This window comes from Flavobacterium sp. LK-23 (assembly GCF_058135255.1).
On the sequence record NZ_JBYUVT010000006.1, the window covers coordinates 1 to 115343 of the forward strand.

The window sequence follows — 115343 nt, forward strand, 5'->3', positions numbered from 1 at the left end:
ATTAATCCATTTAATCATTTTAATCTGTGGCAAAAAAACACACATTTAATTTTTTATACCCCATTTTATTGTAGAGATGCACCGCAGTGCGTCTAACACAAAATTGGATGCAAAAAAATAATGCCACAGATTAGAGGATTCAAAAAGATTAATCTATTTAATCATTTTAATCTGTGGCAAAAAAATATTCGCATTTCACAAAAAAATATTCTACACTAAATCCCTTTAAAATCAAGGTTTCTCATTTTATTTTTACGTAAGAAAAGGATTTTTAAATTTTTTGGCACGATTTTGCTTACTCGAAAAAATGCAAATAATCGCCTCTAGTACATCCGGAATGCTAGTCCTTATTTGAAGCCTATAACCTTTTATTAATTTTTAAAAATTTACTTTATGAGAAATCTTAATTTCTTTATGATGGCATTCCTCGTACTTACTATTTTCAGCTGTAAGAAAGCGTATGCACCAGAAGAAGCTGCGGATTCAGCCGAAATCGCAGTAGCAACAACTGATTCAGTTTCAGATGAAGAATATATTCCCGAACCAAACACAGAAAGCTATGCAGGATTAGAAGAAAATCCGTTTGAATCTCCGCTTAAAGCGCCTCTTTCTACTTTTTCTATAGATGTTGATAATGCATCGTATACCAATATTCGCCGATTTATAAACGAAGGACAGAAAGTTCCCAAAGATGCCGTTCGTGTTGAAGAAATGATCAATTTCTTTAAATACAAATATCCACAGCCAGACGGACAGCATCCTTTTGCAATTCATACAGAATACAGCGATTGCCCGTGGAATAAAAACAGCCGATTGCTAAAAATAGGTTTGCAGGGAAAAGATGTTCCAATGGCAAATTTGCCGGCTACTAATCTTGTATTTCTGGTTGATGTTTCTGGTTCGATGGATGAACCAAATAAATTGCCATTGCTAAAAGAATCTATGAAAATTTTGGTGAAAGAACTTCGCAGTACCGATAGAGTTTCGATTGTAGTTTATGCAGGATCTGCTGGAGTAGTTTTAGAACCTACTTCTGGTGACAATAAAGACGAAATTATGGATGCTTTTGATGATTTACATGCAGATGGGAGCACGGCAGGAGGAGAAGGAATCGAATTAGCGTACAAATTGGCACAGCAGAATTTTATTAAAGAGGGCAATAATAGAGTGGTGATAGCTACTGACGGTGATTTTAATGTTGGCGCTTCTTCAGATGATGATATGCTGAAATTAATCGAACAAAAAAGAGAATCTGGAGTTTTCTTAACCGTTCTTGGATTTGGAATGGGAAATTACAAAGACAGTAAAATGGAAATTCTTGCCGATAAAGGAAACGGAAATTATGCTTATATTGATAACATTCAAGAGGCAAATCGTTTTCTTGGAAAAGAATTTAAAGGTTCTATGTTTGCTATCGCGAAAGATGTAAAAATCCAAATCGAGTTTAATCCGAATCACGTTCAGGCGTACCGATTGATTGGTTATGAAAACCGAAAATTAAATGCTGAAGATTTTAAAAATGATAAAATTGATGCAGGCGAATTAGGCAGCGGACACTCGGTTACGGCTTTGTATGAGATTGTTCCGATTGGTGTAGAAAGTGATTATGTTCCTTCAGATTTAAAATATACTAAAACGCAGAAAGTGGCTGGAAATCATAGTGATGAATTAGCTACAGTAAAATTTAGATATAAAAAACCTGATGGCAACAAAAGTATTGAAATCGTAAATGTAATTGCAGACCAAAAAACGGACTTAGAAAACAGTTCTCAAGATTTCAAATTCACAACTGCTGTTTCTTGGTTTGGACTAAAATTGCGCGATTCAAAATATATAGCAAACAGTTCAAGTTCTGATATTAAAAGATTGGCAAAATCTGGTTTGTCAAACGACGAAGAAGGATACAGATCTGAGTTTATACGATTGGTTGATGCGGTAAATTAATTTAAAATTTCAAATAATGTAAAAATCCCAAATTCCAAAGCAGTTATTGGAATTTGGGATTTCTATATTTAAATATTTTAAAACTTTATTTTACCTCTTTGATAGTTGAAGAATCTATCCAACCTTGTGTTCCGTCTGTCAATTCGATTTTTTTCCAGCCAGCAACACTTTCCAAAACATACACTTTTGCTCCTTCATGCAATAAAATAATTCCAGTCGAAGATTTTTTAGGCTCATGCCTAACTTGGCTTAATTCAGAAAAAACAATGGCTACACGATCGTTTTCAAAATGATTTTTTTCAGACATTCCCGCTGAAATGCTTAAAGCAAAAGCCACCAAAACGATAAACATTCCGACAAAATAAATTCTTTTTGCAAGTGTAGCGTTCGAAAAATAATATCCAATAAAACTCAACAAAAACACAAAACCGAGCGCAACAGAAATTTTAGCCCAAGTATTGTAATCAAAAATAGAAGTAAAGTTCTGAATCAGTTTGGCAAAACCTACTTTTGGAACTTCTTTGATTTCATCAATCGTTAGTTTTTTGGCAAATTTTAAGTTGTTTAAAGTCTCAGGATCGTTTGGTTTAAGAACCAAAGCCTTTTCATAATTATAAATCGAAGGTGCAACCTGATTTAGTTTGTAATAACAGTTTCCAAGATTAAAATACACTTCAGCAGAATGTAATTTGTCTTCTTTTATAATGTTTTCATAAACCTGCGCCGCTTCTTTATATTGTCCTTTTTGGTACAATGCATTGGCCGATGCAAAGCGACCTTGCGCAAAGAAAACCTGCGAGATGAATAAAAAGAGATATAGTATGTTTTTCATTTTCTATTATAATAAAGATTATCAACTTTGCGAACTTAAATTCGACTCAATCTAAATCAATTTTCTTAGCGAACTTTGCGGTAAAAAAATTAAACAATCTGTTTTTCTAATTCAGAAATAATCAATACGGCCTTATCATAATCCTGTTGAATTGAAGCGCTCGATGCTGGTGCATAACGTGCAAATTCGCAGTTTTCAGTCAAAGCAATAAAATTCTGAACCGTTTCTGGATTTGCATTTCTAGATAACAGCAATTCTCTAATATTATCTTTACTCATTTCTGAAGTTTCGATATGTAGTTTTGCTTTCAAGAAATTATGCATTGCTTTTTCAAGTGCAATATAGAAAGGCTCCTTGTTGTTAAGATGTTTCTTTGCTTGCGATAAATATTTCTTAGCCAGCTTATTGTTCATTCTAATTCTATTTCCAGTAACATCACTATCCATAGCTTCTTTTTTCTTTCTAGCTAAAATGATTATCGGGATAATGATAAATGGAGCAAACAATAATCCTAAATACAGATTCGAATCATAAAAATCTTTTTTCTCAATAGGAATTAATGCTGTTCTAGATTTAATGTTTTTGAATTGATCTGCTTTCGTCACCGCATTTTTAGAAGCCGATGCTCCTGGATTTGCTTCAGCAGGCGTTGGACCATCCAAAACATCAATCATAATTTCTTTTGAAGTAATGGTTTTATAAGTACCAGAACTCAAATCGAAATAGGAGAACTGCATTGGTTTTATCGCATATTTTCCTCGGTATTGCGGTACAATAGTGTATTTGTCTGTAATTCTTCCAGACATGCCGCTTAGTGAAGTCGTTACTTGCTCGTCATGAACAGGATCATACATTTCTAATGCATTTGGAACAACTGGTTTTGGAAGCGTAAACAACTTCATATTTCCAGTTCCTTGCGCACTTACGATTAAGTCCAGACCTTCGCCATTTTTAAGCGTTGTTTTTGATGGAGTAACGGTAAAATTCAGTCTTCCGACAGCTCCAGTAAATCCTTCTGGTTTTGTGCTTTCTGGAAGTGGCCTTACATTGATTGTTTTTGCTCCAGCAGAAACTACTTTATTGTCTTCTGTAATAATCATTTGACCAAACATATCACGGCGATTTGTTGGCAATTGCACACCAATATCTAATGAAAGAGGTTCAATAGTAAGTTTTCCTGATTTCTGAGGATATAAAATGGTCTTTTTCAGGATAACATAATAACATTTTTGGCCTTGGAAATTTCCTTCTTCAATTGCCAATTGTTTGATATCGATGTTCTGATTCCAGAAATCATTGTATTTAGGTTTGGCCAATTCTTTAAATCCTGTAACTCCAATATTATTGAAATACAATTTGTAAACCGCTGTTATTGGTTCGTTTAGATACGGATTTGTTTTTGAAATTTCGGCAACAAGAGTCAATAATTCATTTCCAGATCCTGGAGGTCTATCGTTTGGATCTCTTTCTTGAGCCACGGCATTGGTCACAGTAACCTTAATCGGATTTGTTTTGTAAACCTGACCGTTGAATTCTATCGCGGCCTGCTTAATGGTGACAACTCCTTTTCTCTCAGGCTGCAAGATATAAGAATATATTTTCTGAAAAGAGCTTCGCCCATTTATCCAAGACTGACTAATCTGTTGGCTTGGTCCTGCGACCATTTTAAACCCCTCAAAAGAAGGTTGCTCGAAATTATCTCCGTCAACATTCATGATGAAGTCGATGCGAAGTCTTTCATTTATTCCAAGCGAGTTTTTGCTGACTCTGGCTTCAAATTGTACTTGAGCCATAAGTCCTTGAAAAGTGAGTAGAAATAGAATTAAATATCTTTTCATTACTTGTTTAATCGTTGTTTTTAATGCTTAATCGTTTAAACGTTATTTTGTTTAATCGTATTGTTTGGATCAAATAAACAAATTAACGGTTAAACGATTAACCAAATTTTACCAGTCTTTTTCTGTTTTCTTAGGATTAGTTTTTACTTTTTGAGCATTTACTTTGTCCTGAATTTTCTTTTCCTCATTATTTACAGCGTCAAGCAAATTCTGAACACGTTCTTTTGATATTCCTCCAGGCTGTGGTTTTGGCTCTCCTTGATTATCAGATTTGTCATCTTTCTTAGGATCGTTTTTACCGTCTTTTTTGTCTTTATCCTGGTCGCCTTTATCGTCTTTTTTATCCTTGTCTTTATCTTTATTTTTGTCCTTGTCCTTGTCTTTATCTTTGTTTTTATCCTTATCCTTGTCTTTGTCCTTATTTTTATCTTTCTGATCGTTTTTAGGAGGATTCTCTTTTAATTTTTGTTTTGCGTAAGCATAATTGTAACGTGTTTCATCATCAGTCGGATCGTTACGAAGTGCTTGTTTGTAAGCTTCAACGGCTTGAGAATAATCTTTCTCTTTCATAAAAGTATTTCCAAGATTATGATAAGCCTTGTGTTTTTCAGGTCTCGTTTTGGCATTTTTTATCGCTTTCGCGTAAGCAAATTTAGCTTCCGAAATCTGATTTTGTCTATAAATGGTATTTCCTAAATTATATGGAGCTGCTGATTTTTTAGGAAATTTTGATTCCGAAATTCTATAGTTTGCCTCAGCATCAGTAAATTTATTCTGTTTATATTCTTCATTACCAGCAGGCAATGATTTGTCCTTTTCTTGTGCAGCAGCTGCAAAAGAAACCGTTAGTAAAATATAAAGGAGTAAATTTTTCATTCTAATTTTGTTTTCTGTTCTGAATTTCACTCTGAACATTTATTTCTTTTCATTAAATAAATCCAACTCTTTGATCCAGCTTGTTTTTCTTTCTAACAAGAAAATGTCTAGGAAAAGCAGTAAAAATGCAAATCCGATAAACCATTGGAACTGCGATTGAAATTCTGCCATTTGTGTAGCTTCAAATTCTGTTTTCTGAATATTGTTCAAAGCATTTTTTACATATTCTAAAACTTCTTTTGTACTTCCGCCGTAAACATAACCACCTTTTGTTGCTTTTGCAATTGTTTTTAAACCTTCTTGGTTTAATTTGGTAATAACTGTTTCTCCATTTTGGTCTTTTTGATAGCCTCTTACAACGCCATTTTCTTTTAACGGAATTGTTCCTCCTCTTTCTGTTCCAACGCCAATTGTGATGATTTTCATTCCTAATTTATTGGCTTCTTCTGCCGCGGCAGTTGCACCTTCAGAATGATCTTCACCGTCAGAAATCAGAATTAATAATTTACTGGTCTTACTCTTTTCATCAAAATAAGTAGAGGATAATTTAATCGCTTCATCCAAAGAGGTTCCTTGAGAGGAAACCATTCCCGGATTCATACTTTGCAAGAACATTTTTGCAACGCTGTAATCTGATGTAATGGGTAAAACTGGGAAAGCACTTCCCGCATACGCCACGATTCCGATTCTATCGCTTCCTAAATTGTTAATGATTTGAGAAACCAACTGCTTACTTTTATCCAAACGGCTAGGAACAACATCTTCAGCAAGCATACTTTTAGAAACGTCGACAGCAAAAACAATATCAATACCTTCTCGTTTTACGGTTTCCATTTTGGTTCCGATTTTCGGATTTACCAAACCAATAATTAAACAAGTAAGTGCCAAAAGAATTACAACAATTTTTAAAACAGGTTTAAAAACCGATTTCTCAGGGCTCAATCTTTTTACCATTTCCAAATCACCAAATTCACGTTGTGTTCTTCTTTTCCAATACATATTGAAAAGAAAAATACATACCACAATTGGGATAAGTAATAAGAGATATAAATATTTTTTTTCGTCTAATTCCATAAATGTTTTTAAATTCCAATATTGAAATTCCAAATTCCAAATCCTCTTTCTAATTTTTAATCTTCAAATTCCAAATTCCAATTTGTTGTTTGGAATTTTTAGAATTGGAATTTTTTAATTTTTTCAAAATTAAATGAAGCTTCTGTAAACCGTATTTCTTAATCCAACTTCAAGCAATAACATTAAACCTGCAAATAAGACAAAAAACCTATATTTTTCGTCGTAATCGTAGAATTTCAGTTCCTGAATTTCTGTAGTTTCCAGTTTATTGATCGATTTGTATATTTCTGCTAATTTATCATTGCTTGTTGCTCTAAAGTATGTTCCATCTGTTTTTCTAGCAATGTTTCTCATTAGCTTTTCATCGATTTCAACTTTCTGCATTTTAAATAAGAAACCGCCATTTGGAGCATATGCGTATGGAGATTCTGCCATTCCGTTTGTTCCAAGACCAATTGTATAAACTTTTATTCCGTATTGTTTTGCAATATCAGAGGCAGTTTCTGGTTCGATAAAACCAGCATTGTTAACACCGTCAGTAAGTAAAATAATTACACGGCTTTTTGCTTTGCTATCTTTCAAACGATTTACAGCAGTTGCCAATCCCATTCCAATTCCAGTTCCGTCTTGTAAAACCGTATCGTATTTAATTCCTTTTATAGCTTCAAGAATAATAGCTTTATCGCTTGTAACAGGCGTTTTGGTGTATGCTTCAGAAGCGTACAAAACCAATCCGATTCTGTCATTTGGTCTTTCTTCAACGAAATCGGCTGCAACTCTTTTTAAAGCTTCCATACGATTTGGCTTTAAATCTTTTGCCAGCATAGATCCAGAAACGTCAATTGCCATTACAATATCAATTCCTTTTGTTGTTTTAGTCTGGTTGCTAATATCTACAGTTCTTGGGCGTGCCAATGCTATAATTAACGAGCTTAAAGCGAGAATTCTGAAAACGTATAAAGCAGGTTTGAACTTGATCCAAAACGATTGATTATTTTGGAATCCTGCTGTCGAACTCATTTTTAAGGTAGCCGACTGCTGGTTGCGTTTCCAGAAAAACCAGATTACTGCAATCGGAATTAATAGAAACAACCAAAGGAACTCTGGATTTAAAAAAGTGATCTTGCTCATTAGTTGTTTGCTCTTTGAAGTTCAACAGAATTTAATATTCGGGTCGTGATTTCATTTGCATAAGTATCGCCTTCTTCGTGCAAAATCAGGATTTGCTGTAAACCTTGATCTTGTTTGAAAAGTAACAATTCATAATATGCTTTTGTACTCGTTTTAGTTGCTGGATTCAAAACAGTCATTGTTCCGTAACCTTTTACTCCCTGAATACCTTCATTAGTTTGAAAATCTTCTTGTTTTACTATAATATTTTGTCCGCCTTGAGCCTCAATAATTTTTAAAGTGCCTTCGAGAGTTTTACTTAAATCAATATCTGTTGGCTGTTTGAATTTAGATGTTGAAACCGTTACGTAAAAATTATCAATCATACTTCCGTAGGCAAAAAGTTGCATTTCTTTGATAAGTGCCATTGCTTCTTTTGGAAGTGCTTTTTGCGCATCCATTCTTTTTAAAACCTTTGGCGTTTCAATAACAACAGCTGGACTTCCGTAAGCACTTTTTACCCATTCGCCTTCTAATAATTCTTTAGAAGGGTGACCAATTACATTGTCTTTTACATAATTGAACCCTTTGGTAACAACAAAGAAAGTTGTGGTAGCAAACAATAAAAGTATGATAGCGGCAACGGAATAACCAATTCTAGCATTGCGCTGTTTTTTAAGCTGTGCCTGAATTTGTTTTTGTCTTTGCGCTTCGTTTAATAACTGATCTTCAATTTCTTCTGGAACTTCAGTTGGAATTGCATTATCAAGGGTTAAAATTACTTTCTGTATTTTATTTCTATCATCGGTAATTTCAAAATCAAGCGGTTTAGATTTTGCAAATTTTACCAAATCGGCCTGACGTAAAACGCGTTCTAAATTTTCAACCGTTTCAGGTGTAAGGGTCATTTTCTTTTTGGTCGAAGCTTCTCTAATTGCAGCAATTAACTCAGAAGTTGTGCTTTCCATTGCTGGGATATGAATGGCTTCTTCGATATAATTTCTAGCAATATCGGTCAGTTCGCTATAGTATTCTTTGATTTCTCCTTTTTGAACCAGTTCTTTTTGTTCTAGATTATTTAATAAACTAGTCGCTTTTTCGATAGGAGTTTTATAAACTTCCTCTTCGATTTTTTTCAACTGACGTTTTTTGACATACCAGTAAACAAAAGCACCAATTCCTAAAATGGCTAGAACTATTAAAGTGTAAATCCACCAATTTCCCATTCCTTCATCAACAGAAGAAATATCTTTAATGTCGTACATTTTCTGCTGTAAAGTATCAACTTTTACAGCGGCTACTTCAACTTTAATAGAATCAGAGTAAAAAGGTTTTTTATCAATTAAAATTTTGATGCTCGGAATCGTATAACGGCCAGAATCAAACTGTGTTAAACCATATTTTTTTATAAGTTCGTAATTAGTGGCATCTTTCTTAACCGTATCAATTGGATAAGACTGGATAACTTCTAACGGACCAATATTTTTAAGTTTAGGAAATTCAACTTTTGATGTTGAAGTTACAACTGTTTTCAGGGTCAGTTTGAACTCAGCACCAATTTTATTTTTGGTGGTATCAATACTCGTTTCTACTTGTTTTTGCTGAGCAAAAATCATGGTAGAAAAAAGCAATAAAAATATATAAAGTTTAAATTTCATTTGATTAACGATTGAAGATTAACGATTTTTGATTTTTGATTTTTCCAAGGATTGTCAATAGTTTTCTAAAATAGTAATCTTTAATTTTTATGAATTATTTTTTGATGTTTTAATGCTGGACACAAAAATGGAAATTAATTGATTTGCTTCTATTTTTACTTGCATTAAACTTTCTTTGTCTGTTGATAAATTTGCTTTTTCTATTATTTTCAAACAAACAAATGTTTCTCTTAATTCTTTCAGACAAATTCCCATTTTATGAATAAAATCTTTTTTACTCTCTGCACTTTGCGCTTCACCGTAATTTAACGCTGGCGATGTTCCCGATCGGATTATTTGCCCTGACAGATGATTTCCTGCATAATTTTTCTCAAACTTACTTGCTATAATTATAATTGTTGCTGCAAAATCAATCAATCTATTTTCTAATTCTTGTTTGGTCATTTCTTAAATACTTCCTTTAATCTCAAATCATACACATCATAAATCAAAAATCGTTAATCAAAAATCAAAAATCTTTACCTCGATTTGAAATAGCCTAATAGTTTAGTAACGTAATTTTCGTCTACTCTGGTATTTACAATTCCTGCTCCAGATTTACGGAAAGTATCTTTAAAGTAATTCAGCTTTTCTTGATAATGTTTTTCATAATTCATTCGAACAGCTTTAGAACTTGTATCAACCAATTGTATTTTTCCGGTTTCGGAATCCAGCATGTTTACCATTCCTAAATTTGGAATTCTTTCTTCGCGAATATCATACACACGAACACCTGTAATGTCATGTTTTTTAGAAGCAATCTTTAATGTATGCTCATAAGAATCAGACATAAAATCGGAAATCATAAAAATGATGGCTTTCTTTTTCTGGGTTCCAGATAAGAATTTCAAGGCTTGAGCAATGTCTGTTTTATGACTTTTTGGTTCAAATTCGATCAATTCACGAATGATGCGTAGTACGTGTGAACGTCCTTTTTTAGGCGGAATATATAATTCTACAGTATCAGAAAATAAGATTAAACCAATTTTGTCATTATTCTGTGTAGCCGAAAAAGCCATCGTTGCCGCAATTTCGGTTACGATGTCTTTCTTGAATTGATTTTTAGAACCAAAAGATTCCGAACCCGAAATATCGACCATTAAAACCATGGTTAATTCGCGTTCTTCTTCAAATACTTTAACGTGAGCTTCATTGTAGCGTGCGGTTACATTCCAATCGATGTTACGAATATCATCTCCGTATTGGTATTGACGCACCTCGCTAAACGTCATTCCTCGTCCTTTAAATGAAGAGTGGTATTCTCCCGAAAAGATATGATTACTCAGTCTTTTCGTTTTGATTTCTATTTTCCGTACTTTTTTTAAAAGCTCTTTTGTATCCATTCTATTTGTTTAAAGTTTAAAGTTTAAAAGTTTCAAGTTTGTCTTGCAACAACCTGAAACCTGAAACCTGAAACAAATTTTTAAGGTACCTCAATCTCGTTAACGATTTTGTTGATAATGTCTACAGAAGTGATGTTTTCTGCTTCTGCTTCGTAAGTGATTCCAACTCTGTGACGTAATACATCGTGAACAACTGCACGAACGTCTTCTGGAATTACATAACCACGACGTTTGATGAAAGCATAACATTTAGCAGCATTAGCCAAGTTGATACTTCCACGAGGAGAAGCTCCAAAACTGATAAGCGGTTTTAAATCGGCTAATTTGTATTTTTCTGGGTAACGTGTAGCGAAAATAATATCAAGAATATATTTCTCGATTTTTTCATCCATATAAACTTCACGAACAGCTTCCTGAGCACGTAGAATTTGATCTACAGAAACTACCGGATTTACTTTTTCGTAAGTTCCTTTTAAGTTTTGACGAATTACAAAACGTTCTTCATCAATTTTTGGATAATCAATAACAGTTTTCAACATAAAACGGTCAACTTGTGCTTCAGGAAGTGCATACGTTCCTTCTTGCTCAACTGGGTTTTGTGTTGCTAATACTAAAAACGGACGGTCTAATTTAAATGTAGTGTCACCAATAGTAACTTGTTTCTCCTGCATCGCCTCTAATAAAGCAGATTGAACCTTTGCTGGAGCACGGTTAATCTCATCGGCAAGTACGAAATTGGCAAAAATTGGTCCTTTTTTAATTGAGAACTCATTTGCTTTAATATTGTAAATCATGGTTCCGATAACATCGGCAGGTAATAAATCTGGCGTAAACTGGATACGGCTGAAAGATCCTTGAACTGCTTGAGAAAGCGTGTTGATGGCTAAAGTTTTTGCCAGACCAGGAACTCCTTCCAATAAAATATGCCCTTGTCCAAGTAATCCGATCAATAGACGCTCGACCATATGTTTCTGACCCACAATAACTTTGTTCATTTCCATTGTAAGAAGGTCTATAAAAGCACTTTCTCTCTCAATTTTTTCATTTATCGCTCTAATGTCTAAAGTCGTTGTATTTTCTTCCATATAAATATTTTTAAAACCTTGATTTTAACGCCTAATTTTTGAGAGTGCAAATTGAATATTTTTTAAGAAGTAAGATGTTAAAGAATGGTTAAAACTTCGACCAAAGACCTAATTTTAAGGACTAATTGTGAATCTATTTTTATATTTTTAAGAACTTTGATGATTATGTTTTAGTAAAGCATAATTATTACCAAAAATAACGCATAATTATTATGAGCAAAACAGTCTTATCGCCTATAATTTCGGGCACTATGAATTGGGGAGTTTGGGATAAAAACCTTACAACTAAAGAAATGGAAAACATGATACAGGTGAGTATCGAAAACAAAATTACGACTTTTGATCACGCGGATATTTACGGTTCGTATACGACCGAAGCCGATTTTGGAAAAGCCTTTCACGCAAGTAAGATTGCCCGTGAAAAATTACAATTAATTACCAAGTGCGGAATTCAGATGATTGCTGAAAAACGCCCCGAAAACAAAATCAAACATTACGATTATTCCAAAGACTATATTATTAAGTCTGTAGAAACATCTTTGAAGAATTTAAAAACAGATTATGTAGATGTTTTTTTACTTCACAGACCAAGTCCGTTAATGCAGGCTGAGGAAATTGCAGAAGCGGTTGAGAAATTAAAAGGAGAAGGAAAAATTATTGATTTTGGACTTTCAAACTTTACAAGCTCACAAACTGAATTGATTCGTCAGAAAACAGAAGTAAGCTATAATCAAGTTCAGTTTTCTGCTACGCATTATGAAGCAATGACTGACGGAAGTTTAGATTATATGCAGACTAACGGAATTCGACCTTTATCATGGAATCCGCTAGGAACGGTTTTTAGAGAAGATACAAAACAAACTCGCCGTTTGAAAAAACTGTTTTCTACTTTATTAGAGAAATATCATTTAGGTGCAGATACACTTTTATTGGCATGGATTTTAAAACATCCAGCAAGAGTTATTCCTATTGCAGGAACTGTTAACGTTGCCAGAATTCAATCTCTGTCAAAAGCAGTTGAATTAGAAATGGATAAAGAAGATTGGTTTGCGATCTGGACTGAAAGTATGGGCGATGATGTGCCTTAATTTTTAAGTATTCAGTCGCAGTGACAGTATTCAGTTAAACGCGTAAAAAAATAGTAGCCACAGATTAAAAGAATTTTCACAGATTGAAAAATCATTTAAATCCTTTTAATCTGTGGCAAAATGAAATCAACAAAATGAAAAAAACAGTTTTAATTACTGGTGCTACAAGCGGAATTGGAAAAGCAACCGCTCAGATTTTAGCAAAAAACAATTATAAAGTTGTTCTTTGCGGAAGACGTCAAGACCGTTTAGAAGAACTTCAAAATGAACTTTCTGTTTTTACAGAAGTACATACTTTAGCATTTGATGTTCGTGATAAAGAAGATGTTCTGCAAAAAATAGGCTCTTTACCAAACGATTTTGCAACAATTGACGTTTTAATTAATAACGCTGGAAATGCCCACGGTTTAGATCCGATTCAGAACGGAAATTTAGACGATTGGGATGCCATGATTGATATTAATGTGAAAGGACTTTTATATGTGTCAAAAGCAATAATTCCGCAAATGGTCGAAAGACAATCGGGGCATATTATTAATATAGGTTCAACAGCGGCAAAAGAAGTTTACCCAAATGGGAATGTATACTGTGGTTCTAAACATGCGGTTGATGCTATTACTGCAGGAATGCGAATCGATTTAAATCCGTTTGGAATTAGAGTTGGAGGAATTCATCCAGGAATGGTAGCAACTGAATTTAGCGAAGTTCGCTTTAAAGGAGATGTGGAAAGAGCGGCAAATGTTTATAAAGGATTTGATCCGTTACAGGCAGAAGATATTGCCGATATTATTCACTTTGTAGTTTCACGACCTTATCATGTAAATATTGCCGATTTGGTTGTTATGAGTACAGCACAGGCCTCTTCGACGATTGTTAAAAAGAATATTTAAAACTAGATTATTAGACTTCTTAGAAAGTCGGATCTTTAGTTTAACTTAGGAAACTGAAAATCAATCTGAGAAGTCTAAAAATCTAAGTCAGTCTAATAATCTAAAAAGAATGATTAATAAGCGCCTTTTAATTAAAAATCTCCTCGCTCATAATGACGAAAGCAGTTTTTATGATAAGAAAAGGCAGTTGAATCTTCATTCGCGCGAAGGGAAGGGCAAGTTTCTAAAGCACATTTGCGCGTTATCCAATTCCAACCCAAACAATAATTCTTATATCGTTGTTGGAGTAGAAGATCAAGATAATGAGATTGTAGGCGATGATTTTTTCGATGATAGCCGAATTCAGAATCTGGTCAATGCATTTTTAGAAAATCCTCCAAAAATTCAATACGAAAACGTCCCTTTTCCTAATCTTCCAAAAGACAAAGTAATCGGTCTGGTTACCATAAAGCCTAAAAGTAAAATCTCGTACTTCAAAAAAGGAATTCATACTATTTTTGCAAACAGTGTTTTTGTGAGACGTGGCAGTAATTCAATTCCACTAGAAGAACATGAGATAATCGAAAAGAGCAATCAAAATACAGAAACGGTAATTGGAATAGAAAATAGCTCTCGAAACAGTATTCAATATACTTTAGACGGCGTTATCGATTTTATGAATTTCAGACATAAAGATATGTCGCCAAAATACCGTGTTTTTAAAGAATTATTCGTGATTTGTTGGGCTGGAGTTCCGAAAAAATTACGCGATAAAACGTATTTGTCTCGTGTAGATATCGAATTAATAAACGAACAAATTAAACTTTTTTATTCGGCACAAGATGTTGTTACAATACAATATAACGACGATACTTTTACCATTACAGAATATGTTCCGCTGGGATTAAATGACAAAACGAGTTATTATCCGTTAGAAGAACAAACGATTCATTTCTTTGATAATGGTTATTATAAAATAGATCGCCAAATGCTTTTTCAGCCGCCAGAGTTCAACCGGAAAATGTTGTATCATATTTATAATTCAAATATGGCTTTGCTCGGAAAACTTCAAAAAGAAATTGCATTATCTGATCGTGAAATGAAAGATCTGGAAAATCTGCCGTCAACTTTTATGATTTGCCATTTGAATGGTTTTGAAGATGCTCGACAAAAATTAATAGATGCAAAATTGCTTTTAAAACCGTATAAGAATGTATACTCCTCTTTTAAAGAAGCTCTGAGGGTTTTACGTAAGATGAAATATGATGTTCAATAAAAAGGTGCAGAGGTTCAGAGAAACAAAGTGACAAAGGTTTTCCTGTAGAGACGCACTGCAGTGCGTCTACATCAAGCATATCTGTAAAGATTGTGTTAGATGCTGAATTTATTTAATCTAAAATGTTTATTGAAAATTCAAATATTTCTTTATTTCTTCATACGGAAATATAAGTTCTTTTGGACCATCTGCGTAGGATGCCGCTTCGTATGAGTTGTAATATAAAAGCAAACCTTCAGAGGTGTAAAAAATGTTTTGGGGCAATTGAAATTTATCGTTTTCAAACATTAAACCTGTAGCGTTGATATTGGCTTTTTCTGGGATTTTATATTTTGATCTAAATGTTTTTTCTGCGAAAGTTTTAAACTCATTTTCGTTTTTAAACAACTGATTATTGAAAATGGTTTTTCCTGTTTTTTTATCGAATAATAAAGAGCGATAACCTTGATAACCGTGAGCGCCGCCAGTAAAAGTATAATGGTCAATTTTAAGGTTTAAAATCTGGTCCGATTCAAATTCGACATTTCCAATGATTTTTGCTTCCCAGCCAAAGGTATCGTTTGGAAATTTTTGATGCATTTCTTGATAGGAGGCAATAAAAGATTTTGCCAATGCTTTGTAGCCATCAACTTTTACCGAATCGTCTTCAAAAAACACAATCTCTTTAATGACGGCAAATACTTTCTTATTAATGCTGTCTGAGGTTACTTTAACATTTTTAGCAATTGGAACTTCTATGGTGATTTTTGGGCAATCATTTTTGCATGGGACAGTAGATTTCTCTTCAAATGTTTCATTCTCAAATGAAAGCTCTTTTTTGCAACTTGTAAAAATCAAACACAAAAAGAGTATAAATAATGAATTTTTCATATCAAAAAGTGTTAATTATCTACAAAGGTAAGAAGTTGTGTCGCGATAAAATAAATTAAGCGGTAAATTTGTAAAAGAATTAAGGATTTAAAATTTATAACTATATGAAATTCAATACAAAAGTTATTCACGGAGGACAGCATCATGATCCAAGTACAGGCGCTGTTATGCCGCCAGTGTATCAAACTTCAACATTTGTACAAACAAGTCCAGGGAAACCTTTGGCAGATTACGAATATAGTAGAGCTTCAAACCCGACACGTACGGCTTTAGAGGAGGCGCTGGCTAGTATTGAAAACGGAACTCGCGGATTAGCATTTTCGTCTGGTCTTGCAGCTACAGATTGCGTTTTAAGATCTTTTAAAGCTGGAGACGAAATCATTGCGATGGATGATTTGTATGGCGGAACTTACAGAATGTTCTCTCGCGTTTATAAAGATTCGGGTATTAAATTTCATTTTGTTGATATGACGAATATCGAAAAACTGAAAAGTTTAATTAACGAAAACACGAAGTTAATTTGGGTAGAAACACCAACAAATCCGTTGATGAAATTGGCAGACATTCAAGAAATTGCAAAAATTACTAAAGAGAAAAATATTCTTCTTGCGGTTGATAATACTTTTGCAACGCCTTATCTACAAAAGCCTTTAGATTTAGGAGCAGACATTGTAATGCACTCTGCTACGAAATATTTAGGAGGTCATTCTGATGTTATTGCTGGAGCATTAATTGTAAAAGACGCAGGCCTTGGAGAACAATTGCATTTTCAGCAATTTGCAACAGGAGCGACTCTTGGGCCAATGGATAGCTTTTTGGTTTTAAGAGGAATCAAAACGTTAGCTTTAAGAGTTCAGAGACATTGTGAAAATGGAGAAAAAGTAGTTGAATATTTGAACAACCATCCTAAAATTAAAACGGTTTATTATCCAGGTTTAAAAAATCATCCGTTTCACGAAATTGCTAAGAAGCAAATGAAAGCTTTTGGAGGAATGGTTTCTTTTGATTTTAAATCAGGAAAGAAAGAAGATTCTATCGCATTTTTAGAAAAATTGAAAGTGTTTACTTTGGCAGAATCTCTTGGTGGAGTTGAATCATTGGCTAACCACCCAGCTTTAATGACGCACGCTTCTATTCCTGCAGATAAAAGAGCAGAAGTAGGCATTACTGATGATCTTGTTAGATTGAGTGTTGGTATCGAAGATGCAGAAGATTTAATTGCCGATTTAGAGCAAGCTTTAGCTTAATATAAATTCCAATATGAAAATCCCAAATTCCAATTTTTCTTTCGGAGTTTGGGATTTCTTATTTTAAAATTTCTTAGAATAGAAGATACTAAAGTGTCTAATGAAAAATCCCAAATTCACAATCTTAAAATTGGAATTTGGGATTTTTTATATTTTGAGATTTAATTTTTTTTAGAATTCTAAATAGTAGATGTATCCAAAGTTAAACCAAACCTGCCAATCGTTAGATTTGTTTTCTTTGTAAATATCTTTGTTTGGGTTTAATCCGTCAATCCAGTCTGAGCTGTACATATGAAAACGAGTTTCAAACATTAAATCACTCATTTCAGTTAGTTTATAATGTACACCTACTGCTGCTGTTGCCGCTAAAGCTACACCAGTTTCTGTAGAAAAACCATGTGCACGTCCGTCAGATGGAGTTAAGTATTTTCCTGGGGTATTAGCAGGAAGTGTAATGTCTCCTAAATGTGACCCAACTTTTGCTGAATAGTAGCTCACTTGAAACCCTACAGCTCCATACGGACTGAAGCTACCAACTGTGTTTTCGAAATCGTGGATTTTCATAAAAGGAGAAAATTCCATCTGTGCTCCCAAGCTTACTATACTAGAACTTGCATGCATGTTTCTTAATTGTGTTGCAAATACTCCGTTAGGTTTGTATTCAACCCATTGGCCGTGGTGTTTTAAAGTGGTTCTGCTATAAGACAGATCAGATCTTACTTTAAAATGTTCTGTGAAAAAATTTTCTCTATTGTTATTGGCAGAAAAGTTTATAAAGTGCATGATTCCAATGCCAAAACCTGTGTTTCCGACATTATTATCAAAGTTGTTTCTTTCTCCAAAATCGGACTGTAAAGTTACTGGTCCTGCGTAGATTCCGATCTCTTGGGCTAATCCTTGTGCTGATACAGCAGTTGAGATGCCCAATAAGGCAAATAATGTGATAAATAGGTGCTTAGGCATTTTTTAGGGGCTTACAAATCTCGGCAAATATATAAAAAACATAATCGATTCAAAATATTAAATTGACGTATTGAAAAATAACTAGCAAAATACTTAATTTACTAACTTTTAAAAGGTGTTTTGCGTGTAAACACCTACAGGTAAAATGCGTTTTTTTCTATCGTTTGAAAAAAACACAAATCGCTTCAAAAAAGTGAAAAATGTAACATCGAATCATTATTTGATATATCTTTGTCCGTTAAAACGAAAACGTTTTCTTAAACGTAGTTTCTTATTTTTTATAAGAGTAAAAATTAAATCTAAATTATCTGAAAATTTATTTTAAAGATGGAACAAAAAATAAATGAATTTATGGCTCTTGTTGAGTCAAAAAATCCAAACGAGCCAGAATTTCTTCAAGCAGTTAGAGAATTCGCAGAAACTGTAATTCCGTTTATATCAGAACGTAAAAAATATGATGGAAAGAATATTCTTTTAAGAATCGCTGAACCGGAAAGATCAATAATATTCAGAGTTCCGTGGGTAGACGATAAAGGAGAAATTATTGTGAATAGAGGTTTCAGAATTCAAATGAACTCTGCAATTGGACCTTACAAAGGAGGAATTAGATTTCATCACTCGGTAAACTTATCAGTTTTAAAGTTCTTGGCATTTGAACAAGTATTTAAAAACAGTTTGACAACACTTCCGATGGGAGGTGGAAAAGGAGGTTCTGATTTTGACCCAGAAGGAAAATCTGATGCTGAAATTATGCGTTTCTGCCAGTCCTTCATGACAGAATTATGCCGTCATATTGGTCCAGATCTTGACGTTCCAGCTGGAGATATTGGTGTTGGTGCACGTGAAATCGGTTACTTATTTGGTCAATACAAAAGAATTAGAAATGAATTTACAGGAGTTTTAACTGGAAAAGGTTTAGCTTACGGAGGTTCATTAATTAGACCAGAAGCTACAGGATATGGAGTAGTTTACTTTACAGATCAAATGCTTCGTACAATTGGTCATGAAATTAAAGGAAAAAGAGTTGCTATTTCTGGATTCGGAAATGTGGCTTGGGGTGTTGCTTTAAAAGTAAATGAACTAGGAGGAAAAGTAGTTACTATTTCTGGACCTGATGGTTATATTTATGATGAAGAAGGTGTCTCTGGAGAAAAAATCGAACATATGGTTGAAATGAGAGCTACTGGAGATAATAGAGCTGAAAGATATTTAGAGAAATATCCAAATGCTATTTTCCACAAAGGAAAAAGCCCTTGGGAAGTAAAAGTAGATATCGCTATTCCATGTGCTACTCAAAATGAATTGAATGGTGATGATGCTAAGAAATTAATAGATAATGGCGTTTTATGTGTTACGGAAGCAGCAAATATGCCTTCTACTTTAGATGCTATTAAACTTTTCTTAGATAGTAAAGTGTTATTCGCGCCAGGAAAAGCTGCAAATGCTGGTGGAGTTGCTGCTTCAGGATTAGAAATGACTCAGAACTCAATTCGTTTAAACTGGACTAGTGAAGAAGTAGACTTGAGATTGAAAGAAATCATGATCGGAATTCATAACCAATGTAAAAAATACGGTGCAGAAGAAGACGGATATGTTAACTACGTAAAAGGAGCTAATATTGCCGGATTTGTAAAAGTTGCCGATGCTATGCTTGCGCAAGGTGTAGTTTAAGATTTAATTGCAATAATTAGAATTACCCTCGTTATCTTAATAAGATATCGGGGGTATTTTATTTGTACTAAAAATTAAATAAAATCCCGTTTGTATTATATTTGTCTATTCGAATACATTATATGATGAAAAAAGTATTTTTCTGCGGTTTGTTTTTACTTCTAATTCAGTTTTGCGGAGCGCAGAGCAAATTGTCTTGGCAGGGATATTTTTCATTTAATGAAATAAAAGACATTTCAGAATCTGCAACAACTGTTTTTGCGGGTTCCGAGAACGCATTGTTTTCAAAAAATACAGCAACAAATGTCCTTAAAACGACTACTACCGTTGACGGACTTTCGGGTCAGACGATTTCGGCAGTTTATTACAGCGAAGCATCAAAAAAAACAATTATTGGTTATGAAAATGGTTTGATGATCTTGATTAATGAAGCCGATGGGAGTATTCTAAAAGTTGTAGATATAATTAATAAGCAATTGCCAGCAAATACTAAAAAAATCAATCATTTTATGGAAAATAATGGATTGATATATGTTTCTTGCGATTTTGGAATTGTTCAATTTAATCTTAAAACATCTCAATTTGGCGACACTTATTTTATTGGAGATAATGGAGCAGAAATAAGCGTAAAGCAAACCACAATGTTTAACGGATTTATTTTTGCAGCAACTTCAAGCGGCATTAGAAAAGCGAACATTACAAATGCTAATCTTGTAGATTATAGCCAATGGTCAATAGTAAATGGTGGAGATTGGTCGAGTGTTGAGGCTTTAGACTCAGAACTTATTGCAATAAATGGTACGGGGTATATTCATAGATTTAATTCCAATACATTTGTAGGCTTTTTGCAGCTGCCTCAAGCGTCTGTTGATACACGGGCGAAAAACCATAATTTATTTGTCACAACTGCCAACACAGTATATGTTTATAATAATCAAATGACGTTGAGTCGACAAATTACAAATTCTCAAGTTTTAGATAATACCTTGAATTTTAGTTGTGCAACTGCAGTTGGAAATCAGATTTTTATTGGAACAAAAGAAAAAGGATTGTTTGCTTCTGCTTTAAATAATGCAACAGCTTTTGAAAACAGTACGCCTAGCGGTCCCGTGCGTAATGATATTTTTTCTATAGATGCCGGTTCAAATGTTTTGTGGGCGGTTTATGGAGATTATGATGCGGTGTATAATCCATACCCTTTGGATAGCTACGGTATTAGTCGATTTAATGCTTCGGGATGGTTAAACATTCCATATTCTGATGTTTATGATGCCAAATCAATAACGAGAATTTATATAAATCCTAATAATGAAAAACAGGTTTATGCTGGTTCTTTTTTCTCGGGATTATTAAAAATTGAAAGCGATATTCCAACTCATTTATATAATGAAAAAAATAGTGGTTTAGAGTCACTTAAAACAGCATCGCCAGATTATGTAGATGTCCGAATCAATGCAACGGCTTTTGATAAATCTGGAAATCTTTGGGTGACCAATAGCAGAATCAATAATGGATTGAAAGTTTTAAAAACAAATGGGCAATGGGGTAGTTATTCGATGACTTCTATATCAGATGATGTGGGAGAAGATAACTATTCAAGTATAGTGGTAGATCGTAACAATGTAAAATGGATTGGAACTTATAAAAATGGAGTTGTAGGATTTAATGAAGCTACAAATACGTTCAAAAAAATGACTTTTGGAACCGATGCTGGAAATCTGCCAATTGCCGATGTTAGAGCAATAGCTTTAGATACAAAAAATCAGCTTTGGATAGGGACAACAAAGGGTTTGAGAGTTCTTTCTAATGTTTCTAGTTTTCAAACAGATAGTCAGTTAAAAGCAAATTCGATTATTATAACCGAAGACGATTTGGCTCAAGAGTTGTTATATGAACAGTTTGTAACTTCGATAGCAGTCGATGGTGCAAATAATAAATGGATTGGAACGGCAGATTCTGGAATATTTATGGTTTCGCCCAATGGTCAGGAAACAAAATACCATTTTACAATAAACAATTCGCCTTTGCCAAGTAATTATATAAATGATGTTAAGATAAATGCTAAAACGGGAGAAGTTTTTATTGCAACCGACAAAGGATTGGTTTCGTTTGGCGGAATTGCAACTGGAGCAAATGACGATTTAAGCAATGTATATGTTTATCCAAATCCTGTACGTCCGACTTATTCGGGAACCGTTAAAGTGGCCGGATTAATTGATAAGGCTAATGTGAAAATCACAGATATAGAAGGAAATTTAGTTTATGAAGTGACTTCTTCTGGCGGAACAATCGAATGGGACACAACTGCTTTTGGGAAGTATAAAGTAGCATCTGGTGTTTACATGGTTTTTATCTCGGCAGAAGATGGAGGAGAAACTAAAGTTAAGAAAGTGATGATTATACGTTAAAGTAATAAGTATCGGTCTCAGTTTTCAGTCTCAAACTTGAAACTTTAAACTTGAAACAAAAAAAAAACAAAAATTTGTGCTAGTCAAAACAAAAGCCATAGTAATTTCGTCTTTAAAATTCCAAGAGAAAAGCTTGATTGTAAAATGCTTTACACTTTCTAGCGGACTAAAATCTTATTTTGTGCGTGACGCTTTTTCGAGCAGAAAGGCAAGTCAGAAAATTGCTTATTTTCAGCCTTTTTCGATTTTAGAAATTGAAGCTGTTCATAAGAATAAAGGAACTTTAGAGAATTTTAAAGAAATAAAAAGCGCTGTTCCGTTTCAGACTATTCATACTGATATTGTGAAAAGTACAATGGTGATGTTTTTGTCCGAAATGCTTCATTATTCTATTCAAGAAGAAGAGAAAAACGAACAGCTTTTCCTTTTTTTAGAAGCTGCACTGACGTGGCTGGATCATCATGATGAAATTTCTAATTTTCATTTAATTCTGCTTTTAGAAATCACAAAATATCTCGGTTTTTATCCTGATATTTCTGAAATTGATTTGCCTTTTTTTGAAATGAATGAAGGTGTCTTTACGCTTTTTCAAAAAGGAAATGTGCTTTCGGAACACGAGACCAACTTGTTTAAAAAGTTATTGGAACTAAAATTCGATAACGATCGAAAAGTCTTTCATGTTTTAGAAAGGCAGATTCTCCTGAAAATTCTAATTGATTATTACAGTCTGCATTTGGAAGGGTTTAAAAGACCGAAATCTTTGGATATTTTAAAAGAGGTTTTTTCTTAAGAGTATGTTTTCTTTTAATTGTATAAAAACAAAAAAAGGATCGAGTTTAACTCGATCCTTTTTTTGTTTGAGGTTGCTTAACCTTATTATTTGATGAATTTAACTGAAGTGCCTAAGTCGTTTAATTTTAATAAATAAACTCCGTTTGGTAATCCAGAAATTGCAATAGTTTCAGATGAGTTATTGTTGACTCTTTTTACTGCTTTACCATCGATAGAGTAAATTACATAAGAAGAATTTTTAAAATCACTGCTTAATTTTATTTCATCTTTAGACATAGATGCTATCGGGTTGGTTTTTTTATCGAAATCAACAGTTCCTAAAGTGCCTTTTTTTGCTACTATCACATTGTCAAAATAAATTGGAGTGCCATCAAACATAGATCCAGCTGTAAAATATGTAGCTAAAGTTGTTGATGTTCCACCTGGAAAGAATAGTACTTTAAAATCATATGTGATTGTCTTCCAAACTCCAAACTCCTTTGTTACTAATGGAGGCATTTGAGCCGAAAGAAAAGCATTGTCACTTGTAGAAACCTTTGTGATTTCATATGTCAGATTTCCTATATTAAAAGGACTGTCTGGGCCTGGAATATAATAGTCAAACTGTAAAGTGTAATCAGTAGCCTCAGATACGGTAAATTCTTGTTTTAATTGTATTGCTGGTGACATACCAGATGCTGATACTGTTGTTCCTTTTAAACTTGAAGTTCCAACATTTTTAATTGTCTCTTCTTTTGATGTAGCGCCGTAAATTACGGTCCATGAATTAGGAGTGTCAGCTGTAAATTGCTCAAAACTACCGTTTTGTAGAAGATTCTGGCTTTTTGCAAAACTTACTGTAAGTAAGCATAAGATAAGTAATTTTGTTCTCATACACATTTTTTAAAGTTGGGTATAAAACTACAATTATTAATCTTACAATTCCTAATAATAGATTTCATTATGTTAAAATTTAACAAAAATTCATGACAGTACATTGCAATGCTGTTAATCTTTTAGAAAAGTGTATTTGAATTAAGAATTTTTGAAAAAAAGCGACCTTAATTTCTTATTTTGATAATGATTTCTTTTCTACTCTTAAAAATTGTCTTAAAAGTGCCAACTTTTGGCTTTAGATATTCTACTTCTGACTTAAATTTACTACTTTCGCACCTCGTTTAAGAAAAGGATAAAATGAGTACAAAATTTACTGAATACAAAGGACTTGACTTGCCAACTGTAGCGTCTGAAGTTCTTGATTTTTGGAAGAAAGAAAATATATTTGAAAAGAGTGTAACAACTCGCGAAGGTGCTGAGCCTTTCGTATTTTTTGAAGGTCCGCCTTCAGCAAACGGATTACCTGGTATTCACCACGTAATGGCACGTGCGATTAAAGATATTTTTTGCAGATATAAAACTCAAAAAGGTTTTCAAGTAAAAAGAAAAGCTGGATGGGATACTCACGGTTTGCCTGTTGAATTGGGTACCGAAAAAGAATTAGGAATTACAAAAGAAGATATTGGTAAAACCATTTCGATCGAAGAATATAACGAAGCGTGTAAAAAAACCGTTATGCGTTATACAGACGTATGGAATGATTTGACCGAAAAAATGGGGTATTGGGTTGATATGGAAGATCCGTATGTGACTTATAAACCAAAATATATGGAGTCGGTTTGGTGGCTTTTGAAACAAATCTACGATAAAGGTTTGTTGTACAAAGGCTACACAATTCAGCCGTATTCTCCAAAAGCAGGAACAGGATTGTCTTCTCACGAGGTAAACCAGCCAGGAGCTTACCGTGATGTTACTGATACTACAATTGTAGCGCAGTTTAAAACATTGCCAGAAACATTACCTTCATTCTTGCAAGGTTTTGGAGATATCCACATTTTAGCTTGGACGACTACTCCTTGGACGCTTCCATCAAATACAGCTTTGACAGTTGGGCCAAAAATCGATTATGTTTTATTGAATGGTGTTACTAATCAATATACTGAACTAGAATCAAATTTAATATTAGCTTTAGATCTTGTATTAAAAAATCTTACACATCAGCAATTTGAGAAATGGGTTGTGAAAGAGGTTTTAAATGGAAACCATACTGGTAATGATCAAGGGCATGTGTTTGATGGATTTGTAGAAACAGATGGTGGAATAATTCCTGTTGAGGTTAAAAAGATTAATGCGGATTCTAAAACTTTAACAAAGTTTGTAAATACTTGTAAGGATCAAGGTTTTTCTTCAGGGATTTTTGTTTGTGGTGCTAAATCAGATAAGCCAGAAGATTTTTTAGATTTTAATCTTAAAGTGATTGAATTTAGAGATTTTAAAGAGCTTTTAGTTGAAAAAGAACTTTTGTTTAAAGGAGCAGATTTAGTTGGAATTCGTTATGAACAGTTACTTTCTTATGCGTCACCGTATCAGGGTGCTGAAAATGCATTTAGAGTAATCGCCGGAGATTTCGTTACGACTGAAGATGGAACAGGAATTGTGCATACAGCACCTACTTTTGGTGCGGATGATGCTAAGGTAGCAAAAGAAGCGAATCCTGAAGTTCCTCCGATGTTAGTTTTAGATGAAAATGGAACTCCTGTGCCACTTGTAGATTTAAGAGGCAGATTTTTACCACAAGTAAAAGATGAGATTTATGGTTTTGCTAATGAATATGTAAAATCCGAATACCTTGATGAGGGAGAAAAAGAAAAAGATTTTACAACTCAAAAGGAAAAATTAAAAGATATTATATCAGATTTAAAGGGGTATTTGTCAGTTGATGAAAGAATTGCTTTAAAATTAAGAAAAGAAAATAAAGCTTTTAAAGTTGAAAAATACGTGCACAGTTATCCACATAGCTGGAGAACAGACGAGCCGTTATTATACTATCCTCTAGATTCATGGTTTATCAAAGTAACCGATGTGAAAGATAGAATGTTCGACCTGAACGAAACTATCAATTGGAAACCTAAATCTACTGGTGAAGGACGTTTTGGAAATTGGCTTAAAAATGCCAACGATTGGAACTTATCTCGTTCTAGATATTGGGGAATTCCGTTGCCAATTTGGAGAACAGAAGATAAAACAGAAGAAGTTATTATCGGTTCTGTTGAAGAATTGTACAATGCAATCGAAAAATCGATCGAAGCAGGTTTTCAAAAAGAAAATCCGTTTAAAGGATTTGAAATCGGAAACATGTCTGAGTCAAATTATGATTTAATCGATTTACACAAAAATGTTGTTGATGGACTTACTTTAGTTTCAGCTTCTGGAAAACCAATGAAGCGCGAAAGTGATCTAATCGACGTTTGGTTCGATTCTGGAGCAATGCCGTATGCGCAATGGCATTACCCTTTTGAAAACAAAGAAAAAATTGATGGCAACAAAGATTTTCCAGCAAATTTCATTGCAGAAGGAGTAGATCAGACTCGCGGATGGTTTTATACTTTGCATGCAATCGGAACTTTGGTTTTTGATAAAATAGCCTACAAAAATGTAGTTTCAAACGGTTTGGTTTTGGATAAGAATGGAATTAAAATGTCTAAGAGTAAAGGAAATACTATAGACCCATTTAAAACCATTGCAGAAAACGGTCCTGATGCTACACGCTGGTATATGATTATGAATGCAAATCCGTGGGATAACTTGAAGTTTGACCTTGAAGGAATTGCTGAGGTTAAACGTAAATTCTTCGGAACGCTTTACAATACCTATTCATTCTTCTCGTTATATGCAAACATCGACGGATTTAAATATGAAGAAGCCGAAATTCCGTTAAATGAAAGACCAGAAATCGATCAATGGATTATTTCTGAATTACATTCGTTAATCAAATTTGTAGACGAATGCTACGAAGATTACGAGCCAACAAAAGCGACAAGAGCCATTTCTGACTTCGTTCAGGAAAACTTAAGTAACTGGTACGTTCGTTTGTGCCGTCGTCGTTTCTGGAAAGGAGAATATGCTAAAGATAAAATTGCAGCCTACCAAACACTTTATACTTGTTTGCTTACAATCAGTAAACTAAGCGCTCCAGTAGCTCCATTTTTTATGGATAAATTATACCGTGATTTAACAACTTCGACGGGAAGCGAGGATTTTGCTAGTGTTCACTTGGCTGAATTCCCAAAATTTGTCGAAAACTTTGTTAATAAAACGTTGGAAAGCAAAATGCAGAAGGCGCAAACGATCTCTTCTTTGGTTTTATCACTACGTAAAAAAGAGATGATTAAAGTTCGTCAACCTCTGCAAAAGGTAATGATTCCAGTACTTGACGAGAATCAGCGTGCTGAAATTGAAGCAATTTCTGACCTTGTAAAAGCCGAAGTAAATGTTAAAGAAATCGAACTTTTAGACGATGCTTCAGGTGTTTTGGTTAAGCAGATTAAGCCTAATTTTAAAGCTCTTGGGCCACGTTTTGGTAAAGACATGGGCTTGATTTCTAAGGAGATACAAGGTTTTTCTGCAGATCAGATCAATCAGCTGGACAAGCAAGGAACGCTAGATATTGTTATTGCAGGAAATAGTGTAACTTTATCATTAGAAGATGTGGAAATTACATCACAAGATATCGAAGGATGGTTAGTTGCTAATTCAAACGGAATAACAGTTGCGCTTGATATTACTCTTACCGAAGAATTAAAAAATGAAGGTATCGCTAGAGAGTTAGTAAATAGAATACAAAACATTCGTAAAGATTCAGGATTTGAAGTTACGGATAAGATTAAAGTACAAATAAAAAGAAACGGTATTTTAGAAGATGCTGTTTCAAAAAACGAAGACTATATTAAGTCTGAAACATTAACAGACGAACTGGTTTTTGTGGACGCTTTAGAAAACGGCACAGAAATTGAGTTTGATGATATTAGAACCATTATATTAATTTCAAAATAGTTAGAAAATGATAGATGAAATTACAAGATACTCTGATGCAGATTTAGCAGAGTTCAAAGAAATAATCCAAGCAAAAATTAAAAAAGCACAAGAAGATCTTGATTTGATCAAAAGTGCCTATATGAACGATTTGAATAACGGTACTGACGATACTTCTCCAACTTTTAAAGCTTTTGAAGAAGGAAGTGAGACCATGTCTAAAGAAGCAAACTCTCAGTTGGCTATCAGGCAAGAGAAATTCATTCGTGATTTAAAAAATGCTTTATTCCGTGTAGAAAACAAAACTTACGGTATCTGCAAAGTAACAGGTAAATTAATTAGCAAAGAAAGGCTTAAAATCGTTCCTCATGCAACAATGAGTATCGAAGCTAAAAACTTGCAAAGATAAGATTGCGTAGAACTACGTAAGAGAAAAAGCGCTCCTTTAAAGGGCGCTTTTTTTTGTTTAACATTTAGCTATGAGTGTGTTTGTTGCTTAGTTTGTTCTTTGAAAGAAATTATTTATAATTATTCAAAATAATTTCAAAGAGAAGGTGTTCGTTTTTGTAAGAACTATTTTGTTTGGATTCTTTTTGGTTTTTCGTCTGCTTTTTAAATAAAAAAAACCGCCTTTAAGGACGGTTTTTTTCATTGTATATGTTTAAGAAAGTTATGCTAGATTTTTTTCAACATCAGCTTTATGTTTTCTTAAAATAGCTCTTGTCATACCTAAATTCGCTTTTGAAGCATCAGCAGCAAGATAGATCATGAATTTTTTGTTTGGAGAAATATCGATAATGTGAATTTGATTAGAAAGAGTAATCAAAATATCTTCGATGTCCTGGTTTAGGTTTAGTGCTTTTACAGCGCTCAATTTAGCTTTTACAACTTCTAAGTTATAGGCTGCTGCAAGTTCAGGATCAAAACTTGGATCGACAGTTAAATTTCCAAAGCTTAATCCAGATTCAATTTCTGTTACTGCTACAGCGATAAAGCCGTTTACGTTGCTTTTCATTTCGTTCAAAAACACGTTTAAAAAATCATTGCTCATAGTTCATTTGGGTTATTTGTTAATAGAATTTTATGTTATTTCAATAGTGAATTTTTGCTTAATTCTGCAGAAACTTCTTCAGTAGAGCGCATTAATAATGCTAAGTTGCTTCCTTCTTTAGAAAAAGCAACGATAAAATTAGAGCCGCTTATTTTGTTTCCAACAATAACGCCTTCGGCACTTTTTAGGTATAGTTGTTTTAAGGAGCCTTTTTCCAAATCGATTAAGAATTTTTCGCTCATAGATAAAATAGCTGCACTCATTGCGGCAATACTGTCGCCGTAATCAAGATTTAAGGAAGTGATAAGTTTTCCTTTTCCATTTAAAATTAATGCAGCAGTAGATTTTGTGCTAACAAGAAAGTCGTTTAGTGTAGTTGTGATTTCATTCATGATTTTGTAGGATTTTGGGAGGAATGTTAAATTTAGTTTGTGTTGGTATTCGTTTTCAAAAATTAACTCAAGTTATGCTAAACAAGTGTTAATTTTTGTTAACAAATATAAATTAAATTATGTATCATTGTAGTACCAAATCAGTAATAATTTAAATTATTTACTACAAAAAACTTACATTATGACTAAAGTATTGAAATTCAGGGAAGTAAACTCTGATGTAGAGCGCAGAATGAAGGAATTTGAAAAACTGCGCGTTAAGTTTAAAGCTGATGTAAAAAAGGGAGAAGCTAAGAAATTGGCGGCCGGAAAAGAAAGCAAGGGAATATTCAAGTCTATTTCAGAATTTTTCTCCGACAGCCCAAAAACGCCAGCAAAAGCTGCTGTAAAGAAGTAAACTTTACTAGGTTTAGATTAGCAGATAAACTTGTTTAGTTTGTTAGAAAAGAATTAACGCTCCTTTAGGAGCGTTTTTTTTGATTAAATTGCTATTTTTGCCCATCAAAAAATAATAAAATGTCATTACGAAAAGCGTATTTCCTTATATTCTTAGTTTTAATTGTTGATCAGCTTTCTAAAATTTATGTCAAAACAAATTTCGTTTTAGGCGAAGAATTTGTAATTGCTGATTGGTTTAGAATTCATTTCATAGAAAATGAAGGAATGGCTTGGGGAACAAAAATTCCTGGAGAGTATGGAAAATTGATTTTGACCGTATTCAGAATCTTTGCAGTAGTTGGAATTGGATGGTGGCTTTCTGATTCAGTAAAAAAGCGTCATTCAAATTATCTAATAGCAGCTATTGCATTAATCTTTGCTGGAGCAGCAGGAAATATTATTGATTCTGTTTTCTACGGAGTTATTTTTGATGATAGTACACATAACTTAGCGACTATTTTTTCTCCAGTTCCATACGGAACATGGTTTCATGGTTTGGTTGTCGATATGTTTTATTTTCCTATTTGGGAAGGAGAACTTCCGAGTTGGCTTCCAATATTTGGCGGAAAACATTTTGCTTTCTTTAATGCGATTTTTAATGTAGCCGATGTGGCAATTTCTACAGGTGTAGGTATACTTTTGGTTTTCAATAAAAGAGTGTTTCCAAAACACTAATTATTTTTAAAAATACAATATAAAAAATTCCAAATTCCAATTTTTGTTCGCAATTAGTGCTTCAAAAATTGGAATTTGGAATTTTTCATTATTGGGATTTAATATTTAATTGTGCTATTTTTACAATACTAAAACTAAACTTATGCAAAGTCCGTCTTTTTCCATTTATGATGCTTCTGCGGGATCAGGAAAGACGTATACTTTGGTAAAAGAATATTTAAAGATTATTCTTTCTTCTCCAAAAAACGATGCGTACCGAAATATTTTAGCTATTACTTTTACCAACAAAGCGGTTCATGAAATGAAAAGCCGTATTGTTGGAAATCTCTCTGAATTTGCAAAAGACGACCCGTCTCCCAAAGCTGCCGATTTGATGGAAGACTTATCGCGCGATACTGGACTTTCGATTATTAAAATTAAAACCAAATCGCAGCAAATCATTAAGCACTTAATTCATAATTATGCCGCTTTTGATATTTCTACCATTGATAAATTTACCCATAAAGTTATTCGTGCTTTTGCTCATGATTTGAATCTTCCGATGACTTTTGAAGTTACTTTGGATACCGAAAATTTATTGGTTGAAGCTGTTGATGCTATTATCGCCCAAGCTGGAGAAGACGAAACATTGACCAAACTGCTCATCGATTTTACAATGGAAAAAACTGATGATGACAAAAGTTGGGATGTTTCTCGTGAAATTCTGGAAACCGGAAGGTTGGTTTTAAATGAAAACAATCGAAATGAGATTCTTCATTTTCAAGATAAAACAATTGAAGAGTTTGTTGAGATTAAAAAGAAGATGCAAGGGCTCTGCAAAGATCTGGAAGATGTAAATGAAGGTCTTGCAACGAAAGCAATTGAATTGATTGATAAAAACGGAATTGATCCAAAATCATTTTCAAGAGGAACTTTTCCAAATCATTTGCAAAGTATTCGAGATGGAAAATTCAATCCAAAAAATAAGACCTTTCATGAGTTTGATGATATTGCGATTAACAAAACGGCAAAAGACCGAGCGTTAATTGAAAATATTATTCCAGAATTGCTTCAAATATTAAAAGAGGTTTATCAAAACTTTGAAAAGAGAGATTTCTATAAAGCTTTTTTAAAAAATATAACACCGCTTTCTTTGCTGAATACTGTGAGTAACGAGCTTGCAAAAATTCAGTCAGAACAAAATATCTTATCGATTTCAGAATTCAATGCAATCATTCATCGTGAAATTCAGAATCAGCCAGCGCCTTTTATCTATGAACGTTTGGGTGAGCGCTATCGCAATTTCTTTATCGATGAATTTCAGGATACTTCAGAAATGCAATGGCAGAACTTGATTCCGCTTATTGATAATTCGCTTTCTGGTCTAGATGATTACGGAAATAAAGGAACTTTGATGATTGTTGGAGATCCAAAACAATCTATTTATCGCTGGCGCGGAGGAAAAGCGGAACAATTTATCGAATTAAGTAAAGAAGAGGTCGCTTTTTTTCATCATGAAAAAATAGTAAAGCATTTAGATACCAACTATAGAAGCTATAGTGAAGTTATTGAATTCAATAATGCTTTTTTTAAATTGATTTCGGCTGAATTTACAAATGAAGATTATAAGGATTTATATGAAAATCACAGTTTTCAAAATACGAATTCAAAAAAAGGCGGTTATGTAAATATTTCTTTTCTTCCGATTGCTGAGAAAAATGAATCTATAGATGAGGAAGAGGTTTTGGAGAAATCTGATTTGTATGTTTTAGCGACTTTAAATACAATTCGAGAAGTAGTTAAACAAGGTTTTGAATATAAAGATATTGTAATCCTGACCAGAAAAAGAGATCAAGGAATTGCGGTCGCAAATTATTTGACAGAACAAGGTGTTCCGCTTCTTTCTTCAGAGACATTAATGATTCAAAATGCATCAGAAGTTCGTTTGATAATTCATCTTTTGAGATATTTAAACAATAGTGCTGATTTAGAGTCGAAAGCCAACTTTTTGCATTTTCTTTCTTCAACAAAAGATTTGTCAATGCCCGTGCATGATTTCATCGCATTGGGAATGAGTCAAAGATTTGAAAAAGAATTTGAAGAATGGCTTATGACTTTTGATGTTTCTTTTTCATTTGAAGATGTGCGAAAGAAATCTTTGTATGAAGCGGTAGAAATCATCATTTCTAAATTTATTCTTCCATCGGAAGGAAATGCTTATGTACAGTTTTTTCTAGATATTGTTTTAGAAAGAGACATTCGAAATCAATCTGGAGTTGCAGACTTTTTGATTTTCTGGGATAAAAATTCCGAGAAATTTAGTATCCCGTCTCCAGAAGGAAATAATGCAGTTCGTATTATGACCATTCATAAATCTAAAGGATTAGAGTTTCCGGTTGTAATTATGCCTTTTGCAGATGAAGATTATAATAGAAAACCAAAAGATAAGTTATGGCTAGATACGGAAGAAATCGATTTGGGAGTTCCAAAAGCGTTGGTCGATAATAGCAGTGCTGTTGAGGGTTTTGGCGAAAGCGCTTCGGCAGTTTTCAATTTGAAAAAACAAGAAGAGCTTTTAGATAATATAAATGTACTATATGTTGCGTTAACTCGTGCTGAAGAACAGTTATATGTGATTTCTCAATCGTTAAAAGCTAAAAGCGATGGCGAATATCCGAATAATATGGCTTCTTTTTTTATTAAATTCTTGATCAATGAAGGGGTTTATGACGAAGAAAAATTGAATTACGAGTTTGGAAATAAAACCAGGTTGTCAAAAAATACAAGAACGGTAAATACAGTCAAGTCAATTCCTATTGTGAGAGAGGTTTTAAATCCGAAAAATATTAAAATCGCGCAACGCGAAGCTTTAATGTGGGGAACGCATCAGCAGGAAGCTATTTCATATGGAAATATTGTTCATGAGATTCTGGCTTATGTGAAAGATAAATCAGATGTTGATTTGGCTGTAACAAAATCTATCGAGAATGGTTTAATAACGTACGACCAAGTAGATCAGGTTTCGAAAACTCTAAAAGAAATTGTCAATCACCCCGAATTGAATATTTGTTTTGATGGAAAAGATAGGGTTCTGAATGAACAGACCATTGTGCAGAAAGAAGGAAGGATTTTAAAGCCAGATAGAGTTGTGTTTTTAGAAAATAAACAAGCCTATTTATTGGATTATAAAACTGGAGCTGTTAATGCAAAATATCAGCAGCAAATTCAGGAGTATCAAGATGCAATTGAAGATTTAGGATACACGGTTCTAAAAAAGGCATTAGTGTATATAGGAACCGAAATTGAAGTGGTAAATTTGTGAAAAAATTAATCAGATGTTAAAGAAAAACGAAGCTTTATTTTTGTTAAGCTGTTAATTTTTAACGTTTTAAATAAATATAAAATGTACGGTAAAATAAAAGAACATCTGCAAAAGGAATTGCAGACCATTGAGGAAAATGGAATTTTTAAAAAGGAACGTATTATAACGTCTCCTCAAGGTGCAGAAATTACAATTTCGACAGGTGAAACAGTGTTGAACTTTTGTGCTAATAATTATTTAGGGCTTTCTTCTCATCCAGAAGTTGTACAGGCTGCTAAAGATGCAATGGATACACATGGTTTCGGAATGTCTTCTGTTCGTTTCATTTGTGGAACACAAGATATTCATAAAACATTAGAGAAAAAAATTGCTGATTTTTATGGTACAGAAGATACTATTTTGTATGCAGCTGCTTTTGATGCAAATGGAGGGGTGTTCGAACCTTTATTAGGAGAAAATGACGCAATTATTTCAGACAGCTTAAATCACGCTTCTATTATAGATGGTGTTCGTTTGTGTAAAGCAGCTCGCTATCGTTATGAAAATAATAACATGGAAGATTTGGAGCAGCAATTAATAAAAGCAAATGAAGCGGGAGCTCGTTTTAAATTAATTGTTACTGATGGAGTTTTTTCTATGGATGGTCTTGTAGCGCCACTTGATAAAATCTGTGACCTTGCTGATAAATATGATGCAATGGTTATGGTAGATGAATGTCACGCGGCTGGTTTTATTGGAGCAACAGGAAAAGGAACTCTTGAAGCAAAAGGGGTAATGGGAAGAGTAGATATTATTACAGGAACTCTTGGTAAAGCCTTAGGAGGAGCAATGGGAGGATACACTACTGCGAAGAAAGAAATAATCGAATTATTGCGTCAGAGATCTAGACCTTATTTGTTTTCAAATTCATTGGCACCTGCAATTGTTGGGGCTTCAATAAAGGTATTTGAGTTGTTAGAAAAAGACACTACACTTCGTGATAAGCTAGAATGGAATACTAACTATTTTAAAGAAAGTATGAAAAAAGCAGGATTTGATATTATTGATGGAGATTCTGCAATTGTTCCTGTTATGTTGTATGATGCAAAATTATCTCAAACAATGGCAAACGAACTTTTGAAACAAGGAATTTATGTTATTGGGTTTTTCTTTCCAGTAGTTCCAAAAGATAAGGCTAGAATACGAGTACAACTATCTGCAGCGCACGAAAAAGAACACTTGGATAAAGCCATAAATGCCTTCACAGTTGTCGGTAAAATGTTAAAAGTTATATAATTACCACATACGTTAAATTTTTGTAGGTTTTTTTTAACATTTCATTTTGTATTTAAAAAATTTGGTGTTACTTTTGCTTGTAATTAACTAAATTGTAATTAAAAAAATTAAGTATGAAACATCTTAACAAACTTTTAGTTGCTGTATTGATGGCGATGGGTTTAAGTTCTCACGCGCAAGACAGTAACAATCCATGGGCGATCTCTTTCGGGGTTAATGCTGTGGATACTAGAACAAGTTCAGGAGCTGGTCATGGGTTTTTTGATCAACACTTCTCTCAGCCATTCGCTGTAAAAGACAACTGGAATATTCTTCCTTCTCTATCTTACATTGGAGTAAATAGATACATTGGACATGGTTTGTCAGTTGGTTTACAAGGATCTGTAAACAAAATTGATAAAGCTGTTTATTTTGATTGGAATCACCCGGGTGTAGATGGTAGAGGAAATTATGTGTCTAATCCTGGTGATTTAATGTACTATGGAATTGATGCTACTATCAAATACAGTTTCCAAGAATTAATCAAATCTAAAGTAGTTGATCCTTCGATATCTGTTGGTGGAGGTTACACTTTCTTAGGAGACGACAGTTTTGGAACTGTTAATCCAGGAGCTGGAATTACTTTCTGGTTTACAGATGCAATTGGTCTTGAGCTTGCTACAAGATATAAATGGGCTGTTTCTGCAGGTTCAGGAGATAATCCAGGAAGAAATGATCGTAATGGAGTTATTGATACTCCATCTCACTTCCAACACACTGCAGGTTTAATTTTCAAATTCGGAGGTAAAGATACTGACGGAGACGGAATCTATGACAAAGACGATGCTTGTCCAGATGTTGCTGGTTTAAAACAATTCAACGGATGTCCTGATACTGACGGTGACGGAATCGTTGATGCTTCTGATGCTTGTCCAGATGTATTTGGTTTAGCTGCATTAAACGGATGTCCTGATACTGACGGAGACGGAATTGCTGATAAAGATGACGCTTGTCCAGATGTTGCTGGTTTAGCTGCTTTAAAAGGTTGTCCTGATACTGACGGAGACGGAATCGCTGATAAAGATGACAAATGTCCTACAGTTGCTGGTCCTAAAGAAAACGGTGGTTGCCCATTCTTAGATGCTGATAAAGACGGTGTAGCTGATAAAGATGACGATTGTCCTACAGTTGCTGGTCCAGCTAGTAACAGAGGATGTCCAGAAGTAACTTCTGAGGCATTAGAAGATCTTAAAGTTCAAGCTAGAGCGGTATACTTCAACTCAGGAAAAGCTACTTTCAAAACTGGAGACAAAGAAACTCAAGCTAGATTAGATGCTATTAAAGAAATCCTTAAAAACTATCCAAACGCGAAATTCTCTATCGAAGGACACACAGATAGTACAGGTTCTGCTAAAATCAACCAAAAACTTTCTGAAGACAGAGCTAAAGCTGTGTTAGATGCATTAGTTCAAAGAGGTGTTAACCCAGAGAACTTAGAGTCTAAAGGATTTGGATCTAGCCAACCAGTTGCAAGTAACAAAACTGCTGCAGGTAAAGCACAAAACAGAAGAACTGAAATTAGACACATTGGTTCTAAATACCAAGGTAAACTATAATTAGTTTTCTAAATAAACAGGAAAAGCCATTCTTAATTGAATGGCTTTTTTTATTTTTATCCTATGGTAAATACTTCTTTTCTTCAAAAAATTGCCTCTGTTGTAATTGAGGACTTTGCAGACAAACTTTCTGAAATAACAATAATACTTCCTAATAAAAGGGCAAAAGTTTTTTTGATCGAAGCTCTTAAAAAAGAGACTTCAAAAACTATTATTGCTCCAGAGATTACAAGTATAGAAGATTTTGTTCAAGATGTAGCTTCAATTCGTTCTGTTGATTCGATAGAGCTTTTGTTTGAATTTTATGAAGTTTATTTATCTATTACAGAACAAAAACAACAACAATCTTTTGAGCTGTTTGCAAATTGGGCAAAAACACTTTTACAAGACTTTAATGAAATTGACAGATACCTTCTGGATCCTTCGCATGTTCTGTCTTATCTGAAAGATATTGAAGATATAAAAAGATGGGGGCTGGAAGTAGATCAAAAAACAAAGCTTCTTGAAAACTACATAGATTTCTGGAAGTTGCTCCCATTGTACTACGAGTCGTTGTACAATCATTTGCTTTTTAAGTCAATTGGATATCAAGGTTTGATTTACAGAGAAGCAGTAAATAATCTTAATCATTTTTCGAATACTATTGGAAATCGCACATTTATTTTTGCTGGTTTCAATGCGCTGAATGCTGCCGAAGAAAAAATAGTACAGCATTTACTAGCTTTAGATCAAGCTAGAATTTATTGGGATGCTGATCAGGCTTTTCTAAATGATCCATATCATGATGCGGGACTTTTTTTAAGACGATTTAAAGAAAGTTGGAAACATTATAAGTCCAATATTTTTGAATGGATTGTTGATGATTTTTCGCAGTCAAAAAACATTCAAATTATAGGAACTCCAAAAACAATTGGGCAGGCTAAACTAGCAGGAAGTATTATTGAAAATTTAATAGATCAAAATCCTGATGCTTCGTTGGATAAAGTTGCAGTTGTGCTAGGTGAGGAAAACTTATTGGTTCCCGTTTTATACTCACTTCCTTCATCTGTTGGAGCATTAAATATTACGATGGGATATTCTGGAAAAAATAACCCGTCGCAGATATTTGTTGCCAAATTATTTAAAATGCACACCAATGCGCTTTCTCGTAAGGGGAGCAGTTATGTGTTTTATTATAAAGATGTGCTTGATGTTTTAACGCATCCATTAGTTGAGCCTTATGCGAACGCACATAGATTAGTAAGAATAATAAAAGAGAATAATTATACTTTTATTACGCATCAGAAAATTTTAGAACTTCATCCTGAGTCTTTAAGTTTTTTTAATTTGTTGTTTGAAAAATGGGAAAATGGTTCTATTACAGTTTTAAAGAATATTTCGGCTTTGTTGATCGCAATTAAAGATCACTTTAGCAATGATAATGAAGAGGAAAAAATTGCAAAGGCTTTTGTTTATGGTGTTTTTAAGGTAATTAATAAGCTTATAAATTATTATTCTAAACATCCTCATATCGATAATATAGATACACTGCATTCGATTTACAAACAGATTATAGATTTAGCGGAAGTATCTTTTGAGGGTGAGCCATTACGAGGTTTGCAGATCATGGGGGTTTTGGAAAGTCGTGTTTTGGACTTCGATACTGTTATTATAACTTCTATGAATGAAGGTAAATTTCCAGCTGGAAAATCGCAGAATTCATTTATTCCTTATGATGTAAAAAGAGAACTTGGACTTCCAACTTTCAAGGAAAAGGATGCTATTTATACTTATCATTTTTATCACTTATTACAGAGGGCTAAAAATATTTATTTGATTTATAATACTGAAAATGACGGATTGGATGCTGGAGAACGAAGCCGTTTTATTACGCAACTAGAAGTCGAAAAGAAACCGCAGCATAATATTACTTTTGATATTTATAATCCTGATCTTCCCAATACAGCTTACGAGCCTATTTCTGTTCCTAAGTCTGAGTTGGTAATGGAGCGATTGAAGGAGATTGCTGTAAATGGTTTTTCGCCTTCAGCATTGACGAGCTATATTCGAAATCCGATTGAGTTTTATTTTCAGAAGATATTGAGAATTCGGGAAGTGGAAGAAGTGGAAGAAAATATTGCTTTGAATACTTTAGGAACAATTATTCACGAAACATTAAAAACGCTTTATGAACCTTTTATCGGAAAATTTATTTCTGAGAACGATCTTTTAAATTGTTTTAAATTGCTGGATGATGAAGTTCTCAAGCAGTTTAAGTTGGTTTATAAAGAAGGTGAAATCAAGAAAGGGAGAAATCTTTTGGCTTTTGAAGTCGCAAAACGAAATGTGGCTAATTTCTTGAGAATGGAATTGGAATCAGTAAAAAAAGATGAAGCGATTCAGATAATTGCTTTAGAGCAGACTTTTGAACGCGAGTTTGTTCATCCAAAATTGCCATTTCCTGTTTTGATTAAAGGAAATGTCGATCGAATTGAACGTCGAGATGGGAAAATCCGAATTATCGATTATAAGACGGGAAAAGTAGAAAAGTCTAATGTTATATTGAAATCCTGGAATGGATTGACACAAGAGCTTAAAAATGATAAAATCATTCAGGTTTTGGCTTATGCATTCATGTTCGAAAAGCATGCAGGCGGACTTCCGATAGAAGTTGGAATTATATCCTTTAAAAATTTAAAATCGGGTTTTTTGCCTTTTGGCTTTAAAGAAGAAAAGGATTTAGATGTTATAGTGTCACCTCAAATCTTGAATTCTTATTTGGAAGAAATTGCTAATTTGCTAGCGGAGATTTTAGATATTAATATTCCTTTTGAGGAAAAAATCTAGAACATCTTATCAGGAAATTTAGAAACATATTCGAATTTTATAAGACGACTTTGATCGTGAATTTAGCCGTTTCTGCCATTGCATTTCTTTTTGGCGGATTTAATCATTTTTTATTGATGATAGCTACACTAGGTTTTGTTTCAAGTATTGGATTTAAAGAAATATATCGCCAAAACGAATATTTGTTTTATAGGAACAATGGTCTTTCAAAAAGTAGGCTTTTGTTTTATACTTTTCTGCTAAATTTTGGTTTTGTATTTCTGTCTGCAACCATTTGGGTTTTAATTCACAAAATAGCTTGAAAAAACATATCCTCGAAGTAAGCGGAATTCAAAAAAGCTTTGATAATAAATTATTGCTTTCGGATATTTATTTGAAATTGGAAACAGGTCAAATAATGGGCTTGTTTGGCAGAAATGGCTCTGGAAAATCTACCTTGTTAAAAATTATATTTGGAATAGTGCCCGCTTTGAATAAAAGTATTTTTGTTAACGGAATTTCAAAAAATAACGCCTTTACTTTGTTAAATGAAATTGGTTATCTACATCAAAACCAATTTATTCCAAATCATTTTTCGGTTTTGCAAACCATTTTGTTATCTGTCGATAAACAAAAAGCACGTTTCGTTTGTGAAGATGATTTTTTAAAATCTCTTTTAAATCAAAAAATTAAGGATTTGTCTTTTGGAGAATTGCGATATCTTCAGGTTAAATTGATACTTTCTAATCAATCAAAATTTACATTATTAGATGAGCCATTTAGTGGTTTATCTCCTAAAATGGCAGATATTGTAGCTTTATTAATTAAAGAAAATTCTCAAGAAAAAGGAATAATTGTTACAGATCACAATTATAGAAATGTTGTACAAATTGCAACAGATTTAAGAATATTAAGTGATGGTAAGTTGCATATAATCAATGAAAAAGCCGAACTTATGCAGAAAGGTTATCTGATAAATTCGGCAATTTTTTAGATGCTTTTAGCTGAATATTTTTTTGAAAAAACCTTTTTTAGATTTTTCTCCAGAAGTAGAGTTGTTAATGTGTCCGTTTTCAATACGAAATCTTCTAAACTTCTCCAATTTTACATTTAAGTCAAAACGTAATTCGTCAACAGTTTTCATTTTGTTAAATTTTTTTGCAAATCTATAGAAAAACTTTTGTCAAATGCAATAATCTGCAAATGTTAATTTTAGAAATGAGTTTTGTTAAGCGAATTGTTATGTTTTTAGTATTATTTGCTTTTTATGTTAATTTTTTTTGCAGATTTTTTGCAAAAAAATAGGATTAATTAAGTGATAAATAAAAGTGCGTCAGTACGTTATACTACATCTTTTTTTAACAAGTGTTTATCGCGCAATTGCCAATATTAAAATATCTTTGGCGCTTCCAAAAACATGACAAATAAGAAAATGATTGATTTACAAACACTAGTAGAAGAGACTGGCGCAGAGTCTGGACTAAGTTTTAATATTGATGGAATCTTGAATGAGTCTGTTAATTTAGAATACGACGGGAATGTTGCAGCAATGATCGGAATGATTTTAAAGATGTGCCTAGAAATGTCTGAAGACGTTAATAATGGAGATCTTAAACAAGTTATGATAAAAAATAACGATGGAATTGTTGTAGCAAGCAAAAATCAAGATGATAATTGCATCGCGTTGCTTTCTAAAGATTTAAGTAAAATGGGTCTATTGCTGAGAAGAATGGATTCTATTTTTAACAACTAATTTAAAACCAAAAATTTAATACACATGTCAGATTTTTTGCAAAATTTTCAAAACGATTTAAAAGAGAATGTTAACGGATTTATCGCTGTTTCGGTTACAGAAGTTGAAACAGGAATGTCTTACTGCTCTCTCACAGTAAAATCTGATTTTGATCCAGAATTGGCTTCGGCTTATAATTTAGAAGTTGTAAAAGCTAAATTAAATGCACTTAGAGCTTTAGGATTAAATCAAAAAATTAATGATATTTTAATTACCCTTACAGATCAGATTCATATTATTGATGTTTCTGAAGATGGAAGATATTTTATCTACTTGGCGGTAGATTCTACTAAAGCAAATCTTGGATTAACAAGAGCGACTTTATCTAAATACAAGAAAGACATTACTTCAAAGTTATAACGATATTTGCCCCCAAGAATGAGAAAAAGGCTATTTCAACCCTAGGTTAGAAATGGCCTTTTTTGATTTTGATAGTTTCTTTTTTATTCGAAGAAATCTAGTAAAATAGTTTTCAGAGCTTCTTTGTTTTCAATTTGGCTCATATGCCCGTCTTCAAAAGAAACCAATTCTGCTGTCGTATCTTCGATTTGTGAAAGACTTTCTTCGTAATTTAAAACAGGATCTTTTTTTCCTAATATCAATAAAATCGGAAATAAATTTTTGCGAACCAGTTCTTCTCTGTCTTTTCTAATTTTCATTCCTTCCTGAGAAGCGATAATTCCCTGCAAAGGCGTTTTTAAAGCTTCCGTTTTTACTTTTTCGATTTCTTCTGCTAATCGAATTCTGTTGTTTTCACTGAATAAATTTGCAATCGCTAAACTTACAAAATTGACATAATTTTGTTTTACAGCTTTAATGGCTCGGGCTCTGTTTAATTTTTTCTCCGCGCTGTCTTCTTTTGAAGTGGAGTTTAGTAAAACTAATTTCTGAATTTTTTCTGGATATAATTCGGCGAAAGCCAAACCAACATAACCTCCCATTGAATGCCCGACAATTGTAGCTTTTTCAATATTCAAATGCTCTAAAACTTCATTTACAGCACCTGCATTGTCTTCCATTTTATGGACATATCCTAAGCAATCAGATTCACCATGACCTAATAAGTCGATTGCTACAACGCGATATTTTTCTGAAAACAGATTATTATATTCTAACCACATTTTTTTGTTTTCAAGAAAGCCGTGAAGTAAAACTATTGTGTTTCCAATTCCAGAATCTGAGTATGATATTTTAGTATTTTTATATAAAATCGTTTTCAAAATGAACATTTTTTTTGTGAAAGCACAAAGTTAAGAAAGCTGAAGTAAAATATCATAATGTCTTGATTTAATTGGGAAATCTTTAAAAGAGTTATAAAATTATTTATAACATTGTTTAGTTTGTGAAATAATAAAAAATGGCTTTCAGAAATGGAAGCCATTTCTATAAATTAAAATCGGTTATCACCATCCAAAAGATTTCCTAGTCCGCCAAGTAGGCTTCCTTCATCACGACTGTTTCCTCCAGATCGTGGTGCCGATGCAATAATGCGATCTGCTAATCTAGAGAAAGGTAAAGATTGTATAAAGACTGTTCCTGAACCTTTTAAAGTGGCATAAAATAAACCTTCGCCACCAAAAATAGAATTCTTAATGCCACCAATAAATTCAATATCATAATCTACATCTTTGGTAAAACCAATAATGCATCCTGTATCTACTTTTAAGACTTCGCCAGGAGCTAATTCTTTTTTAGCCATTGTTCCTCCAGAATGTACAAATGCCATTCCGTCTCCTTCAATTTTCTGCATAATAAAACCTTCACCGCCAAATAAACCGCGACCTAATTTCTGAGAAAATTCAATTCCGACAGAAACGCCTTTAGCTGCGCATAAAAAAGAACTTTTTTGACAGATAAATTTACCTTGAAATTGAGTTAAATCAATTGGGAGAATTTTTCCAGGATATGGTGATGCAAATGAAACTTTACTTTTGGTATGACCCTGATTTAAAAATGCAGTCATAAACAAGCTTTCGCCAGTAAGAACTCTTTTGCCTGCATTTAAAAGTTTGCCAAATAAACCCGAACCCTGTTGTTGTGAACCGTCTCCAAATATAGTTTCCATCTGGATATTGTTTTCCATCATCATAAAACTGCCTGCTTCGGCAATTACAATTTCTTGTGGATCCAATTCTATTTCCACATACTGCATTTCTTCTCCAAAAATCTGATAATCTATTTCGTGTGCTTGCATGATTTCTTAGTTATTTGTTTTTAAAATTAGACAAAAAATACTGTCGAATGTTACAGTGTTTAACGCACTTGGGCTGTTTTTAAGAACTTTAAATGATTTTCTTATTTTAAATTAGTCTTAATTACGTGTTTATTTGCCTTAAATTATATATTTTTGCATCGTTATAATTTTATCAGAATGTCATTAGTTAGCGATTTGACCACCAAAGTATTATTTGAGACCGAAAAAGGATACAGTTACCAATGTGATTTGACCAATAGTATAATTATCAATTTTATTGATACTGTGTCAAGTTATAAAATTCATGATTTTTTGATTTTTCAAAGAAAGGTTAATAGCGTTGACATTTTAGACATGCTTTACGACTTATCTGACCAATCAGATGCACAGCTGATTGAAACTACCAAAAGAAATTTCTCTAGAAATCTTACTATCTGCGAAATAGTGCAGTTAAGAGATTTATTAAACGGAACAAAATTTACTCTTACATTGCATTCTATGCTTTGCAATATGGTAAACGTCGAGCTTATTTAGATTCTTACTTAGATTAAATCCAAATTTTCAAGGGGTTACGATCTGCTTCTTTAATTTTTGTAATTTTACACGTATAAAAATTAAAGGTTATGAAAGATTTACTAAGAACACGTACTTCATTAGTTGAAGGTGTAGAAAATATATTGAATTTACAGGCAAAATTAGAAAGTGATGCTTCTAACAAATATTTAGCTATGGCAGCATGGCTAGATAGAAACGGATATGCTAATACAGCATCGTATTTGTATAAGCAAGCAGAAGAAGAAAGAGAGCATTTTCTAAAAATTTTCAAATTCATTACAGATATGGGAGGGATTGCAATTACGCCATCGGTTCCAGAAGTACAGCAAGAATTTGCTTCTTTTAAAGAAGTATTCGAAATTGCTTTGCAAAACGAAATTGCAGTTACTCAGGCAATTAATAAAGTGATTGCAAAATGTAGAGCTGAAAATGACTACGCTACAGAAGATTTCATGATGTGGTATGTAGCAGAACAAAGAGAAGAAGAGAAAAATGCAAGAAGAGCATTAGAGCTTTTTGATCTAATCAATGGAAATGAAGCTGACGGTAAATTCCAATTGGATGTACAAATCTCAAAAATCGGATAATTAACCGATTTATATAATTTAAAAAGCCCTTAATATTTTATTAAGGGCTTTTTTATTGGTTTTAGATGTCACTTCCCAAAGATTAGAGAATTTTTAGTTTCTTTTGTTTTGGAAGATCAGCTTCGGAGGAGCGAAATATTTATAGAAATTTATGTATTGCCAAAACAAAAGCTCCGGTGGAACGACATATGTTTTTTTACATTATGTGTCGCTTCGCTGGAGCTCTTTTACATCAATATGATTGAATGGCTATAAATATTTCGCTCCACTGGGGCTTAAAAAAGAAACACTTATAAAACAAAGGCTGTCCAAAAATATTAGACAGCCTCTTTTTTTATTTATGAATTCATCAAAGTCTCAATCTCATCTGCTTCAACAGGAATGTTACGCATTAAGTTGAAAGGTTCTCCTTTTTCCTGAACCACAACGTTGTCTTCTAAACGGATTCCGAATTTTTCAGCTGGAATGTAAATTCCTGGCTCAACCGTGAAAACCATATTTGCTTTCATTGGTTCGTGAAGCAATCCGTAATCGTGCGTGTCAAGACCTAAGTGGTGAGACGTTCCGTGCATGAAATATTTTTTGTAAGCAGGCCATTCTGGATTTTCATTCTGAACATCGGCTTTGTCGATTAAGCCTAAACCAAGTAATTCAGAAGTCATAATTTTACCTACTTCAACATGATATTGTTTCCAAAGTGTTCCAGGTGTAAGCATTTTTGTTGCTTCGTTTTTAACTCTCAAAACAGCATTATAAACCGCTTTCTGGCGATCTGTAAAACGTCCAGAAACTGGAATTGTTCTGGTCATGTCGCTTGAATAATTTGCATATTCAGCCGCAACATCTAACAAAATCAAATCTCCATCTTTACATTGCTGGTTGTTTTCGATATAATGTAAAACATTTGCATTGTTTCCAGAAGCGATAATTGGCGTATAAGCAAAACCTTTAGAACGGTTGCGGATGAATTCGTGCGCTAATTCTGCTTCGATTTCGTATTCTGTAACGTTTGGTTTTACGAATCCTAATAATCTACGGAAACCCTTTTCTGTAATATCACAAGCATGCTGAATCAAATCGATTTCTTCGCTTTCCTTTACAGAACGAAGTCTTTGTAAAATTGGGTTGCTTTTTGCAACATTGTGTGCAGGATAACGCTCTTTCCACCATTTTACAAAACGAGCTTCGCGAGTTTCTGTTTCAACAGTCGCACGGTAATGTTCGTTTGTATTGATGTACATCGTATCGGCATACGTCATCATTTCGTTCAAAACTTTATGAAAATCCTGTAACCAATAAACCGTTCTAATTCCAGAAACCTGAAAAGCACGTTCTTTAGTCAATTTTTCACCTTCCCAAACTGCGATATGATCGTTGGTTTCTCTCAAGAAAAGAATTTCTCTCTGATGCTCATAAGGCGCATCTGGAAACAAAAGCAAAACGCTTTCTTCTTGATCTACACCACTCAGGTAAAAAATATCTCTGTGTTGAGCAAACGGTAAAGTACTATCGGCACTAACTGGGTAAATGTCGTTTGAGTTGAATACAGCAACCGAATTAGGTTTCATTTCAGCCATGAACTTTCTGCGGTTTTTTACAAAAAGAGCGCTGTTTATTTGATGATATTTCATAATTATTTCGTTTTTGAACTTCGAATTTCAAAATTAATGATTTTTGAAGAAGTGGCGTATAATAGATTTATTAAAGTTTTCTTATTTATTGTTTTTGCCGCGAAGGCGCTAAGGCATGAAGTTTTTTAACCGCAAAGAACGCTAAGGTTTGCGCAAAGTGCGCAGGAGATTTTTGCTCGCAAAGACGCGAAGTCGCAAAGTTTTTTGTTGCAAAGAACACAAAGTTTAAGTTCTGTTTTGTCTTCCTGAGCGAAGTCGAAGGATCTTCGCAAAGTATTTCTTTAAATTGTGCTGAAATAATCTCGCAAAGTCGCTAAAGCGCATAGTATTTACCCAATCTTGTCATTTCGACGGAGGAGAAATCTTCGCAAGTAACTCGACAAAGATTAATAAACACAAAGTTTGTCATTCTGAGGAACGAAGAATCACACTAGAAACTCGGCAAAGATTGGAAAAAATCTCAGAATCTTAATTTGGGCGTGTCCCTCCGGGTCGGGCTTTCGGCTATATCTTTTATTCCGCTCCGCTACATAAAAGGATACCGCCTCTATCCCTCACGCGAACTCTATTTTATGAGAAATTCATGATTTTGTATTTAAAAACTATTTTTGAGCTATGGTATTTGTATATTGCTATTCAAAATCTGTGAATGTTTGAAAAATAATATAATTATAATAATGAAGAATGAATATAATTTTAGATACAAATATTTTTAGGAATGATTTCTTTTTAAAGTCTCAAGATTTTGAAGTCTTAAAAGATTATTTAAAAAAAACGGATTCAAAATTAATTGTTCCACAAATAATACTTGAAGAATTAAAAGGTCTCTATATAAGAACGCTAAATGAAAATTTAGCAAATCTCGAGAAAAATAAAATTGCTATAAATCAAAATTTAAATAGAAGTTTTATTGAGAAATTTGAATTGGATCTAGATGAAGAAGTAACAAAATATATAGAATTCATTAAAGAAAAGTTAGAAATTAATGATTCTAATATTATAGCATATAAGAATGAATACTTGCCGGAAATTATTAAAAGAGCGATAAACAGAGAAAAACCTTTTAGAGATGGTGATGAAGGTTTTAGAGATTCAATAATTTGGCTAACAATTCTTGATCATTGTAAAATTAGCCATGAAAAACAAGTAGTTTTTATTAGTAATAATGTTAAAGATTTTGGTGATATTAATAATAAAAATACAACAGAACTTCATCAAACATTAAAAGAAGAATGTGATAATTTTGGTATTAAAGTAAACTATTTCCGAAATCCCAAAGATTTTATCGAAAGACATTCAAATAAAATTGATTTAATAAATTATGATTGGCTCAGTGAAAAACTTGATGAGGATTGGTTATCAGATGTGGTTTGTGAAGAGATAGGTTTTAATAAATCTTATAGACTTACTTCTTGGTTTGAGAGAAAAACTTCAAATGAAAGTACTGAGCATTATACAGTCATAAAAGCTCATTTTTATGAGTATGATAATTTGTTTTTATATGAAATGGTCGATGGTAGAATTGTTGTCAATTTTACAGCCAATGCTGAAGTTGAAGTAGAATTCGAATATTATGAATATGACTATTATGGGCGAGACTCTTATTATGGATATAGAAACGCGAAAACAGAAATAATGTATGTGAGTTGTGAAATATATTTAAGTATTATTTATGAAGATGAGGAGATAACGGAAATTGAAATTTCAGACATGGATTTTTAAACATAACTAATCAAAAAATGTGGGATATAAACAAAAGCTTTAAAGATAATGCAGAACCTTCTGGACATGTAACAATTATGCTAAATGCGGATAAACCACTAAATCCTTATCATATAAGTTATCCAATAACTTGGACTGGATTTATTAATAACGATAAAATTGTAATTATTCAACCTTCATCAAGTTCTAGTTTTAGTGAAAATTATGAATTTACAACATTTCCAATAAGGCTTAGTATGTATGAAGGAAAAATTGTTAAGTTAATTGATAACTGCTTAAGAAGGGCATTGGATTAGATTTTGTCATAAAAAAAACCGAAGCTTTGAAATTTCAAAACTTCGGTTTTTTTTCTTTTATAAAAATAAATTTCTATTTCTTATCAAGTAACTTCTCCAAAAGAGCAACTTTCTCTTTTTCAGCTTCAACCAACCTTTCATAAAGTTTTTCATTCTTTTCAATAACTTCCAAAAGTTTATCAAGTGGATTAAATGTACAATTATTATGATTTATTGATGAAGATCCATTGTCATAACTATTCCCCATAATATTAAAAACAGCTTCTTCAGAAAAGTTCCTGATTACATCAGCTGGAACACCTAAAACTTCAGCAATTTTCTTTAGTTTTTCTTCATCAACGTTTTCAGTTCCTTCAATAATAGAGATGGTCTGCTGACTAACACCAAGTGCAATAGCTAGCGCTTCCTGCTTCATATCTCTCAGTTCTCTAATTCGGCTAATGTTTCTGCCGATATGTTTTGGTTTTGTTGCTGTACTCATGATTCAAAGATATTTAAAAATCTTTTAGGTTTTTAGTTTCCGTTCAAAACAAGATTGTTTAGTATATTTCTAAAAATATTTCAAAAGTAAAAATACAATTTTTCTGACTATCGAATTGGTTTTGAATTTAGAATTGTGTAATCTTGATATTCAAAAAATCAACTTCGATTAACACCAATAAAATGCAGACTTCCAATTTCAAATTAATTACTATAGCCGAGATCAAGAACAAATATCCTTTTTTAACTGAAGATGAAAAGTTTGATTATTTTGACGAATGGGAAGACGAAGATTTTTTTCTTACAGCAGATGAAGATGTCAATTTTGAAGGGAATTTTTATTTAGACCTTTATGAGGATAAAGAGAAAAAATGGCTGACTAAATTGCTAAATCTTCCGGCTAAAAAAATCGGAGAAATAAGAATTGAAGGTATTTTTATAAATGGAAATTTCTCTGTAAACGGTTCAATTATTAATGCCGAAGGCGATTATGGTCCGTATGTTTTCATTAGCGGAAGCGTAAATTGTCAAAGTCTTTTGCTTGGCGGAGCGAATGTTGAAGTAAAAGGAAATGTTACAGCAAAAGAAGTTGTGATGACGTATTATAATCATGGAAGTTTTAATTGTTCGGGTTCTATTAATTCACCAGTTTTTATCGTAACAGATCACAATACAGCATTTGCAGAAAGAAAAAATGATTTGTTTTATTATAATGATAGAGATGAAATTGATCCAAAAAACGAATGCGAATATGATGATGAAACCGACGAAGAAATTATCTCAAACGAACTTCGAAAATTACTCGATAATCCGTTAATTGAAACTTTTGAAGAATTGGAACGTGATTTGGCAAGAGGAGAATTGGTTTTAAAACAAAATAACCCACCGGCTAAAACTTATGAATATTGGCGCGATCGTGTTTTGGCAAATTACAGAGATTTTAAACTCGTTCCGAAGCAATTTAAAACTGAAGAACTTTGCAATCTGGCATTAAATACTACCTTTCATGCTTTGCCGTTTATCGATCAGGAGTTAATAACTTATGAGCTTTGCGAGAAATTAGTTAACAAAGATGGTTTTGCGATTCAGGTAATTCCTGATGGGTTTATAACGAAAGAACTCTGTTTTAAAGCAGCGGAAAGTGGTACAATGTTGAGATTAATCCCAGAGGAATATTATTCGGAAGAATTGATTTTGTTGGTTTTTAAAAACGGAAGACATGAACCAGATATCAACGATGTTCCTTCTCAGTTTATAACAGAAAACCTTCTTGTAGAATATGTGAAAATTGGAAAAGGATTGTGGCTGGATAAAGCTTGCAAAGCAACTGGAATTGCTAAATTACAGGTTTTAAAACAAGTAATCGATTTAGGAATTCAATATTTGGATAATATTTTTGGGAATCATTTCGGCAAAGAAACGGTTGATTATGCTTTTTCAGTTTATAAAAATGACGAGGAGTGGAAAAATTATGTTCAAAAGTATAAACAGAAATTTGAACGACTTGGGTTGAATGAATATTTGTAATGAAGAATGGATGAAAGTGTAAAAATATTAAGAAGTAAAATCTCAATTCCTTTAGCCAAAGCAATTCAGCTTCTTAAAAAGAACAATAATGATGTTGCGCTCTCCGAACAAGATTTTCATAATGAAAACATTAGAGAGATTTGTGAGAAAACTGAATGCAAAGAAGAAATTGCAAAAAAGGAATATCAAATTTGTAATCGGGATGTGGTAAAAGCAATTGAAAGAATTAATCAAAAGCCAGTTGTCATAGCCACAGGAAATAATCCTGTTTCAAAAATCGGTTTTATTTTATGGCCAGAAACTGCAAAAGGAGAATTTTATAAAACTGCAAAAAGAAGTGATGTTTTTATTCAAACAGAGGATTTTAATATTGTTATAGAGACATTTAAATCAGTTTATCCGCTAAAAAATCCTTGGAATAATTTAGTTGAAAATAAATTTGATGTTTTAGGACATAATTTTTTTGATAATATAACCTGTACAGAAATTGTCAAAAAAATAAATCAGATTGAGACTGATGATGAAAAAGTCAAAATGTTTTTAAAAGAAATTATTAATTGGCTAAATGATAAAATGTTTTATGCGGACTACATTGTGGTTTACGGTAATTTATAAATTAGGAGTGATATGAACAACAAAGAAAAAATAATTCAAAATTATATCGAAGGATATAATCAATTTGATATCAATAAAATGATTGCTGATTTTGACGAATCGGTTATTTTTGAAAACATTCAAAATGGCGAAATCAACCTGACTTTGAATGGAATAAAAGAATTTTCTGCCCAAGCCGAAAAAGGAAAAGAATATTTCTCAGCACGAAAACAAACTATTACATCAATTAAGCAAGATGAAATTACAGCAATAATTGACATTGATTATTATGCTGTTCTAGCAATAGATTTTCCAAACGGATTAAAAGCTGGTCAAGAATTAAATATGAAAGGAAAATCGATTTTTCAATTCTTAGACGATAAAATTGTAAAACTGACTGATATTAGTTAGAGATATGAATCTAAAAGTAAACATCAGAAAAGTAGAAAATCACGACTTAGACTTCGTCTACAAAGCAATCTGTGAACTCGAAAACGAAGTTTTAGATTTTAAAATGTTCGAAACAATATTCAATGAAAACATTTCAAACCGAAAAAATCTTTATCTAATTGCCGAAAACGAAAATGAAGGTTTAGGTTTTATTAGTTTTCATACTCAGAATCTTCTACATCATTGCGGATTGATTGGGGAAATTCAGGAGTTTTTCATTCATCAAAAATATCGTGGTCAAGGCGTTGGAAGATTATTAATAAATGAAATTTTGAATTTTGCTGAGAAAAATGATTTAAAAAGTATTGAAGTTACGACAAATAAGAAACGAGTAGAAAACGTGGCGATTTATGAGAATCTAGGTTTTACTTTGAGTCATAATAAGTTTACGATTTATAAATAAATAGGTTTTTTAACCGCAAAGTCCGCTAAGGCTTACGCAAAGTTCGCAAAGTTTTGCGTTTAAAGCTTTGTGAACTTTGCATTTATTTAGATAACTTAAACAGAAAAACTTTGCGTGCTTTGCGGTAAAATTTTCAGCTAATATGTATAAACTAAATCCATCAATAAAGCATCATTTAGTAATTGCCATTCTAATAAGTTTATGGCTTTTCGTTTTTGCTTTCATCATAAGGCCCTTTGACGACGGAACTATAAATTTCAGAGCGTGGTTTTTAATTAGTTTTGGGTTTAGTGTTATGGCTTTTTTATGTTATAGTCTTTTAGCTTTTATTCAAAAAAACTTTTACGAAAGAATAGGAAAGTGGAATATCAGTTTAGAAATAATAGCCGTTTTTCTGTTTCATGGATTGTATTTAATTGGAGTTTTTGCCTTTTATAAAAGCCCAATTTTAAGTGGCGGATATACTTTTTCAGAATTCTTTTCTGTAATTTTTATAAAAGTCGCTCTAATCATAACTCCTGTGATTGTTCTCGCACGAAGATATTTAATCAAACTCATTCCAATAAAAGAAGATGTTCTGCTATTTAAAGGAGAAAATAGATTAGACATTCTAAAAATCAATAAATGCGATTTAGTCTGTATTTCGAATGCGCAGAATTATGTTGAGATTTTTTATCTCGAAAATGATAAACTTCATTCGAAACTTATTCGATCTTCGCTCAAAAAAGTTCAGGACGATTTTGGTTTTTTAGTGCAAATTCATCGTTCGCATTTAATAAATCCGTCGCATTTTAAATCTTGGCGAAATTCAAACACCATTATTTTAACTCAAATAGAACTTCCAGTTTCCAGAAATTATAAAGATGTTTTAACTGCATTGTAAATTTCATACCTAAAACAATGCATTTCGTACCTAAGTCAGTAAAATAAGGATTTTAGGTAAATTTTGATTTTAGTTTTGCTTCATCAATTTTTAAAACAAATTATGAAAACAAAACATTTTTGCACGATCGGGTTGCTATTTTTCTTAGCTAGTTATTTATTATTTTCTAACATTTTTCCGAGTTTCAATACGTCGATAGATTTTGCGCATTGGTTTAATTTAATTGGAGCTTGTTTTTTGTTGTCGTTTAATGACGCATTTCCTAAAACAAAAACTAATAAAGTCGCTTCGATTTTGACAACTTTAGGCGTTATTGCCCATATCGGACTTTGTACAATAGATTTTCTAATGTCGAGTTATGGAAATAATGAAATGGCAAAAGAAGCATTAAGTCATCAAATCAGTAATTCGCCAAGTATTTTGTATCCTTTTGTTGTTGTTGGGCCGTCTTTACTTTTTCTTGGTTTGGCTTTGCATGCATTTGCTTTTATAAAAACCGAAACTGTAAAGTCTTTAATGGTAATTGTGGGTTCGGTTGCTGTTGGATTTTCATTTTTTGTTTTGAAAAACGGAGTTTGTATGTTTTTGAGTTGTGCAATTTTTGTTTTGGGATTGGGGTTGTTGCTTTATGTGCCAAGACCTTTGCCAAAGTTTTAAACACAATCTTGTCATCCTGAGCGAAGTCGAAGGAAGCGTTAGTTGCTCGACAAAGATTGGAATATTGTTGCGGAGCTACTTGTGTGTTCTTCGACTTCGCTCAGGATGACAACTTCGTGAAGTAAAAGAATAGAAAACGGAAGCATTTACTTCGTTTTTTTTATTTGAAATTCGTATTTTCGTTCCAGAATCTAAAACTCAAAGATTGAAAAAACATATAAAATACTTAATCGCACTCTTTCTGACTTTTGTCGTGATTGCGGGCGATGGTACTTTATATTCTCAATCTAAATCGGCAGAATATTATCAGTCTTCGTTTGTAGTTTTAAAAAGAGAATTAAATTTTAAAAGCTCTCGTTTTTATAAATTCGGACAAGCTGTTTCTTGGAATGAAATAAGATTTTCAATTGTTTTGAATTTTCTCAAAACCGAAAATGTCTTTACTTTCCAAATCAAGAAATTGCTGAAACTTCAAAACCTGCTTTATCAAAACCTAACTTCATTTATAAATCAATCTGTTTTTATAAATGAAATAATCACTTCAAAAGACTTCGCTAAAAGTTTATACAACGCTTAAGAAATTTATTTCTGAGCATAGATGATTCAATAATGTCTAATCATTTATCATTCTTAAAATGTATAAACAAAATAAAAATTCTCGCTTGGAGCAATCTAAGCGACCGCTTCTTAATTGGATAAAAAGAAAATTTATAATCGTAATTACAGCCTTCATGTTAGGAATGGCAAACGGAATGCATACCGAAGATACTCGAATTAAAGGAAATCAAAATTATACCGAACAGCATAAGAAGGATTGATTACCTTTTATTTAACCGCAAAGGACGCAAAGGTTTTTTTGTGATATCTAAATAAACGCAAAGTTCGCAAAGCTTTGTATTCATGAAAAGCTTTGCGAACTTTGCGTAATCCTTTGCGAACTTTGCGGTTAAATTTCAAAAAACATAAAAAAAACCGAAACATCAAGCTTCGGTTTTGGAATTTGGAATTTCAAATATTGGAATTTAATCCACCCATTTATAATATCTCGCTCCAATCAAAACAGGAATCTCTTTTTCGATTCGATCTAAAACCCATTCGTTTTTAGGAGTTCTTACGCTTTGTTTTTGTTCTTTTTTATGAAGACTTTCGTAAGTATTGAAATCAATTTCAACGCTTTCAGCTAAATTTTCAAAAAGTTTCACATTTTCTAAAGCCGATTTCCATTCTGGCTGGATCGTTCCTTCAAAAACTTTCGATTTCGATCCGCTTCCGTAAGCTAAGAAACCGAATTTAGTTCCAGCAACTTCTTTTTTTGTATCATAAAAATGAGCTAACGTAGACAACAATCCCATGAAAATAGAACCAGTGTAAAGATTTCCAATTAAAGATGAAGCCAATTCTGCAGGCTGTAATTTCTCAGTAACAAAACTTCTGTAATCATCCGATTTTGCTACTTCTTTAATTTTTGTCTGATAATCTGCTGGAGCAATATCATCGGCGATAATTTTTTCGGCACTATCTAAAGCGTAGATTTCGGATAACATTCTTCTTCCTTGGAAAGAATATGGCAAGTGCATTACAATACTATGCCAAGTATTATATAACGTTTCGGTTGTGTTTTTTAATTTTTTGAATGAAAAGTAAGCATTTCGCGTACGATCCATATAACATTGATTAGAATATTGTCCGTCAAAAACCGGTTGATCTTTATGAATTTCGATTTCAGCTTCTAAATTATCAAACCAAGAATCGTTGTTTGCGTTTTTAGTGATTTCTTCTTTAGCAATTGTTCTGTATGGTTTAAAGAAGTCAAAAACACCTTTTGTGCTCGTTGCCCAATTATCATCAAAAGCAATAATTTTCGGTTCTGCAGTGATCAGCATTGCAACCGCTCCAGCACCTTGTGTGTATTCTCCTCCAGAATTTAAATCGTATTTTGCAAAATCAGACGTAACTACAATGGCTTTTTTAGTTGGATTTAATTTTACAAAATCAAGACAGTTTTGCAAAGCGTCTACACCGCCAATACAAGCGAAAGTAAAATCTACAACATCACATTCTGCTAATGAATCTTCGCCAAATTTCTGCTCCATTAAACTAATTAGATAAGAAGCAATGGGTTTAGAACTGTCAATACCGCTTTCGGTACCAACATAGATTCGACTGATTTCTTTTAAGTCAATTTTATTGTCAATGATAAGTTTTGTTAAAGCATTTGCTCCAAAAACAACCGCATCCTGATGAACGTCTGGGAAGGTCATTTTTATTAGACCAAGACCTTTTTCTAGTTTCTCGGGTTCAATATTTCTGGCAACAGCCAAAGTTTTTATGGGTAAATGTATGTTTGCTACGTCAAATGAAATAGCATCAATTCCTGTTTTCATTCTTATTTTTTTGAGCCGCTAAAGGTAAAACTATGTTGCGGAATGGCAATTTTTTACTTTGATAAAATTTTGATGACCCTACACTTTTGAAGAAAACAAATTAAAACTTCGAATAAAATAACAATATCATAAATTTTTAGTAATCTACTTAGAGTCGAAATCCTTGATTCTGTTTTACAAAGCAATGATTTGAGGTTTTCTATAGTGAATTATTTTTTATCAGTTTTAATTTTGTACGTAAAAATACGTAGAATTGTGCTATTTTAAAATCATTATAAATAACAGCGAAATGGTTGTAGTTCTTTTGTAATTGAGTTATTTTTGTCTAATTTTTTAAAACAAACTACTTAACACTTATGGCACAATCTGCACTATTGAATGCTTCCATCTTAAAGAAAGTAGCTATGGCTCTTTCGGGAATATTCTTAATCACGTTTTTAGCGCTGCATGTTTCCTTAAATTTTATTTCTATTTTGAGTGAAGATGTTTTCAACGAAGCTTCTCACTTTATGGGATACAATCCGCTGATACAATATGTAATGCAGCCAGTTTTGGCATTCGGAGTAATTTTCCATTTCGTAATGGGATTTATTCTTACTGCTCAAAATAGCGCGGCACGACCAATTGCGTACGCTAAATACAACGGAGCGGCAAACGCTTCATGGAGTTCTAGAAATATGATTATTTCTGGATTGGTTATTTTGGCTTTCTTAGGATTGCACTTTTATGATTTCTGGTTTCCTGAAGTTAGCTATAAATATATAGCTGGTACGGCACCAGATGCTACGAGGTATTATGGTGAGTTAGTTCACAAATTTCACGACCCAATTCGTACGGCATTGTACTGCGTGTCATTTATCCTTTTAGGATTCCACTTGTGGCATGGGTTTGCATCTTCTCTTCAATCTGTAGGGATGCACAACAAGTACTCTAGATTTTTATCAAAAGTAGGTTACTGGTTCGCAGTTGTAGTTCCAGCGCTTTTCGTAATTATCGCTTTATTTCATCATTTCAATAATTAATATCAATTATAATGGCATTAGATTCAAAAATTCCAAATGGTCCTATAGCGGACAAATGGACAAATTATAAAGATCATATTAATTTAGTAAACCCTGCTAACAAACGTAATCTTGATATTATTGTAGTTGGTACAGGTTTAGCTGGAGGTTCGGCTGCGGCTACTTTAGCGGAGTTAGGATATAACGTAAAAGCATTTTGCTTCCAAGATTCTCCACGTCGTGCGCACTCTATTGCAGCACAAGGGGGTATCAACGCAGCAAAAAACTATAAAGGTGACGGTGACTCGATTTACAGATTGTTTTACGATACTGTAAAAGGTGGTGATTACCGTGCTCGTGAGGCAAACGTTTATCGTTTGGCTGAAGTTTCTGGTAATATTATTGACCAATGTGTGGCTCAAGGGGTGCCATTGGCTCGTGAATATGGTGGACTTTTAGATAACCGTTCTTTTGGAGGAACTTTGGTTTCTCGTACATTTTATGCACAAGGACAAACTGGACAACAATTATTGTTAGGAGCTTATTCTGCAATGAACCGTCAAATTGGTCGTGGAAAAATTAAAATGTATAACCGTCACGAAATGCTTGACATTGTAATCGTGAACGGAAAAGCGAGAGGTATTATCGCTCGTGACTTAATCACAGGAAAAATAGAAAGACATTCTGCTCACGCGGTAGTAGTTGGTTCTGGAGGATACGGAAACGTATTTTTCCTTTCAACAAATGCTATGGGAAGTAACGCAACAGCAGCTTGGAAAATTCATAAAAAAGGAGCGTTTTTCGCAAATCCTTGTTATACACAAATTCACCCAACATGTATTCCAGTTTCAGGAGATCACCAGTCTAAATTGACTTTGATGTCTGAGTCTTTACGTAATGATGGTCGTATTTGGGTACCAAAAAACCTTGAGGATGCAAAAGCTATCCGTGAAGGAAAGAAAAAAGCAACAGATTTATCTGAAGACGAAAGAGATTATTTCTTAGAAAGAAGATATCCTGCTTTTGGTAACTTAGTACCTCGTGACGTTGCGTCTCGTGCAGCTAAAGAAAGATGTGATGCTGGTTTTGGAGTTAACAAAACTGGAGAAGCGGTTTACTTAGATTTTGCAGCAGCTATCAAACGTTACGGAACTGAAGATGCTTATGTAAAAGGTTTAGATGATAAAGATGCTGCTTTGGTAACTAAATTAGGAGCTGCAATCGTGAAAAGTAAATACGGAAACTTATTCCAGATGTATTACAAAATCGTCGACGAAGATCCTTATACAACACCAATGATGATTTACCCAGCAGTTCACTATACAATGGGTGGAACTTGGGTTGATTATAACTTAATGACAACAATTCCGGGATGTTTCTCAATTGGAGAATCTAACTTCTCTGACCACGGAGCAAACAGACTTGGAGCTTCTGCCTTAATGCAAGGTTTAGCTGATGGTTATTTCGTATTGCCTTATACTATCGGAGATTATTTAGCTCCAGATATTAAAATGGGTGAAATTTCTACAGACTTACCAGAATTCGTTGAAGCTGAAAAAGCGGTTGTAGATCAAATCAATAAATTTATCAATAACAACGGTAAACATTCTGTAGATTATTTCCATAAAAAATTGGGAAAAATTATGTGGAATAAAGTAGGTATGGCTCGTAACGCTAAAGGTTTAACTGAAGCGATCGAAGAAATTGCTGCTTTACGTGAAGAGTTTTATAAAGATGTAAAAGTTCCTGGAGGCGCTTACGAATTTAATCAGGAATTAGAAAAAGCAACTCGTGTTGCCGATTTCTTAGAATTAGGAGAATTGTTCGCGAAAGATGCTTTACACCGTAACGAATCTTGTGGAGGTCACTTCCGTGAGGAATACCAAACAGAAGAAGGAGAAGCACTTCGTGACGACGAAAACTTTGCATATGTTGCTGCTTGGGAATACAAAGGAAAACCAAGTGATGCAGTATTACACAAAGAACCTCTTAACTACGAAAACATTAAATTAGTTCAAAGAAGCTATAAATAGTATTTAGAAAAGTCTTAATACTTTTTTCTTAATACTTAATACTTATACAAAATGAAACTTACATTAAAAATATGGCGTCAAAAAAACGCTCAAGATAAAGGAGGGATTGTAGAATATCCTATCGATGGAATCGAACCAGACATGTCTTTCCTTGAAATGTTAGACGTTCTTAACGAAGGTTTAATCAATAAAGGAGAAGAGCCTGTAGCATTTGACCACGATTGTCGTGAGGGAATCTGCGGAATGTGTTCTTTATTTATTAACGGTGAAGCACACGGACCAGACAGAGGAGTTACAACTTGTCAGTTGCACATGCGTATGTTTAAAGATGGAGATACGATTTTTATCGAGCCATTTAGAGCAAAAGCTTTCCCTGTAATTAAGGATTTAGTGGTTGACAGAAGTTCTTTTGACAGAATTCAGCACGCAGGAGGATTCATTTCTGTAAATACTTCAGGAAATACAATCGACGCTAATACTATTCCAGTTAACAAAGACGATGCAGATAAATCATTTGATGCTGCTGCTTGTATTGGTTGTGGAGCTTGTGTTGCAACTTGTAAAAACTCTTCAGCAATGTTATTCGTTTCTGCAAAAGTTTCTCAATATGCATTATTGCCACAAGGTAAAGTTGAAGCAACGGATCGTGTTTTACACATGGTTCACCAAATGGATTTAGAAGGTTTTGGTAACTGTACAAATACAGGAGCTTGCGAAATCGAATGTCCAAAAGGAATTTCGCTTGAAAATATTGCGCGTATGAACCGTGAGTATTTAGCAGCAAGCTTGAAAGGATAATACGCAATTTAGTATATTTTAAAAAACGCTTCCGTTACGACGGAAGCGTTTTTTGTTTCTATTTACAGCATAATATCTAAAACTGAATCAATATCTCTTAAAAGCTTCAATTTGTTGTGTAAGAGAGTTTAAAATAAATGATTTTAGGCTTTTGTTATTAACTGGTTCTGTTTTATTTTAAATTGATGTAGTGCTTTAATTTGGTTTTTTGTTTCGATGAATTATTTAATGAAATGTTTATTTTTGTAATTAGAAAAAACAATCGGCATGAGCACTGAAAATGAAGTTTTAAATTACAGTAAAGAAGAACGTAAAAATCATATTCTAAAAGAGATCAATTTGCACACGCGTGTGAGTTTTGAAACTCTTTCGGCTAAACTTGGTGTTTCTGAAGATACTGTTCGTCGTGATATTAATGAACTTGACGCTGACGCACTTTTAATTAAAGTAAAAGGAGGCGCCATGACCAAAGGATATCACTATTCTTCATCGAACCAGACTTATGCTGTTGAAGCCAAACAAGTTATTGCACAAAAAGCGGTTGGCCTTCTTCATGACGGAATGGTTTTAATTGTTGATGGAGGAACTACTATTCGAGAGTTCATCCGGTTAATTCCAAACGATCTTAATTTAACTGTTTTTACAATTACGGCTTTAACTGCGGTTCAGCTTTTAGATAAACCCAATATTAAAACGATCATGATTGGCGGAAGCATTTCTTCTTACAGTCAGATGTGTGTGAGCGGAGAAGCTTTTCATCAATTGGCCAATATAAAAGCAGACCTTTTAGTTTTAGGGACAAATGCTTTAGACATAGACGGCGGTTATTCTGATTCTGATTGGGAAACCGTTCAGGTAAAAAAAGCAATGATTCAGGCTTCTAAAAAAACGGCAGTTTTGACTATTACGGAGAAACTAAATACTGTTCTTAAAATGAAAATTGCTAGTTTATCTGAACTGAATTATGTTATAACAGAGGAAGAGCCGGCTCATGAAAAATTGAAGTCATACAAAGAGAATTTTCCTGAATTGACTGTAATTTAATTTCAAAACCAATTTTTCTACTTATCTCTAAAATCTGATGAAAATTGCTTTAATCCAAACCGATCTTTTTTGGCAAGATGCCAGTAAAAACAGAGAAAATTTTGATTCAAAAATTGATGAAATTCAATCGGAAGTCAATCTCATTGTGCTCCCTGAAATGTTTTCGACCGGATTTACAATGAATGCTCCTGAAGTTGCTGAAACTATGCAAGGCGAAACAATTGGTTGGATGAAGTTTAAAGCAAAACAAAAAAATAGCGCAATTGTAGGAAGTGTAGTCATTGCAGAAAATGGAAAGTATTATAATCGTATGATTTTTGTTTTTCCGTCAGGCGAAATCCAATATTACGATAAACGTCATTCCTTTTCTCTGGCAGGTGAGGACAAAGTGTATACATGCGGAAATCAAAAAGTTATTGTAGACTATCTGGATTGGAAAATATGTTTGCAGGTTTGTTACGATTTGAGATTTCCGGTTTTTGTGCGCAATACAGAAAATTACGATCTGATTTTATATGTTGCCAATTGGCCTAAAGTGCGCACCAATGCTTGGGATGCTTTGCTAAAAGCACGTGCTATAGAAAATCTTTCGTATGTGGTTGGGGTAAACAGAATTGGTAACGATGCTTACGATTACGAACATATTGGCCATTCTCAAGCAATAGATTTTTTGGGCAATTATATTTTAGAGCCACAAGAAAAAAATGGTGTCTTTGTCGTAGAACTAGACAAAAACACCATGTATGAAACGCGTAAAAAATTAGACTTTTTAAGCGATAGAGATCAGTTTGAAATTAAGTTTTAAAAGGCTTTTCGTTTCTTTTCTGCTTCTTTTTTCTTTTTATCGTCTTGTTTCTTCTCGACTTCTGGATTAAAAGGAATGCTCAAGTCAATTGTTTCGTTCCGATCCCAATTGGCGCGCACATCAAATTCTTCCTGATTATAAAATACTTCTTCTGCGTATTTCTTTTCTAAGAAATTACCAGTGTCGTATTGTTTGTTTTTATTGTCGTCATAAATAATGCGTACAGTAAAAATATCAGGTTGCAGTAGATTGAATTCTAAAGTAGTTGCGCCTTCAGAATACCCTTCGGCTAAAACTACATCTCCTTTTTTATTGGTCAATTCAACAATTATAGGAAAACGTTTGACATTTTTAAGAGTCAATATCAGATTTCCGTAATCGGCATGTTCTTTAGTGCTGAGTTTATAAGATAAAGTATCATTTGTCTTTTCATAAAAATCGGTCAAAGCACCTGGTAAAAAAGTAAAACTATATTTGTCCAATGGTTCTTTTTGGAAATCGAAATATAATTTCTGTTCAAATTCATCATATTCTGTTGTATAAGGAACAGCAACAGAATCTTTATTGACCAAAGCGATTTTAGATTTGTCAAATTTTACCAACGGAGTTTCGGTTTCCAAAGTAAAGCGTTCTCTAAAATTAATCTGACCGTTTTGTACCGCTTTAATATTTAAAGTATCTTTTTTCAAGGCTTTAATCTTGAACGAAAATCTTTTTTTATAATCTCCTTTTTCAACTTCCATTGATAACGAATCGGCTTTAATTGGTTTGTACCAAACTTGAAGCGAATCTTTTTTAGGAAACTGCGTTACGATAGTTTCAAGAACTTCGTCGCCATTTTTAAGTGTAATTTTTGGTTTTGAATTTTTGAAATCCTGTTTTCCTTCATAAGGAAGATACAAACGGTTTCCTGAAGCTTGAATAGGTTTGAAAGCTTTTAATGGCAAGGTTTCTTTAAATAATTCCACCTCATAAACCGTGTCTGTCGGAATTGTGATATAGCTTTTCAAAAATCCGATTTTATCATCTTTTGGATTAAATTTATTATTTGAACCTTTATCTTTTAATGCTACCAAAAGATATTTTCCTTCTCTTAAATTTTCAAACTGAAAAGTTCGCATACTGTCCAAAGTGTTGGTAATGTAGCGCGGAAACTCTTTGTAAATGGTAGAATCTTTAAATTTATCATTTACTTCATATAACATTACAGAAACAAAATTGTCAACATACTTTCCGTACGCATCTTTAATTTTTCCGTTCAGTTTAAGTGAATCAATATGCGATCCAGTCGAAAACACATATTTAAACTGGTTTAGTGCGTTTCCTTCATTGTTGTCTGTAATTGCCTGTCCAAAATTTAAACTATAAGTTGTGTTGGGCTGTAAAGTATCTCGAAGCTCGATCTTTATAAATTTGCTGACATTTGTAGGCGTAATTAATGGCTCATTTTTTAAAGGCGGAGAAATAATAAGCTGTTTATTGGTATTTTTAAGTTTGACATATTCGTCAAAATTTAAAGTAATAGTATTTCCTTTAAAATCTGTGCTGAAATTTTTAGGAAAACTAGATACCAAAACAGGAGGTAACGTATCTTTTAAACCGCCGGTAATGCTGCCTCTTTTCGCGCAGCTTATCATTGATATTAGAATTACAAATGCAATGTATTTTAAAGTGTCTTTCAACATAACGGTTTTTCAATTTGATTGCACAAAATAACGATTATATTTGCTTTAATTGAAATTTTTTATCCATTTATTAGGATTTGGGACTTTTGGAAATCTTCCAAAATTTTAGTGTTTAAAATGCTATAATTTCTTACTTTTGAATTAAAATGTAATTTTCCTAAGTTTTGTTCAAACGATTTTTCCCAGTTTTGTTTCTCTTTTTAATGCTGTCATGCACTAAAAGTGAAAAGCCCGTAATCTCCTTTTATTACTGGAAAACAATCTTCAAGTTTTCTGAAACGGAAAAAGAAGCATTGAAAGGAAACAATGTACAGAAACTTTATGTAAGGTATTTTGATATTGGAATTCATCCAGAATCTAATTTTCCGATTCCCATCAGTCCTGTTCGATTTGAAGAAAACCCAAAAGAATATGCTATTGTTCCAGTTGTTTTTATTCAGAACAAAGTGATGCTTCAGCCTAATCTTGATGTAAATGATCTGGCTCAGAAAACCTTTGATTTTATAGAACAAATCAATTCTAAAAACAAAATCGCGTGTCACGAAATTCAAATTGATTGCGATTGGACCTTAAAAAGCAAAGAGAATTATTTAAAATTTATAGAAGTTTTTAAAAAACTTTCGAAGAAGAAACTTTCAGCTACCATTCGATTGCATCAGGTGAAATATTTCAAAAAAACAAAAATTCCGAATGTTGATTCTGGAGTTTTGATGTATTACAATATGGGATCGATTTCGCCCGATTCTCTAAATTCTATTTACGATAAGAAAGTGGCAGAAAGATATCTTAAAAGTTTAAAAAGATATCCTCTTCATTTAGATTTTGCTTTTCCAATTTATTCGTGGGGAGTTCATATTAGAAATAATAAAGTGATCGGACTTCGTTCTAAAATGAGTAGTAGAGAACTAGAGAAAGATTCCAATTTTGAAAAAACAAGCCCGATTTTTTTCAGGGTAAAACATTCCAATTATAAAAATGGTGTTTTTTATGAAGAAAATGATCTCTTGAAAATAGAAGAAATAAAACCAAAAGATTTAAAAGAAATGGCAGAAGATTTGCAAGATAATCTTGTAGAAAAGCCCAACGAAATTATATTTTACGATTTAGACGAATTCAATTTAAACAATTATGAGAAAAATACTTTTAAGCAGATTATTTCTTGCTTCTAGTGCCGTTTTGCTTTCTGCATTCGGAATTATATACGCCTGCGCAGATGGAGATTGGGATTATTTTGGTGCCTATAATTCAAATTTTACTCCAGAAACTTTTGCCGACAAATCATACTCACCTTTGTTTTTATCGGGTGGAATTTTTTACGGAATTGGTTTTGATACCCAGCATAATTCTCGTTTTAATAAAAATATAAAATCAGATTGGGCAGATTATCTAAAAGGAAAAGTCGATACCACAACAGTCAATTATTTTTTGATTGGTGATGAAAAGCCTAGATATTATTCTGATGACAAAAATACCATCAAAAATAAAGAAGAAATAGAAGGTTTGCATGTTTATTATAAAACGAAAAAAGAAAATAAAAGCACGCAAAAATGGGGCAAAAAGCTGAATCTGAAAGATGAGAAAGTAAAAAACTTTGTCGAGTTTTTGTATTTGGCTCAAAAAATAGAAACAGTATCTATTGGAGACGATTATTGGAGCTACGATCCCGTTGTGGCAAAAACGTTCAACGATACCAAAATGATTCAGTCGATAGAAAATGTCTACAACACTTTGTCAGATCCGTTTTTGAAAAACAGATATTGGTTTTTGACCATGAAAGCGCGTTTTTATAGTAACGACAAACAAAAAGCAATTGATTTTTTTAATAAAACAGAAAGTTCTGTTGCCAGAAATACTTTGTATTATCGCGCTTTAGCGTATGTTGCCGGTATTAATTATAAACAAAAAAAATACGCTACTTCTAACTATTTATATGCTCAGGTTTTTGATAAGTGTCCAGAATTAAGAGTGGTTACAGCGTATAGCTTTAAACCAAAAAACGAGTCAGATTGGACTAAGGCTTTAGCGTTGGCAAAAGACAATAAAGAAAAGGCGGCCCTTTGGGCAATTCACGGATATTATAAAGATGAAAAACAGGCAATTGAAAAAATCTACGAATTAGATCCTAAAAGCGAACATTTAAATTATCTCGGAACAAGATTGGTTAATTCGCTAGAGCAAAAAATAAACAATTCGTTTCAGACGGACGGACAAGGAGAGAATCAGAAACCAAAACCGCAAACCGTTGCTGAAAATAAAACTGAAAACAAAGCGAAAGTTGACAATAGCGCCATCGATTTAATTGCAAAAATTTCTGCTGCAGGAAATACCGATAAGCCTTATTTATGGGATATTTCACTTGGATATCTTCAAACGCTAAAAGGCGATTATGCCAGTGCAGATAAAAATTACAGCAAAGCTGAAAAAACACTTCCGAAAACAGAATTGGCGGCAATGCAGCTTCGTTTATTGCATTTTGTAAATAATTTAAGCAAGATTGATAAGCTGACAGATAAAAATGAGAAAACCATTCTAGCCGATTTAAATTGGCTATACACAGAACTTCCTAAAAATTATAAAGGAGACACGTTTCGTTATCAAAATGCTTCTTCATGGAGCAGAAGCTATTTATCGCGTTTGTATAAGGAACAAGGCAATTTGGTTATGGCCGAGATTTACGGAGAATCACGCTATAGTTATTGGAATGATGGAAATGCATATTATGACAATGAAAAGAATTTGCTGGGAATAAAAAGCTTTTTGGAAAAATCTAATAAATCTGAAATCGAGAAAATTGGTGCTGGAATTTATAGTTTAAAACTGAAGGATATTAATAATTTCCAAGCAATTCAGTCCACTTTCAAAAACAAAATTCCAGAAGCAATTGCTTTTATGCAGCAAACAGATTCTGTTCAGTATGTTAAATTCTTAGGAAATCCGTTTAACGGAAATATAAAAGATTGCCACGATTGCGAGCACGCGGCGTATCAAAAAAGAAAATATACTTTTATGGATTTCTTGATCACTATAAAAGAAATGCAGGATAAATTGGCTCAGAAAGAAGATGTTTACACCAATAGCCTTTTGTTAGGAAATGCGTTTTATAATATTTCTCATTTTGGAAACGGAAGAACTTTTTACGAGATGAGTATTGTAGGTTATGGATCAGGCCCGTATTCGTTTAGGGATTCGATGAAAGAAATGATTACGAATAATTCGGTTTCTAAAATGTATTATCAGAAAGCTTTTGAAGCAGCTTCGAATAAAGAACAAAAAGCAAAATGCTTGTATCTGATTTCGAAATGTGAACGAAATGACTATTACAATAAAAAATACAATAAAATAAATAGCTATTGGGAAATTCAAGATGATAAAGTTAATTTTATCGCTTGGAACTCGTTCAAAGTTTTGAGAAAAGACTATTCGGATACGAAATATTATCAGGATGTAATTGCCGAATGTGGTTATTTTAGAACATATGTAAATCAATAATTTCGAAAAATGGTAAATAAAATAGAACATATTGGGATTGCGGTAAAAAATATGGACGATGCTAATGTTTTGTTTGAAAAAATGCTTGGTGTTCCGTCTTATAAAATGGAAGCAGTAGAAAGCGAAGGGGTGTTAACGTCCTTTTTTCAGACGGGAAATAACAAAATCGAACTTTTGGTAGCAACAAACCCCGAAAGTCCTATTGCTAAATTCTTGGAGAAAAAAGGAGAAGGAATTCATCATATCGCTTTTGATGTTGATGATATCGAAGCCGAAATTGCACGTTTGAAAAATGAAGGTTTTGTCTTGATTAATGAAGTTCCGAAGAAAGGAGCAGATAATAAATTGGTCGTTTTTCTTCATCCGAAGAACACAAATGGCGTTTTGGTCGAGCTTTGTCAAGAAATTAAATAAAAAAATGTCATTTTAATTTTTGAATAAGATGTTGAAAATCAATTTCGTTTTTAAGTTTCGAAGAAAGATTTAAAATTAAATTAAAATGATGTCTTAAAATATTTGGAGTGAATGAAAAATAGTAGTAATATTGCATCCTCTAAACCGGTCCTATAGCTCAGCTGGTTAGAGCACCTGACTCATAATCAGGTGGTCCCTGGTTCGAGCCCAGGTGGGACCACTTCTTTTAGAACAGAAGCCTTTACAGAAATGTAAAGGCTTTTTTGTTTTTAGGTACTTTAAAAATGTAAAAGTTGAAATTTTTACACTCAATAATTGAATTTCTATTTCTGTAAAAAGCCTTAACTTTATCGATCCAAAACAAATTTAATCTTCAGATGGATAGATTAACTCCCGAACAGAGGAGGAAAACTATGCAGGCGATAAAAAGCACTGCTACAAAAGGCGAAGTAAGGCTTGCAAAAGCATTATGGAAATTGGGTCACAGATACCGAAAAAATAACAAAAAGGTATTTGGAAGGCCTGATATTACTTTTGCCAAATATAAAATTGCCATTTTTGTTGATAGCGAATTCTTTCATGGAAAAGATTGGGAAACGGAGCAACTAAGAATTAAAACGAATCGAGAATATTGGATTCCAAAAATTGAAAGAAATATTGAGCGTGACGGAGAAGTTAACGCTTTTCTTATTTCTGAAAATTGGACGATTTTAAGGTTCTGGAGTAAAGAGATTGAAAAAAATCTGGAAGTTTGTCTGGCAAAAATTGAAGGAACAATTATGCTTTTAAGTATTTAAACTTTTTCAGCTTTTAGCTGTCTAGCTTCTGCTTTTTCAATGCATTTGAATATTTCAGAGGCGAGCCTTTCTATAACAGGCATGCTTACAGAATTTCCAGCTTGTTTGTAAAGACTGGAATTTGAAATTTTTGGTAATTTATAGTGATCTGGAAATCCTTGAAAACGAAAACATTCTCTTGGTGTTAATTTTCTAAAGCCAAATTCTGTTGTGATGATCGGAACATTGTGGCCGCCGGTTCCCATGTTTGCGGTTAAAGTAGGACAAACTTCTTTTTTGTTTTCTCGAACATACTGCCTCCTGAATTGATAAATTCGGTCTTCTCTCACAACGGCTTCCTTTAGCATGTTGTACATGTATTTGTCTTCTGTGTAATAGAATTTTTTGTCGACTTTTTCTTTTGTAATTAAGTCGGTAACCTTTTTTGTTAATTCTTCTTTCTCCGGAAAATTAAATCTAAAACCTTTTTTTACAAATTTTTTATCAAAAGCAACCATGAAAATTCGCTCACGATTATGAGGAATATTTCCGAAATTCCTAGTGTTCAAGATAGCGCTGTCAAAAGTATAATCGCGTTTTTTAATCTCGCGCTGAATTACTTTCATTGTATTTCCTTTATCGTGTCCTTTTAGGTTTTTGACATTTTCAAGAAACACTACTTTAGGGCGCATCTCATCAATAAAATCCAGTATTTTGAAAAAATGATTTCCTCTGCTGTCTTTAAAACCTTTTCGGTGGCCAGCTAAAGAAAAGGGTTGGCATGGAAATCCAGCTGTAAGAATGTCAATTTTATTGAGATCTTTTACGTCGAGCTGCATTACATCTCCTTCAATAAGAGTGTGCTTGAAATTGTTTCTGTAGGTAACACAGGCCTTTTTGTCAAATTCATTTGCCCACTCTAATTTAAAACCTGCATTTTCAAAACCTAAACAAATACCGCCAACACCTGCGTATAAACTTCCGACTGTATATGGTTTTTTCATTTGATTAATTAAAATTAAAAATAGATTTGAATTTGAAGTTTTAAATCTTTTAGAATTGGATTGTATGTGTGTTTGATTTTACAAATATATTAATTTGAGAATATTCTCTTGAATGTAATTTAAGTTGAATCCAAACTACTTTTTTTGGCGTATATTTGGTAAAAGACATTTTTTGAGAGAACAAAAAACTATCGCTACTAAAATAAGTAAATTCTTATAGCCTTTTAAGTCTTGCGAATAGTGCTGAAAATGAACGTTGTTCTTCTAGAACGTTTTCTGAAACGGATTAGAGGTATTTTTAAGAAAAATGTTAAAATTTGTTCTGGATTTTTGCTTTTAAAAGTTGGTTTTGAGTAAAAAACTTATACTTTTGTCCAAGATTTTGGAGATGGAAATGCGTTTGTGCGAAATTTCTATTAAAGAATATTTGTCAATAATTATCTAGAATTGCTGTTTGCAATAGCTTGAATTTATGAAAAATCTAAAAGCCCCATTTTTAGTAATTGCCTTATTATTAAATGTTTTATTAATGTCTGCAGGATCTGCGCATCCACCAGTTCCGGAAACTTCAGGAAGTACAGCCAAAAGCGCAAATGCTATGTCTACTACTGTTTGCGATGATCCAGCTTTTCCTGATTGTAATGATGGGGCGGGTTTTCCAATAGATCAACATGTTGTTTTTCTGCTATTAGGCGGTTTAGCTTTAGGTGCTACTGTAATATATAAAAATCAAATAAAAAAAGCTTCAATTTAATTGAAGCTTTTTTTTGTGGGATTCTAAACGTTACTTGTTTATGGAGTAAAGTCTAGAGATGTATTTTCCAACTACATCAAATTCAAGGTTGATTTTTGTTCCAATTTTGAAATCTTTAAAATTAGTGTGTTCATATGTATAAGGAATAATTGAAACACTAAATTCGTTCGTTTTAGAATTTACAACTGTAAGACTGACTCCGTTTACTGTAATCGAACCTTTTTCGATTGTGATATTGTTTAGGTTTTTATCGTATTCAAAAGTATAATTCCAACTTCCGTTTGCTTCTTCAATTCTAACACAGGTTCCAGTTTGATCTACGTGGCCTTGTACAATATGTCCGTCTAAGCGGTCGCCAAGTTTCATTCCCCTCTCTAGATTTACAATGTCACCAGTTTTCCAATCGCTAATATTGGTTTTCAGAATAGTTTCGTCGATTGCCGTTACGGTGTAAAGAGAATCTTTAATAGCTACTACTGTAAGGCATATTCCGTTGTGCGAAACGCTTTGGTCTATTTTTAATTCGTGAGTTATCGATGAGTCAACTGTTATATGAAGATTGTTTTGATCTTTTTGAATTTCGTGAATCCTTCCGAGTGTTTCTATAATTCCTGTGAACATTGTGGTTTTATTTTACTAAATTTGCACATCAAAATTAGTAATAAATAAACTGAGCTCATGAATAAAAAAGCAGAAAATATAATTGTTGGAATTTCAGTTGGAGATTTAAACGGTATTGGAAGCGAAGTTATACTGAAAACATTCGAAGATTCTCGTATGTTGGAATTGTGTACGCCGGTTATTTTTGCAAATGCTAAAATTCTTTCATTCGTTAGAAAAAACTTTACGTCGACGATTCAATTTCATGGGGTTGATAAGTTAGATCAAATTATTCCGGGTAAAGTAAATGTTCTAAATCTTTGGAGAGAAGGAGTTGATATAAATTTTGGAGTAAATGATCCTAAAATAGGAGAATATGCAATTAAATCTTTTACGGCAGCAACGAAAGCTTTGAAAGATGGCGAAATAGATGTTTTAGTAACGGCTCCTATTAATAAATACAATATACAGTCTGAGGATTTTAAATTTCCTGGGCATACCGATTATTTGAATCAGGAATTAGATGGCGATGCGCTAATGATGATGGTTCAAGATAATTTACGAGTAGGTTTAATTACAGATCATGTGCCCTTAAACGAAGTTGCTTCTCATTTGACAGAAGAATTGATAACTAGAAAAATAGAAACTATTAGAAAATCTTTGATTCAGGATTTTAGTATAGTGAAGCCAAAAATTGCAGTTTTAGGACTCAATCCGCATGCTGGTGATGGTGGTGTGATTGGAAAAGAAGATGATTTGATTTTGAAGCCAACTTTAAAGAAAATCTTCGATTCGGGAACAATGGCTTTTGGTCCATTTCCTGCAGATGGTTTTTTTGGAAGCAGTCAATATGAAAAATATGATGCTATCGTGGCAATGTATCACGATCAAGGATTAATTCCGTTTAAGACATTGTCTTTTGGAAAAGGCGTGAATTATACAGCAGGTTTAAATAAAGTTAGAACCTCTCCAGACCACGGTACAGCTTACGATATTGCTGGGAAAGATATGGCAGATTATAATTCTTTTAAAGAAGGAGTCTATCTTGCGATTGATATTTTTCGCTCGCGTAATCAGTATGAGGAGATTAGCCAAAAACCTCTTAAAATAAAAGAAAAACAGTTATAAACAAAAAAAGGTCAATAAGATTATTAGATTTGTAATAATTTTATATCTTTGCACCCCAATTCAGATATCTAGTTTTAGAATCGAATTGATCAAATTGATGTTGAAATGAGCAAAACAAAAGAATTTTTAATTCCTTTCGTAGGATTAAAACTAGGAAAACACCATTTTGAGTATCAAATAAATAACGAGTTCTTTAAGAATTTTGAATATGATGAGTTTCAAAGTTCAGATATTAAAGTTAATGTGCTTTTCGAAAAGAAAAGTACTATGTTAGAGTTAGAATTCAAACACAAAGGAACAGTTAATGTGCCTTGTGATCTAACAGGCGAAGATTTTGATTTACCTATAAAAGGGAAAATGAAGTTAATTGTTCGCTTTGGAGACGAATTTAATGATGATAATGAAGAATTGTTGATTTTGCCACATGGTGAACACGAGATAGATGTAGCGCAATATATTTATGAAATGATCGCGCTTTCTGTACCTCACAAAAGAATTCATCCAGGTGTTAAAGACGGAAGTCTACAAACAGAGGCTTTGACAAAACTGAATGAGTTAAGTGTAAAAGAACAAAAGGAAGAGAGTAACAAAGAAGAAGATATTGACCCGCGTTGGGAAAAATTAAAGAAACTATTAACGGATAAATAATATAGTAAAATGGCACATCCTAAGAGAAAAACCTCGAAAACAAGAAGAGATAAGAGAAGAACACATTACAAAGCTACTGTAGCTCAAATCGCTACATGTCCTATTACAGGTGAGGCGCATTTATACCACAGAGCTTACTGGCATGAAGGTAAAATGTACTACAGAGGGCAAGTTGTTATCGATAAATCTGAAGCGGTTGCTTAATACGTTTTTGTAAATTATACTAGAACTCTCACATAGTGAGAGTTTTTTTTGTTGATTATAATTTTCGTTTTTTAGGAAAATATAGACAAATTCGTTACGTTTTTTTTTGTAATTTTCGGGTCTTTTAAAAATTTTTCAGATTAATCTAATTTGAAAATAAAATAATAGAATATAATGAATACAATCACAGCCGCAATTACCGCTGTTGGAGCTTATGTTCCTGACTTCGTTCTTTCGAACCAAGTATTAGAAACAATGGTTGATACCAATGATGAGTGGATTACCGCTCGAACAGGAATTAAAGAAAGAAGAATTCTTAAAGATGCTGATAAAGGTACATCTTACCTTGCTATACAAGCAGCAAAGGATTTAATTGCAAAAGCAAATATTGATCCGCTTGAGATTGATATGATTATAATGGCAACTGCAACACCAGATATGATGGTGGCTTCTACAGGAGTATTTGTTGCAACAGAAATTGGAGCAACAAATGCATTTGCATACGATTTGCAAGCGGCATGTTCAAGTTTCTTATACGGAATGTCTACAGCTGCAGCATATGTTCAGTCTGGACGTTACAAAAAAGTACTTTTAATTGGTGCAGATAAAATGTCATCTATTGTAGATTATACGGATAGAGCAACTTGTATTATTTTTGGAGATGGAGCTGGAGCAGTTCTTTTCGAACCAAATTATGAAGGTTTAGGTTTACAGGATGAATATTTAAGAAGTGATGGTGTAGGGCGTGACTTCCTTAAAATACCAGCAGGAGGTTCTTTGATTCCGCCTTCTGAAGATACTGTAAAAAATAGACAGCACAATATTATGCAAGACGGTAAAACTGTTTTCAAATATGCTGTAACTAATATGGCAGATGCCAGTGAATTGATTTTGCAAAGAAATAATTTGACAAATCAAGATGTTGACTGGTTAGTGCCACACCAAGCTAATAAACGTATTATTGATGCTACTGCTGGAAGATTAGAATTGGAAGATTCTAAAGTTCTAGTAAATATCGAGAAATATGGAAATACTACTTCTGGAACTTTACCATTAGTATTGGCTGATTTTGAAAATAAGCTTAAAAAGGGAGATAACATTATCTTTGCTGCTTTTGGTGGTGGATTCACTTGGGGATCTATCTATTTAAAATGGGCTTACGATAAAAAATAAATTAAAACTAAAAACGAATCATTATGGATTTAAAAGAAATTCAAAACCTAATCAAATTTGTTGCAAATTCGGGCGTTGCAGAAGTGAAGTTAGAAATGGATGATGTAAAAATCACGATCAGAACAACTTTAGAAACAAATGTAACTGAAGCAACTTACGTACAGCAATTACCTGCTCAGGCAGCTTTACCTCAAGCGGCAGTTCCACAAGTAACGGCTCCAACAGTTGTAAGTGTGACTCCAGAAGCGCCAGCTGCTAACGATTCTAAATATATTACTATAAAATCTCCAATCATTGGTACATTCTATAGAAAACCATCTCCAGATAAACCAGTTTTTACAGAAGTTGGAAGCACTGTTTCTAAAGGTGATGTTCTTTGTGTAATTGAAGCAATGAAATTATTCAACGAAATCGAATCTGAAGTTTCTGGTAAAATTGTAAAAATTCTTGTAGACGATATGTCTCCAGTAGAATTTGATCAACCTTTATTCTTAGTAGATCCATCATAAATAAATTTAGATTTTAGATTTTAGATTTTAGAATGGTTCGAAAAAAGTTTTGTTAATCATCTAAAATTATCTAATTATCAAATTGTCTAATTATCTAATTAAAATAAGATGTTTAAAAAAATATTAATTGCGAATAGAGGAGAAATTGCACTACGTGTAATTCGTACATGTAAGGAAATGGGAATCAAAACTGTTGCAGTTTACTCTACAGCCGATGCAGAAAGTTTACATGTTAAATTTGCTGATGAAGCGGTTTGTATTGGCCCTCCTCCAAGTAACTTATCGTATTTGAAAATGTCAAATATCATTGCTGCTGCAGAAATTACAAATGCAGACGCAATACATCCAGGTTATGGATTTCTTTCTGAGAATGCTAAATTCTCAAAAATCTGTCAAGAGCATGGAATTAAATTTATCGGTGCTGCTCCAGAAATGATCGACCGAATGGGAGATAAAGCTTCTGCTAAAGCTACAATGAAAGCGGCAGGAGTACCTTGTGTGCCAGGTTCAGACGGATTGTTAGAATCTTACGAACATGCACAAAAAGTAGCTAAAGAAATTGGTTACCCAGTTATGATGAAAGCTACTGCTGGTGGTGGTGGAAAAGGAATGCGTGCAATCTGGAAAGAAGAAGAGCTTTTAAAAGCTTGGGAAAGTGCGCGTCAAGAAGCTGCTGCAGCATTTGGAAATGACGGAATGTACATGGAGAAACTTATTGAAGAGCCACGTCATATCGAAATTCAAGTTGTTGGAGATTCTTACGGAAAAGCATGTCACCTTTCTGAAAGAGACTGTTCGGTACAACGTCGTCACCAAAAACTAACTGAAGAAACACCTTCGCCTTTCATGACAGATGACCTTCGTGCTAGAATGGGAGAAGCTGCTGTAAAGGCTGCTGAATTCATTAAATATGAAGGAGCTGGAACTGTAGAGTTTTTAGTGGACAAACACAGAAACTTCTATTTCATGGAAATGAATACTCGTATTCAGGTTGAGCACCCAATCACAGAACAAGTTATTGATTATGATTTGATCCGTGAGCAAATTATGGTTGCTGCTGGAATTCCAATTTCTGGTAAAAACTACCTTCCACAATTACATGCTATTGAAGTTCGTATTAATGCTGAAGATCCTTACAACGATTTTCGTCCTTCACCAGGAAAAATTACTACGCTTCATATGCCAGGAGGACACGGAGTTCGTTTAGATACTCACGTATATTCAGGATATAGCATTCCGCCAAACTACGATTCTATGATTGCTAAGTTAATTACAACTGCGCAGTCTCGTGAAGAAGCTATCAGCAAAATGCGTAGAGCTTTGGATGAATTCGTAATCGAGGGTGTGAAAACTACAATACCTTTCCATAGACAATTAATGGATGATCCAAAATATATTGCAGGTGATTATACAACTGCATTTATGGATACATTTAAAATGAATAGTCCAGAATAGTTATAAAGGCTTCCAGATTTGGAAGCCTTTTTTCTTTTACAAAATTCCAATCTAGAAACTTAGGGATAAATTCCAAATCCCAAAATCTAGAACTTTTACTCCCTTATTTTGGAATTTGTGATTTTAAAATTTGTAATTTCTTCCGAAAGGTTACACTAAAAGTGTTTACTTATTACACACCTTTTTTCTCATTTACACACCTTTCGCGTTTTGTCTTTTTTTGCTATATTTGATGTAAAGTCTTTTAATACAGGTTTTTACGGTCTTTGGCATGGCTCTTTTCTTTTACGGCATAATAATTTCATTACTTAAAGCGTAAACAACTATTAATTTAAATATATACGTTATGAAAAATTTATTTTTATCAGCCGCAATTGTTTTAGGAAGTTTAACTTCATTTGCTTCAACTACTCCAATTACTAATACAAATGTAAAAGTAGTTTCTATCGCAGACGATTATACAGAAATCAAATTAGAAGAATTACCAGCTGCGATTAAAGAGTCTTTGAAAAAAGCATATCCAGAAGCAGTAATTACTAAAGCATATAAAAACGAAAAAGAACAGTATAAACTTGATGTAACTGTTGGTGACAAAGTAGGAAACTTATTTGCTAATGCAGACGGAACTTGGATTACACAATAATCAAAAAAATGATGTCTTGTGAAAATCCGGATCAAGAATACTAAGATCAAATTAACTATATTAAAAAACAACTATCATGAAAAATTTATTTTTATCAGCCGCAATCGTTTTGGGAGGTTTAACATCATTTGCTTCAACTTCGCCAATTTCAAATACAATCGTAAAAACAATCTCTATCCAAGATGATTATACAGAAATTAAATTGGAAGAAGTTCCAGCAGCAATTACAGATGCTCTTAAAAAAGCATATCCAGATGCTGTGCTTTCTAAAGCATTTAAAAACACAAAATCTGAATACAAGCTTGAAGTAACTGTTGGAGATAAATCAGGAAATCTTTTTGCTAACGCAGATGGAACTTGGATTAAAAAATAATTAAGTCTAACCCTTAAAAACTATTACTATGAAAAAGTTAATCTTATCGGCAGCAATTGTTTTAGGCAGTTTGTCGATGAACGCAGAAACCCCTGTTGCAACAAATTTAATGGTGCAGACAGTAAATGATCAGGATGGATACAAAGAAGTAGATGGAGTTCCCGCAGCCGTAAAAAAAGGCTTAGATGAAGCTTATCCTGGTGTAGTGCTTGAGAAAGCATGGGTAAATGATAAAAAGGAGTATAAAATTGAGATAACTGTTCGAGGTGAAAAATCGATCGTTTATACAGACGCTTCTGGTAACATTCTTAAAAATAATTTAAACCACTAAATATTATGAAAAAGTTAATCTTATCAGCAGCGATTGTATTAGGAAGTTTTACAGTTAATGCTACGGTTCTTCCAGCAGTTTCGATTTCTCAATCAGTATTCGCTCAAAGTGAGTTTACTGAAGTAGCTATAGATGCCGTTCCGGCCGCTGTAAAGTCTACACTTGAAAAATCTTTCCCGAATACTAAGCTAGAAAAAGCTTATAAAAACGAGAAAAATGAGTACAAACTTGAGATTTCAAGTGGAGAAAAGAAGTATACTATTTTTACAGATGCTTCTGGAAATATCATTAAGAAATAATTAAAATCAGCATCATGAAAAAACTAATCTTATCAGCAATAGTGGTTCTAGGAACTATGTCAATACACGCAAATGTATTGCCTGTTTCTCCAAACACTAAAGCAACTGTAGCTATTCAATCAGAATACACAGAGGTTACAGTAGATGCTGTGCCTGCACCTGTGAAAACAGCTTTGCAGACAGCTTATCCAGGAGCAAAACTGGATAAAGCATTTGTCAATGACAAAAAAGAGTACAAACTAGAAATATCAGTTGGAGACCAAAAGGCTACTGTTTACTCAGATGTCAATGGTAACTGGTTGAAGATATAATTAGGTGAATTTAGATTTATGTTTTTGGTGAAAAAGAGATTGCATTGTGCAATCTCTTTTTTTTTACATATTTTGCATAATTTTATGAAATAACAAGTTTAATAATATTATTTTAGCAAAAAGACCCTACAAGCAAATGCCGAAGATATTACTGATAGAAGATGATATTGCGTTCTGTAAATTATTAGAGAAATTTCTAATCAAAAAAGCGTATGAGGTAACCACTACTTTCTCAGCAACAGAAGCGCGCGAAGCAGTTAAAAACGAGTCATTCGATTTGATTTTGACTGACCTTCGCTTGCCTGATTCTGATGGTATCGGACTTATGTCTGAATTTAAAAATTCTCACCCTCATATTCCAGTTATTTTAATGACAGGATATTCTGATGTAAACACTGCTGTTAAAGCCATAAAAAATGGAGCAGCAGATTATATTTCTAAACCATTTAATCCAGACGAAGTTCTTCTTGTAATTACCAATGCATTACAAGCACCAAAAGAGGAAGAAGAACAAGCTCCTATAAAAGAAAAAAAGACAGTAAAAAAGCAGGCTTCATCGGGAGACAATGAGTTTGTAAAAGGAATTTCTGTTGCATCCAAAAAACTTCTAGATCATATTCAATTGGTGAGCCCGACAGATATGTCAGTTTTAATAATTGGTGAAAGCGGTACAGGAAAAGAAATCATTGCTAAAAGCATTCATCAGCAAAGCAGAAGAAAAGACAATAATTTTATTGCAGTAGACTGCGGAGCGATTCCAAAAGAATTGGCTGCAAGCGAATTTTTTGGACATCTAAAAGGATCTTTTACTGGAGCAATTAATGATAAAAAAGGATATTTTGAAGCTGCCAATGGTGGAACTTTATTTTTGGATGAAATAGGAAATCTTTCGTACGAAAATCAAATCCAGTTGTTAAGAGCGCTTCAAGAAAGAAAAATTAAACCGGTAGGAAGCAATAAAGAAATAAACGTCGATATACGCATTATTACTGCAACGAATGAAGATTTGCGTGAGGCAGTAAAAAACGGCGATTTTAGAGAAGATTTATATCATAGAATCAATGAATTTTCAATTCAGTCACCATCTTTAAAAGATCGAGGCGAAGATTTAATGGTTTTTGCAGATTATTTCTTAGAAAAAGCCAATCAGCAATTGCATAAGGATGTTATTGGGTTTTCTCCAGAAGTGGTTTCTATTTTTCAGAACTACTCTTGGCCAGGAAATTTACGAGAATTGCAAAACTGTGTAAAACGTGCCACTCTTTTAACTCGTGGTGATTTTATCGAAAGTGATGTGCTTCCAGCAGAATTTTTTCAGATCCAAAATCAGCCTGCCGCAACTGCCGAAGTTTTCTCATTGTCTGAAAACGAAAAAGAAACTATTATTAGTGCCTTGTCAAAAACGCAAAATAATAAATCTGAAGCAGCAAAACTGCTGAAGATTACCAGAAAAACACTTTACAATAAATTGAAACAATATAATATCGAATAAAAAAAGCAGTCTCTTTAAGACTGCTTTTTTATTGCTTCATTAAATCTCTTGTTTCAATTCCTTAAAAAGGACTTCTACTTTTTCAGATAAATCTGCGTACGTTGCTTTTATATCGATTGTATTTAAATCTTCTTTTTCTAAATTTTTTAAAATTTCGCCAATCTCATTTGCCTGAATTTGCTTGAACATGGGAGCAATACGATGCGCAATAGATTTTATTTCCTCATGATTTTTCTCTTGAACAGCAGCGTTTAAAAAACCTAAATTTTCGATTGATGTTTCTATAAAAGACTTCAAAACTTCTTTCAAAGCCGATTCATCCTGACCTAGAAAATCTTTCAAAGTTTCTAAAGAATATATTTGAGAAGCATTTTCATTTGCATTCTCTGTAGATTCAGTTATCGGAATTTCTTCATGATCTAAAATATGCTGAATTGTCTCGAGCAAAATTTTTGGCGAATAAGGTTTCTTTATAACTGTTGTAAAACCAGCATTTTTATAAACTGAAAGATCCAAATCGGTGCGGCCAGTCAATGCGATTACAGGCTGATTTTTAAAAATGGTATCTGGAAGTTCACGAAGTTTTTCCAAAAATAGAAATCCGTCTATTTCTGGCATTTGAATATCGGTAATGACAAAATCAAAAGGCGTGGTCTCAATCGTTGCTAAAGCTTTTGCCGGATTAGTAAAAGAATAAACCCTATGCTGTTCTTGTTTTAAAACCCCACTTGTTAGATTCAAAAGATTAATGTCGTCATCAACAACAATAAAAGTTTGTGTTTTACTGCTTTTTGCCGTCTTAGGTTTTAGTTCGGTTGCAGTAAAGTTTTGGCTATTATCGAATAATAAAGGCAGTTTAATAATGAATGTGCTTCCTTTTCCAAAAATACTATCTAAAGTTAAATTACCGCCTAGAATAGAAATGATCTTCTGACAAATTGATAACCCTAAACCAGTTCCGCCATATTTCTTTTCAATGCCTTCATTGGCTTGTGCAAATTCTTCAAAAACCAATTTCTGATTTGCTTTTTCAATTCCGATTCCAGTATCTTGAATTGAAATGGTAAAAAACTGATCGTCATTTATGTAAGCGGCAATTCGAATATGGCCTTCCTCAGTAAATTTATAAGCATTTCCGATAATGTTAGTCAAGATTTGTTTTAAACGAAATGGATCGCCAACGATACGTTTCTGAAATTGTTCGTCTACATTGATAATAAGATCAATGTCTTTTTGCTTGTAAACCGTTTGAATATTTCTGGCCACATCTTCAATGATTTCCGGCAACGAAAACGGAACTTTTTCTATAGAAATTTTCCCTGCTTCGATCTGCGAAAAATCGAGTAGATCCTGAACCAATTGCGTAATATACTCAGACGAGTTTTTAATATTTTTAATAAAATAGGATTGCTTCGTATTGATGTCTGAATTTCCTAAAAGTTCAGAATAACCAACAATGGTGCTCAAAGGCGTTTTTAAATCGTGACTTACTGTCGAGATTAATTGTTCACGGCTTTTTAGCAGATTTTTGGTTTTGAAATTCGCGATTTCGAGCTGTTTTTTATACAATTGAGATTTTGAATAATCGCTAACAATTAAAATCGAGAAAAAGACCGTCAGCAATAAACCGATAACTGCCGAAGCCGTTACAATTTCGTTGACTCTTTTTAATGATTTTTCTTTTAATGAATTGTTTTTGATCGAATTGATAATGATTTCTCGCTCAATAATTCGAAGTATTTTTCTAAGTTGATCTGAAATTGCAATTTCATTCTGAAGCAGTTTGTTTTCTTCAAAATTCAAAGATTCTTTTTTCTTTTCAGCTTTTATCTTTACAGAACTCAAAAGCTTTTTAGAATTGGCCAAAATAGAATCAGAAGCTTTTTTGCTTAGTGTATTGGTGCTGTCGTCTGGAATATTCGAATTTAAATAATCAACATATTGCTGTAAAACACTTCGCTGATAACTCCCCAACTGATTTGGGTTTTTAGTAAAATCCTGAAGTTCGAGTTTTCTTAAATTAAACTCCATTTTCGTGATTTCATCAATAGCATTATTTACAGAAGTTTCATCATCTGCTTTATTCTTGATTTCTCTTAACTGTTTAATGTTTTCTGTCTTTTCAGACAAAAAATATGTTACACTATCTAGAAGTGTTTTCTGATATTCGGTAGTAACAACTTGTTTTAAAGTATCGATACGTTTGCGAAGAGAATCGGTTTCGATAAGATAATTTTTAAAATCTTTTTCGGAGTTGTTCTGAATGGTTTGCCTTGCTAAACTTTCGGTTTTATAAACATTAGAATACAATCTGCTGACTCTGATGATTTTGTTTTTTTCTAAAGCAATCTTATCTTCAAGTTTATTGTAAACTACATTTTCAGAATAAAGAAACCATCCAACTGTAACAACCAAAGCCAATAATGCAACATAGCTGAATAAAACTTTAATTGCGGTGTAGCTTCTTTTTGTTTCCATATTTTGCTTGAAAGATTTGAGGGAATGGGGTATTATTAAAACATTGCAATTTATCTAAAAAAATCTGTTTTACGAAGAGTAAATCTACCCATAATGTTACATAATTGTAAGGTTTGCAAAGAAAAACAGCCGTAGATTGTGTAAATCTACGGCTGTCAAACATTCTTTTTATGTATTACAAAGTTTCATCTAACCATTTGAAGAATTCGCCTTGCCAAACCTGAGCGTTCTGAGGTTTTAAAACCCAGTGATTTTCATCTGGGAAATAAACAAATCTACTTTTGATTCCTCTTAATTGAGCGGCTTGAAAAGCTTCCTGTCCTTGTCCGATTGGCACACGGAAATCTTTTCCTCCTTGGAAAATCAAAATTGGTTTGTTCCAATTCTGAACCAAAGTTGCAGGATTAAAAGTTGTATAAGCCTTTTGCGCCACAGCATTATCTTTTTCCCAATATGGTCCACCAAAATCCCAGTTGTTGAAGAAAACTTCCTCAGTAGTTCCTAACATAGAAACGGTGTTGAAAACTCCGTCATGAGCAATAAATGTTTTGAAACGGTTTTTGTGAATTCCAGCTAAATAAAATACAGAATATCCTCCATAACTAGCTCCAACGCAACCTAAACGACTTTTGTCAACATAACTTTCTTTTGCCACATCATCGATTGCAGAAAGGTAATCGTCCATAACTTGTCCGCCCCAATCTTTACTAATTTGTTCGTTCCACTCAACACCGTGTCCTGGCATTCCACGACGATTTGGCGCAACAACCACATAACCTTTAGCGGCCATTAGAGAGAAATTCCAACGGAAAGAATACGATTGTGTCAACGGACTTTGCGGTCCACCTTGGCAGAATAATAAAGTTGGATATTTTTTTGAAGCATCAAAATTTGGAGGAAGAATTACCCAAACCAACATCTTTTTACCGTCAGTTGTGGTAACGTAACGTTTTTCTGTTTTGCTTAACGATAAAGTTTTATAAGTATCTGTATTTACATTTGAGATTTGTTTCCAAGTATTTTTCTTTAAGTTGAAAGAATAAATCTCACCTGCGTGATTCATATCAGTTCTGGTAACAATGATTTCATCGCCAGCAAGACCAACTAAATCATTTACGTCAAAATCTCCGTTAGTCAATTGACGAACATTGATCGCGATTTTAGTTAAACCAGGAAAATTAACCGAGAAAAGTTGTTTAGTTCCATCAACCGGAGCCACAAAAAATACCGTTCTACCATCTTTACTCCAAATAAAATTATCTACAGTTCCGTCCCAATTTGCAGTTAAGTTAGTTTTGATTCCTTTAAACTCGACAATAATATCGTTTTTGTCCGACTCGTAACCATCGCGTTTCATTTGTAGCCAAGACAAATTTCCTGTTGGCGAAAATTGTGGAGCAGTATCATAACCTAAATTACCTTCGGTTTTATTGGTTGTTTTTTGAGTTTCTAAATTGTACTCATAAATATCTGTGTTGGTAGAAATCGCATAAGCAGTTCCTGCTTTTTTCTTGCTCACATAAAAAATGCTTTTGCTGTCTGGAGACCAGATGTAATCTTCGTCGCCACCAAAAGGCTTTTGCGGAGAATCGAAAGTTTCACCTTTCATGATGTCGGTTCCTTTTGCTCCATCTTTGTTTTCTTTATAAAAAACGTGATTAAACTTACCTTCGTTCCAAGTATCCCAATGACGGTAATCCAATCCATCATAGATTTGAGCATCAGATTTGTCAAGGCTTGGGTAGAAATCTTTACCTAAAACTTTGTCGATTTTTACTTCATCATTGTAAACAACAAATTTTCCGTCAGGAGAAATATTTTTGTCTTTTAAAACGTCTTTTGTGTCTTTGATTTCAGTGGCATTACCTCCGTTTACTGGAATAATATAAAGTTTAGAAGTCGACTTGTTATCGGCTACAGAAGGTGTCGAAACCTTGTAAACAATATTTTTTTCATCTTTCGAAAGTCCGAGTGGAGTTACTCGTCCTAATTTCCATAACAATTCCGGAGACATTACATTCTGTCCGATAGCATTTAAACTCATCATTATTAAGGTTGTTACTACTACTTTTTTCATAATCAAATTATTCTTTTTTTGTGGTGCTAAAAATACAACATTTAAAGGCCAAGTTGTTAAAATCCAAATCCCAAAAATTGTTAAAATTCCAATGTGAAGAAATTCCTATTTGTCACCCTGAGCGAAGTCGAAGGGCTTATCGAGATGTGGCTTCGACTTCGCTCAGCCTGACAGTTCGAGTAAAATTGTAAGCAATCAAGTTTTTGGAATTTGGAATTTCATTTAGTTTTGGATTTTAAAAAATTGTAATTTAACCCAAGATTGGAATTTGGAGTTTAAAAAATTAGAATTTATTTTTTAGAATAAAAAATTTATGGAACTAAGCTATTGGGAACTCAAAAATTGGTTTACGAATATTGATTATACTATTGTAGGAAGCGGAATCGTAGGTTTACATACCGCATTACGCTTGCGCGAAAGATTTCCTGCTGCAAAAATTCTGGTTCTTGAACGCGGAATGTTGCCTCAAGGAGCAAGTACCAAAAATGCTGGTTTTGCCTGTTTTGGAAGCCTGTCTGAAATTATGGATGACTTAAAAACAAATTCAGAAGAAGATGTTGTGGCACTTATTGAAAAACGATGGAAAGGTTTGCAATTGCTCCGAAAAAGATTAGGAGACGTGGCAATCGATTTTAAACCTCATGGGGGATATGAATTATTTTTGAAAGAAGATGAATTTGGATTTAACGAATGTATTTCGAAAATTCCATTTATCAATGAAATTCTAAAACCACTTTTTAAAGCTGATGTTTTTTCAAAAGAAGTAGACCGTTTTGGATTTGGAAATAGTAACGAGTATTTAATTTTTAATCCATTTGAAGGACAGATTGATACTGGAAATATGATGCAAGAATTATTGAAACAAGCAATTTCGGAAGATATTTTAATCTTAAATCAGCAAACGGTAAAATCGTATATCGATGCAGGAAATCAGGTTGAAGTTGTAGTAAACGATTTTAGTTTTAAAACCCAAAAACTGCTTTTTGCGACCAACGGCTTTGCGGGCGAACTAACAAAAGGTGCTGTAAAACCGGCGAGAGCGCAAGTGCTTATTACAGAGCCCATTCGCAATTTAGACATCAAAGGAACGTTTCATTTAGATCGAGGCTATTATTATTTCAGAAATATTAATGACCGTATTTTATTAGGCGGAGGAAGAAATCTTGATTTTGAAGGAGAAACAACTACTGAATTTGGACAGACGAAAATTATTCAAAATAGATTGGAAGATTTACTGAAAAATGTAATTTTACCAAATCAGGATTTTCAGATTGTGCACCGATGGAGCGGTATCATGGGAATCGGAAATAGTAAGAATCCTGTCGTATCCCAACTTTCTGAGAATGTATTCTGTGGAGTGCGTTTAGGCGGAATGGGAGTGGCGATCGGAAGTTTAATAGGAACAGAATTAGCAGATTTAATAGAATGAAAGTAACCAAAAAACCGGCACCAAAAACAACTACAAACAAACCAAAACCTAAAACTTCGGCTTCAAAAAAATCGAATCGTTCTTTTGGAGAAAAAGTGAAATGGTTTTTTATTAAAGCCGCTTTATGGTTTTTCGGAATTTCTATCGGGTCGGTTATCTTTTTTAAATATGTTCCAGTGCCATTTACACCTTTAATGCTTATTCGTGCCATTGAAAATAAAATGGCAGGAAAAGAAGTTTATTTTGATCACGACTGGGAACCGATTGAAAAAATTTCAATGAATTTACAAAAAGCCGTTATTGCCAGTGAAGACGGAACTTTCCTTACACATAATGGTTTCGATTTTAAAGCATTGCAAAAAGCATATAAAAGCAACGAACGCGGACGCCGAATTCGAGGCGGAAGTACCATTTCGCAGCAAACAGCCAAAAATGTCTTTTTATGGCAAGGAAAAAGTTATTTCCGTAAAGGTTTAGAAGCGTATTTTACAATTTTAATTGAAATTATTTGGGGCAAAGAACGCATCATGGAAGTTTATTTGAATAGTATCGAAATGGGAGATGGAGTTTATGGCGCTTACGCAGCAACAGAACATTGGTACCGCAGAGATGCTTCGAGTTTAACACCAATGCAGGCAGCAGGAATTGCAGCGATTCTTCCAAATCCAAGAAAATTTAAAGCTACAGGATCATCAAGTTATATCAATAGAAGAAAAGAACGAATTGTACGTGAGATGCGTTACGTTGGAAAAATCAATTATAATGGAAAAGAAGAAAAGAAGAAGTAAAAAATCGCTTGTTGCTTTTCTAATATTGACTGTAACGCTCACTTTTGGACAAGGAAAAACTGCAGAAATAGGGTTTATATCTGATAACGATTTATATACATCGTCTAAATATGATATGTATTATACCAATGGTCTGGAACTTTTTTATCGCTTTTTATCAAAAAATGATAATCCGAAAATCAATAAAGAAATTACCGAATTTAGAATTGGACAATATCTTTACAATCCAAGATTTTTAAACAAAGAAGCCGTTACGGTAAACGATCGTCCTTTTGCAGGTTATCTTTTTGCTGAAGTAGGAAAAAGCTTTTTTTATCAGAGCGAATCGGTTTTAAAGACCGATTTTCAAATTGGTTTTCTTGGACCGAATGCTTTGGGTGAGGAATTACAAGAAGGTTTTCATAAAATAATTGGCTACAAAAAAGTATATGGCTGGGAAAATCAGATTCATAATGCTTTAGGGGTTCAGGCTCACGCTATTTATTCTAAAAAAATGTTTCCCTCAAAACATAATGATTTTGTAGATCTTCATTGGCAGTCGGAAGGTAATCTGGGAACGATTTTTTCAGGAGTTTCAACAGGATTTATGGCAAGATTCGGATTTAAAAAATTACTGCCAATTTATGATTCTAATATGCACGATGCTTCGATAAGTACACAAACTCAACCCAACATTAGAGAATTTTATTTCTACGCAGCGCCAAGTGTCAACTATCAGTTTTATGATGCCACAATCGAAGGAAGCATGTTTAATGACACAAGTCCGATTACTTTTGAGTTGGAGCCACTTCGTTTTAATGCCGAAGCTGGTTTAAAATACCGACACAACAACTTCAATATTTCGTATTCTTTTCTTTATCGTGGAAGAGAATTAAGAGATCCAGGAATTGATACTAATTCTGGATATTTTTATGGATCGATAAGGATGGGGTTTTTATTGAGATAACGATATCTCATAGCGCTATGAGATAGTTATGTTATATAGTTATGTGGGGTAGTGCTATGAAATAGTGCGTTGCACTATTTTGATGTCTTTTAGGCTTTCAGCCTATAACTAAAAATAGCTCTGAAAGAGCCGAAACCAATAGAATAGCGCAACGCGCTATTAACAATAGCCCAACGCAACCCAACCCGATATGAATATGAATATAGAGAGTTAGCCCTGAAAGGGCGAAAGCCTAATCCCAAAGATAACGTTCGTCATATTCAACATTATATTTGTTTAGAAAGGCTAAAAGTTCTTTTTTGAATGTCTTTTTTTTATGATGTTCTTCTTGGTTTTTAATGTACTTTACCACTATATCTAATTGAGAAGGATTAACAGAAAAAATACCATAACCGTCCTGCCAGTAAAAGTTTGCATAACGCGAATCTACTGTTTTTACCCATTTTGACGATTGTTTTTTTACTTCTTCAACCAGTTTCATTTGCGTAATTTTTTTAGACAGCAGACATAAAATATGAACATGGTCATCATGTCCTCCTATTTGAATAGGGTTGCATTCTAAACCTTTGCAAATCCCTCCAAGATAGGCCCATAATTTTTCTTTCAGATTGTCATCAATAAATGGATAACGCTTTTTTGTGCTAAAGACTAGATGCACATATACTTTATATAATGATTGTGGCATGTTTTTCTCTTTTATAATTGCATTTGATGAATTTTAAGCAGAAAGATGATGATTTGAAATGCAAATATTGTATACGTAAATAGAGAATTTGGATCTTAAAAGTTTTATTTATGACACAATAGGGCAAAATGTAAACTAGAAAAAAAGCCACTTCTGTTTCCAGAAATGGCTTTTTGTTATAATGAATAGATTGGCTTTTAATCCCAACGGCTCAAATTTCCTTCAGCACGTTCAAATAATTCTTCCAAAACATTTTCCAGAGATCTTTTGGGAAGACCAGATTCTAAAAAATCAAGTAATTGATCTGTAGTAGCTTTAATAGTATCCTGATGACAATAAATGTTGGTAAAGTTTCCGTTTCGATCAAAAACAACATATTCGCTGCTCTCCTCTATATCTTCTTCAGATGTCATCCAGCCAATACATTGAAAGTTTGCATTTATTTTTTCAGTTTCTTCTTGAGTAAGCAATTTGTATTTCTGAAGTTCTGGTCTGTCATTTCCCCAATAAGCAATAATCATATCGATAATGCCTGTAGAATTATGGGAAAAATCGGCTCTCTGCTTCATGTATCGGGTTAGATTTTGAGCAGAAGAAACACAAAAAATCTCATCAGATTCGATACCGCCAATAGTTTTATAAAATTCGATTAATTCTTTTGGTAAAGGCAGAGAAAAATAAGAAGTCAATTGTTGTATTTCTTCGTCTGAAGCTGGAGATGATTCTTTTATTTCATCGTATTCAAGTTCACATTCGGTAATGCGTATTTTTATTTGTTCCATAGTTGTCGTAGAATTGATGTTGTTGCAAATGATTATTAATGGCGATTATCACATTGCAGAAAAATCTCCTCATTAGATTTATCAATAATTGAAATATTTGGGCAGCCAAAAGACATATATTCAAAACCAAAAACAACTTCAGGTTTATTTTTAAAAAGTTTCCCTGCCCATTGTTCAACAGCATCATCTCCATTTTCATAATTTAATGGAGCAGGAGATGTGCCTTCGCTTTGGCTAAAAAGTTTTTCGATTATAACATTTTTCGTTTTAGAATCGACAACCAAAAGACGTCTGCCATAAATTATTTTATTGCTATCTAAGTAGTCTTGTAAAAAATACTCATAGCTTTCTGTTTTGTAAAAATAGGTATTCCCTGTTACTGTGTTCTTTAGCAAAGTACGGTCGTTATTTTTCATTGCTTTTGATGGATAATCCTTTTTTGCAATTTTTTCCCACTTAATAGGCTTTAAACGTTCTTTTGAAAACGGATTTTCTTTACCTACATATACCAAAGCATCTCTATAATATTCGCTGAACCCGCTTAAATATTTTTTGTTGATTTCAAACCCAATCATAAAATCATAATTTTGGTAAGGCCAATCTTCTTCAGAAGAATAACCATTTAACATTGCAGCAGTTTTTAGGTTTTTTACAGCAAAAGAAACGTGTTTGTTTTTAGCATAATCAATTATGAAAACAGAATCAGTTTCAGATATGTTGGTTTTAGACAAAAATCTTTTTCTGTAGTTTTTATCAAACGTGAAATACACCGCATTGTACTTTCCTATTTTTTGGATGTTTGGTAAAGCAAGAGTATCTTTTTCGTCGTTTACAGGATAAATATCCGAAAGAGAAACAAAAGCAACATCGCTGCTGTCTTTTGGAGTAATTGTAAATAAATTGATGCTTTCTTTTCTTGTAGCATCTTCGGTTTGAAGAGTATCCGTTTCAGTTTCTGCGTGTTCTGTCACTTCAGGAAGTGCAGTTGTTGAGGTATTTTCTTTTTTATTGCAGGCAGATAATAGAATTAAAAAAGTGGCTGATAATAAAAACGATTTTGTTGTCATTATTTAAATTTGATTTTGGGGTTCGCTATGTACGAAAGTACTTTAATTGTTTTTTATTGCAATACTATTTCCTGTGTTTTTATCGAAAGTAATAGTTTTGTTTGGTCCGCCGTAAAAGAGAGTCAAAGTCAGCGTGCTATCGGTTTCACTTCTAAAAATAATATCTTTTGCCGTCCTGATTTTAATGTCCAAATTATCATTCATAAGCTGAGAGTCGGTGCATTTGATAATTCGTTTTTCAAATAAACCTTTTTTCTCAATTACCTCCAACCACGGATGACCCATCGCACTGTAACCCACAATTTGCGCTCTGTAATTTTCATTTAGATCTTTATTTTGATACAAACCTAAAGATGTGCTTGAAAGCAATAAGGCGAAAAAAGGAATCATCATAGCAATAATGCTAATAGCAAATGTTACAATTATTGCTGCTAAAAGAAGTTTTGCCAAGAGTTTTTTCCAAAAAACAATAATTATTACAAAGTTGCTTATCAGCCAGAGCCATGATAAAACAACATCGCTATAATAACCACGAAGACTAATTTCTTTAAAGTAATATAAAAGGCAGTCCATTACAAAAAGTGTCCAGATGATGAAATAGATTCGTAAAAGTGTTTTTTTACCCGAACTCATAATTTTCTTGAGATATAGTTTAAACTAAATACTGTAACAATAGATAAAATTGAAATAGGAAGGAAGGAGAATTTAAAAGTATACATTATTTCTTCTTTAAAGAGATAGGTACTCCAAGCAGATTCTCGATCTACAAAAATGGTGTAATTCCAGAAAAACCAAACAGTAATTAAGATTAGTAATTGAAGTATAACTTTTAGATTACTGTTTTTAATGAATGAAAGAGCCAGAAAAACTATGGATAAGAAAACAGTAGAAAATAAAGTCATTAAATAAGCATCGTCAAAAAAAGAACAATCTAAACAGCCGCTTGATATTTTGTCAGAAAAGCTTCCCATTGCCCAATATATTTCAATTAAAGTAAAAACGAAAAGCAAAACTGCAATTATAAGAGGTTTCTTTATGAATGAGAATATTTTGTGTTTTAAGGTTTGATCCATTTGGAAATGTTTGATAAACTATTAAAAATAGCGTGTTTTGAATTTTGTCTCATGCAAAAATAGAAAACAGTTTTTTAAAGAAATATCTTTCAAAGGATATAATTGCATTAAAATAGGTTTTATTAAAAAATAAAACACTTAACTGTTTGATAACATGAAAGATATTTTTAATTATTTACTTTTAATTAAAAATTTAATTATGGATATCAATTGGAACATAATAGCGGTTGTAGCAATATTGGTGGTTATTCTTGTTGTACTAACACTCAGAAAAAATCTGCGTGAAAAAAAGAAATTAGAAAAATTGCTGAACAACGATTTTAAAAAAGCTGAGAAAGATAGAGTTGATGCTGATGATGCTGCTAATGAGAAATAGTTGATTTTATAATCTTTAAAATTCTATTCATAGCGATAGATTTTTTATTTCGATTTCTATGACAAAATTATAGAAAAGACAAAACCCTTGTAAAATAAAGCTTTACAAGGGTTTTATGTTTATTTTGGAGAATACCGGATTCGAACCGGTCACCTTCCCGATGCATCGGGATACTCTAGCCTTTTGTTTCTATTAGGGTTTCAATGTATTTCCGACTTTTCTTTTTTTTTATTTGTAATTCTCTTTGATAAGCTTCACTTCTGGTAGCAAATGTTTCTGAATATTTTAATACCCAGTCTTTCACAATTTTTGTGAATTTACTTCTGCTATTTAAATGATCTTTTAAACGCTGTTCAATATTTTGGCAGGAACCAACATAGTATTTGTCTAAGGTTTTTGAATATATGATGTAGATATAAAACATAAAATGTGTGCTAAAAAAAAATACCCAAACAGAAACAGTATCTGTTTGGGTATTTTTAAATTATTTGTGGAGAATATCGGATTCGAACCGATCGCCTCTACGCTGCCAGCGTAGCGCTCTAGCCAAATGAGCTAATCCCCCAAATGCGTTAACAAATAAAGTCAATTAATTCTCAAAAAACAAATTTGTAGAAGTTTCGTATCAATTATTTTCAAAAGCGTAACTTTACCTTTAAATGTAATTTTTATGAGCCTAGAAAATACAAACGGAAGCTTAGAAACTTCTTTTCAAAATAATATTGCGACTGTGCAATTTGGTCATCCAGCAAGTAATTCTTTTCCGCGTGAATTGTTAAACAGACTTACAGCTGAAATTAATTCTTTAAGCAGAAATGAAGAAGTTTCGATTATTATTTTAAAAAGTGAAGGAGAAAAAACGTTTTGCTCAGGAGCTTCTTTTGATGAACTTTTGAAAGTTGAAAGTGAAGAGCAAGGTCTAGAGTTTTTTTCAGGTTTTGCACATCTGCTCAATGCCATGCGAAATTGCAACAAAATTATAATTGGACGTGTTCAGGGAAAAGCAGTGGGTGGTGGTGTCGGAATTATTTCGGCTTGCGATTATGTTTTTGCAACTCCGCAAAGTGATATTAAATTATCAGAATTAGCGATCGGAATTGGTCCTTTTGTAATAGAACCAGCCGTTTCTAGGAAAATAGGAAAAACAGCAATGACACAAATGACATTAGAGGCTCACAAATGGAAATCGGCAAATTGGGCTTTTGAAAAAGGGCTTTTTTCGGTTTTATGTGACGCTGAAAATCTGGATGCTGAGGTTGAAAGTTTTGCTCAAAAACTGAGTTCTTATAATCCTGAAGCGCTTTATGAAATGAAAAAGATTATTTGGGAAGGAACAGAACAATGGGAATCTCTTTTATTTGAGCGTGCTGCCATTACAGGTAAACTCGTTTTGTCTGATTTGACTAAAAACGCTTTGTTGCAATTTAAAAAATAAGGGATGATATAAGTCATTGATTTTAGAAAAATGGGAGCATAGCTTTGAAAAATATTTTAAAATCAAATTTTCACTATATAAATTATTGAACATGACTATTATTTCGTTAATGCAAAAAGTTGACATTGCAGAGAAAATTAAAGATGCTCCAGACAGCGGTTATCAAATTGGCGTTGTCATTGGATCTTTCATTCCGTTTCTACTTTTGGGCGGAATTGCTTTGTGGATGTATACTCGTGCTAAAAAAAGAGCTAAAAACGGCAATTAATTTGTAAATTTGCAAGCTTAAAATTAAAAATCGATGAGTAATATCAGAATTACAAAACAATTTAGTTTCGAAACCGGTCACGCTTTGTACGGTTACGACGGAAAATGCAAGAACGTTCACGGACACAGTTATAAATTATCGGTAACAGTTATTGGTTCGCCAATTACAGACCGATCGAATGTAAAGTTCGGAATGGTGATTGACTTTTCTGATCTAAAGAAAATTGTAAAAGAAGAAATCGTCGATCAGTTTGATCATGCTACGGTTTTTAATCAAACAACTCCGCATATCGAATTGGCAAATGAATTGAAAAACCGCGGACATCATGTGATTTTGGTAGATTATCAGCCCACAAGCGAAAATATGGTGGTTGATTTTGCTGAAAGAATCAAAAACCGTCTGCCTGCAGGAATTTCTCTTTTCTCACTAAAACTTCAGGAAACAGAATCGTCTTTTGCAGAATGGTACGCATCAGATAATCAGTAAAAAGGTTATAAGTTAAACGTTTAAGGTTAGAAGTCAAAACGTATAACTTCTAGCTATTAATTTATTCTTCATAACTCCTAACAAATAACTTCTAACTTCTCTCATGAAAAAAATATATTTTGCTTCAGATCAGCATTTTGGTGCGCCAACTCCAGAATTGAGTTTACCGCGTGAAAAGAAATTTGTGGCTTGGCTTGATGAGGTTAAAGAAGATGCAGAAGCAATTTTTTTATTGGGAGATTTATTCGATTTTTGGTTTGAATATAAAACAGTTGTTCCAAAAGGTTTTGTACGCATATTAGGCAAGCTGGCTGAAATTCGCGACAGCGGAATTCCGATTTATTTTTTTGTCGGTAATCATGATCTTTGGATGAATGATTATTTTGAAACCGAATTGAATATTCCGGTTTATCACGATAATAAAGAATTTACCTTTAACGGAAAAACCTTTTTAATTGGTCACGGAGACGGAAAAGGTCCTGGTGATAAAGGTTATAAAAGAATGAAAAAGGTTTTTACCAATCCGTTTTCAAAATGGCTTTTCCGCTGGCTTCATCCAGATGTTGGCGTAAGTTTGGCTCAATATTTATCAGTAAAAAACAAACTAATTTCTGGTGACGAAGATGTGAAGTTTTTAGGAGAAGAAAACGAATGGCTTGTTTTATATGCCAAACGAAAACTAGAAACCAAACATTACAATTATTTCATTTTCGGACACCGCCATTTACCCATGATTATTCCAGTTGGAGAAAACTCCGAGTATGTCAATCTTGGCGATTGGATCGGATATTTTACTTACGGTGTTTTTGACGGCGAAAAATTTGAGCTTAAAAAATTCGAAAAATAATTACTTCGTATTCGGATAAATTCCAATCTTATGCGTTCGCAGAATATATTCTGAAAGTTGTTTACTGTTTGAAAGTTGAAACTTAATTGCTCCAGATGCTTTTTTCGGCATGTGGCATTCTACACAATTGCTAGCTAATAATTGCTCTGGCATTGTTTTTAAAGTGGTTTCTTTGTGCTTTAAACCTTGATGGCAACTCATACAGATTTTAGAATAGGAAGCCAAGTTTTTAGAAGCATTTTCATGCGGATTATGGCAAGTAATGCAATCCATTTTATCACTTTTGACAAAACACTTACTTTGTGCCATTAATCGATATTGATTGCCGTGCACATCAAAATTTGCTGTATCGGTAATACTTTTGGTCTCACGAAAGAATTCTGATAAATTATCTCCAGGTTTAAATTCAAAACGAGATTTTAGTTTCATACCATCGTTTCCTGCGTGGCATAAAGCGCAGGCATCCAATTTTTGCTGTCTGTTTAAGTTTTTAAAACTTGTAATGCTATTGGCAACTTTTACGTTTGGATTTTTTAAATGAAAGTCCACATGCTTTTTCGCAGGACCGTGACAGCGCTCGCAATCAATTCCGTAAACAATTGTTTCTTTTCTGATGATATCTTCAACATCCATAGACATCATATTTCTTTCTTCAGAATTTTGATTCACGTTTCGACTGCTGGCATTTGAGGCGTGGCATGAATAACAATCTTTTACTACCATACGGTCAAAATAGGGTTTGTCTGCAGGAAAACCTGGACTTGTTGCCCAATTGTTTATAGAATGATAAAAAGAAACTGGCAGCTCATAAGTATTATTGTCTTTCCAGTAAACAGAAGTTTGTGCGTGTTTGGTTCCAAATACAATTTCAAATTTATATTTAGCCGTTTCTTTACCGTTTTTATAAACAACTTGGTATAAACTGTCGCCACGTTTTTCCATGACTAGTTTGGTGTCTTTATCGTAAATGAAGGTGTGATTTTTAGAATCGAAATCGCCTAAAACGTTTCCTAAAATTGCTGGAGCGGTCGCTTTAAAGTGCGAACTTTTGAATGCCATATCAGATTCTACTTTATGACATTGTATACAACTCTCAGATCCCGCATAATCGGTTCCGCGCGGATCAATATATTCTTCAGATTTGTTATTGCAACCAACAACGAGAATTGCCAGAAGTGTTAGAGTTAGTCGAAATACAGCTTTTTTCATTGCTGTAAATATACTTTTTTTTGAATTGAATCAAAATATATTTCAATAATGAAAAAATGCTGTTAAAATATTTAGAATGCTTCTTAATTCATGCCAACTCCGTAGACATATTCATCTAATTCGATTTTGAATAAAGAACCTTCAACCAAATCTTTAATCGATTTTAATTCGGTCATGTTTACAGCTAAATCTATAGAATTGCAAGGTGTTTTCAATAAAAACTTATGACAAGAATATTTCATTTCGCATGCTTCGCAACAAGCATTTTCTATCATGCTATCTTCAATCAAATCGCAAAAATGATTTAATTCTTGAACTGTAAAATAAAAGCCAGTTTCCTTAAAAACCAATTGCACTTTGTCGGAAATCGTAGTATTGTGATCTTTCCAGTAAAAAGCTATTCCAAAGTTGTTATGATATATCTGCTCAATTTCTCTCATCGTAAATCCTTTTATTTCAGCAAATATAAATATTATTTATATTAATTCTAAATAAAAAAATCATAAAAGTTTGAAAAAGAATATTTGTTGAGAAAACTTTAGTTCATACCCGAACCGTAAATGTATTCATTAAGATTAAGTCGAAATAAAGAACCATCAACTAAGTCTTTTATAGAATTTAACTCCATTGGAGATATTTCTAAATCCAACGCAACATAAGGAGTCTTCAATAAAAATTTATCGAAGGCGCGTTCTACACCATGCGTATCATAATCATTATGGTCTGTTACGCAGTCTTCAATTAAATCGTGAAATTCATTTAATTCTTGAACGGAAAAATAAAATCCCATTTGTTTAAAAAGCAATTGGATTTTATCTGATATAATTTCGTTGCCTTCTTTCCAATAAAATGAAATTCCAAAATCGTTTCGGTATATCTGCTCGATGTCTTTCATGGCAATTTTTTTAGGCCACAAAGATACGAACTGTTTGTATTAATACTTGACTAAGAAAAGCATAAAAAAAAGCTAAAAACCAATATGACTATTTGATTTTTAGCTATTTATAAAGCTTTTGTGATTTTGCTTTTTTGTAAAATTCTATCTCATAATAAGATTATTTCAGCCAATTTTTTAGCTTAGAAATAAAGGCTGCCTGTTGGTCAACAAATAAATAATGCGAGCAATTATCAAGGAAAGCAAAGTGATTTTCTCCAGTAATTGCCTTAAGAGAATTAATTTGTGCCGATGAAAAAATACCGTCATCTTTTCCGTAGATTCCATAAATAGGAACTCCAGCAGATTTGATTTTCTTTAAAATCGCACGCGTATCGATGTTATTTTGTTTTTCATTTTGATAAAAAAGAAGTGGAGCATTTTTATTTCGAATATTCGTTTTATAAAATTCTCCAGCTTCATAATCAGAATAAAGCTTTTTAGATTCTGCTGTCGGATTTGGCATTTTAAAAAAGCCATTTTCACCAGCAAGGTCATAACATCCTTTTCTGTATTCGGCTGAGTTTTTATTTAGATTCTCAACAATGCTGATTTTTTTTAATTGTTCAGAATCGTTGTTGTACTTTTTCTTCAGCGTATTTAAAATGTGATCGTAAGTTTCCTGTTGAGAAAATAAAGCGCCAGCCAAAACCAAAGCGCTTACATTTTGCGGATATTTATTGGTATAAAGTGTCGCAACTAAACCGCCAAAACTATGCCCCAGAATAACAGCTTTCTTTATGTGATATTTTGTATAAATTGAATTTAGATCCTGAAAAGCTTCTTCGTAAGTAAATTTCGCATTTGGGTCTGCAGATCTTCCTTCGCCTCTTCGATCGTAAGCGATAACATAAAAACCTTGATCGGCCAGTTTTTGAGCTGTTGTTCCTTCAAATAAAGTAGCATTGCCACTTGGTCCTCCATGAATAAAAATGATGGTTTTATTCTTTTCGTTTCCGTAGGTTTTGATATAAAGATTTTGCCCTTTCGCAAGAAAAGAAAATGCTAGAAAAAAAGAAAGAAAGAATAATTTCATTTATTCTAACTTATGATGATCGTCCATATCTTTTTTCAAATCTAAATTTCTAAAAGTTGGAGATTTCAATGCAGTGAAAATTACTGTTAAAAGCGTAACACTTCCTCCAAAAACAACCGAAGTTACAGCTCCCATCAATTTGGCAGTTGCACCACTTTCAAAAGCACCTAATTCATTTGAAGATCCAACAAAAATTGAGTTTACGGCACCCACACGTCCGCGCATGTGATCAGGAGTTTTAAGCTGTAGAATAGTCTGACGGATTACTACTGAAATTCCATCAGCCAATCCGCTTAAGAATAAAGCGAAAACAGAAAGCCAGAAATAAGTAGATAATCCAAACAAGATGATGGATAGACCAAAAACAAAAATGGCAATTAAAAGTTTCTTTCCTGCATTTTCATACAAGGGTACATAAGCCGAAACGAGCATCGTGATAAAAGCACCTACAGCAGGAGCGGCTCTTAAAATTCCGAAACCTTCAGAACCCACTTTCAAGATGTCTTGTGCAAACACAGGCAATAATGCAACGGCACCTCCAAAAAGGACAGCAATCATATCGAGTGATAATGCACCAAGAACAATTTTGTTCCTGAATACAAATGTCAAACCTTCCATAAGGCTATCTTTTATAGATTCTCCCATTTTCGGATTTACAATCGGTTTTTGGCCAATTTGTGATAAGGCAATTAACGAAAGAATTGAAAATCCAAAAACCAAACACATGGACCAGTGAACACCAATCCAATTAATAGAAAATCCAGCTAATGCAGGTCCCATAACGGCTCCAATCTGCCAAACCGAACTACTCCAAGTTGCCGCATTTGGATATACTTTTTTAGGAATGATCAACGATAAAAGAGAGAAAATAGTCGGTCCCATAAAAGAACGAACGATTCCGCCAAAAAATACTAAAGCGTAAATCGAATACAAAATAACATGTGTAGACCAGCCTCCAACAACTTTTGGCCAAGTCAATAAGAAAAGCCCAAAACTAATTACTGAAAATCCTAAAATACACTTTACCAATAAGCCTTTCTTTTCTCTTTGATCGACAATGTGTCCTGCAAACAAAGACATTGAAACGGCAGGAATAATTTCCATTAAACCAATAATTCCTAAAGAGAGCGGGTTTTTGGTTAAACTATACACTTCCCATTCAATAACAATAAACTGCATAGACCAGGCAAAAACCATGGCAAAGCGCAATAATAAAAATACGTTGAATTCTTTATATCGTAGCGCCTGATAAGGATCGGGTTTGTTGGATTTAATTTCTTCCATTTGTTCTAATGTCTTTCAGCATAAGCTGTGTTGAAACAGTTCCGTTCCATTCGTTTTCGGCAATGCAATATGCCAATTGAAACGGATTTTGATTTTTTACAATATTTAGTTTTTTTCCTAATCCGAAACCAATTGCGGCGATTCCGTCTGAGTTGTTTTGTTTGGCAAAAAGCCTTAAATGTTCTTCTTCTGCACCTAAAGTTTTAGCGTAACCTGTGTCAATAGCATTTTCAGTCATAAAAACAGGCGTCATATTCTGAGGTCCGAAAGGTTCGAATTGTTTTAGAATTCGAATTAATTTGGGTGTTATATCAGAGAAATTAATTTCGGCATCGATCTCAATTTCTGGAGTAAGCATTTCGGGTAAAATAGTTTCAGAAACCTGTTTTTCGAAAGCATCTTTAAAAGTTTGGTAGTTTTCTGCTTTCAAAGTCATTCCTGCAGCGTACATGTGACCTCCAAATTGTTCCAAATGTTCGGCGCAGGCGTCTAAAGCATTGTAAACATCAAAACCTTTTACAGATCGGGCAGAAGCTGCGTATTTGTCGCCGCTTTTAGTAAAAACCAAAGTCGGACGATAGTACGTTTCAATCAATCTTGAAGCCACAATTCCGATTACGCCTTTGTGCCAGTCTTCTTGAAAAACGACTGTTGAAAAACGTTCTTCTTCGTTGTTTTCTATAATCTGCTGAAAAGCTTCTTTGGTGATTTTTTTATCTAGATCTTTTCGGTCTGCGTTGTATTGCTCAATTTCCGAAGCAAATTGTTGTGCTTGTTCAAAATTGAATTCAGTTAACAATTCAACAGCGTGATTTCCGTGTTTGATTCTTCCGGCAGCGTTAATTCTTGGCGAAATAATAAAAACGACATCGGTAATATCGAGAACTTTCTTTTTTACCTGATGTGTTAAAGCTTTAATTCCAGGTCTTGGTTCGCTATTAATAACTTTCAATCCGAAATGTGCTAGAACTCGATTTTCTCCCGTAATAGGAACAATATCAGCAGCAATTGCAGTAGCTACCAAATCAAGGTATGGAACTAAATCTTCAATCGTTTCATTTCGATTTTGTCCTAAAGCCTGAATCAATTTAAAACCAACTCCGCAACCGCACAATTCATCGTAAGGGTAGGAGCAGTCTTCTCTTTTTGGATCTAAAACAGCAACGGCCTCTGGAAGAAATTCTCCGGGGCGGTGGTGATCGCAAACAATAAAGTCAATGTTTTTTGCTTTCGCGTAGGCGATATGATCAATCGATTTGATTCCGCAGTCTAGAGCGATAATTAAAGAAATTCCGTTGTCATCTGCATAATCAATTCCTTTGTAGGAAACGCCATAACCTTCGGCATAGCGATCGGGAATGTAAGTGGCAATATTGGGATAATGGGATTTTAGATACGAAGAAACCAAAGAAACGGCTGTTGTTCCGTCGACATCGTAATCGCCAAAAACTAAGATGTTTTCTTCGTTCTGAATGGCTTGTTCAATTCGGGCAACAGCTTTATCCATATCTTTCATCAAATACGGATCATGTAAATGTTCTAAAGAAGGACGAAAGAAATTCTTCGCCTCATCAAAAGTTTCAATGCCACGCTGAATCAAAAGCGTTGCAACAAAATCTTCTACATTTAAGGCTTGCGCCAAATGTTTGACTTTTTCTTCAGAAGGTTTTGGTTTTAAGGTCCAACGCATCGTTGATTTTAGGTTTTAGATTTTAGACTTCAGATTTCTGAAATCGTTTAATCTGATGGGTAATTTTTTTTGCCACAGATTAAAAGGATTATAATGATTTTTTAATCTGTGTTAATCATTTTAATCTGTGGCAAAATATCTTGTATTTAGAAGGGCTTCGACTTCGCTCAGCCTGACAATGCTATTTTGCTTCTAAAGCATTGCCTTCAAACTGAATTCCGTCCCAACCTAAGTTGATGAAATTTCTAATGTTTTGGTGGTTTGTTCCATTTGGATCGCCTAAAACTTCTTCAAAATAAAATGCTCCAAAACACGCTAATGTTTCTTCTTTATTTAGATTCTGCAATTTCGCGAAAGAAAACAATTTGCAAGAACCTGAATTTTCGCCAGCTGCATTATGTTGTGTTCCGTTTTGAAAAGCTGTTGGAGTAAAGTTGTAATTTTCTTCAATTACTGCAATAGTTTCTGGAAATGTGATTTGTGTTGGAGTTTGTTTTACTTTTTCTAAAAAGGCTTGAATGCTCATGTTGTTATGTGTTGTTTTTTTGCCACAGATTAAAAGGATTAAAAAGGATTTTTTTCTATGTGATTTTTTAACCACAAATTACACAAATTTCCGCTAATTAAATTTGTGCTAATTTGTGTAATTTGCGGTAAATCCCAACATTAATCTATGTCAATTTTTAATATTGTTTCTATTCTTCCTCGTCCTTAGAATACTTACTTTTTTTCGCTTCTTTTTCTATTGTTTTTCCCGCAACAACCACAACGATTTCGCCGCGTGGTGCTGTTTTTTCAAAATGCGCTAAAACTTCTTTTGCAGTTCCGCGTACATTTTCTTCGTGTAATTTTGATAATTCTCTAGAAACACAAACTTGTCGGTCTTCTCCAAAATATAGTACAAATTCGGCTAAAGTTTTAACGAGTTTATGCGGAGAAACGTATAAAATCATGGTTCGGGTTTCTTCGGCTAAAGCCAAAAAACGAGTCTGACGTCCTTTTTTATCAGGTAGGAAACCTTCAAAAACAAATTTATCATTTGGAAGTCCGCTGTTTACCAATGCAGGAACAAAAGCCGTTGCTCCAGGAAGACATTCTACTTCGATTTTATTTTCTACGCAAGCGCGTGTCAATAAAAATCCGGGATCTGAAATGGCAGGAGTTCCAGCATCTGAAATCAAAGCGATAGTTTCGCCCGCTTTCAAACGTGCAATTAAGTTTTCGGTAGTTTTGTGTTCGTTGTGCATATGATGGCTGTGCATGTGCGTGCCAATTTCAAAATGCTTTAGGAGTTTTCCGCTTGTACGGGTATCTTCCGCCAAAATCAAATCGACTTCTTTTAAAACCCGAATGGCTCTAAAAGTCATGTCTTCAAGATTGCCAATTGGCGTTGGAACGATATATAATTTTGACATAATTTATTTTAAAGTTTGAGCACGAATTGCACGAATTGGCACAAATTCTAATTTCTCTAAAAACTGTACCCAGCAAAATTCGTGTGAATTGGTGAAATTTGTGTTTTTAAGAGAATTTTTTCTCGATAATTCCCATGAAACGCTCTGCATAATCGTCTTTTCCTTCCCAGTTGTTATAATCAGGTTTTACCATGTTTTCGATAAAGTCGTTTGCTTCTGCATAGGAATCAAAAGTTAAAAGCTGATTTAAAACACGGCTGTAATCTTCTGTACTGTTGCCAAAAAGATTTTTAGTAAAAGCAATTCTATCATTCAAATCAATATGAAAACCTCTTGCCAGTTTTTCGTTCAAACTTACCGATTTTGGCTGTGCAGGAGTTTCAAGAATAGCCGTTTCCACTTTTTTAGTTTCCTTAAAATCACTTATTGAAGGAGCTTGCGTTGACGGAACAGTTTCAAAACTTTCCACTTTTACAAATTGTGCATCGGCGTAATTAATGCCGAAATCTTCAAATTGAATAGTTGGCTGTGCAGGAGTTTCTGCTTTTGGCTCTTCTATAATTTCTTCTTTGATTTCTTCTTTTATCGCCTCGGTTTCTAATTCAAAAGCAGGTTTGAAATCAGGAATAGGCTTTAACTCATTTACAGTCGTAAACGAAAGATCATCGATAGGTTTTTCAGTTTCTTCTACTTTTTCAGCAATTGGCTCAACAATTTCTTCGACAATTGGTTCTTCAATAACAGCTTCTTCAATTTCGGCAGCAATTGGTTCAACAGTTTCTTCAATTACAGGTTCTTCAACTTCAACAATTGGTTCGGCAGTTTCAACAATTTCTGCTGGTTTTTCTTCCGAAATTTCAGGTTCGTAAGATTCTTCAAGTGCAATAACTTTTTCTTCAGCAGGAGCTTCAAGTTCAATTATTGTTGGAACTGCATCTTCTTTTTCGAAAATAGTTTCCAATTCAGAAGTAATATCGCTTTGCCCGATTGTTGGTTTTGCAGCATCGAAATTCTCTTCTACAAATTTTAATACCGCTAATTTCTCGTATAATTTCTGAGTTTCAAGGTACAATTGATTGATATCGGATTTATTTTTAAGTTTTAAAATTCGATGTGCAATGCTAATTAAATCAGCTTCCAATTTTTTTTTCATAACTGTTGAAAATTATAGTGAATAAGGTATTTTAGTGTATTTGATGTCTGAATGTTTCTATTCTCAAGGAAATTCAAAAGATAATTTTTTATTTCTGTTAATACGCTGTCGCGAATTTAAGGTTTGATAAAAATTTTCTACTTTTGAAAAAATGTAAAACAGTACATTTTTACATCAATTTATTGCCAGTACAAAGTAATAAAAACTATTCATTTTTAAAGGTAGAAAAATACAAAATGTTTCTCGAAAATACAGTAAATCACAAAGAACAATTTGGTTGGATTGAAGTTATTTGTGGATCAATGTTTTCGGGTAAAACCGAAGAGCTGATCCGAAGATTAAAGCGCGCCCAATTTGCCAAACAAAGAGTCGAAATTTTTAAACCCGCTATTGATACCCGTTATCATGACGAAATGGTTGTGTCGCATGATGCCAACGAAATTCGTTCTACGCCAGTTCCTGCGGCGGCTAATATTTTAATTTTGGCCCAAGGATGCGATGTGATCGGTATTGATGAAGCTCAGTTTTTTGATGACGAAATTATTACCGTTTGTAACGATTTGGCAAATCAAGGAATTCGTGTAATTGTGGCTGGATTGGATATGGATTTTAAAGGAAATCCGTTTGGACCAATGCCAGGACTTATGGCAACTGCAGAATATGTAACGAAAGTTCATGCTGTTTGCACGAGAACTGGTAACTTAGCAAATTATAGTTTTAGAAAAACGGCTAATGATAAATTGGTAATGTTGGGTGAAACCGAAGAATATGAGCCACTTAGCCGTGCAGCGTATTTTAACGCCATGAAAAAAAATCAGGAAAAATAGATCTATTTTCCTTGTACAAGCCTTAACAAAACAATATAAAATATGAGAAAATCGACTGGTTTATTGTTATTATTAATTGGAATTGCAGTTGCTTTTGTAGCTTATTTTCAATTTTATCTTGGCGAAAAGGAAGATGAAGTAAATACTGAAGTTAAAGAACTAGTTGTGAAATACAATAAAAGCTGTCCGCTAAATATTCAAGAAGGAATTCGTTTAGACAGTGTCACTTTGCCTCAAGAAAGAACAGTTCAATATAATTTAACCTTGATAAAGGTGGTTAAAGAAACCGCAGAGATCGGTGTAATTCAGGAAGAAATTAGAAAAAGTCTTTTAAGCACTGCGAAAGCAAATCCTGGACTTCAGGTTTTTAGAGAAAACGATTATACTTTAGTGTACAGTTACAGTGACAAAAAGAGAACTTTTTTGTTTGATGTGAAAATATTGCCAGACGAGTATAAATAATTTAACGTTGTATGGACGTTGTTAAACCCGACAGGTTTTTTGAAACCTGTCGGGTTTGTTGTTTTTGAAAACAATTGTCAGACTGAGCGGAGTCGAAGTCCTATCTAACGTAAATGAGCTTCGACTTTGCTCAGCCTGGCAAAAGGTAAGCGTTTAAAATTTATCAAAAATTAGTATAAAATATAAAACCCGACAGGTTTTTAAAATCTGTCGGGTTTGCTATTTAAATGAACTTATATTCCTTATATGGTAAAAAAGAAAAAACTAAATTTTCTTTCTCATTCTCGCCACTGGAATATCCAACTGTTCACGGTATTTTGCAATAGTTCTTCTCGCAATCGGATACCCTTTTTCTTTTAAGATTTCTGCCAGTTGATCGTCTGGAAGCGGTTTTCTCTTATCTTCTTCCTCAATTGTGTTTTGAAGAATTTTTTTGATTTCTAAAGTCGAAACGTCTTCTCCTTGATCATTTTTCATGGCTTCAGAGAAAAACTCTTTAATCAATTTTGTTCCGTATGGCGTTTCTACATATTTGCTGTTCGCCACACGCGAAATTGTCGAAATATCCAAACCAACCATGTCCGCAATATCTTTTAAGATCATTGGTTTTAGTTTCGTTTCATCGCCGTCTAAGAAATATTCTTCCTGATAATGCATAATGGCATTCATGGTTACAAAAAGAGTTTCCTGACGTTGTCTGATAGCATCGATAAACCATTTAGCAGAATCCAGTTTTTGTTTGATAAACTGAACGGCATCTTTCTGTGCAGTCGATTTATCACGGGATTCTTTGTACGTCTGCATCATTTCCTGATAATCTTTAGAAACGTGCAAAGAAGGAGCATTTCTTCCGTTTAGTGTCAGTTCTAATTCGCCATCTACAATTCTGATGGCAAAATCGGGAACAATGTTTTCTGTAACTTTATTGTTTCCGGTAAAAGAACCGCCTGGTTTTGGGTTCAAACGTTCAATTTCGTGAATTGCTTTTTTAAGCTGTTCGTTTGAAATGCTGTATTTCTGTAATAATTTATCGTAATGTTTCTTCGTAAAAGCATCAAACTGATTTTCGATAATGTCAATTGCTAAATCAACATATTCAGTTGGAGTTTTATGTTTTAACTGAAGCAATAAACATTCTTGTAAATCACGCGCGCCAACTCCCGAAGGTTCAAGCTCATGAATTACCGTCATCATTTTCTCGACCATTGCCTCGTCAGTATAAATTCCCTGAGTAAAAGCCATATCGTCTACAATATCTGGAATACTTCTACGGATATAACCCATATCATCAATACTTCCAACTAAGAATTCAGCGATTTCGCGCTCTTCATCATTCAAAATAAAAGTATTCAGCTGATTGATTAAATCCTGATGAAAACTGATTGGAGCCGCAAAAGGCGTTTCGCGCTCTTCGTCGTCACTGTAATTATTTACCTGAGTTTTGTAATCAGGCATATCGTCGTCGCTTAGATATTCGTCAATGTTAATGTCGTCTGCTTCGATTCTGTCAGATTCTGCGTCATCATAATCGTCGTAGTCTTCATTGGCGTATTCATCAGCTTCGTAATCGTCTTCTTTTCCAGCTTCAAGAGCCGGATTTTCGTTCATTTCTTCTAATAAACGCTGTTCAAAAGCTTGCGTAGGCAATTGAATTAACTTCATCAGCTGAATTTGCTGTGGAGATAATTTTTGTGATAATTTTAAATTTAAAAATTGCTTTAGCATAGTTAAGGCGCTATTTTTTGCCACTAAGGCGCGAAGGCACAAAGTTTTTTTTTGTTTTTTATTTATGGCCACAAAGGCACAAAGTTTTTTTTGCTTTCTTATATTTCTATGAAAACTTAAAATACTCTTTTTGTATTTATAAATCTTCTGATGCCACTCTTTATTAATGGAACATTGAAGTTAATTAAAAATCCTAAATCTTTATTCAGCAATTTTAACTGACTTATAATTTGTGCTTCCCAAACTGGATTTATTTGGTCAACTGCTTTTATTTCTATTATTATAGAATCTTCAATCAGTAAATCTAATCTTAATCCTTCGCTAAATTCAATTCCATCATAAAAAAATGGAATATCAACCTGGCGTTTTACATCAAGACCAGCTTTTGTGATTTCATGGGCTAGACAAACTTCATAGACTCTTTCTAATAATCCAGGTCCAAGTTGTTTATGAACCTTAAATGCCGAGTTTACAATTATTTTTCCAATTTCTTCCGTTCTTTCCGAGAGCATATTTTTTAGGGATTTGCCACGAAGGCACAAAGGCACAAAGTTTTTGTTTTGAAAGTTTTTAAATCTTCAATAAACAATAAAATAATACTTGTGAATTTATGTCTTCGTGGTATTATTTTAAAATTTTTAGAGTCTTTCAATCAGTTTAAAAATAAACTTAGCGTCTTTGTGCCTTCGTGGCAAAAAACCTTACGTATTAAAACTCCGCACTTCCAGGAGTTCTTGGGAAAGGAATTACGTCTCTAATGTTTGTCATTCCAGTTACAAACAATACCAAACGCTCAAATCCTAAACCGAAACCTGCGTGAGTTGCCGATCCGAATCTTCTGGTGTCTAAGTACCAGTATAATTCTTCTTTGTCAATTCCAAGTTTTTCCATTTTCTCAACCAAGACATCGTAACGCTCTTCTCTTTCAGAACCACCCACGATTTCTCCGATTCCAGGGAAAAGGATGTCCATTGCACGAACTGTTTCTCTTCCTGGTTCAGTGTTATCATTCAAACGCATGTAAAACGCTTTAATGTTTGCTGGGTAATCGTATAAAATTACCGGACATTTAAAGTGTTTTTCAACCAAGAAACGCTCGTGTTCTGATTGTAAATCAGCTCCCCATTCGTTGATTAAATATTGGAATTTTTTCTTTTTATTTGGAGTTGAATCTCTTAAAATGTCGATTGCTTCTGTGTAAGAAACACGTTTGAAGTTGTTTTCTAACACGAAGTTCAATTTCTCTAACAAGGCCATTTCGCTTCTTTCAGCTTGTGGTTTCGATTTTTCTTCTTCTAAAAGTCTTCCTTCTAAAAATGCCAAATCATCTTTACAGTTGTCTAAAGCATATTTAATTACATACTGAATAAAATCTTCAGCCAAATCCATATTGTCATCAAGGTCGTTGAAAGCAACCTCTGGCTCGATCATCCAGAATTCCGCCAAGTGACGAGAAGTGTTTGAGTTTTCCGCTCTAAAAGTTGGTCCAAAAGTATAAATCTGACCTAAAGCCATTGCGAACGTTTCACCTTCTAATTGTCCAGAAACCGTCAAGTTGGTATGTTTTCCGAAGAAATCTTTTTTGAAATCAATGTTTCCCTCTTCATTTTTTGGAAGATTGTCCAAAGGCAAAGAAGTAACTTGGAACATTTCTCCAGCACCTTCAGCATCAGCTCCAGTAATAATTGGCGTGTTTACATAAACGAAACCTTTATCCTGAAAATATTTGTGAACTGCATAAGACAATACTGAACGCACACGCATAATCGCACCAAAAGCATTTGTACGAACGCGCAAGTGAGCGTTTTCACGTAAAAATTCTAAAGAGTGTTTTTTAGGTTGCATTGGGAATTTCTCAGCATCAGAATCTCCAAGAATTTCAAGTTTGTTTACCTGAATTTCGTATTTCTGGCCCGCACCTTTACTTTCAACTAAAGTTCCAATTACAGAAACCGCAGCTCCAGTTGTGATTCTTTTTAAAGTCTCTTCTGGTGTATTTTCAAAATCAACAACACATTGAATATTATTAATGGTAGAACCGTCATTTAAAGCGATGAACTGATTATTTCTAAAAGTTCTCACCCAACCTTTTGCATTCACTTCCTGTAACGTCGTCGTACTGTTTAATAAGTCTCTAACTTTTGTGTGTTTCATTTTTATATATAATTGATATTAAATAATATTCGTTTTGAACAACTGCAAATATAATCGATAATAATTAATTTTTGAAGCTGTTTCCCGCTCTTCGCTATATCTTTCTATTTTTAAAGGAAAAATAGAAAGGATGCCGCTTCGATCGGGGCTAGGGCATTTGGTTTCAAAAGAAACAATTTCTCTTGCTTTTGTCATTTCGAGGAACGAGGAATCTCAGCAAGTGGCTCTACAAAGATTAGCGATCCTTGGAGCGGAGTTTCTTGCTGAGATTCCTCGTTCCTCGGAATGACAAACTATGTTTGACTTCCTAGTTTAATTCTTGTATTTCTTCAAATTTTGATTTAATACTTTCATAAGTTCAGCATGATTTATTTGCATTGAAACTGCTGAAAGGCAAAATGGCGAACCGTAATTGGTAAAATTAAATTGCGTTAATTTTTTCCGTATTAGATTCTTTTCATTTTCAATCCAATAATCGGGATTATTAATTTTAATAAGAACCATTTTTTGGCTTTGAATTTTTAGTTCTGAAAATCCTTCAATATTGTTCCATTTTATAAATTCTGATGAATTCTTTTCCGGATTAACATTGATTCCACTTTTATCAATAATAAGAAAAAGTTTGTTTTTTATTAATTGCCTAATAGCTATGTAAACACCTAAGCCACAAAATAGGATCAAAATAATTCCTATTCCTTTTATAAACATTAGACTTTTAAATTTATAGGAAAGATAATGTTCAGCATTAATAAATAATTCGAAACCTAAAGCAGTGAACAGTGCACCAATAATTAACAATAAAGACGCCTTTTTTCTACTTGAATAAATTTCTATTCTCTCCATTTATTTTTAATTCGTGCCAATTAGTGAAATTAGTGTTTTACTTCTCCAATCCCTCCAATTCCTCTTTCTTAGTTTTCTTCTTCTCAAAAGTCAAAACCAATGAAGGTAATACAACCAAATTAGCAAACATCGCAAAAACCAAAGTACAAGATATTAATCCTCCTAAAGCAATTGTTCCGCTGAAGCTTGATAAAGTAAAAGTGGCAAAACCTAAGATCAACACGATTGAAGTGTAGAATGTGCTTACTCCAGTTTCTCTTAAAGCGCTGAAGACAGATTTTTTTACTTTTCCTTTATTTTGAGTCAATTCATCTTTGTATTTCGCCATAAACTGAATAGCATTATCAACTGAGATTCCGAAAGCGATACTAAATACCAAAATTGTCGAAGGTTTTAACGGAATTCCGAAATAACCCATTAATCCCGAAGTAATACAAAGCGGTAAAATATTTGTAATCAAAGAAGCTGCTACCATTTTGAACGAGCGGAATAAATACAGCATTAAGATTGCAATGGTTAAAATCGCAAACAATAATGACTCAATTAAGTTATGCGCCAAATAAGTTGTTCCTTTCTGGAAAACCAATGCTTTTCCTGTAATCGTAACTTCATAACGGTCTTTCGGGAAAATCTCATCAATTTTTTTGCGAAGTTTTCCTTCTACTTTCGCCATTTCGTCTGTTCCAATATCTTTCATAAAAGTCGTGATTCTGGCATATTGTCCAGTCGAATCAACATACGCTTTCATTAAGTTTTCTTTGCTGTTTTTGGTTGCATTTTTAGCATAACCCAAAATAAAAGTCTGTTCCTGAGAAGTTGGCAGTTGGTAATATTCAGGATTTCCGTTATAAAAAGCCTGTTTTGCATATTTAACCAAGTTTACAACAGAAACTGGTTTTGCCAATTCTGGAATTTCAGAAATGGTGTTTTGTAATTCATCCATTTTACGAATGGTTGCCGGTTTCATAACACCTTTTTTCTTTTTGGTATCAATCATGATTTCCAACGGCATTACACCATTAAATTCTTTTTCGTAAAATAAAATATCTTTAAAGAAAGAAGCACTTTTTGGCATTTCGCCAATCAAACTTCCTGAAACTTTCATTTGTCTAACCCCATTCAAACTCACAAGAAACAGAACAGCGTAAATGCAATAAACAATTGTCTTTTTGCCTTTTACGATAGTTGTAACTGTATTTAAAAGCGTCGAAATATAAGTTTTATCTAAATGATATAAGTGTTTTGCTTTTGGTAATGGCATAAAACTGTAAATAATTGGCACGATAAAAAGTGTCAAAGTATAGACAGAAATCACGTTGATAGAAGTGACCAATCCAAACTCAAAAAGCAGTTCGTTTCCTGTAATCATTAAGGTTGCAAAACCAATTGCAGCCGTTAAGTTGGTCATAAAAGTTGAATGCCCAATTTTTGAAATAACACGCTGTAAAGCTTTTGCCTGATTGTTGTGTATTTTGATTTCCTGCTGATATTTGTTGATCAGGAAAATACAGTTTGTAATTCCGATTACGATAATTAGCGGCGGAATAATTGCTGTTAAAATCGTGATTTTATAGCCAAATAATCCAAGTGTTCCAAACGACCAAGTTACTCCAACAATTAAAATGCAAATCGAAATAAACGTAGCTCTGAACGAACGGAAGAAGAAAAAGAAAATCAGAGAAACGGTCAATAAAGACGCTCCAATGAAAAGTCCTATTTCGCCTTTCATATTATCCGCATTGATTGTACGGATGTACGGCATTCCTGAAACTTTAAGATCGATTCCAGTTTCTTTTTCGAATTTATCGATTTTCGGAACTAAATCTTTTAAGATAAAAACCTTTCTTTCTGCTGTATTTACCAGCGCTTTATTCATGTAAATGGCAGAACGAACACTTCCGCTTTCTTTGTTAAACAGCAATCCTTCGTAAAAAGGAAGATTGTGAAACAAATCGTATTGTACGCTTTTTAAATAAGCAGCATCCAATACTTTGCTTTCGTCAATAAATGGCGCTAGAACAAATTTTTGGTTTACGGTATCTTTTTCAAGTTTCTTTAGGTCATTTAAAGAAATTACCAAATCAACTTCTTTGGCTTTTTTCAAACCGTTCATTAATTCGGTCCAAGCCGCATAATTTTTTGGTGTAAAGAATTTAGGATCTTTAAAACCAATAACAATTAAGTTTCCTTCTTCGCCAAATTTGTCTAAGAATTTTTGATAATCTTTATTTGCAATATGATCTTTTGGAAGCAGGTTAGCTTCGGTATAAGTCATAGAAAGATTCTTCCACTGATAACCAAAGAAAATAGTTAAAGCAGAAAGTATAACCAGAATCGTAATTCGGTTTTTAAGTATGATTCGGGCTAACTTTTCCCAAAATCCAACTTGGATAGCGTTTTTCATAAAATCTTTAAAAATGGATGCAAATGTAGTGAAAAGTGCTCGAAATCATAAATATTCGATTCTATTTTACTTTATGTTAACACAAAACACAAGATTTTTAAAAACAGGATAATTTACTGCTTTTTGCCAATTAGTCGTTAGCTTTTACCATATTTGCAATTCGTTTTACAGTAAAAAATACTGTTATTGTAATTTTGCACTAAAAAATAGATCAGCAACAATGCAACAAAATAATACTACAACTTTCATTTTTCTAACCATTCTTTTGCTTTTAATAGTTATTATTTGCTTTATGATTTATCAATTAAAGCAAACCAAAAAAGCTAAAGAAGATGCTGAAAAAAGTTTTTATGCTTTAGAATCTAAGGTAAACGATTTGCAGTTGGAGAATTTAGAATCCAAACTAAATCCGCATTTATTTAAGAATATCTTAAATTCGATTCAGTCGCATGCTTATCAAACCTATTTTGCTCTAGATAAATTGGCCAACGTTCTGGATTATATTTTATACGAAAGCAAAAAGAAATTTGTAACGGCCAAAGAAGAAATAGATTTTGCATTGAATTTAATCGAAATCAACAAAATCAAAATTAGTCCGCTTTTTGAACTTAAGGTTAAAACCAATATCAATCAGGAAGACAAATTATATGAACAGCCTCTGCTAGCGCCTTTAATTTCGATTGATTTAATTGAAAACGCATTCAAACATGCCGATCTTCAAAGTGCAGATGCTTTTATTTCGGTAGTTTTTGAATTTAAAAACAATGCTTTTTTTATGACGGTTTCCAATAAAATATCAGATAAAAAAGTACTGAAAAAAGAACGAAGCGGTTTTGGCCATACAACGCTCGAACACCGTCTTCGCATTATTTATAAGAATAATTTCAAACTCGATAGGTTTATAGAAAACGATGTTTATATTGCCCATCTAAAAATTGATTTACTTGAATACAAAACTGAAATGCTTGCTTCTGGACGATGAACTTCCAGGATTGACTTACCTAAAAATGCTTTGCGAACAAATTCCAGAATTAGAAATCGTGAAGACATTCAATAATCCTGAAAAACTTTTGTCTGATATACCTAATTTAGATTTTGACCTGCTCATTTCGGATATTGAAATGCCCGGAATCGATGGCTTGCATCTGGCTGAAAAACTGCAAGATAAATTGGTGATTTTTTGTACGGCGTATAAAGAATATGCGGCCGAGGCATTTAATATCGACGCCGTAGATTATATTACAAAGCCTGTAAAATTGGAACGTTTGCAAAAAGCAGTCACAAAAGCTTTGGAGCGTTTTGAGAAATCAAATTCAGATAAAAAATTCATTCAGCTCAATACAGACAAAGGGAAAACGCTGTTGTATTTTAATAAAATTCAGTACATAAAAACGGCCGCAAGTGATAGTCGTGACAAAACGGTTCTGCTTACCGATGGAAGTTTTTTAAATTTAAAAAATGTAAAATTCGATACCCTTTTAAACGAATTGCCAGATGCTGATTTCTGTCGAGTTAATAAAAAAGAAATCGTGGCGGTAAAAGCAATTAAGTTCTTTAATCATAACGAAATTGTGCTGCACCATGTTGAAGAAAACAGCAAAAACACAACGCTAATCTTAAGCGAAACTTATCGAGCTGATTTTTTGAAAAAGGTGAAATTATAGCCATCTCTAATCTATTTTTTGTCAGGCTGAGCGAAGTCGAAGACCGATTTTGAGTGTTAAGTCTTCAACTTCGCTAAGGATGACAATCATTTCTAAAACTTATTACAATTTTTTCCTGACTTGTTACATGTGATTGAAATTAACAAGTGAATTACTTTTTCACTAAATTCACAGTGCTGATATTTGCGTTAATTAAATCTAAAGAACGAGTTTATGAATAACGTTAAGAACTCTCTATTCTACATAACAGTTATTGGTGGTTTTACAGCGCTAATATATTGGGTAATTTCAAAAGGCGCTTCATTGGAAGTTGGGCGCAATATTGTAAAGAAAAGTGTTGAAAGCAATCATTGGAAAGACTTTCTTCATTCGATGGTAGAAAATCTGCAGCATCCTTTGGCTATTTTATTAGCGCAGATCGTAACCATTATTTTAGTTGCCCGTTTGTTTGGATGGTTTTTTAGAAAAATAGGACAGCCGTCTGTAATTGGAGAAATGATTGCAGGAATTGTGTTAGGACCATCTTTGGTCGGAATGTATTTTCCAGAGTTTTCGGCAGCTTTATTTCCAAAAGAATCTTTAGGCAATCTACAGTTCTTAAGCCAAATCGGTTTAATCCTTTTTATGTTTGTTATCGGAATGGAATTGGATTTGAAAGTGCTGAAAAACAAAGCGCATGATGCAGTTGTAATCAGTCACGCCAGTATTGTAATTCCGTTTGCTTTAGGTTTATCATTGGCATTTTTTATTTATGAAACCTATGCTCCATTGGGAGTTGAGTTTTCTTCTTTTGGTTTATTTATGGGAATCGCCATGAGTATTACCGCTTTCCCGGTTTTGGCTAGAATAGTTCAAGAGCGTGGCATGCAGAAAACAAGATTAGGAACCATTGCTATTACTTGCGCGGCTGCAGACGATATTACGGCTTGGTGTATTTTGGCAGTTGTTATTGCGATTGTAAAAGCGGGTTCGCTTTCGAGTTCACTTTATGTAATCGGAATGGCGATTTTGTATGTAATTATCATGCTAAAAATCGTTCGTCCGTTCTTAAAAAGAGTAGGAGATTTAAATGCAACGAGAGAAAGTTTAAATAAACCAGTTGTTGCCATTTTCTTTATAACACTTTTAATTTCGGCTTATGCGTCTGAGTTAATTGGAATTCATGCTTTGTTCGGTGCTTTTTTGGCTGGAGCGATTATGCCAGAAAACAATAAATTTAGAAACATATTTATCGAAAAAGTAGAAGATGTTGCCATCATTGTTTTATTGCCATTGTTTTTCGTGTTCACAGGTTTGCGTACACAAATCGGATTGTTGAATGATCCTGAATTATGGAAACTTACCGGTTTGATCATTTTGGTTGCTGTCGTTGGAAAATTCTTCGGGAGTGCTTTGGCAGCGAAATTTATGGGACAGAACTGGAAAGACAGTTTAGCCATTGGAGCCTTGATGAATACAAGGGGGTTGATGGAACTAGTGGTTCTAAACATCGGTTATGATCTTGGAGTGTTATCAACAGAAATCTTTACTATGATGGTAATTATGGCATTGGTGACTACTTTTATGACAGGCCCAGCTTTAGATTTTATTGGATTCATTTTTAAAGATAAAATCACAGCCGTTCCAGAGGAAATTGGCACTAAAAGTAAGTACAAGATTTTACTTTCGTTTGCTACTCCAGAAAAGGGGAAAAAATTGCTCAAAATTGCCAACAGCCTTGTTAAGAAGCAAGCAGACAATTCGGTTGTAACAGCAATGCATATTTCTTTAAGTACAGAAATACATTCTTTTGACGTTAAAGAACATGAGCGTAAAATGATAGGGCCAGTAGTAGAAGAATCGCAATTGTTAGATCAAAATCTGCAGAGCTTGTTTAAAGTTTCGAGCGATATTGATTCGGATATTATTGATACGGCAAACCATGGAGAATATGATTTATTATTGGTTGGTTTAGGACAATCTATTTTTGATGGAACTTTGTTGGGGAAAATTCTCGGATTCACAACCAGAATTGTAAACCCAGATCGTTTGATCGATAAGTTTACAGGAAAAGAAGGTTTGTTTGAAAACAATCCGTTTGATGAGAGAACACGACATATTATTACTAAAGCGAAAATGCCAGTTGGTATTTTTATTGATAAGAATCTAGAAGAAGTAAACCAGATTTTTATGCCCGTTTTTAGTAAAGAAGATGCTTTTTTAATTGATTATGCTAAAAAACTGATCAATAATAATGGTTCTCAGATTACAGTTTTAGATGCTGGTGGAGAAGTTAAAAATACAAGAGAAATTCAGGAAACAATTCGTTCTATCGAGCAGATTGCACCAAATCATATCATGATTATGAATGATAGAACACTGAAGAAAGAATTTTTAGAAAGCCAAAATCTAATGATTATCAGTTTAGATAGCTGGAAAAAATTAATAGAATCTCAAAGTATTTGGCTGAATAATTCACCATCGGTTTTGATTTTGAAACCTTAAACTTGCTGAAATTCCAAAATTTTAAAATTCCAAATTCCAATTTTACTTATTGGGGTTTGGGATTTTTTTAGCCACGAATTCACGAATTTTAATGAATTTCTTTACGTGGTACTTGTTGATAAATTGCACAAATTTGCGCAGATTACTACTGGAAATTCGTGAAATTCATCGGTAAAATTTTCGCAAAGTTTAAGTGCATAAATTTGTGAATTCGTGGCGAAAAAATGAATTTTAAATTAAAGCCCCAAATCAAGAACATAAGAAATCTTAACTGCGATATTGTCTTCGAACTTCAATAACTGATTTGGTCCATATCTATAGAATCCGCCTAAACCAACACCTTTAAAGATTCTGTTCAATTCGATTCCTGATTCAAAATAACCTTTATCCAAAGTTTTATATTCTGGACCAACATGCTGTTCTGGATTTTCCATGCTTCCCCAGGCCATTCTGGTCACTAAAACCAACGATGGGCGAACTTTTCTCATAATTCTAATTCGGTCAAAACCGTGCTTAATTTGAAACATCAAATATTGGCTCGAGAAGAACTCGTTAAAATACATGGTTTCAAAAGCATTTCTTCCGGCAAAAGTGATACGCTGAATAACGGTTTCCTTCGTTAAGTTATTCGGAGATGTGTTGTATAAATGTGTAATAGGAACATCTCCCATTGCATAACCAGCCTGTAAAAGCAAACTTGTTTTTTGGCGGTTTAAATACTGTTTTTCGTATTCGGCTTTAAAATCTATTTTGCTAAAAGTAAAATCATTTTCAAAAACATTCGGTAAAGATTGTGTGTATTGAAAAGTAAATCTCGGAAACTTTTTATCGCTTT

Annotated in this window: 112 protein-coding genes and 2 tRNA genes (1 of these 114 running past the window's edge); 67 read left to right on the forward strand and 47 right to left on the reverse strand. The window is 33.4% G+C overall.

Annotation, left to right across the window (positions count from 1 at the left end):
* Positions 1-393 precede the first annotated feature (393 nt).
* Positions 394-1944, forward strand: coding sequence for a vWA domain-containing protein (locus AC3Y25_RS11105; RefSeq protein WP_489902795.1), 1551 nt, complete (start codon positions 394-396; stop codon positions 1942-1944).
* A gap of 85 nt (positions 1945-2029) precedes the next feature.
* Here the strand turns inward: AC3Y25_RS11105 and AC3Y25_RS11110 are convergent, their stop codons facing one another.
* The 9 genes from AC3Y25_RS11110 to AC3Y25_RS11150 form a co-directional block, all read right to left on the reverse strand.
* Positions 2030-2776, reverse strand: coding sequence for a tetratricopeptide repeat protein (locus AC3Y25_RS11110; RefSeq protein ID WP_489902796.1), 747 nt, complete (start codon positions 2774-2776; stop codon positions 2030-2032).
* A gap of 89 nt (positions 2777-2865) precedes the next feature.
* Entirely contained in the window at positions 2866-4614 is a 1749-nt protein-coding gene (locus AC3Y25_RS11115; RefSeq protein WP_489902797.1) for a BatD family protein, read from the reverse strand.
* Positions 4615-4722: 108 nt separating this feature from the next.
* Positions 4723-5490 carry a tetratricopeptide repeat protein gene (locus tag AC3Y25_RS11120; RefSeq protein WP_489902798.1) on the reverse strand — a complete coding sequence of 256 codons (768 nt, stop codon included), beginning with the start codon at positions 5488-5490 and terminating at the stop codon, positions 4723-4725.
* Positions 5491-5529: 39 nt separating this feature from the next.
* Complete coding sequence (locus AC3Y25_RS11125) at positions 5530-6564, reverse strand: vWA domain-containing protein (RefSeq protein ID WP_248728578.1); 1035 nt, start codon at positions 6562-6564, stop codon at positions 5530-5532.
* A gap of 129 nt (positions 6565-6693) precedes the next feature.
* Positions 6694-7695 carry a vWA domain-containing protein gene (locus AC3Y25_RS11130; RefSeq protein WP_489902799.1) on the reverse strand — a complete coding sequence of 334 codons (1002 nt, stop codon included), beginning with the start codon at positions 7693-7695 and terminating at the stop codon, positions 6694-6696.
* Positions 7695-9332, reverse strand: coding sequence for a hypothetical protein (locus AC3Y25_RS11135; protein WP_489902800.1), 1638 nt, complete (start codon positions 9330-9332; stop codon positions 7695-7697). The genes AC3Y25_RS11130 and AC3Y25_RS11135 overlap by 1 nt, the downstream gene beginning before the upstream one ends.
* Before the next feature lie 87 nt (positions 9333-9419).
* Entirely contained in the window at positions 9420-9776 is a 357-nt protein-coding gene (locus AC3Y25_RS11140) for a four helix bundle protein (RefSeq protein ID WP_379798409.1), read from the reverse strand.
* A gap of 74 nt (positions 9777-9850) precedes the next feature.
* Positions 9851-10714 (reverse strand): DUF58 domain-containing protein, encoded by an 864-nt coding sequence (locus AC3Y25_RS11145; protein WP_489902801.1) that lies wholly within the window; start codon positions 10712-10714, stop codon positions 9851-9853.
* Between the two features lie 80 nt (positions 10715-10794).
* Complete coding sequence (locus tag AC3Y25_RS11150) at positions 10795-11799, reverse strand: AAA family ATPase (RefSeq protein ID WP_095928410.1); 1005 nt, start codon at positions 11797-11799, stop codon at positions 10795-10797.
* A 212-nt stretch (positions 11800-12011) separates the two neighbouring features.
* Between AC3Y25_RS11150 and AC3Y25_RS11155 the strand changes: the two genes are divergently transcribed.
* From AC3Y25_RS11155 to AC3Y25_RS11165, 3 genes are all read left to right on the forward strand, one after another.
* On the forward strand, positions 12012-12887 hold the full coding sequence (locus AC3Y25_RS11155; RefSeq protein WP_489902802.1) for an aldo/keto reductase: 876 nt from the start codon (positions 12012-12014) through the stop codon (positions 12885-12887).
* Positions 12888-13021: 134 nt separating this feature from the next.
* The gene (locus AC3Y25_RS11160) at positions 13022-13777 is read left to right on the forward strand and encodes an SDR family NAD(P)-dependent oxidoreductase (protein WP_489902803.1); all 756 of its coding nucleotides are present in this window, start codon (positions 13022-13024) and stop codon (positions 13775-13777) included.
* Positions 13778-13886: 109 nt separating this feature from the next.
* Complete coding sequence (locus AC3Y25_RS11165; protein ID WP_489902804.1) at positions 13887-15032, forward strand: ATP-binding protein; 1146 nt, start codon at positions 13887-13889, stop codon at positions 15030-15032.
* Positions 15033-15158: 126 nt separating this feature from the next.
* Here the strand turns inward: AC3Y25_RS11165 and AC3Y25_RS11170 are convergent, their stop codons facing one another.
* On the reverse strand, positions 15159-15902 hold the full coding sequence (locus AC3Y25_RS11170) for a DUF3298 and DUF4163 domain-containing protein (RefSeq protein ID WP_427875474.1): 744 nt from the start codon (positions 15900-15902) through the stop codon (positions 15159-15161).
* A 104-nt stretch (positions 15903-16006) separates the two neighbouring features.
* Here AC3Y25_RS11170 and AC3Y25_RS11175 point away from each other — a divergent pair, with 104 nt between their 5' ends.
* Complete coding sequence (locus AC3Y25_RS11175) at positions 16007-17149, forward strand: cystathionine gamma-synthase (protein ID WP_489902805.1); 1143 nt, start codon at positions 16007-16009, stop codon at positions 17147-17149.
* Positions 17150-17320: 171 nt separating this feature from the next.
* Here AC3Y25_RS11175 and AC3Y25_RS11180 read toward each other — a convergent pair whose 3' ends face one another.
* Positions 17321-18112 carry a THC0290_0291 family protein gene (locus AC3Y25_RS11180; RefSeq protein ID WP_489902806.1) on the reverse strand — a complete coding sequence of 264 codons (792 nt, stop codon included), beginning with the start codon at positions 18110-18112 and terminating at the stop codon, positions 17321-17323.
* Positions 18113-18439: 327 nt separating this feature from the next.
* Between AC3Y25_RS11180 and gdhA the strand changes: the two genes are divergently transcribed.
* The 3 genes from gdhA (at position 18440) to recO (ending at position 22981) form a co-directional block, all read left to right on the forward strand.
* Positions 18440-19783, forward strand: a complete 1344-nt coding sequence (gene gdhA, locus AC3Y25_RS11185) for an NADP-specific glutamate dehydrogenase (protein ID WP_489902807.1) — start codon at positions 18440-18442, stop codon at positions 19781-19783.
* Between the two features lie 122 nt (positions 19784-19905).
* Positions 19906-22191 (forward strand): type IX secretion system anionic LPS delivery protein PorZ, encoded by a 2286-nt coding sequence (gene porZ / locus AC3Y25_RS11190; protein ID WP_489902808.1) that lies wholly within the window; start codon positions 19906-19908, stop codon positions 22189-22191.
* 76 nt (positions 22192-22267) lie between these two features.
* A complete protein-coding gene (recO, locus tag AC3Y25_RS11195; RefSeq protein WP_489902809.1) occupies positions 22268-22981 on the forward strand; it encodes a DNA repair protein RecO in 714 nt (237 codons plus the stop codon).
* An 86-nt stretch (positions 22982-23067) separates the two neighbouring features.
* Here the strand turns inward: recO and AC3Y25_RS11200 are convergent, their stop codons facing one another.
* Positions 23068-23856 (reverse strand): T9SS type A sorting domain-containing protein, encoded by a 789-nt coding sequence (locus tag AC3Y25_RS11200; protein WP_489902810.1) that lies wholly within the window; start codon positions 23854-23856, stop codon positions 23068-23070.
* Between the two features lie 300 nt (positions 23857-24156).
* On the opposite strand from AC3Y25_RS11200, the gene ileS reads away from it, so the two are divergent.
* Positions 24157-27852: an isoleucine--tRNA ligase gene (gene ileS / locus AC3Y25_RS11205; RefSeq protein WP_489902811.1), complete on the forward strand. Its 3696-nt coding sequence runs from the start codon at positions 24157-24159 to the stop codon at positions 27850-27852.
* A gap of 7 nt (positions 27853-27859) precedes the next feature.
* On the forward strand, positions 27860-28240 hold the full coding sequence (locus tag AC3Y25_RS11210) for a TraR/DksA family transcriptional regulator (protein ID WP_012022792.1): 381 nt from the start codon (positions 27860-27862) through the stop codon (positions 28238-28240).
* A gap of 261 nt (positions 28241-28501) precedes the next feature.
* Here the strand turns inward: AC3Y25_RS11210 and AC3Y25_RS11215 are convergent, their stop codons facing one another.
* Both AC3Y25_RS11215 and AC3Y25_RS11220 read right to left on the reverse strand, forming a co-directional pair.
* Positions 28502-28882 (reverse strand): hypothetical protein, encoded by a 381-nt coding sequence (locus AC3Y25_RS11215; RefSeq protein ID WP_250834915.1) that lies wholly within the window; start codon positions 28880-28882, stop codon positions 28502-28504.
* Between the two features lie 35 nt (positions 28883-28917).
* Entirely contained in the window at positions 28918-29274 is a 357-nt protein-coding gene (locus tag AC3Y25_RS11220; RefSeq protein ID WP_091494460.1) for a roadblock/LC7 domain-containing protein, read from the reverse strand.
* Positions 29275-29455: 181 nt separating this feature from the next.
* Between AC3Y25_RS11220 and AC3Y25_RS11225 the strand changes: the two genes are divergently transcribed.
* From AC3Y25_RS11225 to AC3Y25_RS11255, 7 genes are all read left to right on the forward strand, one after another.
* Positions 29456-29671, forward strand: a complete 216-nt coding sequence (locus AC3Y25_RS11225; protein WP_489902812.1) for a hypothetical protein — start codon at positions 29456-29458, stop codon at positions 29669-29671.
* A 119-nt stretch (positions 29672-29790) separates the two neighbouring features.
* A complete protein-coding gene (locus tag AC3Y25_RS11230) occupies positions 29791-30387 on the forward strand; it encodes a lipoprotein signal peptidase (RefSeq protein ID WP_489902813.1) in 597 nt (198 codons plus the stop codon).
* Positions 30388-30529: 142 nt separating this feature from the next.
* The gene (locus tag AC3Y25_RS11235; RefSeq protein ID WP_489902814.1) at positions 30530-33688 is read left to right on the forward strand and encodes a UvrD-helicase domain-containing protein; all 3159 of its coding nucleotides are present in this window, start codon (positions 30530-30532) and stop codon (positions 33686-33688) included.
* Positions 33689-33769: 81 nt separating this feature from the next.
* Positions 33770-34963 (forward strand): glycine C-acetyltransferase, encoded by a 1194-nt coding sequence (gene kbl / locus AC3Y25_RS11240; protein ID WP_489902815.1) that lies wholly within the window; start codon positions 33770-33772, stop codon positions 34961-34963.
* 113 nt (positions 34964-35076) lie between these two features.
* Positions 35077-36558, forward strand: coding sequence for an OmpA family protein (locus AC3Y25_RS11245; protein WP_489902816.1), 1482 nt, complete (start codon positions 35077-35079; stop codon positions 36556-36558).
* Positions 36559-36621: 63 nt separating this feature from the next.
* Positions 36622-39384: a PD-(D/E)XK nuclease family protein gene (locus tag AC3Y25_RS11250; RefSeq protein WP_489902817.1), complete on the forward strand. Its 2763-nt coding sequence runs from the start codon at positions 36622-36624 to the stop codon at positions 39382-39384.
* Positions 39385-39682: 298 nt separating this feature from the next.
* Positions 39683-40357: an ATP-binding cassette domain-containing protein gene (locus AC3Y25_RS11255; RefSeq protein ID WP_489902818.1), complete on the forward strand. Its 675-nt coding sequence runs from the start codon at positions 39683-39685 to the stop codon at positions 40355-40357.
* 6 nt (positions 40358-40363) lie between these two features.
* Here the strand turns inward: AC3Y25_RS11255 and AC3Y25_RS11260 are convergent, their stop codons facing one another.
* Positions 40364-40507, reverse strand: coding sequence for a hypothetical protein (locus tag AC3Y25_RS11260; protein WP_248728558.1), 144 nt, complete (start codon positions 40505-40507; stop codon positions 40364-40366).
* A gap of 273 nt (positions 40508-40780) precedes the next feature.
* Here AC3Y25_RS11260 and AC3Y25_RS11265 point away from each other — a divergent pair, with 273 nt between their 5' ends.
* Both AC3Y25_RS11265 and AC3Y25_RS11270 read left to right on the forward strand, forming a co-directional pair.
* Positions 40781-41116 (forward strand): roadblock/LC7 domain-containing protein, encoded by a 336-nt coding sequence (locus tag AC3Y25_RS11265; protein WP_248728557.1) that lies wholly within the window; start codon positions 40781-40783, stop codon positions 41114-41116.
* 24 nt (positions 41117-41140) lie between these two features.
* Positions 41141-41515 (forward strand): hypothetical protein, encoded by a 375-nt coding sequence (locus tag AC3Y25_RS11270; protein ID WP_095928390.1) that lies wholly within the window; start codon positions 41141-41143, stop codon positions 41513-41515.
* Positions 41516-41598: 83 nt separating this feature from the next.
* On the opposite strand, the gene AC3Y25_RS11275 is transcribed toward AC3Y25_RS11270, so the two are convergent.
* Positions 41599-42375: an alpha/beta fold hydrolase gene (locus tag AC3Y25_RS11275; protein WP_489902819.1), complete on the reverse strand. Its 777-nt coding sequence runs from the start codon at positions 42373-42375 to the stop codon at positions 41599-41601.
* A 170-nt stretch (positions 42376-42545) separates the two neighbouring features.
* Entirely contained in the window at positions 42546-43349 is an 804-nt protein-coding gene (locus tag AC3Y25_RS11280; protein ID WP_489902820.1) for a TIGR00266 family protein, read from the reverse strand.
* 177 nt (positions 43350-43526) lie between these two features.
* On the opposite strand from AC3Y25_RS11280, the gene AC3Y25_RS11285 reads away from it, so the two are divergent.
* Positions 43527-43883, forward strand: a complete 357-nt coding sequence (locus AC3Y25_RS11285) for a hypothetical protein (protein ID WP_489902821.1) — start codon at positions 43527-43529, stop codon at positions 43881-43883.
* Positions 43884-43972: 89 nt separating this feature from the next.
* Positions 43973-44491: a ferritin gene (locus tag AC3Y25_RS11290; RefSeq protein WP_095928386.1), complete on the forward strand. Its 519-nt coding sequence runs from the start codon at positions 43973-43975 to the stop codon at positions 44489-44491.
* Between the two features lie 338 nt (positions 44492-44829).
* Here AC3Y25_RS11290 and AC3Y25_RS11295 read toward each other — a convergent pair whose 3' ends face one another.
* Positions 44830-46122, reverse strand: a complete 1293-nt coding sequence (locus AC3Y25_RS11295) for an aminopeptidase P family protein (protein ID WP_250834926.1) — start codon at positions 46120-46122, stop codon at positions 44830-44832.
* Positions 46123-46806: 684 nt separating this feature from the next.
* Between AC3Y25_RS11295 and AC3Y25_RS11300 the strand changes: the two genes are divergently transcribed.
* Positions 46807-47844 (forward strand): PIN domain-containing protein, encoded by a 1038-nt coding sequence (locus tag AC3Y25_RS11300; protein ID WP_489902822.1) that lies wholly within the window; start codon positions 46807-46809, stop codon positions 47842-47844.
* Between the two features lie 17 nt (positions 47845-47861).
* Positions 47862-48140 (forward strand): hypothetical protein, encoded by a 279-nt coding sequence (locus AC3Y25_RS11305; RefSeq protein WP_489902823.1) that lies wholly within the window; start codon positions 47862-47864, stop codon positions 48138-48140.
* A gap of 73 nt (positions 48141-48213) precedes the next feature.
* Here AC3Y25_RS11305 and AC3Y25_RS11310 read toward each other — a convergent pair whose 3' ends face one another.
* Positions 48214-48621: a helix-turn-helix domain-containing protein gene (locus AC3Y25_RS11310; protein WP_489902824.1), complete on the reverse strand. Its 408-nt coding sequence runs from the start codon at positions 48619-48621 to the stop codon at positions 48214-48216.
* Between the two features lie 143 nt (positions 48622-48764).
* Between AC3Y25_RS11310 and AC3Y25_RS11315 the strand changes: the two genes are divergently transcribed.
* The 8 genes from AC3Y25_RS11315 to AC3Y25_RS11350 all read left to right on the forward strand — a co-directional run bounded on the left by AC3Y25_RS11315 (position 48765) and on the right by AC3Y25_RS11350 (position 53952).
* Positions 48765-50147 (forward strand): bactofilin family protein, encoded by a 1383-nt coding sequence (locus AC3Y25_RS11315; protein WP_489902825.1) that lies wholly within the window; start codon positions 48765-48767, stop codon positions 50145-50147.
* Positions 50148-50153: 6 nt separating this feature from the next.
* Complete coding sequence (locus tag AC3Y25_RS11320) at positions 50154-50762, forward strand: hypothetical protein (RefSeq protein WP_489902826.1); 609 nt, start codon at positions 50154-50156, stop codon at positions 50760-50762.
* A 12-nt stretch (positions 50763-50774) separates the two neighbouring features.
* Complete coding sequence (locus tag AC3Y25_RS11325; protein ID WP_427875454.1) at positions 50775-51152, forward strand: nuclear transport factor 2 family protein; 378 nt, start codon at positions 50775-50777, stop codon at positions 51150-51152.
* Positions 51153-51156: 4 nt separating this feature from the next.
* On the forward strand, positions 51157-51594 hold the full coding sequence (locus AC3Y25_RS11330; protein WP_489902827.1) for a GNAT family N-acetyltransferase: 438 nt from the start codon (positions 51157-51159) through the stop codon (positions 51592-51594).
* A 142-nt stretch (positions 51595-51736) separates the two neighbouring features.
* Positions 51737-52477 carry a LytTR family transcriptional regulator DNA-binding domain-containing protein gene (locus AC3Y25_RS11335; RefSeq protein WP_489902828.1) on the forward strand — a complete coding sequence of 247 codons (741 nt, stop codon included), beginning with the start codon at positions 51737-51739 and terminating at the stop codon, positions 52475-52477.
* A gap of 102 nt (positions 52478-52579) precedes the next feature.
* Positions 52580-53134, forward strand: a complete 555-nt coding sequence (locus AC3Y25_RS11340) for a hypothetical protein (protein ID WP_489902829.1) — start codon at positions 52580-52582, stop codon at positions 53132-53134.
* Positions 53135-53339: 205 nt separating this feature from the next.
* Complete coding sequence (locus tag AC3Y25_RS11345; protein WP_489902830.1) at positions 53340-53711, forward strand: hypothetical protein; 372 nt, start codon at positions 53340-53342, stop codon at positions 53709-53711.
* 58 nt (positions 53712-53769) lie between these two features.
* Complete coding sequence (locus AC3Y25_RS11350; RefSeq protein WP_489902831.1) at positions 53770-53952, forward strand: hypothetical protein; 183 nt, start codon at positions 53770-53772, stop codon at positions 53950-53952.
* Between the two features lie 204 nt (positions 53953-54156).
* Here the strand turns inward: AC3Y25_RS11350 and AC3Y25_RS11355 are convergent, their stop codons facing one another.
* The gene (locus tag AC3Y25_RS11355) at positions 54157-55518 is read right to left on the reverse strand and encodes a hydroxymethylglutaryl-CoA synthase family protein (protein WP_489902832.1); all 1362 of its coding nucleotides are present in this window, start codon (positions 55516-55518) and stop codon (positions 54157-54159) included.
* A 356-nt stretch (positions 55519-55874) separates the two neighbouring features.
* On the opposite strand from AC3Y25_RS11355, the gene AC3Y25_RS11360 reads away from it, so the two are divergent.
* The 5 genes from AC3Y25_RS11360 to AC3Y25_RS11380 all read left to right on the forward strand — a co-directional run bounded on the left by AC3Y25_RS11360 (position 55875) and on the right by AC3Y25_RS11380 (position 61199).
* Complete coding sequence (locus tag AC3Y25_RS11360) at positions 55875-56540, forward strand: succinate dehydrogenase cytochrome b subunit (RefSeq protein ID WP_248728545.1); 666 nt, start codon at positions 55875-55877, stop codon at positions 56538-56540.
* Positions 56541-56551: 11 nt separating this feature from the next.
* Positions 56552-58552: a fumarate reductase/succinate dehydrogenase flavoprotein subunit gene (locus AC3Y25_RS11365; RefSeq protein WP_201999492.1), complete on the forward strand. Its 2001-nt coding sequence runs from the start codon at positions 56552-56554 to the stop codon at positions 58550-58552.
* A gap of 51 nt (positions 58553-58603) precedes the next feature.
* A complete protein-coding gene (locus AC3Y25_RS11370) occupies positions 58604-59350 on the forward strand; it encodes a succinate dehydrogenase/fumarate reductase iron-sulfur subunit (RefSeq protein WP_095928369.1) in 747 nt (248 codons plus the stop codon).
* A 267-nt stretch (positions 59351-59617) separates the two neighbouring features.
* On the forward strand, positions 59618-60394 hold the full coding sequence (locus tag AC3Y25_RS11375; protein ID WP_489902833.1) for a DeoR/GlpR family DNA-binding transcription regulator: 777 nt from the start codon (positions 59618-59620) through the stop codon (positions 60392-60394).
* A gap of 37 nt (positions 60395-60431) precedes the next feature.
* Positions 60432-61199, forward strand: coding sequence for a nitrilase family protein (locus AC3Y25_RS11380; RefSeq protein ID WP_489902834.1), 768 nt, complete (start codon positions 60432-60434; stop codon positions 61197-61199).
* Here AC3Y25_RS11380 and AC3Y25_RS11385 read toward each other — a convergent pair.
* Positions 61196-62884 (reverse strand): Ig-like domain-containing domain, encoded by a 1689-nt coding sequence (locus AC3Y25_RS11385; protein ID WP_489902835.1) that lies wholly within the window; start codon positions 62882-62884, stop codon positions 61196-61198. The genes AC3Y25_RS11380 and AC3Y25_RS11385 overlap by 4 nt on opposite strands.
* A 203-nt stretch (positions 62885-63087) precedes the next feature.
* Here AC3Y25_RS11385 and AC3Y25_RS11390 point away from each other — a divergent pair, with 203 nt between their 5' ends.
* The 5 genes from AC3Y25_RS11390 to AC3Y25_RS11410 all read left to right on the forward strand — a co-directional run bounded on the left by AC3Y25_RS11390 (position 63088) and on the right by AC3Y25_RS11410 (position 67584).
* The gene (locus AC3Y25_RS11390) at positions 63088-64053 is read left to right on the forward strand and encodes a hypothetical protein (RefSeq protein ID WP_489902836.1); all 966 of its coding nucleotides are present in this window, start codon (positions 63088-63090) and stop codon (positions 64051-64053) included.
* Complete coding sequence (locus AC3Y25_RS11395) at positions 64013-66373, forward strand: hypothetical protein (protein WP_489902837.1); 2361 nt, start codon at positions 64013-64015, stop codon at positions 66371-66373. The genes AC3Y25_RS11390 and AC3Y25_RS11395 overlap by 41 nt, the downstream gene beginning before the upstream one ends.
* Before the next feature lie 9 nt (positions 66374-66382).
* The gene (gene mce / locus AC3Y25_RS11400) at positions 66383-66787 is read left to right on the forward strand and encodes a methylmalonyl-CoA epimerase (RefSeq protein ID WP_095928359.1); all 405 of its coding nucleotides are present in this window, start codon (positions 66383-66385) and stop codon (positions 66785-66787) included.
* A gap of 146 nt (positions 66788-66933) precedes the next feature.
* Positions 66934-67007: transfer RNA gene (locus AC3Y25_RS11405), tRNA-Ile, on the forward strand.
* Between the two features lie 157 nt (positions 67008-67164).
* A complete protein-coding gene (locus tag AC3Y25_RS11410) occupies positions 67165-67584 on the forward strand; it encodes a very short patch repair endonuclease (protein ID WP_489902838.1) in 420 nt (139 codons plus the stop codon).
* Here the strand turns inward: AC3Y25_RS11410 and dcm are convergent.
* Positions 67581-68567, reverse strand: a complete 987-nt coding sequence (dcm, locus tag AC3Y25_RS11415; RefSeq protein ID WP_489902839.1) for a DNA (cytosine-5-)-methyltransferase — start codon at positions 68565-68567, stop codon at positions 67581-67583. The two genes, AC3Y25_RS11410 and dcm, sit on opposite strands and share 4 nt — an antisense overlap.
* A gap of 472 nt (positions 68568-69039) precedes the next feature.
* Between dcm and AC3Y25_RS11420 the strand changes: the two genes are divergently transcribed.
* Positions 69040-69321 (forward strand): hypothetical protein, encoded by a 282-nt coding sequence (locus tag AC3Y25_RS11420; protein ID WP_489902840.1) that lies wholly within the window; start codon positions 69040-69042, stop codon positions 69319-69321.
* A 30-nt stretch (positions 69322-69351) separates the two neighbouring features.
* Here the strand turns inward: AC3Y25_RS11420 and AC3Y25_RS11425 are convergent, their stop codons facing one another.
* A complete protein-coding gene (locus AC3Y25_RS11425; RefSeq protein WP_489902841.1) occupies positions 69352-69942 on the reverse strand; it encodes a riboflavin synthase in 591 nt (196 codons plus the stop codon).
* Between the two features lie 57 nt (positions 69943-69999).
* Here AC3Y25_RS11425 and pdxA point away from each other — a divergent pair, with 57 nt between their 5' ends.
* From pdxA to AC3Y25_RS11485, 12 genes are all read left to right on the forward strand, one after another.
* Positions 70000-71049: a 4-hydroxythreonine-4-phosphate dehydrogenase PdxA gene (gene pdxA / locus AC3Y25_RS11430; protein ID WP_489902842.1), complete on the forward strand. Its 1050-nt coding sequence runs from the start codon at positions 70000-70002 to the stop codon at positions 71047-71049.
* A 105-nt stretch (positions 71050-71154) separates the two neighbouring features.
* On the forward strand, positions 71155-71697 hold the full coding sequence (locus AC3Y25_RS11435) for a YceD family protein (RefSeq protein ID WP_250834944.1): 543 nt from the start codon (positions 71155-71157) through the stop codon (positions 71695-71697).
* Positions 71698-71706: 9 nt separating this feature from the next.
* The gene (gene rpmF / locus AC3Y25_RS11440) at positions 71707-71901 is read left to right on the forward strand and encodes a 50S ribosomal protein L32 (protein WP_008465217.1); all 195 of its coding nucleotides are present in this window, start codon (positions 71707-71709) and stop codon (positions 71899-71901) included.
* A gap of 174 nt (positions 71902-72075) precedes the next feature.
* Entirely contained in the window at positions 72076-73074 is a 999-nt protein-coding gene (locus AC3Y25_RS11445) for a beta-ketoacyl-ACP synthase III (protein WP_095928351.1), read from the forward strand.
* Positions 73075-73097: 23 nt separating this feature from the next.
* Positions 73098-73583, forward strand: a complete 486-nt coding sequence (accB, locus tag AC3Y25_RS11450) for an acetyl-CoA carboxylase biotin carboxyl carrier protein (RefSeq protein WP_095928350.1) — start codon at positions 73098-73100, stop codon at positions 73581-73583.
* 108 nt (positions 73584-73691) lie between these two features.
* Entirely contained in the window at positions 73692-75038 is a 1347-nt protein-coding gene (gene accC, locus AC3Y25_RS11455) for an acetyl-CoA carboxylase biotin carboxylase subunit (protein ID WP_095928349.1), read from the forward strand.
* A 346-nt stretch (positions 75039-75384) separates the two neighbouring features.
* The gene (locus AC3Y25_RS11460) at positions 75385-75681 is read left to right on the forward strand and encodes a hypothetical protein (RefSeq protein WP_489902843.1); all 297 of its coding nucleotides are present in this window, start codon (positions 75385-75387) and stop codon (positions 75679-75681) included.
* A gap of 76 nt (positions 75682-75757) precedes the next feature.
* Positions 75758-76054, forward strand: coding sequence for a hypothetical protein (locus tag AC3Y25_RS11465; protein ID WP_248728511.1), 297 nt, complete (start codon positions 75758-75760; stop codon positions 76052-76054).
* 28 nt (positions 76055-76082) lie between these two features.
* The gene (locus AC3Y25_RS11470; RefSeq protein ID WP_489902844.1) at positions 76083-76385 is read left to right on the forward strand and encodes a hypothetical protein; all 303 of its coding nucleotides are present in this window, start codon (positions 76083-76085) and stop codon (positions 76383-76385) included.
* 5 nt (positions 76386-76390) lie between these two features.
* The gene (locus AC3Y25_RS11475) at positions 76391-76684 is read left to right on the forward strand and encodes a PepSY-like domain-containing protein (RefSeq protein WP_489902845.1); all 294 of its coding nucleotides are present in this window, start codon (positions 76391-76393) and stop codon (positions 76682-76684) included.
* Between the two features lie 14 nt (positions 76685-76698).
* Positions 76699-76995 carry a PepSY-like domain-containing protein gene (locus AC3Y25_RS11480; protein WP_250834947.1) on the forward strand — a complete coding sequence of 99 codons (297 nt, stop codon included), beginning with the start codon at positions 76699-76701 and terminating at the stop codon, positions 76993-76995.
* A gap of 136 nt (positions 76996-77131) precedes the next feature.
* Entirely contained in the window at positions 77132-78487 is a 1356-nt protein-coding gene (locus AC3Y25_RS11485; RefSeq protein ID WP_489902846.1) for a sigma-54-dependent transcriptional regulator, read from the forward strand.
* Between the two features lie 39 nt (positions 78488-78526).
* Here AC3Y25_RS11485 and AC3Y25_RS11490 read toward each other — a convergent pair whose 3' ends face one another.
* Together AC3Y25_RS11490 and AC3Y25_RS11495 are read right to left on the reverse strand one after the other, a co-directional pair.
* Positions 78527-80965: an ATP-binding protein gene (locus AC3Y25_RS11490; protein ID WP_489902847.1), complete on the reverse strand. Its 2439-nt coding sequence runs from the start codon at positions 80963-80965 to the stop codon at positions 78527-78529.
* Positions 80966-81140: 175 nt separating this feature from the next.
* A complete protein-coding gene (locus tag AC3Y25_RS11495) occupies positions 81141-83042 on the reverse strand; it encodes a S9 family peptidase (protein ID WP_489902848.1) in 1902 nt (633 codons plus the stop codon).
* 313 nt (positions 83043-83355) lie between these two features.
* On the opposite strand from AC3Y25_RS11495, the gene AC3Y25_RS11500 reads away from it, so the two are divergent.
* From AC3Y25_RS11500 to AC3Y25_RS11510, 3 genes are read left to right on the forward strand one after another with little or no spacing between them, the layout of a single operon-like run.
* Positions 83356-84471, forward strand: coding sequence for an NAD(P)/FAD-dependent oxidoreductase (locus AC3Y25_RS11500; RefSeq protein WP_489902849.1), 1116 nt, complete (start codon positions 83356-83358; stop codon positions 84469-84471).
* Positions 84468-85259 carry a monofunctional biosynthetic peptidoglycan transglycosylase gene (gene mtgA, locus AC3Y25_RS11505; protein ID WP_250834952.1) on the forward strand — a complete coding sequence of 264 codons (792 nt, stop codon included), beginning with the start codon at positions 84468-84470 and terminating at the stop codon, positions 85257-85259. The genes AC3Y25_RS11500 and mtgA overlap by 4 nt, the downstream gene beginning before the upstream one ends.
* Complete coding sequence (locus AC3Y25_RS11510) at positions 85234-86205, forward strand: lipid A deacylase LpxR family protein (protein ID WP_489902850.1); 972 nt, start codon at positions 85234-85236, stop codon at positions 86203-86205. The genes mtgA and AC3Y25_RS11510 overlap by 26 nt, the downstream gene beginning before the upstream one ends.
* 232 nt (positions 86206-86437) lie before the next feature.
* Here the strand turns inward: AC3Y25_RS11510 and tnpA are convergent, their stop codons facing one another.
* From tnpA to AC3Y25_RS11535, 5 genes are all read right to left on the reverse strand, one after another.
* Entirely contained in the window at positions 86438-86890 is a 453-nt protein-coding gene (gene tnpA / locus AC3Y25_RS11515) for an IS200/IS605 family transposase (protein WP_489902851.1), read from the reverse strand.
* A 197-nt stretch (positions 86891-87087) separates the two neighbouring features.
* Positions 87088-87672: an SMI1/KNR4 family protein gene (locus AC3Y25_RS11520; protein ID WP_489902852.1), complete on the reverse strand. Its 585-nt coding sequence runs from the start codon at positions 87670-87672 to the stop codon at positions 87088-87090.
* Between the two features lie 35 nt (positions 87673-87707).
* On the reverse strand, positions 87708-88739 hold the full coding sequence (locus AC3Y25_RS11525; protein WP_489902853.1) for an oxidoreductase: 1032 nt from the start codon (positions 88737-88739) through the stop codon (positions 87708-87710).
* A gap of 42 nt (positions 88740-88781) precedes the next feature.
* On the reverse strand, positions 88782-89372 hold the full coding sequence (locus tag AC3Y25_RS11530) for a hypothetical protein (protein ID WP_489902854.1): 591 nt from the start codon (positions 89370-89372) through the stop codon (positions 88782-88784).
* Positions 89369-89812, reverse strand: coding sequence for a hypothetical protein (locus AC3Y25_RS11535; RefSeq protein WP_489902855.1), 444 nt, complete (start codon positions 89810-89812; stop codon positions 89369-89371). The genes AC3Y25_RS11530 and AC3Y25_RS11535 overlap by 4 nt, the downstream gene beginning before the upstream one ends.
* 154 nt (positions 89813-89966) lie before the next feature.
* On the opposite strand from AC3Y25_RS11535, the gene AC3Y25_RS11540 reads away from it, so the two are divergent.
* Entirely contained in the window at positions 89967-90188 is a 222-nt protein-coding gene (locus AC3Y25_RS11540) for a hypothetical protein (protein ID WP_489902856.1), read from the forward strand.
* A gap of 175 nt (positions 90189-90363) precedes the next feature.
* Here AC3Y25_RS11540 and AC3Y25_RS11545 read toward each other — a convergent pair whose 3' ends face one another.
* Both AC3Y25_RS11545 and AC3Y25_RS11550 read right to left on the reverse strand, forming a co-directional pair.
* A complete protein-coding gene (locus AC3Y25_RS11545; RefSeq protein WP_489902857.1) occupies positions 90364-90612 on the reverse strand; it encodes a GIY-YIG nuclease family protein in 249 nt (82 codons plus the stop codon).
* A 67-nt stretch (positions 90613-90679) separates the two neighbouring features.
* Positions 90680-90753 (reverse strand) — tRNA-Ala (locus AC3Y25_RS11550).
* 105 nt (positions 90754-90858) lie between these two features.
* On the opposite strand from AC3Y25_RS11550, the gene AC3Y25_RS11555 reads away from it, so the two are divergent.
* From AC3Y25_RS11555 to AC3Y25_RS11570, 4 genes are all read left to right on the forward strand, one after another.
* Entirely contained in the window at positions 90859-91623 is a 765-nt protein-coding gene (locus tag AC3Y25_RS11555; protein ID WP_489902858.1) for an enoyl-CoA hydratase/isomerase family protein, read from the forward strand.
* Between the two features lie 91 nt (positions 91624-91714).
* Positions 91715-91891: a hypothetical protein gene (locus AC3Y25_RS11560; RefSeq protein WP_489902859.1), complete on the forward strand. Its 177-nt coding sequence runs from the start codon at positions 91715-91717 to the stop codon at positions 91889-91891.
* A gap of 33 nt (positions 91892-91924) precedes the next feature.
* The gene (locus AC3Y25_RS11565; RefSeq protein WP_489902860.1) at positions 91925-92377 is read left to right on the forward strand and encodes a 6-pyruvoyl trahydropterin synthase family protein; all 453 of its coding nucleotides are present in this window, start codon (positions 91925-91927) and stop codon (positions 92375-92377) included.
* A gap of 103 nt (positions 92378-92480) precedes the next feature.
* Positions 92481-93224, forward strand: a complete 744-nt coding sequence (locus AC3Y25_RS11570) for a UDP-2,3-diacylglucosamine diphosphatase (RefSeq protein WP_095928326.1) — start codon at positions 92481-92483, stop codon at positions 93222-93224.
* Here the strand turns inward: AC3Y25_RS11570 and AC3Y25_RS11575 are convergent, their stop codons facing one another.
* From AC3Y25_RS11575 to AC3Y25_RS11615, 9 genes are all read right to left on the reverse strand, one after another.
* Entirely contained in the window at positions 93225-94433 is a 1209-nt protein-coding gene (locus tag AC3Y25_RS11575; protein WP_489902861.1) for a cytochrome c3 family protein, read from the reverse strand.
* 83 nt (positions 94434-94516) lie between these two features.
* Complete coding sequence (locus AC3Y25_RS11580; protein WP_111425144.1) at positions 94517-94873, reverse strand: hypothetical protein; 357 nt, start codon at positions 94871-94873, stop codon at positions 94517-94519.
* Positions 94874-94971: 98 nt separating this feature from the next.
* Positions 94972-95328, reverse strand: a complete 357-nt coding sequence (locus AC3Y25_RS11585) for a hypothetical protein (protein ID WP_489902862.1) — start codon at positions 95326-95328, stop codon at positions 94972-94974.
* A 160-nt stretch (positions 95329-95488) separates the two neighbouring features.
* On the reverse strand, positions 95489-96403 hold the full coding sequence (locus tag AC3Y25_RS11590) for an alpha/beta fold hydrolase (RefSeq protein ID WP_489902863.1): 915 nt from the start codon (positions 96401-96403) through the stop codon (positions 95489-95491).
* Positions 96404-97687, reverse strand: a complete 1284-nt coding sequence (locus AC3Y25_RS11595) for an MFS transporter (RefSeq protein WP_489902864.1) — start codon at positions 97685-97687, stop codon at positions 96404-96406.
* Positions 97674-99377: a single-stranded-DNA-specific exonuclease RecJ gene (gene recJ, locus AC3Y25_RS11600; protein ID WP_250834967.1), complete on the reverse strand. Its 1704-nt coding sequence runs from the start codon at positions 99375-99377 to the stop codon at positions 97674-97676. Before recJ ends, AC3Y25_RS11595 begins: the two co-directional genes overlap by 14 nt.
* A gap of 181 nt (positions 99378-99558) precedes the next feature.
* A complete protein-coding gene (locus tag AC3Y25_RS11605; protein WP_113676677.1) occupies positions 99559-99903 on the reverse strand; it encodes a HopJ type III effector protein in 345 nt (114 codons plus the stop codon).
* A 169-nt stretch (positions 99904-100072) separates the two neighbouring features.
* On the reverse strand, positions 100073-100792 hold the full coding sequence (gene rsmI, locus AC3Y25_RS11610) for a 16S rRNA (cytidine(1402)-2'-O)-methyltransferase (protein WP_489902865.1): 720 nt from the start codon (positions 100790-100792) through the stop codon (positions 100073-100075).
* A 106-nt stretch (positions 100793-100898) separates the two neighbouring features.
* Positions 100899-101945, reverse strand: a complete 1047-nt coding sequence (locus AC3Y25_RS11615) for a DUF8457 domain-containing protein (RefSeq protein WP_489902866.1) — start codon at positions 101943-101945, stop codon at positions 100899-100901.
* Between the two features lie 236 nt (positions 101946-102181).
* Here AC3Y25_RS11615 and AC3Y25_RS11620 point away from each other — a divergent pair, with 236 nt between their 5' ends.
* Complete coding sequence (locus tag AC3Y25_RS11620; RefSeq protein ID WP_095928508.1) at positions 102182-102772, forward strand: thymidine kinase; 591 nt, start codon at positions 102182-102184, stop codon at positions 102770-102772.
* 42 nt (positions 102773-102814) lie between these two features.
* Positions 102815-103234, forward strand: coding sequence for a DUF8479 domain-containing protein (locus AC3Y25_RS11625; RefSeq protein WP_489902867.1), 420 nt, complete (start codon positions 102815-102817; stop codon positions 103232-103234).
* 264 nt (positions 103235-103498) lie between these two features.
* On the opposite strand, the gene rpoN is transcribed toward AC3Y25_RS11625, so the two are convergent.
* The 5 genes from rpoN to AC3Y25_RS11650 form a co-directional block, all read right to left on the reverse strand.
* Positions 103499-104959 carry an RNA polymerase factor sigma-54 gene (rpoN, locus tag AC3Y25_RS11630; protein WP_095928315.1) on the reverse strand — a complete coding sequence of 487 codons (1461 nt, stop codon included), beginning with the start codon at positions 104957-104959 and terminating at the stop codon, positions 103499-103501.
* A 116-nt stretch (positions 104960-105075) separates the two neighbouring features.
* Positions 105076-105471, reverse strand: a complete 396-nt coding sequence (locus AC3Y25_RS11635) for a GxxExxY protein (protein ID WP_489902868.1) — start codon at positions 105469-105471, stop codon at positions 105076-105078.
* A gap of 196 nt (positions 105472-105667) precedes the next feature.
* Positions 105668-107113, reverse strand: coding sequence for an asparagine--tRNA ligase (gene asnS, locus AC3Y25_RS11640; RefSeq protein ID WP_489902869.1), 1446 nt, complete (start codon positions 107111-107113; stop codon positions 105668-105670).
* Positions 107114-107425: 312 nt separating this feature from the next.
* Positions 107426-107956, reverse strand: coding sequence for an STM3941 family protein (locus AC3Y25_RS11645; RefSeq protein ID WP_489902870.1), 531 nt, complete (start codon positions 107954-107956; stop codon positions 107426-107428).
* A 37-nt stretch (positions 107957-107993) separates the two neighbouring features.
* Positions 107994-110360 (reverse strand): efflux RND transporter permease subunit, encoded by a 2367-nt coding sequence (locus tag AC3Y25_RS11650; protein WP_250834973.1) that lies wholly within the window; start codon positions 110358-110360, stop codon positions 107994-107996.
* 220 nt (positions 110361-110580) lie between these two features.
* Here AC3Y25_RS11650 and AC3Y25_RS11655 point away from each other — a divergent pair, with 220 nt between their 5' ends.
* The 3 genes from AC3Y25_RS11655 (at position 110581) to AC3Y25_RS11665 (ending at position 114508) form a co-directional block, all read left to right on the forward strand.
* A complete protein-coding gene (locus AC3Y25_RS11655) occupies positions 110581-111342 on the forward strand; it encodes a sensor histidine kinase (protein WP_250834974.1) in 762 nt (253 codons plus the stop codon).
* The gene (locus AC3Y25_RS11660) at positions 111305-112024 is read left to right on the forward strand and encodes a LytR/AlgR family response regulator transcription factor (protein WP_427875391.1); all 720 of its coding nucleotides are present in this window, start codon (positions 111305-111307) and stop codon (positions 112022-112024) included. Before AC3Y25_RS11655 ends, AC3Y25_RS11660 begins: the two co-directional genes overlap by 38 nt.
* Positions 112025-112237: 213 nt before the next feature.
* Positions 112238-114508: a cation:proton antiporter gene (locus AC3Y25_RS11665; RefSeq protein WP_489902871.1), complete on the forward strand. Its 2271-nt coding sequence runs from the start codon at positions 112238-112240 to the stop codon at positions 114506-114508.
* Between the two features lie 236 nt (positions 114509-114744).
* Here the strand turns inward: AC3Y25_RS11665 and AC3Y25_RS11670 are convergent, their stop codons facing one another.
* Positions 114745-115343, reverse strand: partial view of a DUF5686 family protein gene (locus AC3Y25_RS11670; protein ID WP_489902872.1) — the final stretch only. Its footprint extends 1897 nt past the window's final position; 599 of the gene's 2496 nt are visible here — the last part of the coding sequence; its start codon lies beyond the right edge, outside the window; the stop codon is at positions 114745-114747.

Excerpts from the sequence above, each read along its gene's own strand:
- AC3Y25_RS11250 (WP_489902817.1), top strand. The coding sequence starts at position 36,622 with ATGGTAAATACTTCTTTTCTTCAAAAAATTGCCTCTGTTGTAATTGAG.
- AC3Y25_RS11530 (WP_489902854.1), bottom strand. The coding sequence starts at position 89,372 with ATGAGTTCGGGTAAAAAAACACTTTTACGAATCTATTTCATCATCTGG.
- AC3Y25_RS11635 (WP_489902868.1), bottom strand. The coding sequence starts at position 105,471 with ATGCTCTCGGAAAGAACGGAAGAAATTGGAAAAATAATTGTAAACTCG.
- recJ (WP_250834967.1), bottom strand. The coding sequence starts at position 99,377 with ATGCGTTGGACCTTAAAACCAAAACCTTCTGAAGAAAAAGTCAAACAT.
- AC3Y25_RS11350 (WP_489902831.1), top strand. The coding sequence starts at position 53,770 with ATGTATAAACAAAATAAAAATTCTCGCTTGGAGCAATCTAAGCGACCG.
- accB (WP_095928350.1), top strand. The coding sequence starts at position 73,098 with ATGGATTTAAAAGAAATTCAAAACCTAATCAAATTTGTTGCAAATTCG.
- rpoN (WP_095928315.1), bottom strand. The coding sequence starts at position 104,959 with ATGCTAAAGCAATTTTTAAATTTAAAATTATCACAAAAATTATCTCCA.
- AC3Y25_RS11170 (WP_427875474.1), bottom strand. The coding sequence starts at position 15,902 with ATGAAAAATTCATTATTTATACTCTTTTTGTGTTTGATTTTTACAAGT.
- AC3Y25_RS11540 (WP_489902856.1), top strand. The coding sequence starts at position 89,967 with ATGAAAGATATTTTTAATTATTTACTTTTAATTAAAAATTTAATTATG.
- AC3Y25_RS11320 (WP_489902826.1), top strand. The coding sequence starts at position 50,154 with ATGGATGAAAGTGTAAAAATATTAAGAAGTAAAATCTCAATTCCTTTA.
- AC3Y25_RS11665 (WP_489902871.1), top strand. The coding sequence starts at position 112,238 with ATGAATAACGTTAAGAACTCTCTATTCTACATAACAGTTATTGGTGGT.
- AC3Y25_RS11230 (WP_489902813.1), top strand. The coding sequence starts at position 29,791 with ATGTCATTACGAAAAGCGTATTTCCTTATATTCTTAGTTTTAATTGTT.
- AC3Y25_RS11525 (WP_489902853.1), bottom strand. The coding sequence starts at position 88,739 with ATGACAACAAAATCGTTTTTATTATCAGCCACTTTTTTAATTCTATTA.
- AC3Y25_RS11120 (WP_489902798.1), bottom strand. The coding sequence starts at position 5,490 with ATGAAAAATTTACTCCTTTATATTTTACTAACGGTTTCTTTTGCAGCT.
- AC3Y25_RS11470 (WP_489902844.1), top strand. The coding sequence starts at position 76,083 with ATGAAAAAGTTAATCTTATCGGCAGCAATTGTTTTAGGCAGTTTGTCG.
- AC3Y25_RS11210 (WP_012022792.1), top strand. The coding sequence starts at position 27,860 with ATGATAGATGAAATTACAAGATACTCTGATGCAGATTTAGCAGAGTTC.
- AC3Y25_RS11435 (WP_250834944.1), top strand. The coding sequence starts at position 71,155 with ATGAGCAAAACAAAAGAATTTTTAATTCCTTTCGTAGGATTAAAACTA.
- dcm (WP_489902839.1), bottom strand. The coding sequence starts at position 68,567 with ATGAAAAAACCATATACAGTCGGAAGTTTATACGCAGGTGTTGGCGGT.
- AC3Y25_RS11605 (WP_113676677.1), bottom strand. The coding sequence starts at position 99,903 with ATGAGCATTCAAGCCTTTTTAGAAAAAGTAAAACAAACTCCAACACAA.
- kbl (WP_489902815.1), top strand. The coding sequence starts at position 33,770 with ATGTACGGTAAAATAAAAGAACATCTGCAAAAGGAATTGCAGACCATT.
- AC3Y25_RS11510 (WP_489902850.1), top strand. The coding sequence starts at position 85,234 with ATGGAAAAGAAGAAAAGAAGAAGTAAAAAATCGCTTGTTGCTTTTCTA.
- AC3Y25_RS11150 (WP_095928410.1), bottom strand. The coding sequence starts at position 11,799 with ATGGAAGAAAATACAACGACTTTAGACATTAGAGCGATAAATGAAAAA.
- AC3Y25_RS11145 (WP_489902801.1), bottom strand. The coding sequence starts at position 10,714 with ATGGATACAAAAGAGCTTTTAAAAAAAGTACGGAAAATAGAAATCAAA.
- AC3Y25_RS11480 (WP_250834947.1), top strand. The coding sequence starts at position 76,699 with ATGAAAAAACTAATCTTATCAGCAATAGTGGTTCTAGGAACTATGTCA.
- AC3Y25_RS11360 (WP_248728545.1), top strand. The coding sequence starts at position 55,875 with ATGGCACAATCTGCACTATTGAATGCTTCCATCTTAAAGAAAGTAGCT.
- AC3Y25_RS11355 (WP_489902832.1), bottom strand. The coding sequence starts at position 55,518 with ATGAAAACAGGAATTGATGCTATTTCATTTGACGTAGCAAACATACAT.
- AC3Y25_RS11380 (WP_489902834.1), top strand. The coding sequence starts at position 60,432 with ATGAAAATTGCTTTAATCCAAACCGATCTTTTTTGGCAAGATGCCAGT.
- AC3Y25_RS11495 (WP_489902848.1), bottom strand. The coding sequence starts at position 83,042 with ATGAAAAAAGTAGTAGTAACAACCTTAATAATGATGAGTTTAAATGCT.
- AC3Y25_RS11260 (WP_248728558.1), bottom strand. The coding sequence starts at position 40,507 with ATGAAAACTGTTGACGAATTACGTTTTGACTTAAATGTAAAATTGGAG.
- AC3Y25_RS11500 (WP_489902849.1), top strand. The coding sequence starts at position 83,356 with ATGGAACTAAGCTATTGGGAACTCAAAAATTGGTTTACGAATATTGAT.
- AC3Y25_RS11365 (WP_201999492.1), top strand. The coding sequence starts at position 56,552 with ATGGCATTAGATTCAAAAATTCCAAATGGTCCTATAGCGGACAAATGG.
- AC3Y25_RS11340 (WP_489902829.1), top strand. The coding sequence starts at position 52,580 with ATGAAAACAAAACATTTTTGCACGATCGGGTTGCTATTTTTCTTAGCT.
- AC3Y25_RS11155 (WP_489902802.1), top strand. The coding sequence starts at position 12,012 with ATGAGCAAAACAGTCTTATCGCCTATAATTTCGGGCACTATGAATTGG.
- AC3Y25_RS11295 (WP_250834926.1), bottom strand. The coding sequence starts at position 46,122 with ATGAAATATCATCAAATAAACAGCGCTCTTTTTGTAAAAAACCGCAGA.
- AC3Y25_RS11575 (WP_489902861.1), bottom strand. The coding sequence starts at position 94,433 with ATGAAAAAAGCTGTATTTCGACTAACTCTAACACTTCTGGCAATTCTC.
- asnS (WP_489902869.1), bottom strand. The coding sequence starts at position 107,113 with ATGAAACACACAAAAGTTAGAGACTTATTAAACAGTACGACGACGTTA.
- rsmI (WP_489902865.1), bottom strand. The coding sequence starts at position 100,792 with ATGTCAAAATTATATATCGTTCCAACGCCAATTGGCAATCTTGAAGAC.
- AC3Y25_RS11485 (WP_489902846.1), top strand. The coding sequence starts at position 77,132 with ATGCCGAAGATATTACTGATAGAAGATGATATTGCGTTCTGTAAATTA.
- AC3Y25_RS11305 (WP_489902823.1), top strand. The coding sequence starts at position 47,862 with ATGTGGGATATAAACAAAAGCTTTAAAGATAATGCAGAACCTTCTGGA.
- AC3Y25_RS11175 (WP_489902805.1), top strand. The coding sequence starts at position 16,007 with ATGAAATTCAATACAAAAGTTATTCACGGAGGACAGCATCATGATCCA.
- AC3Y25_RS11300 (WP_489902822.1), top strand. The coding sequence starts at position 46,807 with ATGAATATAATTTTAGATACAAATATTTTTAGGAATGATTTCTTTTTA.
- AC3Y25_RS11475 (WP_489902845.1), top strand. The coding sequence starts at position 76,391 with ATGAAAAAGTTAATCTTATCAGCAGCGATTGTATTAGGAAGTTTTACA.
- AC3Y25_RS11445 (WP_095928351.1), top strand. The coding sequence starts at position 72,076 with ATGAATACAATCACAGCCGCAATTACCGCTGTTGGAGCTTATGTTCCT.
- tnpA (WP_489902851.1), bottom strand. The coding sequence starts at position 86,890 with ATGCCACAATCATTATATAAAGTATATGTGCATCTAGTCTTTAGCACA.
- AC3Y25_RS11620 (WP_095928508.1), top strand. The coding sequence starts at position 102,182 with ATGTTTCTCGAAAATACAGTAAATCACAAAGAACAATTTGGTTGGATT.
- AC3Y25_RS11125 (WP_248728578.1), bottom strand. The coding sequence starts at position 6,564 with ATGGAATTAGACGAAAAAAAATATTTATATCTCTTATTACTTATCCCA.
- AC3Y25_RS11105 (WP_489902795.1), top strand. The coding sequence starts at position 394 with ATGAGAAATCTTAATTTCTTTATGATGGCATTCCTCGTACTTACTATT.
- mtgA (WP_250834952.1), top strand. The coding sequence starts at position 84,468 with ATGAAAGTAACCAAAAAACCGGCACCAAAAACAACTACAAACAAACCA.
- AC3Y25_RS11290 (WP_095928386.1), top strand. The coding sequence starts at position 43,973 with ATGAAAGATTTACTAAGAACACGTACTTCATTAGTTGAAGGTGTAGAA.
- AC3Y25_RS11595 (WP_489902864.1), bottom strand. The coding sequence starts at position 97,687 with ATGGAAGAAATTAAATCCAACAAACCCGATCCTTATCAGGCGCTACGA.
- AC3Y25_RS11625 (WP_489902867.1), top strand. The coding sequence starts at position 102,815 with ATGAGAAAATCGACTGGTTTATTGTTATTATTAATTGGAATTGCAGTT.
- AC3Y25_RS11110 (WP_489902796.1), bottom strand. The coding sequence starts at position 2,776 with ATGAAAAACATACTATATCTCTTTTTATTCATCTCGCAGGTTTTCTTT.
- AC3Y25_RS11645 (WP_489902870.1), bottom strand. The coding sequence starts at position 107,956 with ATGGAGAGAATAGAAATTTATTCAAGTAGAAAAAAGGCGTCTTTATTG.
- AC3Y25_RS11330 (WP_489902827.1), top strand. The coding sequence starts at position 51,157 with ATGAATCTAAAAGTAAACATCAGAAAAGTAGAAAATCACGACTTAGAC.
- AC3Y25_RS11520 (WP_489902852.1), bottom strand. The coding sequence starts at position 87,672 with ATGGAACAAATAAAAATACGCATTACCGAATGTGAACTTGAATACGAT.
- AC3Y25_RS11325 (WP_427875454.1), top strand. The coding sequence starts at position 50,775 with ATGAACAACAAAGAAAAAATAATTCAAAATTATATCGAAGGATATAAT.
- AC3Y25_RS11375 (WP_489902833.1), top strand. The coding sequence starts at position 59,618 with ATGAGCACTGAAAATGAAGTTTTAAATTACAGTAAAGAAGAACGTAAA.
- AC3Y25_RS11235 (WP_489902814.1), top strand. The coding sequence starts at position 30,530 with ATGCAAAGTCCGTCTTTTTCCATTTATGATGCTTCTGCGGGATCAGGA.
- AC3Y25_RS11565 (WP_489902860.1), top strand. The coding sequence starts at position 91,925 with ATGAGTAATATCAGAATTACAAAACAATTTAGTTTCGAAACCGGTCAC.
- AC3Y25_RS11225 (WP_489902812.1), top strand. The coding sequence starts at position 29,456 with ATGACTAAAGTATTGAAATTCAGGGAAGTAAACTCTGATGTAGAGCGC.
- AC3Y25_RS11140 (WP_379798409.1), bottom strand. The coding sequence starts at position 9,776 with ATGACCAAACAAGAATTAGAAAATAGATTGATTGATTTTGCAGCAACA.
- AC3Y25_RS11310 (WP_489902824.1), bottom strand. The coding sequence starts at position 48,621 with ATGAGTACAGCAACAAAACCAAAACATATCGGCAGAAACATTAGCCGA.
- pdxA (WP_489902842.1), top strand. The coding sequence starts at position 70,000 with ATGAATAAAAAAGCAGAAAATATAATTGTTGGAATTTCAGTTGGAGAT.
- AC3Y25_RS11265 (WP_248728557.1), top strand. The coding sequence starts at position 40,781 with ATGACAAATAAGAAAATGATTGATTTACAAACACTAGTAGAAGAGACT.
- AC3Y25_RS11465 (WP_248728511.1), top strand. The coding sequence starts at position 75,758 with ATGAAAAATTTATTTTTATCAGCCGCAATCGTTTTGGGAGGTTTAACA.
- AC3Y25_RS11180 (WP_489902806.1), bottom strand. The coding sequence starts at position 18,112 with ATGCCTAAGCACCTATTTATCACATTATTTGCCTTATTGGGCATCTCA.
- AC3Y25_RS11535 (WP_489902855.1), bottom strand. The coding sequence starts at position 89,812 with ATGGATCAAACCTTAAAACACAAAATATTCTCATTCATAAAGAAACCT.
- AC3Y25_RS11370 (WP_095928369.1), top strand. The coding sequence starts at position 58,604 with ATGAAACTTACATTAAAAATATGGCGTCAAAAAAACGCTCAAGATAAA.
- ileS (WP_489902811.1), top strand. The coding sequence starts at position 24,157 with ATGAGTACAAAATTTACTGAATACAAAGGACTTGACTTGCCAACTGTA.
- gdhA (WP_489902807.1), top strand. The coding sequence starts at position 18,440 with ATGGAACAAAAAATAAATGAATTTATGGCTCTTGTTGAGTCAAAAAAT.
- AC3Y25_RS11335 (WP_489902828.1), top strand. The coding sequence starts at position 51,737 with ATGTATAAACTAAATCCATCAATAAAGCATCATTTAGTAATTGCCATT.
- mce (WP_095928359.1), top strand. The coding sequence starts at position 66,383 with ATGGTAAATAAAATAGAACATATTGGGATTGCGGTAAAAAATATGGAC.
- AC3Y25_RS11425 (WP_489902841.1), bottom strand. The coding sequence starts at position 69,942 with ATGTTCACAGGAATTATAGAAACACTCGGAAGGATTCACGAAATTCAA.
- accC (WP_095928349.1), top strand. The coding sequence starts at position 73,692 with ATGTTTAAAAAAATATTAATTGCGAATAGAGGAGAAATTGCACTACGT.
- AC3Y25_RS11285 (WP_489902821.1), top strand. The coding sequence starts at position 43,527 with ATGTCATTAGTTAGCGATTTGACCACCAAAGTATTATTTGAGACCGAA.
- AC3Y25_RS11215 (WP_250834915.1), bottom strand. The coding sequence starts at position 28,882 with ATGAGCAATGATTTTTTAAACGTGTTTTTGAACGAAATGAAAAGCAAC.
- AC3Y25_RS11460 (WP_489902843.1), top strand. The coding sequence starts at position 75,385 with ATGAAAAATTTATTTTTATCAGCCGCAATTGTTTTAGGAAGTTTAACT.
- AC3Y25_RS11395 (WP_489902837.1), top strand. The coding sequence starts at position 64,013 with ATGAGAAAAATACTTTTAAGCAGATTATTTCTTGCTTCTAGTGCCGTT.
- AC3Y25_RS11615 (WP_489902866.1), bottom strand. The coding sequence starts at position 101,945 with ATGAAAAAAAAATTGGAAGCTGATTTAATTAGCATTGCACATCGAATT.
- AC3Y25_RS11160 (WP_489902803.1), top strand. The coding sequence starts at position 13,022 with ATGAAAAAAACAGTTTTAATTACTGGTGCTACAAGCGGAATTGGAAAA.
- AC3Y25_RS11165 (WP_489902804.1), top strand. The coding sequence starts at position 13,887 with ATGATTAATAAGCGCCTTTTAATTAAAAATCTCCTCGCTCATAATGAC.
- AC3Y25_RS11385 (WP_489902835.1), bottom strand. The coding sequence starts at position 62,884 with ATGTTGAAAGACACTTTAAAATACATTGCATTTGTAATTCTAATATCA.
- AC3Y25_RS11135 (WP_489902800.1), bottom strand. The coding sequence starts at position 9,332 with ATGAAATTTAAACTTTATATATTTTTATTGCTTTTTTCTACCATGATT.
- porZ (WP_489902808.1), top strand. The coding sequence starts at position 19,906 with ATGATGAAAAAAGTATTTTTCTGCGGTTTGTTTTTACTTCTAATTCAG.
- AC3Y25_RS11655 (WP_250834974.1), top strand. The coding sequence starts at position 110,581 with ATGCAACAAAATAATACTACAACTTTCATTTTTCTAACCATTCTTTTG.
- AC3Y25_RS11200 (WP_489902810.1), bottom strand. The coding sequence starts at position 23,856 with ATGAGAACAAAATTACTTATCTTATGCTTACTTACAGTAAGTTTTGCA.
- AC3Y25_RS11555 (WP_489902858.1), top strand. The coding sequence starts at position 90,859 with ATGAGCCTAGAAAATACAAACGGAAGCTTAGAAACTTCTTTTCAAAAT.
- AC3Y25_RS11650 (WP_250834973.1), bottom strand. The coding sequence starts at position 110,360 with ATGAAAAACGCTATCCAAGTTGGATTTTGGGAAAAGTTAGCCCGAATC.
- rpmF (WP_008465217.1), top strand. The coding sequence starts at position 71,707 with ATGGCACATCCTAAGAGAAAAACCTCGAAAACAAGAAGAGATAAGAGA.
- AC3Y25_RS11270 (WP_095928390.1), top strand. The coding sequence starts at position 41,141 with ATGTCAGATTTTTTGCAAAATTTTCAAAACGATTTAAAAGAGAATGTT.
- AC3Y25_RS11585 (WP_489902862.1), bottom strand. The coding sequence starts at position 95,328 with ATGAAAGACATCGAGCAGATATACCGAAACGATTTTGGAATTTCATTT.
- AC3Y25_RS11490 (WP_489902847.1), bottom strand. The coding sequence starts at position 80,965 with ATGGAAACAAAAAGAAGCTACACCGCAATTAAAGTTTTATTCAGCTAT.
- AC3Y25_RS11580 (WP_111425144.1), bottom strand. The coding sequence starts at position 94,873 with ATGAGAGAAATTGAGCAGATATATCATAACAACTTTGGAATAGCTTTT.
- AC3Y25_RS11420 (WP_489902840.1), top strand. The coding sequence starts at position 69,040 with ATGAAAAATCTAAAAGCCCCATTTTTAGTAATTGCCTTATTATTAAAT.
- AC3Y25_RS11570 (WP_095928326.1), top strand. The coding sequence starts at position 92,481 with ATGAAAAAAATATATTTTGCTTCAGATCAGCATTTTGGTGCGCCAACT.
- AC3Y25_RS11115 (WP_489902797.1), bottom strand. The coding sequence starts at position 4,614 with ATGAAAAGATATTTAATTCTATTTCTACTCACTTTTCAAGGACTTATG.
- AC3Y25_RS11545 (WP_489902857.1), bottom strand. The coding sequence starts at position 90,612 with ATGTTTTATATCTACATCATATATTCAAAAACCTTAGACAAATACTAT.
- AC3Y25_RS11390 (WP_489902836.1), top strand. The coding sequence starts at position 63,088 with ATGCTGTCATGCACTAAAAGTGAAAAGCCCGTAATCTCCTTTTATTAC.
- AC3Y25_RS11130 (WP_489902799.1), bottom strand. The coding sequence starts at position 7,695 with ATGAGCAAGATCACTTTTTTAAATCCAGAGTTCCTTTGGTTGTTTCTA.
- AC3Y25_RS11280 (WP_489902820.1), bottom strand. The coding sequence starts at position 43,349 with ATGCAAGCACACGAAATAGATTATCAGATTTTTGGAGAAGAAATGCAG.
- AC3Y25_RS11560 (WP_489902859.1), top strand. The coding sequence starts at position 91,715 with ATGACTATTATTTCGTTAATGCAAAAAGTTGACATTGCAGAGAAAATT.
- AC3Y25_RS11245 (WP_489902816.1), top strand. The coding sequence starts at position 35,077 with ATGAAACATCTTAACAAACTTTTAGTTGCTGTATTGATGGCGATGGGT.
- AC3Y25_RS11590 (WP_489902863.1), bottom strand. The coding sequence starts at position 96,403 with ATGAAATTATTCTTTCTTTCTTTTTTTCTAGCATTTTCTTTTCTTGCG.
- AC3Y25_RS11220 (WP_091494460.1), bottom strand. The coding sequence starts at position 29,274 with ATGAATGAAATCACAACTACACTAAACGACTTTCTTGTTAGCACAAAA.
- AC3Y25_RS11410 (WP_489902838.1), top strand. The coding sequence starts at position 67,165 with ATGGATAGATTAACTCCCGAACAGAGGAGGAAAACTATGCAGGCGATA.